At 71.9% G+C, this 113,975-nt stretch carries 110 protein-coding genes and 4 tRNA genes (1 of these 114 running past the window's edge); 78 read left to right on the top strand and 36 right to left on the bottom strand.

The window, feature by feature from the left end:
- The 5 genes from ASC58_RS20045 to menD all read left to right on the top strand — a co-directional run.
- A protein-coding gene (locus ASC58_RS20045; RefSeq protein ID WP_235529345.1) for a M20/M25/M40 family metallo-hydrolase crosses the window boundary here: on the top strand, nt 1–1,030 show its 3' portion. It extends 386 nt beyond the left edge of the window; the window shows 1,030 of its 1,416 coding nt (coding positions 387–1,416); the start codon falls outside the window, past its left edge; it ends in the stop codon at nt 1,028–1,030.
- Between the two features lie 2 nt (nt 1,031–1,032).
- The gene (locus tag ASC58_RS20040; protein WP_056920518.1) at nt 1,033–1,770 is read left to right on the top strand and encodes a VOC family protein; all 738 of its coding nucleotides are present in this window, start codon (nt 1,033–1,035) and stop codon (nt 1,768–1,770) included.
- A 165-nt stretch (nt 1,771–1,935) separates the two neighbouring features.
- The gene (locus ASC58_RS20035) at nt 1,936–2,232 is read left to right on the top strand and encodes a hypothetical protein (RefSeq protein WP_056920517.1); all 297 of its coding nucleotides are present in this window, start codon (nt 1,936–1,938) and stop codon (nt 2,230–2,232) included.
- Nucleotides 2,229–3,770 (top strand): hypothetical protein, encoded by a 1,542-nt coding sequence (locus tag ASC58_RS20030; protein WP_056920516.1) that lies wholly within the window; start codon nt 2,229–2,231, stop codon nt 3,768–3,770. Before ASC58_RS20035 ends, ASC58_RS20030 begins: the two co-directional genes overlap by 4 nt.
- A 16-nt stretch (nt 3,771–3,786) precedes the next feature.
- Entirely contained in the window at nt 3,787–5,628 is a 1,842-nt protein-coding gene (menD, locus tag ASC58_RS20025; RefSeq protein ID WP_056920515.1) for a 2-succinyl-5-enolpyruvyl-6-hydroxy-3-cyclohexene-1-carboxylic-acid synthase, read from the top strand.
- Here the strand turns inward: menD and ASC58_RS20020 are convergent.
- Both ASC58_RS20020 and ASC58_RS20015 read right to left on the bottom strand, forming a co-directional pair.
- On the bottom strand, nt 5,591–6,244 hold the full coding sequence (locus tag ASC58_RS20020) for an HAD family hydrolase (RefSeq protein WP_056915570.1): 654 nt from the start codon (nt 6,242–6,244) through the stop codon (nt 5,591–5,593). The two genes, menD and ASC58_RS20020, sit on opposite strands and share 38 nt — an antisense overlap.
- A gap of 1 nt (nt 6,245) precedes the next feature.
- The gene (locus ASC58_RS20015; protein WP_056915569.1) at nt 6,246–7,538 is read right to left on the bottom strand and encodes an isochorismate synthase MenF; all 1,293 of its coding nucleotides are present in this window, start codon (nt 7,536–7,538) and stop codon (nt 6,246–6,248) included.
- A gap of 96 nt (nt 7,539–7,634) precedes the next feature.
- Here ASC58_RS20015 and ASC58_RS20010 point away from each other — a divergent pair, with 96 nt between their 5' ends.
- From ASC58_RS20010 to ASC58_RS19930, 17 genes are all read left to right on the top strand, one after another.
- Nucleotides 7,635–8,330 carry a demethylmenaquinone methyltransferase gene (locus ASC58_RS20010; RefSeq protein WP_056915568.1) on the top strand — a complete coding sequence of 232 codons (696 nt, stop codon included), beginning with the start codon at nt 7,635–7,637 and terminating at the stop codon, nt 8,328–8,330.
- Nucleotides 8,331–8,479: 149 nt separating this feature from the next.
- Entirely contained in the window at nt 8,480–9,814 is a 1,335-nt protein-coding gene (locus ASC58_RS20005; RefSeq protein WP_056920514.1) for a geranylgeranyl reductase family protein, read from the top strand.
- Between the two features lie 160 nt (nt 9,815–9,974).
- Nucleotides 9,975–10,337 carry an NADH-quinone oxidoreductase subunit A gene (locus tag ASC58_RS20000; protein ID WP_056915566.1) on the top strand — a complete coding sequence of 121 codons (363 nt, stop codon included), beginning with the start codon at nt 9,975–9,977 and terminating at the stop codon, nt 10,335–10,337.
- A 19-nt stretch (nt 10,338–10,356) separates the two neighbouring features.
- A complete protein-coding gene (locus ASC58_RS19995) occupies nt 10,357–11,010 on the top strand; it encodes an NADH-quinone oxidoreductase subunit B family protein (protein ID WP_235529344.1) in 654 nt (217 codons plus the stop codon).
- Nucleotides 11,011–11,156: 146 nt separating this feature from the next.
- On the top strand, nt 11,157–11,876 hold the full coding sequence (locus tag ASC58_RS19990; RefSeq protein WP_056917257.1) for an NADH-quinone oxidoreductase subunit C: 720 nt from the start codon (nt 11,157–11,159) through the stop codon (nt 11,874–11,876).
- A complete protein-coding gene (locus ASC58_RS19985; protein WP_056915565.1) occupies nt 11,876–13,228 on the top strand; it encodes an NADH-quinone oxidoreductase subunit D in 1,353 nt (450 codons plus the stop codon). Before ASC58_RS19990 ends, ASC58_RS19985 begins: the two co-directional genes overlap by 1 nt.
- Nucleotides 13,228–14,076 carry an NADH-quinone oxidoreductase subunit NuoE gene (gene nuoE, locus ASC58_RS19980; protein WP_056920513.1) on the top strand — a complete coding sequence of 283 codons (849 nt, stop codon included), beginning with the start codon at nt 13,228–13,230 and terminating at the stop codon, nt 14,074–14,076. The genes ASC58_RS19985 and nuoE overlap by 1 nt, the downstream gene beginning before the upstream one ends.
- A gap of 5 nt (nt 14,077–14,081) precedes the next feature.
- Complete coding sequence (gene nuoF / locus ASC58_RS19975) at nt 14,082–15,395, top strand: NADH-quinone oxidoreductase subunit NuoF (RefSeq protein WP_056917256.1); 1,314 nt, start codon at nt 14,082–14,084, stop codon at nt 15,393–15,395.
- Complete coding sequence (locus ASC58_RS19970; protein ID WP_056920512.1) at nt 15,392–17,908, top strand: NADH-quinone oxidoreductase subunit G; 2,517 nt, start codon at nt 15,392–15,394, stop codon at nt 17,906–17,908. Before nuoF ends, ASC58_RS19970 begins: the two co-directional genes overlap by 4 nt.
- A 35-nt stretch (nt 17,909–17,943) precedes the next feature.
- On the top strand, nt 17,944–19,311 hold the full coding sequence (gene nuoH / locus ASC58_RS19965; protein ID WP_056920537.1) for an NADH-quinone oxidoreductase subunit NuoH: 1,368 nt from the start codon (nt 17,944–17,946) through the stop codon (nt 19,309–19,311).
- The gene (nuoI, locus tag ASC58_RS19960; protein WP_082553495.1) at nt 19,304–20,020 is read left to right on the top strand and encodes an NADH-quinone oxidoreductase subunit NuoI; all 717 of its coding nucleotides are present in this window, start codon (nt 19,304–19,306) and stop codon (nt 20,018–20,020) included. Before nuoH (ASC58_RS19965) ends, nuoI begins: the two co-directional genes overlap by 8 nt.
- Nucleotides 20,017–20,787 (top strand): NADH-quinone oxidoreductase subunit J, encoded by a 771-nt coding sequence (locus ASC58_RS19955; RefSeq protein ID WP_056915562.1) that lies wholly within the window; start codon nt 20,017–20,019, stop codon nt 20,785–20,787. The genes nuoI and ASC58_RS19955 overlap by 4 nt, the downstream gene beginning before the upstream one ends.
- Nucleotides 20,784–21,083 carry an NADH-quinone oxidoreductase subunit NuoK gene (nuoK, locus tag ASC58_RS19950; protein ID WP_056915561.1) on the top strand — a complete coding sequence of 100 codons (300 nt, stop codon included), beginning with the start codon at nt 20,784–20,786 and terminating at the stop codon, nt 21,081–21,083. The genes ASC58_RS19955 and nuoK (ASC58_RS19950) overlap by 4 nt, the downstream gene beginning before the upstream one ends.
- Nucleotides 21,084–21,097: 14 nt before the next feature.
- Nucleotides 21,098–23,035, top strand: a complete 1,938-nt coding sequence (gene nuoL / locus ASC58_RS19945) for an NADH-quinone oxidoreductase subunit L (protein WP_056915560.1) — start codon at nt 21,098–21,100, stop codon at nt 23,033–23,035.
- Nucleotides 23,035–24,561, top strand: a complete 1,527-nt coding sequence (locus tag ASC58_RS19940; protein ID WP_056915559.1) for an NADH-quinone oxidoreductase subunit M — start codon at nt 23,035–23,037, stop codon at nt 24,559–24,561. Before nuoL ends, ASC58_RS19940 begins: the two co-directional genes overlap by 1 nt.
- The gene (gene nuoN / locus ASC58_RS19935; RefSeq protein WP_056920511.1) at nt 24,561–26,159 is read left to right on the top strand and encodes an NADH-quinone oxidoreductase subunit NuoN; all 1,599 of its coding nucleotides are present in this window, start codon (nt 24,561–24,563) and stop codon (nt 26,157–26,159) included. The genes ASC58_RS19940 and nuoN overlap by 1 nt, the downstream gene beginning before the upstream one ends.
- 14 nt (nt 26,160–26,173) lie before the next feature.
- Entirely contained in the window at nt 26,174–27,175 is a 1,002-nt protein-coding gene (locus ASC58_RS19930) for a polyprenyl synthetase family protein (protein WP_056917254.1), read from the top strand.
- Between the two features lie 169 nt (nt 27,176–27,344).
- Here ASC58_RS19930 and ASC58_RS19925 read toward each other — a convergent pair whose 3' ends face one another.
- Complete coding sequence (locus ASC58_RS19925; RefSeq protein ID WP_056920510.1) at nt 27,345–29,393, bottom strand: PhoX family phosphatase; 2,049 nt, start codon at nt 29,391–29,393, stop codon at nt 27,345–27,347.
- Between the two features lie 152 nt (nt 29,394–29,545).
- Between ASC58_RS19925 and ASC58_RS19920 the strand changes: the two genes are divergently transcribed.
- From ASC58_RS19920 to ASC58_RS19910, 3 genes are all read left to right on the top strand, one after another.
- Nucleotides 29,546–30,784, top strand: coding sequence for an alanine racemase (locus ASC58_RS19920; protein WP_369796266.1), 1,239 nt, complete (start codon nt 29,546–29,548; stop codon nt 30,782–30,784).
- Nucleotides 30,781–32,097, top strand: a complete 1,317-nt coding sequence (locus ASC58_RS19915) for a D-arabinono-1,4-lactone oxidase (RefSeq protein ID WP_056920509.1) — start codon at nt 30,781–30,783, stop codon at nt 32,095–32,097. Before ASC58_RS19920 ends, ASC58_RS19915 begins: the two co-directional genes overlap by 4 nt.
- Before the next feature lie 99 nt (nt 32,098–32,196).
- A complete protein-coding gene (locus ASC58_RS19910; RefSeq protein ID WP_056920508.1) occupies nt 32,197–32,658 on the top strand; it encodes a DinB family protein in 462 nt (153 codons plus the stop codon).
- A 126-nt stretch (nt 32,659–32,784) separates the two neighbouring features.
- Here the strand turns inward: ASC58_RS19910 and ASC58_RS19905 are convergent, their stop codons facing one another.
- The 15 genes from ASC58_RS19905 to ASC58_RS19835 all read right to left on the bottom strand — a co-directional run bounded on the left by ASC58_RS19905 (nt 32,785) and on the right by ASC58_RS19835 (nt 46,910).
- Nucleotides 32,785–33,795 (bottom strand): siderophore-interacting protein, encoded by a 1,011-nt coding sequence (locus ASC58_RS19905; protein ID WP_056920507.1) that lies wholly within the window; start codon nt 33,793–33,795, stop codon nt 32,785–32,787.
- Nucleotides 33,792–34,694 carry an ABC transporter ATP-binding protein gene (locus ASC58_RS19900; RefSeq protein WP_082553494.1) on the bottom strand — a complete coding sequence of 301 codons (903 nt, stop codon included), beginning with the start codon at nt 34,692–34,694 and terminating at the stop codon, nt 33,792–33,794. The genes ASC58_RS19905 and ASC58_RS19900 overlap by 4 nt, the downstream gene beginning before the upstream one ends.
- Nucleotides 34,691–35,713, bottom strand: coding sequence for an iron chelate uptake ABC transporter family permease subunit (locus ASC58_RS19895; protein ID WP_056920506.1), 1,023 nt, complete (start codon nt 35,711–35,713; stop codon nt 34,691–34,693). The genes ASC58_RS19900 and ASC58_RS19895 overlap by 4 nt, the downstream gene beginning before the upstream one ends.
- Nucleotides 35,710–36,720: a FecCD family ABC transporter permease gene (locus ASC58_RS19890; RefSeq protein ID WP_369796265.1), complete on the bottom strand. Its 1,011-nt coding sequence runs from the start codon at nt 36,718–36,720 to the stop codon at nt 35,710–35,712. Before ASC58_RS19890 ends, ASC58_RS19895 begins: the two co-directional genes overlap by 4 nt.
- Nucleotides 36,721–36,734: 14 nt before the next feature.
- Nucleotides 36,735–37,763 carry an iron-siderophore ABC transporter substrate-binding protein gene (locus ASC58_RS19885; RefSeq protein ID WP_056920504.1) on the bottom strand — a complete coding sequence of 343 codons (1,029 nt, stop codon included), beginning with the start codon at nt 37,761–37,763 and terminating at the stop codon, nt 36,735–36,737.
- Nucleotides 37,764–37,848: 85 nt separating this feature from the next.
- A complete protein-coding gene (gene rarD, locus ASC58_RS19880) occupies nt 37,849–38,715 on the bottom strand; it encodes an EamA family transporter RarD (protein WP_369796267.1) in 867 nt (288 codons plus the stop codon).
- A gap of 77 nt (nt 38,716–38,792) precedes the next feature.
- Nucleotides 38,793–39,890: a 2-oxoacid:ferredoxin oxidoreductase subunit beta gene (locus ASC58_RS19875; protein ID WP_056915549.1), complete on the bottom strand. Its 1,098-nt coding sequence runs from the start codon at nt 39,888–39,890 to the stop codon at nt 38,793–38,795.
- Nucleotides 39,887–41,809 carry a 2-oxoacid:acceptor oxidoreductase subunit alpha gene (locus ASC58_RS19870; RefSeq protein ID WP_056920502.1) on the bottom strand — a complete coding sequence of 641 codons (1,923 nt, stop codon included), beginning with the start codon at nt 41,807–41,809 and terminating at the stop codon, nt 39,887–39,889. Before ASC58_RS19870 ends, ASC58_RS19875 begins: the two co-directional genes overlap by 4 nt.
- A 194-nt stretch (nt 41,810–42,003) precedes the next feature.
- Nucleotides 42,004–42,252 (bottom strand): SCO4226 family nickel-binding protein, encoded by a 249-nt coding sequence (locus ASC58_RS19865; protein ID WP_056915547.1) that lies wholly within the window; start codon nt 42,250–42,252, stop codon nt 42,004–42,006.
- Nucleotides 42,253–42,315: 63 nt separating this feature from the next.
- Nucleotides 42,316–43,107 (bottom strand): urease accessory protein UreD, encoded by a 792-nt coding sequence (locus ASC58_RS19860; RefSeq protein WP_056920501.1) that lies wholly within the window; start codon nt 43,105–43,107, stop codon nt 42,316–42,318.
- The gene (gene ureG / locus ASC58_RS19855; protein ID WP_056920500.1) at nt 43,091–43,798 is read right to left on the bottom strand and encodes an urease accessory protein UreG; all 708 of its coding nucleotides are present in this window, start codon (nt 43,796–43,798) and stop codon (nt 43,091–43,093) included. The genes ASC58_RS19860 and ureG overlap by 17 nt, the downstream gene beginning before the upstream one ends.
- On the bottom strand, nt 43,791–44,501 hold the full coding sequence (locus ASC58_RS19850; protein WP_200947888.1) for an urease accessory UreF family protein: 711 nt from the start codon (nt 44,499–44,501) through the stop codon (nt 43,791–43,793). Before ASC58_RS19850 ends, ureG begins: the two co-directional genes overlap by 8 nt.
- On the bottom strand, nt 44,501–46,210 hold the full coding sequence (locus ASC58_RS19845; RefSeq protein WP_056920499.1) for an urease subunit alpha: 1,710 nt from the start codon (nt 46,208–46,210) through the stop codon (nt 44,501–44,503). The genes ASC58_RS19850 and ASC58_RS19845 overlap by 1 nt, the downstream gene beginning before the upstream one ends.
- The gene (gene ureB / locus ASC58_RS19840; protein ID WP_056920498.1) at nt 46,203–46,580 is read right to left on the bottom strand and encodes an urease subunit beta; all 378 of its coding nucleotides are present in this window, start codon (nt 46,578–46,580) and stop codon (nt 46,203–46,205) included. The genes ASC58_RS19845 and ureB overlap by 8 nt, the downstream gene beginning before the upstream one ends.
- A gap of 27 nt (nt 46,581–46,607) precedes the next feature.
- Nucleotides 46,608–46,910: an urease subunit gamma gene (locus tag ASC58_RS19835; RefSeq protein ID WP_056915543.1), complete on the bottom strand. Its 303-nt coding sequence runs from the start codon at nt 46,908–46,910 to the stop codon at nt 46,608–46,610.
- A 139-nt stretch (nt 46,911–47,049) separates the two neighbouring features.
- Here ASC58_RS19835 and ASC58_RS19830 point away from each other — a divergent pair, with 139 nt between their 5' ends.
- From ASC58_RS19830 to ASC58_RS19815, 4 genes are all read left to right on the top strand, one after another.
- Entirely contained in the window at nt 47,050–47,727 is a 678-nt protein-coding gene (locus ASC58_RS19830; protein ID WP_157598585.1) for an alpha/beta hydrolase, read from the top strand.
- A gap of 21 nt (nt 47,728–47,748) precedes the next feature.
- Entirely contained in the window at nt 47,749–48,051 is a 303-nt protein-coding gene (locus ASC58_RS19825) for a DUF2087 domain-containing protein (RefSeq protein ID WP_056920496.1), read from the top strand.
- Nucleotides 48,052–48,105: 54 nt separating this feature from the next.
- Nucleotides 48,106–49,131 carry a glycoside hydrolase family 68 protein gene (locus tag ASC58_RS19820; RefSeq protein ID WP_056920495.1) on the top strand — a complete coding sequence of 342 codons (1,026 nt, stop codon included), beginning with the start codon at nt 48,106–48,108 and terminating at the stop codon, nt 49,129–49,131.
- Between the two features lie 211 nt (nt 49,132–49,342).
- Nucleotides 49,343–49,882 carry a GNAT family N-acetyltransferase gene (locus ASC58_RS19815; protein ID WP_056920494.1) on the top strand — a complete coding sequence of 180 codons (540 nt, stop codon included), beginning with the start codon at nt 49,343–49,345 and terminating at the stop codon, nt 49,880–49,882.
- A gap of 151 nt (nt 49,883–50,033) precedes the next feature.
- Here ASC58_RS19815 and ASC58_RS19810 read toward each other — a convergent pair whose 3' ends face one another.
- Nucleotides 50,034–50,537, bottom strand: coding sequence for a DinB family protein (locus ASC58_RS19810; RefSeq protein WP_056920493.1), 504 nt, complete (start codon nt 50,535–50,537; stop codon nt 50,034–50,036).
- A 60-nt stretch (nt 50,538–50,597) separates the two neighbouring features.
- Complete coding sequence (locus ASC58_RS19805; protein ID WP_056920492.1) at nt 50,598–51,242, bottom strand: LON peptidase substrate-binding domain-containing protein; 645 nt, start codon at nt 51,240–51,242, stop codon at nt 50,598–50,600.
- 95 nt (nt 51,243–51,337) lie between these two features.
- Here ASC58_RS19805 and ASC58_RS19800 point away from each other — a divergent pair, with 95 nt between their 5' ends.
- The 14 genes from ASC58_RS19800 to ASC58_RS19735 all read left to right on the top strand — a co-directional run bounded on the left by ASC58_RS19800 (nt 51,338) and on the right by ASC58_RS19735 (nt 65,256).
- On the top strand, nt 51,338–51,697 hold the full coding sequence (locus tag ASC58_RS19800) for an NADH-quinone oxidoreductase subunit A (RefSeq protein ID WP_056915536.1): 360 nt from the start codon (nt 51,338–51,340) through the stop codon (nt 51,695–51,697).
- Entirely contained in the window at nt 51,697–52,314 is a 618-nt protein-coding gene (locus tag ASC58_RS19795) for an NADH-quinone oxidoreductase subunit B (RefSeq protein ID WP_056915535.1), read from the top strand. The genes ASC58_RS19800 and ASC58_RS19795 overlap by 1 nt, the downstream gene beginning before the upstream one ends.
- Entirely contained in the window at nt 52,311–52,841 is a 531-nt protein-coding gene (locus ASC58_RS19790; protein WP_056915534.1) for an NADH-quinone oxidoreductase subunit C, read from the top strand. The genes ASC58_RS19795 and ASC58_RS19790 overlap by 4 nt, the downstream gene beginning before the upstream one ends.
- A complete protein-coding gene (nuoH, locus tag ASC58_RS19785; protein ID WP_056920533.1) occupies nt 52,838–53,803 on the top strand; it encodes an NADH-quinone oxidoreductase subunit NuoH in 966 nt (321 codons plus the stop codon). The genes ASC58_RS19790 and nuoH (ASC58_RS19785) overlap by 4 nt, the downstream gene beginning before the upstream one ends.
- The gene (locus ASC58_RS19780; RefSeq protein ID WP_056915533.1) at nt 53,800–54,429 is read left to right on the top strand and encodes an NADH-quinone oxidoreductase subunit I; all 630 of its coding nucleotides are present in this window, start codon (nt 53,800–53,802) and stop codon (nt 54,427–54,429) included. Before nuoH (ASC58_RS19785) ends, ASC58_RS19780 begins: the two co-directional genes overlap by 4 nt.
- On the top strand, nt 54,426–54,950 hold the full coding sequence (locus ASC58_RS19775) for an NADH-quinone oxidoreductase subunit J (protein ID WP_056920491.1): 525 nt from the start codon (nt 54,426–54,428) through the stop codon (nt 54,948–54,950). Before ASC58_RS19780 ends, ASC58_RS19775 begins: the two co-directional genes overlap by 4 nt.
- Entirely contained in the window at nt 54,947–55,246 is a 300-nt protein-coding gene (gene nuoK / locus ASC58_RS19770; RefSeq protein WP_056915531.1) for an NADH-quinone oxidoreductase subunit NuoK, read from the top strand. The genes ASC58_RS19775 and nuoK (ASC58_RS19770) overlap by 4 nt, the downstream gene beginning before the upstream one ends.
- Entirely contained in the window at nt 55,243–57,147 is a 1,905-nt protein-coding gene (locus ASC58_RS19765; protein WP_056920490.1) for an NADH-quinone oxidoreductase subunit L, read from the top strand. The genes nuoK (ASC58_RS19770) and ASC58_RS19765 overlap by 4 nt, the downstream gene beginning before the upstream one ends.
- Nucleotides 57,144–58,616: a NuoM family protein gene (locus ASC58_RS19760; RefSeq protein WP_056915529.1), complete on the top strand. Its 1,473-nt coding sequence runs from the start codon at nt 57,144–57,146 to the stop codon at nt 58,614–58,616. The genes ASC58_RS19765 and ASC58_RS19760 overlap by 4 nt, the downstream gene beginning before the upstream one ends.
- Entirely contained in the window at nt 58,613–60,187 is a 1,575-nt protein-coding gene (locus ASC58_RS19755) for an NADH-quinone oxidoreductase subunit N (RefSeq protein ID WP_056920489.1), read from the top strand. Before ASC58_RS19760 ends, ASC58_RS19755 begins: the two co-directional genes overlap by 4 nt.
- A gap of 39 nt (nt 60,188–60,226) precedes the next feature.
- The gene (gene htpX / locus ASC58_RS19750) at nt 60,227–61,102 is read left to right on the top strand and encodes a zinc metalloprotease HtpX (RefSeq protein WP_056920488.1); all 876 of its coding nucleotides are present in this window, start codon (nt 60,227–60,229) and stop codon (nt 61,100–61,102) included.
- Between the two features lie 246 nt (nt 61,103–61,348).
- Entirely contained in the window at nt 61,349–61,552 is a 204-nt protein-coding gene (locus ASC58_RS19745; RefSeq protein WP_056915526.1) for a cold-shock protein, read from the top strand.
- Between the two features lie 94 nt (nt 61,553–61,646).
- The gene (pepN, locus tag ASC58_RS19740) at nt 61,647–64,121 is read left to right on the top strand and encodes an aminopeptidase N (RefSeq protein ID WP_056920487.1); all 2,475 of its coding nucleotides are present in this window, start codon (nt 61,647–61,649) and stop codon (nt 64,119–64,121) included.
- Nucleotides 64,122–64,305: 184 nt separating this feature from the next.
- Entirely contained in the window at nt 64,306–65,256 is a 951-nt protein-coding gene (locus ASC58_RS19735; RefSeq protein ID WP_235529343.1) for a serine/threonine-protein kinase, read from the top strand.
- Between the two features lie 102 nt (nt 65,257–65,358).
- Here ASC58_RS19735 and ASC58_RS19730 read toward each other — a convergent pair whose 3' ends face one another.
- A complete protein-coding gene (locus tag ASC58_RS19730; RefSeq protein WP_056915524.1) occupies nt 65,359–65,859 on the bottom strand; it encodes a YajQ family cyclic di-GMP-binding protein in 501 nt (166 codons plus the stop codon).
- 91 nt (nt 65,860–65,950) lie between these two features.
- Between ASC58_RS19730 and ASC58_RS19725 the strand changes: the two genes are divergently transcribed.
- Nucleotides 65,951–66,031, top strand: a tRNA-Tyr gene (locus ASC58_RS19725).
- Nucleotides 66,032–66,154: 123 nt separating this feature from the next.
- Here the strand turns inward: ASC58_RS19725 and ASC58_RS19720 are convergent.
- The gene (locus tag ASC58_RS19720) at nt 66,155–67,654 is read right to left on the bottom strand and encodes an MFS transporter (protein ID WP_056920486.1); all 1,500 of its coding nucleotides are present in this window, start codon (nt 67,652–67,654) and stop codon (nt 66,155–66,157) included.
- 116 nt (nt 67,655–67,770) lie between these two features.
- On the opposite strand from ASC58_RS19720, the gene ASC58_RS19715 reads away from it, so the two are divergent.
- From ASC58_RS19715 to ASC58_RS19705, 3 genes are all read left to right on the top strand, one after another.
- Nucleotides 67,771–68,355 carry a TetR/AcrR family transcriptional regulator gene (locus ASC58_RS19715; protein WP_200947887.1) on the top strand — a complete coding sequence of 195 codons (585 nt, stop codon included), beginning with the start codon at nt 67,771–67,773 and terminating at the stop codon, nt 68,353–68,355.
- A 284-nt stretch (nt 68,356–68,639) separates the two neighbouring features.
- The gene (locus tag ASC58_RS19710; RefSeq protein WP_056920485.1) at nt 68,640–69,728 is read left to right on the top strand and encodes a hypothetical protein; all 1,089 of its coding nucleotides are present in this window, start codon (nt 68,640–68,642) and stop codon (nt 69,726–69,728) included.
- Between the two features lie 92 nt (nt 69,729–69,820).
- A complete protein-coding gene (locus ASC58_RS19705; protein WP_162246886.1) occupies nt 69,821–70,882 on the top strand; it encodes an NAD(P)H-binding protein in 1,062 nt (353 codons plus the stop codon).
- A 201-nt stretch (nt 70,883–71,083) separates the two neighbouring features.
- Here ASC58_RS19705 and ASC58_RS19700 read toward each other — a convergent pair whose 3' ends face one another.
- Nucleotides 71,084–71,548 carry an SRPBCC family protein gene (locus ASC58_RS19700; RefSeq protein WP_056920483.1) on the bottom strand — a complete coding sequence of 155 codons (465 nt, stop codon included), beginning with the start codon at nt 71,546–71,548 and terminating at the stop codon, nt 71,084–71,086.
- 63 nt (nt 71,549–71,611) lie between these two features.
- On the opposite strand from ASC58_RS19700, the gene ASC58_RS19695 reads away from it, so the two are divergent.
- Both ASC58_RS19695 and ASC58_RS19690 read left to right on the top strand, forming a co-directional pair.
- A complete protein-coding gene (locus ASC58_RS19695; protein WP_056920482.1) occupies nt 71,612–72,862 on the top strand; it encodes a D-arabinono-1,4-lactone oxidase in 1,251 nt (416 codons plus the stop codon).
- 52 nt (nt 72,863–72,914) lie between these two features.
- Nucleotides 72,915–73,538 (top strand): TetR/AcrR family transcriptional regulator, encoded by a 624-nt coding sequence (locus ASC58_RS19690; RefSeq protein WP_056920481.1) that lies wholly within the window; start codon nt 72,915–72,917, stop codon nt 73,536–73,538.
- Between the two features lie 96 nt (nt 73,539–73,634).
- Here ASC58_RS19690 and ASC58_RS19685 read toward each other — a convergent pair whose 3' ends face one another.
- From ASC58_RS19685 to ASC58_RS19640, 10 genes are all read right to left on the bottom strand, one after another.
- Nucleotides 73,635–74,489: a 3-hydroxyacyl-CoA dehydrogenase family protein gene (locus ASC58_RS19685; protein ID WP_082553489.1), complete on the bottom strand. Its 855-nt coding sequence runs from the start codon at nt 74,487–74,489 to the stop codon at nt 73,635–73,637.
- Between the two features lies 1 nt (nt 74,490).
- Nucleotides 74,491–75,669 carry an acetyl-CoA C-acyltransferase gene (locus tag ASC58_RS19680; RefSeq protein WP_056920480.1) on the bottom strand — a complete coding sequence of 393 codons (1,179 nt, stop codon included), beginning with the start codon at nt 75,667–75,669 and terminating at the stop codon, nt 74,491–74,493.
- Nucleotides 75,670–75,735: 66 nt separating this feature from the next.
- Entirely contained in the window at nt 75,736–76,836 is a 1,101-nt protein-coding gene (paaE, locus tag ASC58_RS19675; protein ID WP_082553488.1) for a 1,2-phenylacetyl-CoA epoxidase subunit PaaE, read from the bottom strand.
- 1 nt (nt 76,837) lies between these two features.
- A complete protein-coding gene (gene paaD / locus ASC58_RS19670; RefSeq protein WP_369796264.1) occupies nt 76,838–77,341 on the bottom strand; it encodes a 1,2-phenylacetyl-CoA epoxidase subunit PaaD in 504 nt (167 codons plus the stop codon).
- Nucleotides 77,338–78,321 (bottom strand): 1,2-phenylacetyl-CoA epoxidase subunit PaaC, encoded by a 984-nt coding sequence (gene paaC, locus ASC58_RS19665; RefSeq protein ID WP_082553497.1) that lies wholly within the window; start codon nt 78,319–78,321, stop codon nt 77,338–77,340. The genes paaD and paaC overlap by 4 nt, the downstream gene beginning before the upstream one ends.
- Before the next feature lie 7 nt (nt 78,322–78,328).
- A complete protein-coding gene (gene paaB / locus ASC58_RS19660) occupies nt 78,329–78,622 on the bottom strand; it encodes a 1,2-phenylacetyl-CoA epoxidase subunit PaaB (protein ID WP_056915515.1) in 294 nt (97 codons plus the stop codon).
- Nucleotides 78,619–79,581, bottom strand: a complete 963-nt coding sequence (paaA, locus tag ASC58_RS19655; RefSeq protein WP_056920479.1) for a 1,2-phenylacetyl-CoA epoxidase subunit PaaA — start codon at nt 79,579–79,581, stop codon at nt 78,619–78,621. Before paaA ends, paaB begins: the two co-directional genes overlap by 4 nt.
- A 218-nt stretch (nt 79,582–79,799) precedes the next feature.
- Entirely contained in the window at nt 79,800–81,221 is a 1,422-nt protein-coding gene (locus ASC58_RS19650; protein ID WP_056920478.1) for a tryptophan-rich sensory protein, read from the bottom strand.
- Nucleotides 81,222–81,224: 3 nt separating this feature from the next.
- A complete protein-coding gene (locus tag ASC58_RS19645; protein ID WP_056915512.1) occupies nt 81,225–81,947 on the bottom strand; it encodes a CPBP family intramembrane glutamic endopeptidase in 723 nt (240 codons plus the stop codon).
- Nucleotides 81,944–83,356: a deoxyribodipyrimidine photo-lyase gene (locus tag ASC58_RS19640; protein WP_056920477.1), complete on the bottom strand. Its 1,413-nt coding sequence runs from the start codon at nt 83,354–83,356 to the stop codon at nt 81,944–81,946. Before ASC58_RS19640 ends, ASC58_RS19645 begins: the two co-directional genes overlap by 4 nt.
- 211 nt (nt 83,357–83,567) lie before the next feature.
- Between ASC58_RS19640 and ASC58_RS19635 the strand changes: the two genes are divergently transcribed.
- The 17 genes from ASC58_RS19635 to ASC58_RS19555 all read left to right on the top strand — a co-directional run bounded on the left by ASC58_RS19635 (nt 83,568) and on the right by ASC58_RS19555 (nt 102,107).
- Nucleotides 83,568–89,081: a carboxyl transferase domain-containing protein gene (locus ASC58_RS19635; protein ID WP_056920528.1), complete on the top strand. Its 5,514-nt coding sequence runs from the start codon at nt 83,568–83,570 to the stop codon at nt 89,079–89,081.
- A gap of 2 nt (nt 89,082–89,083) precedes the next feature.
- Nucleotides 89,084–89,692 (top strand): NTP transferase domain-containing protein, encoded by a 609-nt coding sequence (locus ASC58_RS19630; RefSeq protein WP_235529342.1) that lies wholly within the window; start codon nt 89,084–89,086, stop codon nt 89,690–89,692.
- A 132-nt stretch (nt 89,693–89,824) separates the two neighbouring features.
- Nucleotides 89,825–90,718, top strand: a complete 894-nt coding sequence (locus tag ASC58_RS19625) for a MoxR family ATPase (RefSeq protein ID WP_056915509.1) — start codon at nt 89,825–89,827, stop codon at nt 90,716–90,718.
- On the top strand, nt 90,715–91,836 hold the full coding sequence (locus tag ASC58_RS19620; protein ID WP_056920476.1) for a VWA domain-containing protein: 1,122 nt from the start codon (nt 90,715–90,717) through the stop codon (nt 91,834–91,836). Before ASC58_RS19625 ends, ASC58_RS19620 begins: the two co-directional genes overlap by 4 nt.
- Nucleotides 91,829–93,031, top strand: coding sequence for an XdhC/CoxI family protein (locus ASC58_RS19615; protein ID WP_056920475.1), 1,203 nt, complete (start codon nt 91,829–91,831; stop codon nt 93,029–93,031). Before ASC58_RS19620 ends, ASC58_RS19615 begins: the two co-directional genes overlap by 8 nt.
- A gap of 88 nt (nt 93,032–93,119) precedes the next feature.
- Nucleotides 93,120–93,602: a (2Fe-2S)-binding protein gene (locus ASC58_RS19610; RefSeq protein WP_056915506.1), complete on the top strand. Its 483-nt coding sequence runs from the start codon at nt 93,120–93,122 to the stop codon at nt 93,600–93,602.
- Entirely contained in the window at nt 93,599–96,091 is a 2,493-nt protein-coding gene (locus ASC58_RS19605) for a xanthine dehydrogenase family protein molybdopterin-binding subunit (RefSeq protein ID WP_056915505.1), read from the top strand. The genes ASC58_RS19610 and ASC58_RS19605 overlap by 4 nt, the downstream gene beginning before the upstream one ends.
- Nucleotides 96,088–96,942 (top strand): xanthine dehydrogenase family protein subunit M, encoded by an 855-nt coding sequence (locus ASC58_RS19600; RefSeq protein WP_056920474.1) that lies wholly within the window; start codon nt 96,088–96,090, stop codon nt 96,940–96,942. The genes ASC58_RS19605 and ASC58_RS19600 overlap by 4 nt, the downstream gene beginning before the upstream one ends.
- Nucleotides 96,943–96,946: 4 nt before the next feature.
- Nucleotides 96,947–97,666 (top strand): SRPBCC family protein, encoded by a 720-nt coding sequence (locus ASC58_RS19595; RefSeq protein ID WP_056920473.1) that lies wholly within the window; start codon nt 96,947–96,949, stop codon nt 97,664–97,666.
- Between the two features lie 108 nt (nt 97,667–97,774).
- Nucleotides 97,775–98,233 carry a type II 3-dehydroquinate dehydratase gene (gene aroQ / locus ASC58_RS19590; protein WP_056920472.1) on the top strand — a complete coding sequence of 153 codons (459 nt, stop codon included), beginning with the start codon at nt 97,775–97,777 and terminating at the stop codon, nt 98,231–98,233.
- Between the two features lie 24 nt (nt 98,234–98,257).
- Nucleotides 98,258–99,463, top strand: a complete 1,206-nt coding sequence (locus tag ASC58_RS19585; RefSeq protein WP_056915501.1) for an acyl-CoA dehydrogenase family protein — start codon at nt 98,258–98,260, stop codon at nt 99,461–99,463.
- A gap of 113 nt (nt 99,464–99,576) precedes the next feature.
- Nucleotides 99,577–99,649: transfer RNA gene (locus ASC58_RS19580), tRNA-Thr, on the top strand.
- Nucleotides 99,650–99,682: 33 nt separating this feature from the next.
- Nucleotides 99,683–99,756, top strand: a tRNA-Met gene (locus ASC58_RS19575).
- Nucleotides 99,757–99,877: 121 nt separating this feature from the next.
- Entirely contained in the window at nt 99,878–100,048 is a 171-nt protein-coding gene (rpmG, locus tag ASC58_RS19570) for a 50S ribosomal protein L33 (protein WP_056915500.1), read from the top strand.
- A 100-nt stretch (nt 100,049–100,148) separates the two neighbouring features.
- On the top strand, nt 100,149–100,595 hold the full coding sequence (locus tag ASC58_RS19565; protein ID WP_056915499.1) for a MaoC family dehydratase N-terminal domain-containing protein: 447 nt from the start codon (nt 100,149–100,151) through the stop codon (nt 100,593–100,595).
- Between the two features lie 2 nt (nt 100,596–100,597).
- Entirely contained in the window at nt 100,598–101,020 is a 423-nt protein-coding gene (locus tag ASC58_RS19560) for a MaoC family dehydratase (protein WP_056920471.1), read from the top strand.
- Between the two features lie 10 nt (nt 101,021–101,030).
- Nucleotides 101,031–102,107, top strand: coding sequence for a UDP-N-acetylmuramate dehydrogenase (locus ASC58_RS19555; protein ID WP_056920470.1), 1,077 nt, complete (start codon nt 101,031–101,033; stop codon nt 102,105–102,107).
- A 63-nt stretch (nt 102,108–102,170) separates the two neighbouring features.
- Here the strand turns inward: ASC58_RS19555 and ASC58_RS19550 are convergent, their stop codons facing one another.
- The 3 genes from ASC58_RS19550 to ASC58_RS19540 form a co-directional block, all read right to left on the bottom strand.
- Nucleotides 102,171–103,199 (bottom strand): adenosine deaminase, encoded by a 1,029-nt coding sequence (locus tag ASC58_RS19550; RefSeq protein WP_056915496.1) that lies wholly within the window; start codon nt 103,197–103,199, stop codon nt 102,171–102,173.
- 82 nt (nt 103,200–103,281) lie between these two features.
- Entirely contained in the window at nt 103,282–103,779 is a 498-nt protein-coding gene (locus ASC58_RS19545) for a DUF5709 domain-containing protein (protein WP_056915495.1), read from the bottom strand.
- A gap of 99 nt (nt 103,780–103,878) precedes the next feature.
- A complete protein-coding gene (locus ASC58_RS19540) occupies nt 103,879–105,189 on the bottom strand; it encodes an aminotransferase class I/II-fold pyridoxal phosphate-dependent enzyme (RefSeq protein WP_056920469.1) in 1,311 nt (436 codons plus the stop codon).
- Between the two features lie 298 nt (nt 105,190–105,487).
- Between ASC58_RS19540 and ASC58_RS19535 the strand changes: the two genes are divergently transcribed.
- The 12 genes from ASC58_RS19535 to ASC58_RS19480 all read left to right on the top strand — a co-directional run.
- Nucleotides 105,488–105,560: transfer RNA gene (locus ASC58_RS19535), tRNA-Trp, on the top strand.
- Nucleotides 105,561–105,627: 67 nt separating this feature from the next.
- Nucleotides 105,628–105,888: a preprotein translocase subunit SecE gene (gene secE, locus ASC58_RS19530; RefSeq protein ID WP_162246885.1), complete on the top strand. Its 261-nt coding sequence runs from the start codon at nt 105,628–105,630 to the stop codon at nt 105,886–105,888.
- Nucleotides 105,889–105,954: 66 nt separating this feature from the next.
- Nucleotides 105,955–106,794, top strand: a complete 840-nt coding sequence (gene nusG / locus ASC58_RS19525) for a transcription termination/antitermination protein NusG (protein ID WP_082553485.1) — start codon at nt 105,955–105,957, stop codon at nt 106,792–106,794.
- 92 nt (nt 106,795–106,886) lie between these two features.
- Nucleotides 106,887–107,324 carry a 50S ribosomal protein L11 gene (gene rplK / locus ASC58_RS19520; RefSeq protein WP_056915491.1) on the top strand — a complete coding sequence of 146 codons (438 nt, stop codon included), beginning with the start codon at nt 106,887–106,889 and terminating at the stop codon, nt 107,322–107,324.
- Nucleotides 107,325–107,448: 124 nt separating this feature from the next.
- Nucleotides 107,449–108,168: a 50S ribosomal protein L1 gene (rplA, locus tag ASC58_RS19515; protein WP_056915490.1), complete on the top strand. Its 720-nt coding sequence runs from the start codon at nt 107,449–107,451 to the stop codon at nt 108,166–108,168.
- A gap of 141 nt (nt 108,169–108,309) precedes the next feature.
- Nucleotides 108,310–109,074 (top strand): hypothetical protein, encoded by a 765-nt coding sequence (locus tag ASC58_RS19510; protein ID WP_056920467.1) that lies wholly within the window; start codon nt 108,310–108,312, stop codon nt 109,072–109,074.
- Between the two features lie 321 nt (nt 109,075–109,395).
- Nucleotides 109,396–110,028 (top strand): 50S ribosomal protein L10, encoded by a 633-nt coding sequence (gene rplJ / locus ASC58_RS19505; RefSeq protein ID WP_056920466.1) that lies wholly within the window; start codon nt 109,396–109,398, stop codon nt 110,026–110,028.
- Between the two features lie 89 nt (nt 110,029–110,117).
- Nucleotides 110,118–110,504: a 50S ribosomal protein L7/L12 gene (rplL, locus tag ASC58_RS19500; RefSeq protein WP_056915486.1), complete on the top strand. Its 387-nt coding sequence runs from the start codon at nt 110,118–110,120 to the stop codon at nt 110,502–110,504.
- 249 nt (nt 110,505–110,753) lie between these two features.
- A complete protein-coding gene (locus ASC58_RS19495) occupies nt 110,754–111,821 on the top strand; it encodes an ABC transporter ATP-binding protein (protein ID WP_082553484.1) in 1,068 nt (355 codons plus the stop codon).
- Nucleotides 111,821–112,591 (top strand): ABC transporter permease, encoded by a 771-nt coding sequence (locus ASC58_RS19490; RefSeq protein WP_056915484.1) that lies wholly within the window; start codon nt 111,821–111,823, stop codon nt 112,589–112,591. The genes ASC58_RS19495 and ASC58_RS19490 overlap by 1 nt, the downstream gene beginning before the upstream one ends.
- Nucleotides 112,592–112,604: 13 nt before the next feature.
- Nucleotides 112,605–113,432 (top strand): ABC transporter permease, encoded by an 828-nt coding sequence (locus ASC58_RS19485; protein ID WP_056915483.1) that lies wholly within the window; start codon nt 112,605–112,607, stop codon nt 113,430–113,432.
- A 3-nt stretch (nt 113,433–113,435) separates the two neighbouring features.
- Nucleotides 113,436–113,975: MlaD family protein (locus ASC58_RS19480; protein ID WP_157598584.1), on the top strand; the 540-nt coding region annotated here is incomplete at its 3' end.

Below are 113,975 nucleotides of genomic sequence, written 5' to 3'. Positions count from 1 at the left end.
TCGAGGGTCGGCGGACTGCAAGGGCAACCTCGTCGCCACGTTGGTCGCCCTGCGGGCCGTCCGTTCGGTGCTCGGGATGTGGCCCGTCGAGGTCGCCGTCGTCTGCGAGGGCTCCGAGGAGCAGTCCAGCGGCGGCATGGAGGCCTTGGCCAGGGCCCGCCCGGAGCTGGTGCGCTGCGACGCGTTCGTGCTCGCCGACACCGGCAACGTCGAGCTCGGGGTCCCGACCCTGACCACGTCGCTGCGCGGCACCGGCAGCGTCCTCATGACGGTGCGCACCATGGGTCATCCCGCTCACTCCGGCATGTACGGAGGTGCCGCCCCGGACGCGCTGCAGGCCCTGCTGACCGCCCTGGCCTCCCTGCGGGACGCCGACGGAGAGACGACCATCGACGGCCTCGACCACGACGGCACCTGGGAGGGCGCGGAGTTCGACGAGGCGCGGTTCGAGCAGGACGCCGCGGTGGTGCCCGGGGTGGCACCCCTGTCGGGGGGACGCGGAGGCGCGGGGATCGCCGACCGGCTGTGGGCCAGGCCGGCTGCCACGGTGCTGGCGATCGACTGCCCACCCGTCGCGCAGGTGACGGCCGCCGTGCAGGGGCAGGCCACCGCGGTGGTCAACCTGCGGGTGCCTGCGGGGACCGATCCCCGCGCCGCGCAGGAGCTGCTCATCACGCACCTGCGGGCCCACACGCCATACGGGCAGGTGGAGATCCGGCCCGTCTCGCTCGGGCAGGGGTTCCGCGCCCGCACGGACGGACCCGCGTACGCCGCGATGGCGCGGGCGATGGAGCGCGCCTTCGGGCGCGAGGTCGTCACCGCCGGGCAGGGTGGCTCGATCCCGCTCGCCACCGCGCTGGCCGAGATCGTGCCCGACGCGGAGGTCATGCTGCTCGGGGTCGAGGAGCCGGCCTCGCGCATCCACGGTCCGGACGAGAGCGTGCACCCCGAGGAGCTGCGGCGCACCGCCCTGGCGCAGGCGCTGTTCCTGGTGGAGCTGGCCGGGCTCGACCCCGCGGCTGCGCCCTGACCGTGGAGGTCACGTGGGCGTGGGTGTTCCTCGACCTGCCGCCGGACGGGTTCGACGAGCAGCTCGGGTTCTGGCAGCAGGTGACCCGCTCGACGCTCTCGCCGTGGCGGGGTGGCCGCGGTGAGTTCGCGACGCTCCTGCCGGCCGAGGGCGACCCGTGGGTCAAGGTCCAGCGGGTCGGTGGAGCGGGTGGGGTGCATGTCGACCTCGAGGTCGACGACGTCCCCGAGGCGGCCGGCCGGGCCCGCGACCTCGGTGCGGTCGTGCTGGACGACCTCGGCACGTTGGTCGTCTGCCGCTCGCCCGGCGGTTTCGCCTTCTGCCTCGTCGCGGCCGCTGCCCGGCCGCGGGTCCAGGTCCGTTCCGGTCAGCCGAGCCTGGTCGACCAGGTCTGCCTCGACGTCCCCACCGACCGGTATGCCGCCGAGCTGGCCTTCTGGACCGACCTCACCGGATGGGCGGCACCGGGGACCGAACCGGGGGAGTCCGGCCTGCTGCCGTTGACCCGGCCCGACGGCCTGCCCCTGCGCCTGCTCACCCAACGGCTCGGACAGCCCGACGGCACGGTCACGGCTCACCTCGACCTCGCCTGCGCGGATCGGGTGGCCGTGACACGCGAGCACGAGGGCCTCGGTGCCCAGGTCGCGTCGGTCCACGAGCGCTGGACCGTGCTGCGGGCCCCCGGCGGTGCCCGTTACTGCCTGACCGACCGCGACCCCGGCACCGGTCTGCTCGCCTGAACCGATCGTCCACACCCGGCCGTCCACACCCGGCCGTCCACACCCGGTCGTCCACACCCGGCCGTCCACACCCGGTCGTCCACACCCGGCCGGGACCGGGCGGGGCATCCACAGGGTCGTGGTCCTGCGCTGGAGAGCGGTCGCCACCGGCGCGACGGTGGACCCATGGTGGGGAGCAGCGAGGACGTGCGGGTGGTCGCGCGCCAGGTGCGGCGGGATGCCGAGCGGGTGCGGCACGTGGCGGCCCGCGTCGGGGCGACGAGGGGAGTGGCCTGGCGGTCCGCCGCGGCGACGAGGTTCCGCGAGGTGGTGACGGACCGGGTCGTCGCCCTGGGCCGGGCGGTCGGTGGTCTGGAGTCCGCCGCGGACGCTCTGGAGTCGCACGCGCTGGCGCTCGACCGCGCCCGGGACGCGCTCCGCGCGTTGCTGGGCGAGGTGCCCGGACCGGGCGGTCGCCGGTGAGCTCCGGCCTGTCCAGCCCCGGCCCGTTCAGCCCCGGCGCGTCCGGCACCGGCCATTCCGGGGGTGACCCATCCAGCACCGACCCGGTGATCGAGGTCCGGGGTGGGGTCGGCGGCACGACCGTCGGGGTCGACGAGCTCGTCGGGGCGGCCGGACAGCTGGTCCAGGCGGCGGCCGACCTCGGTGGCGTCGTGGTGGGGTTGGTGGCGGCGGCGGCCCGGGTGGCGGCGTCGTCGAGCACCGGGGCCGCGTTGAGCCCCCTCACGGCCGTGCGGGCCGAGGCCGAGGTGCTCGAGGCCGCCCGGGCGCTGGTCGTCGAGGCGGCGGCCCTGGAGGGTGGCGCGCTCGCGGTCCGGGCTGCCGCACGGGCCTATGGGGAGGTGGAGGACGAGGTGGTCCGGACGGCGTCGCTCGCCCAGGACGTCGTCCTGGCCCTGGCCGGGCACGCCGCCCCGACCCTCGTCGTCGGGGTGGTCGCGCTCGAGGCCGTCGGGGTGGACGTCGCAGACCTGCTGGACCGGGCAGCCTGGGCGCTGCCCGAGGTGGCCGAGCTCGGGGGAGGCAGCGGCGGTCTCGTCGTCGGGCTGCGTTCGAACCCCCTGACGGCACCGTTCCTCGCTCCACCGCACCGGGTGAGCAGCAGCCCGTGGGCCCGACCCGGCCTCGCCCGGGCGGCCGACCGCGACGAGCAGGCCGTCGGGGTGCTGGCGGACTCCGCGGCAGCCCGGGGCCTGCTCGACGACGCGGGTGCGGTCCGCGTGACCGAGGTCGCGGTCCCTGGGGGCGGGAGTCAGGCCACTGTCGGGCCGGTGGGTGTGGCGGCGCTCGCCGGCGACCTCGCGGAGCTGCCCGGCTACGGCCGGGTCCGGGTCGTCGAGGTCGCGGGTGACCGGGGTCGGGCCTGGATCGTGGAGATCGGCGGCACCCAGGTCTGGGACGCACGGGCGGGGGAGAACCCGTTCGACCTCACCACCGACGTCCGCTCGATGGCGGGGGAGTCGACCCTCCTCGCAGCCGGGGTCCAGCAGGCGCTGGCGACGGCGCAGGCTGGTGCGGCCGCGGCGGGTGGCCGGGACGTCGCCGCGGAGCCGGTGATGCTGGCCGGACACAGTCTGGGCGGCATCGTCGCGGCGGGGCTGGCTTCGTCCGCGGAGTTCAGGTCAGCCCACCGCGTCACCCATGTCGTGGCCCTAGGGTCCCCGATCGGCAAGGCTCCCGTGCCTCCCGGGGTGCAGGTGCTGGCCCTCGAGCACCGGCAGGACCCCGTTCCCCGGCTCGAGGGACGCGCCAACCCCGACCGGGTCGACTGGGTGACCGTCTCACGCGACCTCGCGGACGATCCCGGGCAGCGGCACCGCGCCAGCGCAGCCCACCCGTGTGAGCTCTACGTCGGGACCGGGGCGGCCGTCGACGCCTCCGACGACCGGTCCGTGGTGCGCTGGCGAGAGGGCGCGTCCTCCTTCTTCGAGTCGTCAGGTGGCCCGGGGACGGCGGTGGTCCGCGACTACCGCATCGCCCGCGTCGGTCCCGAGCCCTGATGGCACAATCCGAGCCGTGAACCCGTCCACCGCCATGGCCACCGTCCTCGTCGACGAGCTGGTCAGGCAGGGGGTGCGGCACGTCGTGCTCTGCCCGGGGTCGCGGTCCGCGCCCCTCGCGTATGCCGTGCAGGAGGCCGAGCGCGTCGGGCGCGTGCAGCTCCACGTCCGCGTCGACGAGCGGTCCGCCGGGTTCCTCGCCCTGGGACTGGCCAAGCTCACCCGGGTGCCGGCTGTGGTCGTCACGACATCCGGTACCGCCGTCGCGAACCTCCACCCGGCCGTGCTCGAGGCCCACCACGGCGTGGTGCCGCTGGTCGTCCTGTCCGCCGACCGGCCGGTGGAGCTGCGCGGCACCGGGGCGAACCAGACGACCGTGCAGCCGGGCATCTACGGCGATGCGATCCGGTGGTCGGTGGACGCCGCGGCGCCGGACCGCCGCCTCGGCGAGGTGGACCGCTGGCGCGCGGTGGCCGCGGACGCGGTCGGGCACGCGACCGGGACGGTCGGCGGTGGCGAGCCGGGTCCCGTGCACCTCAACGTGCAGCTGCGCGAGCCGCTGGTGCCGGCAGCGGGCGAGCCCTGGCCGGAGCCACTGGATCACCCGCAGCGCCACGACCCGTCCGAGTCTGCTCCGTCGACCACATCCGCGTCGTCGGCCACCTCTGCGCCGTCGACCACGTCCGGGCCCTCGAGCACGCCGGTTCGCCATGGCCAGGAGCCGGCCACGGGGGTGCAGGACGTCGCCCGCACGGTCGTCGTCGTGGGTGACCTGCCCGAACCCGACCAGTTCGAGCGGGTGGTCCGGTGGGCGGGGCGTCGCGGGTGGCCGGTCGTGGCCGAGCCCTTCGGCACCCATCCCCGCCCCGCGGTCCTGCCGCACGGGCCGCTCGTCCTGACCGACCCCCGCTGGCTCGACGAGCACGCGCCGGACCGGGTGATCGCCGTCGGGCGGCTCACCCTCTCCCGGCCGGTCGCAGCGCTCCTGCGCCGTCCCGGGGTGCGGGTTGAGGCCGTGGGGACCCACGCGTGGATCGAGTCCCGCCCCGACATCGCCGCCGTGCACCCCGTCGAGGTCATCGACGAACCGACCCCCGAACCGACCCCCGAGCCGACCCCCGAGCCGACTGCCGAGCCGGCCAGGACCGACGCCGACCTGCAGTGGGCCCGTGCCTGGGAGGCCGCAGGCTCGCGCCTGACGGCCGCCCTCGCACCCGGCGCGGCAATGGGTCGAGCCTGGCCGAGCGGGCTGGCCGTCGCGGAGACGGTGACCGAGGCACTCCCTGCAGGGTCGACGCTGTTCGTCGGGTCGTCGAACTCGGCCCGCGACCTCGACCTCGGCCCGGCGCGCACCGAGGAGCTGCGCGTGGTCGCGAGCCGCGGGCTCGCCGGCATCGACGGCTGCGTCTCGACGGCGGTGGGCCTGGCCCTGGCCGGCGAGGACCCCGTCTACGCCCTCCTGGGCGACCTCACGTTCCTGCACGACGCCAACGGGCTCCTCATCGGCCCGCTGGAACGACGGCCTGCCCTGACGATCGTCGTCACCAACGACGACGGCGGCGGCATCTTCACGCTCCTCGAGCCCGGTGAGCCCGAACGCACCGCCGACTTCGAGCGCGTCTTCGGCACCCCCACAGGTGTCGACCTCGCCTCCTTGTGTGCCGCGCACCACGTCGCGCACCGACGCATCTCGACCCGGGAGCATCTCGTCGACGCCCTGGCCCAGCGACCGGACGGCCTGCGCGTCCTGGAGGTGCCGCTCGACCGCTCCGGCCACCGCGAGCTGCACGCAGAGCTGCGCCGAGTGGCGGCTGCCGCGATCAGGGCAGGTGACGCAGCGGCATACCCCGCGCGATGAGGTCCTCGCGCAGGTGGTCCGGGTTCGTGAAGTGGATGGCGTCGAGCCCCGTCTCCTCGGCGGCGAGGACGTTCGCCGGGCTGTCGTCGATGAAGATGCAGTCGTCCAGCCCTGCGCGGTGCCGGACCCGTTCCTCGAGCACCTCGAAGATCTCGGGGTCGGGCTTGGCCACCCCCTCCTCACCGGAGACGATGATGTCCTCGAACAGGTCGAGGAACCCGAAGCGCTCGACGGCCACGGGGAACAGGTCGGCCGACCAGTTGGTCAGGGCGAACAGCGGCACCTTCGCCGCGTGCAGCTCCTCGAGGATCGCGACGGTGCCCTCGATCTCGCCCACGAGGGACGCGTCGAAGTGCCGGCCGTAGGCGAGCACCTCCTCCGCGTAGTGCGGGTGCGACGCGAGCGCCGACTGCTCCGCCTCGTCGAGGGTGCGGCCCGCGTCGTTGGCGTGGTTCCACGCGGCGAAGTCGAAGTCGGGGTCGGCCACGAACGCGGCCGCCCGCTCGGGGCCGACGGCGACGGCGATGGCCGGCACCGGGTCCCACCGGATCAGGACGTTGCCGAGGTCGAAGACGACGACGTCCGCAGGACGTGGAGCGAGGTCGCCGGCCGACACGTCAGCTCCGCGCCGTCAGGGCGTCGCGCATCGGCACGAGCTTGGCGTCGGACTCGGCGACCTCCGAGTCGGGGTCGGACCCGGCGACGATGCCGCACCCGGCGAACAGTCGCATCGATGCCGCGTCGTCGGGCTCGAAAGCGCCGCAGCGCAACGCGATCCCCCACTCGCCGTCACCGGAGGAGTCCATCCAGCCGACCGGTCCGGCGTACCGGCCGCGGTCCATGTGCTCGAGCTCGGAGATCACCGCGTCGGCGACCTCCGCGGGTGTGCCGCACACCGCGGCCGAGGGGTGCAGGGACGCGGCGAGGGTGAGCGAGGTCGCGCCGTCGGCGACCACCCCTGCGACGTCGGTGGCGAGGTGCATGACGTTGGACAGGTGCAGCACGAACGGCGACTCGGGGACGTTGACCGACGAGCAGTGCGGGCGGAGGGCGTCGGCGACCGAACGCACGGCGTACTCGTGCTCCTCGAGGTCCTTGCTCGACCGGGCCAGCGATCCCGCGAGCGCCAGGTCGTGCTCGTCGTCGCCGGTGCGCCGGATGGTGCCGGCCAGGACGCGCGACGTCACCAGGCCCTTCTCCAGCCGGACGAGCATCTCCGGCGTCGCCCCGACCAGGCCGTCGACGGCGAACACCCACGTGGTGTCGTACCGCTCGGCCAGCCGCTGCAGCAACCAGCGGGCGTCGATGGGCTCGGACGCGGTGACCCGCAGGTCACGCGCGAGGACCACCTTGTCGAGGTCGCCGTCGGTGATGCGGGCGACCGCCTCCTCCACGGCTCCGGCCCATTGGGCCGGTGACAGCGCCCCGTCGGCGAACGCGACGCCTGTCGGCTCGAGGGGGGCGGACTGCTCGGGGAGCACGGGCGAGGGGAGCTCGGAGGTGGTGCCGATCGTGGTGACCCACCAGGCGCCGTCACGGGCGCCCACGACCACCTCGGGCACGACGAGCGTTGCGCCCGAAGGGGATCCGGCGGCATACGCGACCGAACCGAAGGTGACCGGACCGGAACCGGGGCGGCCGACCTCGTCGCGCACGACGGCGGAGGCGACGACGTCGCGCCACCACTCCTCCGCGAGGGCGAACCGGTCGGGTCCGTGCGCCGTGAACTCCAGCGCACGCCCCCAGCCCACGAGCCCCTCGCCGCGACGGACCCAGCTGGCGATCTCGCGCGGGTCACCGAGGTCGGGCAGCAGGGTGAGCAGGCTGCCCGGGTCGGTGAGCGCCACGGTGCGGGCGACGAGGTGGGTCCCCTGGCGGGCAGCCGCGGCGGGAGTGGGCAGGGTGCTCATGTCGGGGGCCAGCCTACGACCGACCGGTATGGCGCCGGTCGCGGGCCGAGCCGGGGCGGGGCTGCCCCTCCGCGCGGGGTGCGGGAGGATGGCGCCATGACGCGTGCCAGCCTCGACAAGGACCCCCGTGACGTCGCCGCGATGTTCGACGACGTGGCCGGCAAGTACGACCTGACCAACGACGTGCTGTCGCTGGGGCAGGACCGCCTGTGGCGCCGGGCCGTCCTCAAGGCGGTTGCGGCCCAGCCGGGGGAGACGGTGCTCGACATCGCGGCCGGCACGGGCACGAGCAGCGAGCCGTTCGCCGACGGTGGGGTCAACGTCGTCCCGGCGGACTTCTCGCTCGGCATGCTGCGGGTGGGCAACCGGCGTCGCCCCGACCTCGGGTTCACCGCGGCCGACGCGATGAGGCTGCCGTTCGCGGACGACAGCTTCGACGCCGTCACGATGTCGTTCGGCCTGCGCAACGTCGCCAGCGTCGAGGCGGCGCTGGGGGAGTTCCTGCGGGTGGTGAAGCCGGGCGGACGGCTCGTGGTCTGCGAGTTCAGCCAGCCGGTCAACGCCGCCTTCCGCAAGGTCTACACCGAGTACCTCATGCGCTCCCTGCCGCCGGTGGCACGCAAGGTCAGCAGCAACCCGGAGTCCTACGTCTACCTCGCCGAGTCGATCCAGGCGTGGCCCGCGCAGCGCGAGCTCGCCACGACGATCGCGGCGGCCGGCTGGTCGCAGGTGGGCTGGCGGAACCTGACCGGTGGCATCGTCGCGCTGCACCGAGCGGTGAAGCCGGCGTGACTCGCGCACCGAGGCTCGCGCCGAGCCGGTGCCGAGCTGGAGCCGGGGCGGCAGGCGGTTAGGGCTGCCTTACTAGGAGGGCCGATGAGGGCGGGAATAGACTCCGCATTTGAAGTTCGTGAAGTCGTTCACAAGCGGGTGAGGCAGGCGTGACACACAGCATCAGCGAGGTCGTCGGAGGCAGCTCCACGATCGGCGCAGCCACCGAGACCGCCGACGTCATCGTCGTCGGCGCGGGTCCCGCGGGATCCGCGACCGCGGCATACCTGGCGATGACGGGACTGGACGTCCTCCTCCTGGAGAAGACGACCTTCCCGCGCGAGAAGGTCTGCGGCGACGGACTGACCCCGCGAGCGGTCAAGGAGCTCATCACCCTCGGCATCCCCACGCCCGAGGAGGACGGCTGGATCAAGAACCACGGGCTGCGGATCATCGGCGGCGGGATGCGCCTGTCGCTGCCGTGGCCGGACCTCGCGAGCTTCCCGCCCTACGGCCTGGTGCGCACGCGCCAGGACTTCGACGACATCCTGGCCAAGCACGCCGTGAAGCACGGTGCGCGACTGCGCGAGGGCACCAACGTCACCGGCCCGATCGTGGACTCCAAGGGGTCCATCGTCGGTGTCACGGCCAAGGCCACGGACGAGAAGGGCCGGGCGACCGGACCGGAGCTGCGCTACACCGCACCCCTGGTCGTGGCGGCCGACGGCAACTCCTCCCGGTTGTCCCTGGCGATGGGCCGCGAGAAGCGCGAGGACCGACCCATGGGTGTCGCGGTCCGCACCTACTACACCAGCCCGCGCCACGACGACGACTACCTCGAGTCCTGGCTCGAGCTGTGGTCGACCGACGCGAACGGCAAGAAGGTGCTCCTGCCCGGCTACGGCTGGATCTTCGGTGTCGGTGACGGCACCTCCAACGTCGGGCTCGGCATCCTCAACACCTCCAGCGCCTTCGGCAAGACGGACTACAAGGACGTCATGCGCCGCTGGGTCGCCACCATGCCGCAGGAGTGGACCTACTCCGACGAGACGATGGTCGGCCCGATCCGCGGAGCCGCGCTCCCGATGGGCTTCAACCGCCAGCCGCACTACGACCAGGGCCTCCTCCTCGTCGGCGACGCCGGCGGCATGGTCAACCCGTTCAACGGCGAGGGCATCGCCTACGCCATGGAGTCGGGTCGGCTCGCGGCCGAGGTGATCGCCCAGGCGTTCGCCCGCACCGACGACGCCCAGCGGGAGCGGGTCCTGCAGTCCTACCCGGGTGTCATGGCCGACTCGCTGGGCGGGTACTACACGCTCGGCCGGTACTTCGCGAAGATGATCGGCAACCCCGAGATCATGCGCCTGGCCACGAAGTACGGACTTCCGCGCACCACGCTCATGAAGTTCCTCCTCAAGGTGATGGCCAACCTCGCCGAGCCCCGCGGGGGCGACGCGAGCGACCGCCTCATCACCGCCCTGTCGAAGATGGCGCCCGACGCATGACCCGTCGTGCAATCTCGGAGGCCACCCCTAGGATTGGGGCGCGCACGTCGCGGCCCGGCTGCACGTCCCGCCCTGACGCCGCCCACGGCGTCAGCCACGACGTCGAGCACGACGTCACACATGAGCTCACAGATGACTTCGGAAGGGGAGTGGCACGGCGATGAGCAACCCCTACGTCCCCCTGCTTTTCCTGTTGGCGATCGGTGGCGGCTTCGCCGTGTTCTCGGTCTTCGCCGCCTCGATCGCGGGGCCCAAGCGCTACAACCGCGCGAAGCTCGACGCCTATGAGTGCGGCATCGAGCCGACGCCCCAGGCCGCCGGCGGCGGGCGCGTGCCGATCAAGTACTACCTGACCGCCATGCTCTTCATCATCTTCGACATCGAATCGGTGTTCCTCTACCCGTTCGCCGTCGCGTTCAACCAGCTCGGTCTCTTCGCACTCGTCGAGATGGTGCTGTTCATCCTGACCGTCTTCGTGGCCTACGCATACGTGTGGCGCCGCGGCGGCCTCGAGTGGGACTGACGAGGACTAGGACAAAGCAATGGGAATCGAAGAGAAGCTGCCCGCAGGCTTCCTGCTGAGCACGGTCGAGCAGGTCGCGGGCTACATGCGCAAGAGCTCGGTCTGGCCCGCCACGTTCGGTCTGGCCTGCTGCGCCATCGAGATGATGGCCGTCGGCACGCCCGACTACGACATCGCCCGGTTCGGCATGGAGCGGTTCTCCGCGACGCCGCGCCAGGCCGACCTGATGATCGTCGCCGGCCGGGTCAGCCAGAAGATGGCCCCCGTCGTGCGCCAGGTCTACGACCAGATGCCCGAGCCCAAGTGGGTCATCTCCATGGGTGTCTGCGCCAGCTCCGGTGGCATGTTCAACAACTACGCCATCGTGCAGGGGGTCGACCACATCATCCCGGTCGACGTCTACCTGCCAGGGTGTCCGCCCCGCCCCGAGATGCTCCTCAACGCGATCCTGACGCTGCACGAGCAGATCCAGAACAGCAAGCTCGGCGTCAACCGCGTCGCTGCGGCCCGCGCGGCCGAGGCGGCCGCCCTCTCGGCGACGCCGACGCACCAGATGACCGGCCTGCTCGCCCAGGGTGCGGGCACCAGCCTGCCGCTGGCCGCTGCCGGCCCGTCGCACGCCCACAGCCACTCGCACAGCCACGACCACGGCGCGCACGGAGGTGTCGCGTGAGCGACGAGAAGGACCCGAAGCAGGCCACCGCCAACAGCGACGTCCTCGGCAACAAGGCCGCTGACGCCGCCGCCGACAAGGGCGACGGACCCGACCAGCCGGCCGCCGTCGTGGCCGGGGCCACCGTCGGGGCCGAGCCCGGCGCCGTGACCGACCGCGAGACCGGGGACCGGCTCCCCGCCGCCCCCGGCACCACGCCCGACCCCGTCCAGGTCGGTGAGCGCCGCGGCATGTTCGGTGCCACCGACACCGGTGACACCACCGGGTACGGCGGCATGGTCAGCCCGATCCTCTTCCCGGCCGCCGCGGTGCGTCCGTACGGCAGCTACTTCGACGAGATCGCCGACCGGCTCGAGCAGGGGCTGGTGGGCGGCTCCGCCTCCTACTCCGAGGCCGTCGAGCGCGCGGTCGTCGACCGGGGCGAGCTGACCCTGTTCGTCCGGCGCGAGCACCTCAGGGCGGTCGCGCGGGCGCTGCGCGACGACCCCGCGCTGCGCTTCGAGATCTGCACCGGCGTGTCCGGTGTGCACCACCCGCAGGAAGAGGGCCGAGAGCTCCACGCGGTCTACCACTTCCTGTCGATCACCCACGGCGGACGCCGGGTCCGCGTCGAGGTCACTGCCCCCGACGCCGACCCGCACATCCCGTCGATCGTCGAGATCTACCCGGCGAACGACTGGCACGAGCGCGAGACGTGGGACATGTTCGGGATCCAGTTCGACGGCCACCCCGCGCTGACCCGGATCCTCATGCCCGACGACTGGCCGGGCCACCCCCAGCGCAAGGACTACCCCCTCGGCGGCATCCCCGTCGAGTACAAGGGGGCCACGGTCCCGCCGCCGGACCAGCGGAGGTCTTACAACTGATGAGCACCGACACCACCGACATCTACGCGACCTCCGGAGCCGACGCGGCTGCGGCCGAGGGCGCGCACATCTTCAACGCCACCGGCGGCGACTGGGACCAGCTCGTCGACGAGGCCGCTGCCCTCCACGAGGAGCGGATCGTCGTCAACATGGGTCCGCAGCACCCGTCGACGCACGGCGTGCTGCGCCTCATCCTCGAGCTCGACGGCGAGACGGTGACCGAGACCCGCGCGGGCATCGGCTACCTGCACACCGGCATCGAGAAGAACATGGAGTTCCGCACCTGGACCCAGGGCGTCACGTTCTGCACCCGCATGGACTACCTGACGCCCTTCTTCAACGAGGCGGCGTACTGCCTGTCCGTGGAGAAGCTGCTCGGCATCACCGACCAGATCCCCGAGCGCGCCAACGTCATCCGCGTCCTCATGATGGAGCTCAACCGCATCACCTCCCACCTCGTCGCCCTCGCGACCGGTGGCATGGAGATGGGGGCCAGCACGGTCATGACCGTCGGCTTCCGCGAGCGCGAGCGCATCCTGGCCATCTTCGAGATGGTCACCGGGCTGCGCATGAACAACGCGTTCATCCGCCCCGGCGGCGTCGCGCAGGACCTGCCCCCGGGCGCCATCGACAAGGTGCGCGACACGGTTCCGTTGCTGCGCAAGGGACTCGGCGAGCTCGAGCTCCTGCTCAACGAGAACCCCATCCTCAAGGGACGCACCGTCGACGTCGGCTACCTCGACCTGTCGGGCTGCATGGCCCTGGGCATCACCGGTCCGGTGCTGCGCTCGACCGGCCTGCCGCACGACCTGCGCAAGCTCGACCCCTACTGCGGCTATGAGACCTACGAGTTCGAGGTCATCACCCGCACCGAGGCCGACGCCTACGCCCGCCTGCGGATCCGCATCGACGAGATGTACGAGTCCCTCAAGATCGTCGAGCAGGCCATCGACCGCCTGCAGTCGAACCCGGGCCCGGTCATGGTCGCCGACAAGAAGATCGCGTGGCCGGCCCAGCTGGCCATCGGCGGCGACGGCATGGGCAACAGCCTCGACCACATCCGCGAGATCATGGGCACCTCGATGGAGTCGCTCATCCACCACTTCAAGCTGGTGACCGAGGGCTTCCGGGTGCCGCCCGGCCAGGCGTATGCCGCCGTGGAGAGCCCCAAGGGCGAGCTCGGCTGCCACACGGTGTCCGACGGCGGGACGCGCCCCTACCGCGCGCACTTCCGGGACCCGTCCTTCAACAACCTGCAGGCCACTGCCGCCATGTGCGAGGGCAGCCAGATCGCCGACGTCATCGTCGCCGTGGCCTCGATCGACCCCGTCATGGGAGGCGTGGACCGCTGATGAGCGGAGACAACTTCGGACTGCAGACCGCCTCAGGTCACCTCAACGTCCCCGTCGAGTCCAAGGAGCCCTACCCGGCCGACGTCCTGGCGGGCCTCCACGAGGACGCCGCCCAGGTGGTGGCGAAGTACCCGCAGAAGCGTTCGGCGCTGCTGCCGCTGCTGCACCTGGTGCAGAGCGTCGACGGGTACGTCACGGGCCGCGGCATCGACTTCTGCGCGGAGGTCCTCGACCTGACCACCGCCGAGGTGTCGGGCGTCGCGACGTTCTACACGCAGTACAAGCGCCACCCCAACGGTGAGTACACCGTCGGCGTCTGCACCAACACGCTCTGCGCCATCATGGGCGGCGACCAGATCTGGGACGAGGTCTCCGAGCACCTCGGCATCGGCCACGACGAGACGACGGCCGACGGCAAGATCACCCTCGAGCGGGTCGAGTGCAACGCGGCCTGCGACTACGCGCCGGTGATCATGGCCAACTGGGAGTTCTTCGACAACCAGACGCCCGACTCGACCAAGCAGCTCGTCGACGACCTGCGCGCGGGCAAGGACGTCGCCCCCACGCGCGGCGCGGCGAAGGTCTGCAGCTTCAAGCAGGTCTCCCGCGTCCTGGCCGGCTTCCACGACGGCCTCGCCGACGAGGGTGTCGGCGCCGGTCCCTCGTCCCTCGAGGGCCTGCGGGTCGCCAAGGACCGCAACTGGACCGCCCCGGGCGCCAAGCACGCCGCTCCCGCCGACGGCGACGCCGGCACGGCCGGCCTGGCGCCGGGGCGCAGCTCCTCCACCGACACGCCGTCCAACGCCGCCGACGAGCAGGCGGGCTCCAAGCCCGCCGAGGGGAAGTGACAGCCGTGGCCACCACGCTCACCCCGATCCTCACCAAGTTCTGGGACGACCCGCAGTCCTGGACCCTGGAGACGTACGAGAAGAACGAGGGCTACCAGGCGCTGAAGAAGGCGCTCTCGATGGCTCCCGCCGACCTCGTGCAGATGACCAAGGACTCCGGCCTGCGCGGTCGTGGGGGCGCAGGCTTCCCGACCGGCATGAAGTGGGGCTTCCTGCCCCCGCCGGACGGCGGCCCCCGCTACCTCGTCGTCAACGCCGACGAGTCCGAGCCGGGCACCTGCAAGGACATCCCGCTCATGATGGCGGCACCGCAGTTCCTCATCGAGGGCTGCGTCATCACCTCCTACGCCATCGGCTGCAACCACGCCTTCATCTACCTGCGCGGCGAGGTCGTGCACGTCTACCGCCGCCTGCTGCGCGCGGTGGAGGAGGCGTATGCCGCGGGCCACCTGGGCAAGAACATCCACGGCTCCGGCTTCGACCTGGACATCACCGTGCACGCGGGTGCCGGCGCCTACATCTGCGGCGAGGAGACGGCGCTGCTCGACAGCCTCGAGGGCCGTCGCGGACAACCGCGCCTCAAGCCGCCGTTCCCGGCCGTCGCAGGCCTCTACGCCCGCCCGACCGTGGTCAACAACGTCGAGTCGATCGCCTCGGTCCCGCCGATCCTGCTGCACGGCGCCGACTGGTTCTCCGACATGGGCACCGCCAAGTCCCAGGGCTTCGGCATCTTCAGCCTGTCGGGCCACGTCAAGCGCCCCGGCCAGTACGAGGCGCCCCTGGGCATCACGCTGCGCGAGCTGCTCGACATGGCCGGTGGGATGCGCGACCCCAACCACAAGCTGAAGTTCTGGACGCCCGGTGGCTCCTCCACCCCGCTGTTCACCGACGAGCACCTCGACACCCCGCTCGACTTCGAGTCGGTGGCGGCCGCGGGCTCGATGCTCGGCACGCGCGCCCTGCAGATCTTCGACGACACCACCTGCGTGGTGCGGGCCGTCGACCGCTGGACCGACTTCTACAAGCACGAGTCCTGCGGCAAGTGCACCCCGTGCCGTGAGGGCACGTGGTGGCTCAAGCAGATCCTCGGCCGGCTCGAGCACGGCGAGGGGTCCGAGGAGGACCTCGACAAGCTGCTCGACATCTGCGACAACATCCTCGGTCGCAGCTTCTGCGCGCTGGGTGACGGTGCCACGTCGCCGATCACCAGCAGCATCCAGTACTTCCGCGAGGAGTACCTCGCACACCTCACCAACGGTGGCTGCCCCTTCGATCCGAGGGAGTCGTCGCTGTTCGCGAAGGAGAAGGCCACCGCATGACGGTCCAGACCAGTCCCAGCGCCGGCGGCAACGCCGTCAGCAAGGGCGGCGACGCCTCGCCGCCCGCCACCGTCGACCAGGTCAGCCTGACCATCGACGGCGTGGAGGTGTCGGTCCCGAAGAACACGCTGGTGATCCGCGCCGCCGAGGAGGTGGGCGTCCAGATCCCGCGGTTCTGCGACCACCCGCTGCTGGAGCCCGTGGGCGCCTGCCGCCAGTGCCTCGTCGACATCGCCACCCCGGGCCCCGACGGCAGCATGCGCGCCATGCCCAAGCCGCAGGCCTCCTGCACGATCACCGTGTCGGAGGGCATGCAGGTCAAGACCCAGCAGACTTCGCCGGTCGCCGACAAGGCGCAGCAGGGTGTCATGGAGCTGCTGCTCATCAACCACCCGCTCGACTGCCCGGTCTGCGACAAGGGCGGCGAGTGCCCCCTGCAGAACCAGGCGATGAGCAACGGTCGCGCGGTGTCCCGCTTCGAGGACGTCAAGCGCACCTACCCCAAGCCCATCAACATCTCGAGCCAGGTGCTGCTCGACCGCGAGCGCTGCGTCCTGTGCGCCCGGTGCACCCGCTTCTCCGACCAGATCGCCGGTGACCCGTTCATCGCGCTGGTCGAGCGCGGCGCCCTGCAGCAGGTCGGCATCTACGAGCAGCAGCCGTTCGAGTCCTACTTCTCGGGCAACACCGTGCAGATCTGCCCGGTGGGCGCCCTCACCGGTGCGGCCTACCGCTTCCGCAGCCGTCCGTTCGACCTGATGTCGACGCCGAGCGTCTGCGAGCACTGCGCCTCCGGCTGCTCCATCCGCACCGACCACCGTCGTGGTGTCGTGCTGCGTCGCATGGCGATCAACGACCCGGCGGTCAACGAGGAGTGGAACTGCGACAAGGGTCGCTGGGCCTTCCAGTACGCCACCACGGGCGACCGGATCCAGTACCCGATGGTGCGTGACGAGTTCGGTGACCTGCAGGTCGCGTCGTGGCCGGAGGCCCTCGAGGCAGCGGCCAACGGCCTGCGCGCCGCCAAGGGCGTCGGGGTGCTCGTCGGCGGCCGCGTGTCCGCCGAGGACGCCTACGCCTACTCCAAGTTCGCCCGCACGGTCGTCGACACCAACGACGTCGACTTCCGCGCCCGCCCGCACTCGCAGGAGGAGGCCGACTTCCTCGCCTCCACCGTCGTCGCCACCGGCCCGCACGGTGCCGCCGTGACGTACGCCGAGCTGGAGACGGCCAGGACGGTCGTCCTCGTCGGCTTCGAGCCGGAGGAGGAGAGCCCGATCGTGTTCCTGCGGCTGCGCAAGGCGCACCGCAAGAACAAGACGGCCGTGTATGCCGTGGCCCCGTTCGCCACGCGCGGCCTCGAGAAGCTGGGCGGCACGCTCATCCCGGCCGCTCCCGGTACCGAGGCCGAGGTGCTCCGCGCCCTCGGTGACGGGGTCACCGGCGACGGTGCCGCCGCCAAGGCCGCGCAGGCCCTCGAGGAGCCCGGCACGGTCGTGCTCGTCGGCGAGCGCCTGGCCACCGTCCCCGGTGCGCTGTCCGCCGCGGCGGCCCTCACCTCCTCGGTCGGTGCCCGCCTCGCGTGGGTGCCCCGCCGGGCCGGTGAGCGTGGTGCGCTGGAGGCCGGTGCGCTCCCGACCCTGCTGCCCGGTGGCCGACCGGTCGCCGACCCGGCTGCCCGTCAGCAGGTGGCCGAGGCCTGGGACGTCGTCGGCCTGCCCGACACGCCCGGCCGCGACACCGCCGGCATCATCGCCGCGGCGACCACCGGTGACGTCAACGCCCTCGTCGTCGGTGGCGTCGACGCCCGCGACCTCGCCGACCCGCGCGCGGAGGAGGCCCTGGCCAAGACGTTCGTCGTGTCGCTGGAGGTCCGGCCCTCGTCGGTCACCGAGGTCGCCGACGTCGTGTTCCCCGTCGCCGCGCATGCGGAGAAGGGCGGCACCTTCGTCGACTGGGAGGGGCGCACCCGGCCCTTCGCCACGGCGATCGACACCGCGCACAACTCCGACTACCGCGTCCTGGACATGCTGGCCGGCGAGCTCGGCTCGTTCCTGGGTGCGCGCACGCTCACCGAGGTCCGCGCCGACATGTCCGCGCTCGGACCGTGGGAGGGCCAGCGGCCCGCCGCGCCGTCCGTCGCCGCCGGTGACGTCCCGCACCTGCCCGAGGGCAAGGTCGTCCTCGCCACCTGGCACCACCTGCTCGACCGCGGTTCGCTGCAGGACGGCGAGCCGTTCCTGGCCGGCACCGCCCACGCCACGCGGGCGCGCGTCTCCGCCGCCACCGCCGAGGCCCTCGGGCTCGTCGACGGTGACACCGTGCGGGTGGCGGGCGACCGGGGTGCGATCAGCGCACCGGTCGAGGTCACGCCGGACATGGTCGACCACGTCGTGTGGCTGCCCACCAACTCCGAGGGCAGCCGGGTCCGTGCCACGCTGGGCGCCGACGCGGGAGCCCTCGTGTCCCTCACGAAGGCCGCGAACGCCGTGGACAGGAAGGTCACCCAGTGAGCACCGTGACGTATGCCGCGCAGGCAGTCACCGCCCTGCCGCACCTCCCGGCCGGGCTGGGGAGCGCGCCGTTCGCCGACAACCCCAGCGCCGACTTCAGCGACACGCCGTGGTGGCTGCACCTGGTCAAGGCGTTGCTCGTCTTCGTGTTCCTGCTCGTCAACACGCTGATCGTCATCTGGTTCGAGCGTCGCGTGATCGGTCGGATGCAGCAGCGTCCCGGACCCAACCGCACCGGTCCGTTCGGGCTGCTGCAGACCCTCGCCGACGGCGTCAAGCTGGCCCTCAAGGAGGACCTGACGCCGAAGAACGCCGACAAGGTCGTCTTCGCACTCGCCCCGGCCATCGCGGGTGCCATGGCGTTCGTGTCGTTCGCGATCATCCCGCTCGGCCCGACCGTCTCGATGTTCGGCCACCGGACGCCGCTGCAGCTGACCGACATCCCCGTGGCGGTGCTGCTCGTGCTCGCCGTCGCCGGTGTCGGCGTCTACGGCATCGTGCTGGCCGGCTGGTCGTCGGGCTCGACCTACCCGCTGCTCGGTGGACTGCGCTCGACCGCCCAGGTCATCTCCTACGAGATCGCCATGGGCCTGTCGCTCGTCGCCGTGTTCCTCTACTCCGGCTCGATGTCGACCTCGCAGATCGTCGCCTCGCAGAAGGACCTCTGGTACATCATCCCGGCGTTCTTCAGCTTCTTCGTCTACGTCATCACGATGGTCGGCGAGACCAACCGACTGCCCTTCGACCTCGCCGAGGGCGAGGGCGAGCTCACCGGTGGCTTCCACACCGAGTACTCGTCGCTGAAGTTCGCGATGTTCTTCCTCGGCGAGTACGTCAACATGTTCACCGTCGCGGCGCTGGCCACGACGATGTTCCTCGGTGGCTGGCAGGCGCCTCCCGGCATCGCCGCCATCAACGACGGCATGTTCAACCACGGCTGGTGGGGTCTGCTCTGGTTCGTCATCAAGCTCTGGCTCTTCATGTTCTTCTTCGTCTGGCTGCGCGGCTCCCTGCCGCGTGTCCGCTACGACCAGTTCATGCGGTTCGGCTGGAAGTTCCTCATCCCCGTCACCCTGGGCTGGGTCGTCGTCGTCGCCTTCATCCGTGGCAGCCAGCTCGGCTACTTCGGTGACGCCGCCCTGACCCTGGGCAACCGGCAGTTCCCGGTCTTCAGCATCGTCTTCGTCGTCATCGTGTCCCTCGCGGCACTGCTCGCGGTGTGGATCTGGGACAACAAGAAGATCGAGAAGGACGCCGCCCGCTCCGCCCCCGCACCGGAGGAGATCGACCCGTTCGCGGGTGGGTACCCGGTGCCACCCCTGCCCGGACAGCGCCTGAAGGAGCCGACCATGGCCATCAGCGACCGCACGGACGCAACCCAGAAGGAGGCCGCTCGTGGCTGACCGAGCAGCTGGTCGACCAGCTGACGACAAGAAGAGCGGGTTCTTCGCCGACCTCTTCGCCCCGGTCGGCGGGTTCGGCGTCACCTTCGCCACGATGTTCCGCAAGCTGGAGACCGAGGAGTACCCCGAGGAGAAGCGTCCGACGCAGCCTCGCTACCACGGTCGCCACCAGCTGAACCGGCACCCGGACGGCCTCGAGAAGTGCGTCGGCTGCGAGCTGTGCGCGTGGGCCTGCCCGGCCGACGCGATCCTCGTCGAGGGTGCTGCGAACGACGACAGCGAGGGCGGTCTGGGCCGCTTCTCGCCCGGCGAGCGCTACGGCCGCGTCTACCAGATCAACTACCTGCGCTGCATCTTCTGCGGCCTGTGCATCGAGGCCTGCCCGACGCGCGCCCTGACGATGACGAACTTCTACGAGCTCGCCGACGACAACCGGGCTGACCTCATCTTCACCAAGGAGCAGCTGCTCGCGCCGCTCTCCGAGGGGATGCTCCCCGCGCCGCACCCGATGGTCGACGGCCTGGAGGAGCGCGACTACTACCAGGGCAAGGTCGCTCGGTCGACCCCCGAGCAGGAGGCATGGGTGAAGGAGCACGACACCGCCCCCCGCGACGGCGTCGCTGCCAGCGGCGACCCCGTCGAGGGCGTCGACACCGTGGTGACCGGTCAGGCCACCCGCGACAGCAGCGGAGAGGCGGTGCGCCGATGACCGGGCTCGGTGAGCAGGTGCTCTTCTGGATCCTCGCGCCGGTCTCCGTCGTGGCGGCCACCGGGCTGCTCTTCGCGAAGAAGGCGGTGCACGCCGCCATCGGCATGGCCCTGGTGATGATCAACCTCGGCATCTTCTACATCGCGCAGGAGGCGGACTTCCTGGGCATCATCCAGATCTTCGTCTACACCGGCGCCGTGATGATGCTGTTCCTCTTCGTCCTCATGCTCGTCGGCGTCGACTCCTCGGACTCGCTCGTCGAGACCCTCAAGGGCCAGAAGTGGGCGTCGCTGTTGTTGGCGCTCGGCCTCGGCACGCTGGTCTTCACGGCTGTCGGCCGCGTGGAGTTCGGCCCCATGAAGGGCCTGGCCGGTGTCAACGACAGCCCCGGCAACATCACCGGTGTCGCCGAGCTGATCTTCGGCAAGTACGTCTGGACCTTCGAGGTCACCTCGGCCCTGCTCATCACCGCTGCGCTCGGCGCGATGGTGCTGGCCCACCGCGAGCGGATCGGCGCCAAGCCGAGCCAGCGGCTGTGGTCCGAGCGGCGCATCCGTGACAACCGCAACGTCGCCGGCCTCCCCGCGCCGGGTGTCTACGCCCGCAGCAACGCGGTCGACACCCCGGCCCTGCTTCCCGACGGCACCCCGAGCGAGCTGTCCGTCTCGCGCGTGCTGACCGCCCGCGAGCAGATCGTGACCCCCGTCCCGCACATCGAGTCCGAGCACGACATCGAGCACGAGATCGAGGAGGGCTCACAGCGATGAACCTCGTCAACTACATCTACCTCGCGACGATCCTGTTCGCGATCGGTGGAGCCACCGTCCTCATGCGGCGCAACGCCATCGTCGTGTTCATGGGTGTCGAGCTCATGCTCAACGCGACCAACCTGATGTTCGTGACCTTCGCGCGGATGCACGGCTCCCTCGACGGCCAGGTGATCGCCCTGTTCGTCATGGTGGTCGCGGCCGCCGAGGTCGTGGTCGGCCTCGCGATCATCATGGCCATCTTCCGTGCCCGCAGGTCGGCCTCGGTCGACGACGCCAACCTCCTGAAGCTGTAGAAGGGGCCTCGAAGGTGACTTCCCTCGCAACTCTCGCCGCCGCCGACGGTGCCGCCACCGCGGCCACCGGCATCACGGCATACGCGTGGCTCCTGGTGGCTCTCCCGCTGCTCGGTGCCGCCGTCCTCCTCCTCGGGGGACGCGCCACCGACAAGTGGGGGCCGCTGTTCGCGACCGCCATGTCGTGGGCCGCGTTCCTCGTCGGCGCCATCATCTGGATCTCGATGATCGGGCGCGACCACGAGTCGCGCGCCGCGTCGCTGCACCTGTTCAGCTGGGTGCCGGCCGGGTCGTTCAACGTCGACGCCGGCATGCTCATCGACCAGCTGTCCGTGGTGTTCGTGCTGCTCGTGACATTCGTCGGCTCGCTGATCCACGTCTACTCCCTCGGCTACATGGAGCACGACCCGGACAAGCGCCGGTTCTTCGCCTACCTCAACCTGTTCGTGGCCGCGATGCTGCTGCTCGTGCTGTCCGACTCCTACCTGCTGCTGTACGTCGGCTGGGAGGGTGTGGGTCTCGCGTCCTACCTGCTCATCGGGTTCTGGAACCACAACCCGGCGTACGCGACGGCTGCCAACAAGGCGTTCGTGGTCAACCGCGTCGGTGACTTCGGCCTGTCCGTCGCGATCATGATCATGTTCGCGGCGTTCGGGACGGTCTCCTTCGCCGGGGTCCAGCAGGCGGCGGAGGGTGGTGCCGGTCAGGGTGTGCTCACCGCGATCGGCCTGATGCTGCTGCTCGGTGCCTGCGGCAAGTCGGCGCAGTTCCCGCTGCAGAGCTGGCTCGGCGACGCGATGGCCGGCCCCACGCCGGTCTCGGCGCTGATCCACGCGGCGACCATGGTCACCGCCGGCGTCTACCTCGTCGTGCGCAGCGGCTTCATCTTCAACAACGCGCCGAACGCCCAGCTGGTCGTGGTCATCGTGGGTGCGATCACGCTGCTCTTCGGTGCGGTGGTCGGTTGTGCCAAGGACGACATCAAGAAGGCCCTGGCGGCCTCGACCATGAGCCAGATCGGCTACATGATGCTCGCCGCCGGGCTCGGACCGGTCGGTGCGGCGTTCGCGATCTTCCACCTGCTCACGCACGGCTTCTTCAAGGCCGGGATGTTCCTCGGTGCCGGTTCGGTCATGCACGGCATGAACGACCAGGTCGACATGCGTCGCTTCGGTGGCCTGTCCGGCCTGATGAAGATCACCTGGGTCACGTTCGGGCTCGGCTGGCTCGCGATCCTCGGCGTCCCGCCGTTCTCGGGCTTCTGGTCCAAGGACAAGATCATCGAGGCGGCGTTCATCGGTGAGGGCTGGCGTCCGTGGGTCTTCGGCCTCACCGCCATGATCGGCGCGGGCATCACCGCCTTCTACATGTCGCGCCTGTTCTTCATGACCTTCCACGGCAAGAAGCGCTGGACCGAGGACGTGCACCCGCACGAGTCCCCGCTGACGATGACCGTCCCGATGATGGTGCTGGCCGTCGGCTCGGCCCTCCTCGGTGGCGTGCTGTCCATCGGTGGCACCTTCACGCACTGGCTCGCGCCGGTGGTGGGGGAGCACGGCGAGGAGCACCCGGTGCTGGCCGTCCCGGTCATCACCGGCCTGACGCTCCTGCTCGTCCTCGGCGGTGCCGGCCTCGCGTGGATGCGGTACTGGCGCGACGAGGTGCCGCAGGCCCAGCCGACCGGTTCGCTGGTCACCCGGGCCGCGCGCCGCGACCTCTACCAGGACGACGTCAACGAGGGCGTCTTCATGCGCCCCGGCCTGCACCTGACCCGTGCCCTCGTCTTCGCGGACAACCGCGGCGTCGACGGCGGGTTCGGCGGCCTGGCTGCCCTCGTCGGCGGCACGTCCAGCCGCCTGCGTCGCCTGCAGAACGGCTTCGCACGTTCCTATGCCCTGACGATGCTTGCCGGCGTCGTCGTGATTCTCGGTGCTCTGTGGGTGATCCAGTGATGACGAACTTCCCCTGGCTGACCGTGATCGGGTTGATCCCGCTCATCGGTGCTGCCGTCGTGGCCGCCCTCCCGGCAGGGGTGACCGACCGTGCCAAGCACGTCGCGCTGGGCTTCTCGCTCGTGACGTTGGTGATGGGCATCGCAGCTGCCCTGCAGTTCACGACGAAGTCCGACGCGCAGTTCCAGCTCACCGAGCAGCACGAGTGGATCCCGCAGTTCGGTGTGTCCTACGCGCTCGGTGTCGACGGCACCGCGCTCGTGATGATCCTGCTGGCCGTCATCCTCACGCCGGTGTGCGTCCTCGCCGCGTGGAACGACGTGCCCGAGGGCGGCAAGCGCGAGAAGAACTACTTCGCGCTGATGCTCGTGCTGGAGACGTTCATGGTCGGTGTCTTCGCCGCCACCGACGTGTTCCTGTTCTACGTGTTCTTCGAGGCCATGCTCATCCCGGTCTACTTCCTCATCGGCTCCTACGGTGGCGCGCGCCGCCAGTACGCCGCGGTGAAGTTCCTGCTTTTCTCCCTCGCGGGTGGACTGGTGATGCTCGTGGGCGTCCTGGCGCTGTACCACTACGGCCCGGGCGGCTCGGACGGCTTCCTCGTCACCAAGCTCACCGGACTCGACCTCGGCACCACGCCCGAGCGCCTGATGTTCGTCGCGTTCTTCTTCGCCTTCGCGGTGAAGGCGCCGATGTGGCCGGTGCACACCTGGCTGCCCGACGCAGCGACCGAGGCGCGCCCCGCGACCGCGGTCCTGCTCGTCGGTGTCCTCGACAAGGTGGGCACCTACGGGATGATCCGCTTCTGCCTCCAGCTGTTCCCCGAGGCGTCGAAGTGGGCGACCCCGGTGGTCCTGACCCTGGCGGTCATCTCCATCATGTACGGCGCGCTGCTGGCCATCGGCCAGACCGACGTCATGCGCCTGATCGCCTACACCTCGGTCAGCCACTTCGGCTTCATCGTGCTGGGCATCTTCGCCCTCACCACGACCGCCGGGGCCGGCTCGACGCTGTACATGCTCAACCACGGCTTCTCGACCGCGGCGCTGTTCCTCATCGCCGCGATGCTCGTGACCCGTCGGGGGAGCAAGCGCATCCCGGACTTCGGCGGCTGGCAGCGGGTGACGCCCGGCCTCGCCGGCGTGTTCCTCGTCGCCGGCCTGTCGGGCCTGGCGCTGCCGGGTCTGAGCTCGTTCGTCTCGGAGTTCCTCGTGCTCGTCGGGACGTTCCAGCGCTACAAGTTCGCGGCGGTCGTCGCGACGGCGGGCATCGTCCTCGCCGCGCTCTACATCCTGCTCATGTACAAGCGGATGATGACCGGCGCAAAGCCCGAGCTCGACGCCCCGGTCCGTGACATCTCGCTGCGCGAGAAGATCGTCGTGGCCCCGCTGATCGCCGCGTTCATCGTCCTGGGCTTCTACCCCAAGCCGGCGCTGGACGTCCTCAACCCGGCGGTCGCCAAGACCCTGAGCTACGTCGGTGTCACCGACCCCGCCCCCACCTCCGCTGACGGGAGCACGAAGTAATGCCCGCCGTGACAGTCCTGTCCACGCCGATGGTGCCGGCTGCCTTCCAGGCCGCCGACTTCAACTACGGCGCCATCGCCCCGATGCTCATCGTCATCGTCGGTGCGCTCGTCGGCGTGCTCGTCGAGGCGTTCGCGCCGCGGCGGATCCGCCACACCACCCAGGTGGCACTGGCCCTCGCGACCCTCGTGGCCGCCCTCGTGGTCCTCGTGACCGTGTCGGCCGACGCGAAGAACCGCGGTGGCACGCTGGCCCAGGCCGTCATCATCGACGGGCCGTCGCTGTTCCTCCAGGGCGCCATCCTGGCGATGTCGATCCTCGGTGTCCTGACGATGGCGGAGAAGTTCGGTGGCCAGGGCGCGGACGCGTTCACGCCGATGGGTGCCGCCGTCCCCGGTTCGCCGCACGAGGCCGCGGCCCTGCGTGCCGGCCTGGCGACCAGCGAGGTCTTCCCGCTGACGATGTTCGCCGTGCTCGGCATGATGCTCTTCCCGGCCGCTGGCGACCTGCTGACGATGTTCGTCGCGCTCGAGGTCCTGTCGCTGCCGCTGTACCTGCTCTGCGGCCTGGCCCGACGCCGTCGCCTGCTCTCGCAGGAGGCGTCGCTGAAGTACTTCCTCCTCGGCGCGTTCAGCTCGGCGTTCTTCCTCTTCGGTGCCGCCCTGCTCTACGGCTACGCCGGCTCGCTCTACATCGCCGACATCGCCAAGGCCGTCACGGCGGCCCCCGGCAACCTCGAGGGCCTGCTGCTGCCCGGTGTGGTGTTCGTCCTCGTGGGCCTGCTGTTCAAGGTCGGTGCGGTGCCGTTCCACTCGTGGACCCCCGACGTCTACCAGGGTGCGCCGACCCCGGTCACGGGCTTCATGGCCGCCTGCACCAAGGTCGCCGCCTTCGGCGCCATCCTGCGGATCGTGTACGTCGGCATCGACGCCAACCGGTGGGACTGGCGCGGTGGCGTCATCGCCGTCGCCGCCCTGACCATGGTCGTCGGCGCGGTCCTGTCCGTCACCCAGACCGACGTCAAGCGCCTGCTGGCGTACTCCTCGATCGCGCACGCCGGGTTCATCCTCGTCGCCGTGCTGTCCTTCGACCGGACCGGTGTCTCGGGCACGATGTTCTACCTCGTCGCCTACGGCTTCATGACCATCGCCGCCTTCGCCATCGTCTCGATGGTGCGCCAGGGCGGGTCCGAGGCCTCCCACCTGTCGCAGTGGGCAGGCCTGGGCCGCAACCACCCGGTGGTCGCCGGGGTCTTCGCGTTCCTGCTGCTCGCGTTCGCGGGCATCCCGCTCACCTCGGGCTTCACCGCAAAGTTCGCCGCCTTCTCGCCGGCCGTCGCCTTCGGTGGCCGCGCCGGGGTGTGGCTGGTCGTCATCGGTGTGCTGTGCAGCGTCATCACGGCGTTCGTCTACGTGCGCCTGATCGTGCTCATGTACTTCACCGAGCCGCCGGCCGGGGAGACCGTCGTCGCGGAGACCGCGTCGCCGTTCACCACCGTGGCGATCACCATCGGCACCCTCGTCACGCTCGTCCTCGGCGTGCTGCCGTCGCAGGTCCTCGACCTCGCCGCGCGCTCGTCGCAGTTCCTGGTGAAGTGACCCGGGTCGACCACGTGAGCCCCACCCCGCCGGTCCTGGCCCTTCCGGCCACGTCCGACGAGCTCAACGCGCGACTCGCCGACGGCCTCGAGGCCGTCGACGCGCTGCTGCGGCGCGAGGTGGACCACGAGGACCCGTTCATCGCAGGGGCCAACATCCACCTCGCCGAGGCGGGGGGCAAGCGGTTCCGCCCGCTGCTCACCCTGCTCGCCGCCGAGGTGGGCTCGGGGGTGAACGACGACGTGGTCGCCGCGGCGACCGGTGTCGAGCTCACCCACCTCGCCTCGCTCTACCACGACGACGTCATGGACGAGGCGGACGTGCGACGCGGGGCTCCGAGCGCCAACGCGAAGTACGACAACTCCACGGCGATCCTCGTCGGTGACCTGCTCTTCGGCACCGCCTCGTCGATCATCGCCGACCTCGGCCCGGAGGCCGTGAAGATCCAGGCCCGCACGTTCGTGCGGCTGTGCTCCGGCCAGATCCGTGACACCCGCCGCGCGCCCGAGGGGGTCGACGCGACCGACTACTACCTGCAGGTCCTCGCCGACAAGACCGGTGTCCTCATCGCCACCGCGGCCCGGTACGGCGCGATGTTCAGCGGCTGCGACGCCGCCACCACCGAGACGCTGCGTGAGTACGGCGAACGGCTCGGTATGGCGTTCCAGCTCGCCGACGACCTCATCGACATCGCCTCGGACTCCGAGTCCATGGGCAAGATGCCCGGGACGGACCTGCGCGAGGGCAAGCGGACCCTCCCAGTCCTCTACGCGCTGGCCTCCACCGACCCGGCGGACGCCCGGCTCCAGGAGCTGCTGCGGTCCGAGATCCAGGACGACGCGTCCCTGGCCGAGGCCCTGGAGCTGCTGCGGGTGCACCCGGCGATGGACCGGGCCCAGGAGCGGACGAACGCCGTGGCCGCCGAGGCCACCGCGGCCCTCGCCGGGCTGCCCGACAGCGAGGCCAAGGACGCCCTTTCCGCCCTGGCGACCAGCGTCGTCACCCGCGTCGGCTGAGCCACCGCCCTCCTCGAGCGCTCGGCACTCCGGCCCGGCACGTCGGGTCGGCACCGTGGGTTTCGCCCAGCGGCCGGCGGAGCCGGACCGCCCACGGGCTTAACGCGACCGAGGCGCCATACCGCCCCTCGACGGGGACCGTATGGCGCCTCGGCGGCACCACGTCGGGTCAGCGCTGGCGGATCTGGATCACGCTGGGGCGGGGCTGGCCGTCACCCTGGTAGGGGAACTGGCTGGCCGGGGCCGACGGTGAGGCGCCCTCGGTCTCGCCCGGGTGCTGCACCGCCGCGAGGACCGACTTCTGGTCCCAGGTGACGAGCGGGCCACAGCACTCGGAGTACGCCGGCACCGACAGGAACTGCTGCAGGTGGCCCTGGTGCGGCCCGGAGAGCGGGTACAGGTACATCCCGTCGCAGGCGCCGAGGGCGTTGCCGTCGGTGGCGATCCACATGTTGCCCTCGTGGTCGAAGGCGATGTTGTCGGGGCAGGAGATCGGCGAGACGTCGGACCGGTCGTACCCGTTGAAGTAGGTCGTCGGGTCGTTCGGGTCGCCGGCGATGAGGACGATCTTCCAGGTGAAGGTGGTCGTCGTGTCGTCGCCGCGGGACGGGACGAGCTCGACGATGTGCCCGTGCTTGTTGTTGGCGCGCGGGTTGGCCTCGTCGATCTGGCTCGGCTGGCGGCTCGTGTTGTTGGTGCACACGACGTACGTGCGGCCGTTGACGAGGTTGGGCTCGACGTCCTCGGGGCGGTCCATCTTCGTCGGGCCGACCTTGTCGGCGGCAAGCCGCGTCCAGATGAGCACCTCGGCGACGCTCATACCGGCTACGTACGAGGTGTCGTCCACGACGAGCGGCAGCCAGTAGCCGGTGCCGTCGCTGATGCCGTCCTCGAACCCGTCGCCGGTGAACTTCGCGACGTAGAGGTCGCCGGAGGACAGCAGTGAGAGGTTGTTGGCCCGCGCCTTGCGGGAGTCGCCCTTCTGGTACTTCCCGCGGGAGACGAACTTGTAGAGGTAGTCGAAGCGCTCGTCGTCACCCATGTAGGCGACGACCCGCCCGTCGGGCGCGATGGTCACGTTGGCGCCCTCGTGCTTCAGGCGACCCATCGCGGTGTGCTTGACGGGCGTCGAGGAGGCGTCGGACGGGTCGAGCTCGACGACCCAGCCGAACCGGTTGACCTCGTTGGGCTCCTGCGTGGCGTCGAACCGCCGGTCGGCGCGCTCCCAGCCCCGGCCCTTGGACCCGGTCAGCCCGTAGCGCTTGTAGGCGTCGGCCTGGTCGGCCGGTGCCGTGGGTGCGGCGAAGTAGCCGTTGAAGTTCTCCTCACCGGACAGGACCGTCCCCCACGGGGTGACGCCGCCGGAGCAGTTGGCGAAGGTGCCGAGCACGCGGCGGCCGGTGGAGTCCGCCGAGGTCCGCAGCAGCGGGTGGCCGGCGGCAGGACCGTCGAGCCGGAACGGCGTGGTCGCGGTGACGCGGCGGTTGACGCGATCGATGCGGACGTGGCGCCACTGGTCGCGGGCGTTGCGACGGCGCAGCGCGACGACCGACATGCCGTGGGCGGCCATGCTGATCCGCAGCTGCTCGGTGGTCAGGCCCGCCGAACCGGTGTAGCCACGGAACATCAGCTCGTCGTTGGTGTACTCGTTGTTGCAGACCAGGGTTCCGCGGTTCGCGTCGCGGCCGGGGATGAGCACCGTGTAGTCGTTGTTGTAGCCGAACTGGCCCTCCTGGGCCCTGGCGCTCTGCTTGTCGAAGTCGAACTCGGGTGCGCCCGAGATGATCGGGTCGCCCCAGCTGATGATGGTCGACCACTCGAACCCCTGCGGGACGACGACCTTGTCGGTGCCGGCCGGCTGGGGCTGGATCGGCGTGAAGCCGAACGGTGACTTCGAGCCCCTAGGCCCTCCCTTCGCGCCGCCGGCCGGGCCCCCGGCGGGGGTGCCGGACGGGGCGGCAGCCGCCGCGCCGGTCCCGGCGAACGCACCGAGGCCGACGACGGCAGCGGCGAGGCCACCGCCCTTGAGGACACCACGGCGCGAGGCCAGCGAGGAGACGAGGTCGCCGAAGTAGGAGTTGTCGCTGGTGTTGGGGACGGGCTTGCTGCACGCGTCGTCACACTTGAAGTGGCAGGTCATGGCAGACCTGCCCCCCTGGTGGGTGCGCAGCAGGGGCAGCAGCGGGCGGTGCGTGGGCGCAGGCGATGGTGCGGACATCGGTTCCTCCGTAGGGGGCGTGGGCGCCCGCTTCCGGGTGAGCCGGGCCGCCTCGCCCACGCTAGGAACCGGGGCTGGAGCCCGGGCGGCGGCTGGATGAACGCTGGGTGATCTGCGGTGAACAGCGGGTATGGCGCTAGTAGGGTCGTCGTGTGACCCTGCACCGGGACGTCGATCCCGCCGTCGACCCGGACGACCCTGCGCGCACGGGTGCGGTCGAGCCGCTCGAGACCGCTGCCCCCGCGCCGCCGCGGTCCTGGGACGTCGCCACGGTCGGTCTTCCCGCGCCCCTGGCCGTGGTCGACCTCGACGCCTTCGACGCCAACGCCGAGGACCTGGTCCGGCGGGCGAACGGGGTGCCCATCCGGGTCGCCTCCAAGTCGGTGCGCTGCCGCCCCCTCCTGCGGCGGGCGCTCGCGCGTCCCGGCTTCTCCGGGGTGATGGCGTACTCCGTCCGCGAGGCCTCCTGGCTGGTCGACTCCGGTTTCGAGGACGTCTACGTCGCCTACCCCAGCGTCGACGTCCTGGCCCTGTCGGAGCTGGCCCTCGACGGGTTGGCCGCCAGCCAGGTGACGGTGACCGTGGACAGCCTCGACCACGTCCGGATGCTCGCCGCCCTCACCCGACCGCACGGCCTGCGGGTCGCCGTCGACGTCGACTCGTCGCTGCGGGTCGGCCCGGTCCACATCGGGGTCAGGCGCTCGCCGGTGCGCAGCCCCGAGGACGCGGTCGCGGTGGCCCGCGCCGCCAGCGACGCCGGGTTGTCGGTCGTGGGCCTGATGTTCTACGACGCGCAGATCGCCGGGCTGCCCGACACCTCACCCGCGGTCCGCTTCGTCAAGGCGCGGTCGGCCGCCTCCCTGGTCGATCGCCGCCGCGCCGTCGTGCGGGCGGTCCGGGACGTCGCCGACCTCGAGTTCGTCAACGGCGGCGGCACGGGCTCGGTCCACCTCACCGCCCTCGACCCCGTCGTCACCGAGGTCGCTGCCGGGTCGGGGCTCTACGGCCCGACCCTGTTCGACGGGTACGACGCCTTCAGCCCGAGACCTGCGGCGGCCTTCGCCCTGGCCGTCACCCGGCGCCCGGGACCGGGGTTCGTCACCGTGTCCGGGGGCGGGTACATCGCGTCGGGGCCGCCCGGGTGGGAGCGGCTGCCGGCACTGTTCGGTGGACGCGACCTGCGGATGGTTCGGCGCGAGGGGGCGGGCGAGGTGCAGACCCCGTTGCAGGGCAAGGGCGCTCGCGACCTGCAGATCGGGGACCGCGTGTGGTTCCGCCACGCGAAGGCCGGCGAGCTGTGCGAACGCTTCAACGCGCTCCACCTCGTCAGCGGCACCGACCTCGTCGAGACGGTGCCGACGTACCGGGGTGAAGGACGCAACTTCGGATGAGCTCGCCGACCGCCCACACCTGGACCAACTGGGGTGGCAACCAGACCTGCCGTCCTGCCGAGGTCGCAATACCCCACGACGTGGACGAGCTCAGGGCCACGCTCGCGCGGTCCCACGCCCGCGGCATACCGGTCAAGGCGGTCGGGTCGGGGCACTCGTTCACCCCGGTCGCCGCGACGGACGGGGTGCAGGTGCGCCTCGACCACCTCACCGGCATCACCTCGGTGGACCCGGCCGCCCGCCGGGTCACGGTGGCGGCCGGGACGCCGTTGCACGTGCTCAACCCGGCGCTCCAGGTGCTCGGGCTCGCCCTGCCGAACCTCGGTGACATCGACCAGCAGACCATCGGCGGCGCGATCGCCACCGGCACCCACGGGTCCGGGCTGCGCCGTCAGGGGATCGCGGCGGCCGTGTCCGGGCTGACGATCGCGCTGGCCGACGGCGGACTGCTGCGCTGCTCGGCCGACACCGAGCCCGACGTGTTCGGGGCGGCCCGCGTCGGCCTGGGCGCGCTCGGGGTGGTCACCGAGGTGGAGCTGCAGTGCGTCCCCGCGTTCCGGATCCACGCTCGCGAGTTCAGCGCCGACCTCACCGACGTGCTGGCCACCGTCGCCGCCGACGTCGAGGGCCACGACCACGTCGACATGCACTGGTTCCCCCACACGACGCGGGTGCTGGTCAAGCACAACGACGACGTCGGCCCCGACCACGGCGGGCGCGCCCTGCCGCCGTGGCGCGCGAGGCTCGACGACGACCTGCTGGCCAACGACTTCTTCGAGGTGGTCAACCGGGCCAGCACCCGGTGGCCGCGCATCGTCCCCCGGCTCGCCCAGCTGACGGCCAGGACGCTGTCGGCGCGCGAGTTCACCGATGACTCGTGGAAGGTGTTCTGCTCGCCGCGGCGGGTCCGCTTCCGCGAGATGGAGTACGCCGTGCCGCTCGGCTCCGTTGGTCCGGTGGTCACCGCGCTGCGCTCCTGGATCGACTCCCACGACGTCTCGCTGCCGTTCCCTGTCGAGCTGCGGTTCACCGGGGCCGACGACGTCTGGTTCTCCACCGCCTACGAGCGGGACAACGCCTACGTCGCCGTCCACCAGTACCACCGGATGGACGACGGGGGAGTGTTCGCCGCCTTCGAGGCGATCGCAGCCGAGCACGCGGGACGCCCCCACTGGGGCAAGCTGCACACCCTCGGTGCCGAACGACTGCGCGAGCTCTACCCCAGGTTCGACGACTTCCGTATGGTGCGTGACCGCCTCGACCCGGACCGCACCTTCACCAGCGAGCACGTCCGCCACCTCCTGGGCGACTGACCCCCCTGGTTCCGAGCGCTCGGGGCCGGGTGTCCGCGGTGGTCGCTAGCCTGCCGGGGTGACGAGAGACGAGCCGCGGACGGTGACGAGACGACCGTCCTGCTGGCGGCCTTGCAGAGCCACCGCGACGTCATGCTCTGGAAGCTCGACGGCCTCACCGACGAGCAGCAGCGCTGGTCGCCGGTTCCCAGTCGCACCAGCCTGGTCGGTCTGGTCAAGCACCTCGCCAACTCCGAGTACGGCTGGTTCTGCGAGACGTTCGGGCGACCGCACGAGCCTCTCACCGACATCTCCGAGGACATCGAGGCGGACATGCGGGCCGCGCCCGGGGAGACGACGCAGGAGATCGTCGACTTCTACCGGCGCTCGTGGACCGCGGCCGACGCCTCGGTCCATGAGCTGGGGCTCGACGCGACGGGCACGTCCTACGCCGGCACCACCGTGAGCATGCGCTGGGTGCTGGTCCACATGATCGAGGACACCGTCCGGCACGCCGGGCACGCCGACATCATCCGGGAGCTCATCGACGGCGGCACCGGTCACCACCTCCCGCCTCGCTGACGCCCGTTGCCCCCCGTTGACCCTCCCCTCCATCGGGTTCGAGGTGTTCCGCGACCGGATCCTGGTAGCGGAACACCTCGAACCGCCGCAGGAGGTGGGAGGAGGAGGGGAGGAACAGGGAAGGGGCTAGGAGCGCATCGCGACGCCCTCGCGCCAGTACCCCATGAACGCGACGCGCGACCTCTCGACCCCGAGCTCGGTGACCAACACGCGGCGCAGCGCCCGGACGCACCACGACTCGCCGGCGATCCACGCGTACGTGTCCTGCAGGTCCGGGCGTTCCCGCACAGGAGACGACCCGGCGTCGGGGACCGGGACGCCGAGGTCCTCGCCGGCCGAGGAGTAACGGGCCGTCTCCCACACCTCGACGTCGAGGGTGCTCGACACGTCGGGCAGCGGGGCGTCGAGGTCGGTGGGAGGCAGCCCGAGGTGGGAGCGCACGGCGGCGACCAGGGTCCGGCCCTGGCGAGCCCCGCCGCGCACCAACCACGTCACGTCCACCAGGTCGTGCTCGGGCAGCACAGGGATGTCGGCAGCGGTCGGCACCTCGACGAACGCGTGTCCCGTGAAGCCCGGGCCGACGTCCTCCAGGATGCGCGCGATCGCCGGGAGGGCCGTCTCGTCTCCGATGAGGAGCAGGTCGCGCAGGGCGCCCGGGTCGAACTCGGTGCCGCCGTACATGGGGGAGCGACGGTGCGGCCCGACGATGTGGACGAGGTCACCGGGTCGCGCGGTCAGCGCCCACCGGCAGGCGGGGCCGAGGGCCGACTCGCCGCCGGTGGCAGCCTCATGGACGACGAAGTCAGTGACGAGACGGACCGCGTCGCCGGCCGTCGTGATCTCGCGGATCGTGTACGTGCGCATGGGCGAACGCTCCGCCTCGGGCATGGCGCGCCACGACTCCTGCCACTGCTCGGGGGTGGACGTCGACCCGGGCAGCAGCCCGGTCGGTCCGGGGAAGACCACCTTGAACCGTGTGTCGAACCCGTCCGCCGTGCTGAGGTCGACGAGCCCGGGCCCACCGAACGTGACGCGCACGAAGGACGGACTGATCCGTTCGATCGCCTCGACGAGCACGGGCGTGACCAGCGTGGTCGGGGCAGGCCGGGTCCGGGTCGTGGCCGTGGCCGAGGTCACCGGGTGCCTCCACCGGGGGTGGAACGGGGCGTGTGCACCTGCGGTCGGTGACGACCGACGGGCACCACCATGGGGGTGTGCGCCACCGGGTCGGGCACCACGCGGCACCGCATGCCGAAGACCCGGAGCACCGACTCCTCGGTGATGACCTCCGCGGGCGGGCCCGAGGCGACGACCGTGCCGTCGAGCAGGGCCACGACGTGGTCGGCGTACCGGGCGGCGAGGTTGAGCTCGTGCAGGACCATGACGACGGTGGTCCCCCGGGTGGCGTTGAGCTCGGCGAGCAGGTCGAGCACGTCGACCTGGTGGGCGACGTCGAGGTACGTCGTGGGTTCGTCGAGCAGGAGCAGGTCGGTCTCCTGCGCCAGGGCCATCGCGATCCAGACCCGTTGGCGCTGGCCGCCGGACAGCTCGTCGACGACGCGGTCGGCCAGGTCGAGGGTGTGCGTGGCCTCCAGCGCCCGGGCGACCGCGAGCTCGTCGTCGGCCGACCATCGTTGGAACCGCCCGTGGTGGGGCGTGCGGCCGCGACCGACCAGGTCGACCACCGTCACGCCCTCCGGGCAGACGGGGTTCTGCGGGAGCAGGCCCAGCCGCCGCGCGACCTCACGGGTGGGCATCGCGTGGATCGACGCCCCGTCGAGCACGACCTGGCCCGACGAGGGCGTGAGCAGCCGCGCCATACCTCGCAGGAGGGTGGACTTGCCACAGGCGTTGGCGCCGACGACGACGGTGATCTTCCCGTCGGGGATCGCGGTCGAGACGTGGTCGACCACGACCCGGTCGCGGTAGCTCAGGGTGACGTCCTCGGCGCGCAGCCGGCTCCCGGTCGCAGCCGAGGGGTCTGCGGAGTCGGTGGCGTCGGCGACGGTGGGTTCGTGGGAGGTGACGACGGTCATGAGGTGCTCCTGGAGGTTCGGCCGGTGGCGAGCAGCCACAGGAGGAAGGGCGCACCGAGGGCGCCGGTGACGACGCCCACGGGCAGGTTGGTGTCGGCGACGAGGTAGGCGCCGACGTGGTCGGCACCCGTGACGAGGGCGGCCCCGGTGAGGGCGGCCGCGAGCAGCGATGTGCGGCCGGCGTTGAGCGCCCGGGCGATCGGCCCGGCGAGGAACCCGGCGAACGAGACCGGACCCGCCGCGGCGACCGCGACACCGACCAGCAGCACCGCGAGGCCGAGCAACAGGTCCGTCCGCCGGGGGGAGGAGCCCAGGGCGGTGGCCGTGTCGGGGCCGAGCTCGGTGAGCCGCAACGACCTCGAGCACCAGGCGACGAGGGGCAGCAGCACGGCCAGGGTGGCGCCCAGCTGCCCGATGAGCGTCCAGTCGGCGGGGGCGAGGCTGCCCGTCAGCCAGACCAGGGCCGTCTGGGCGTCGTAGATGTCGGCGCGGGTGAAGAGGTACTGGACCACGGCGGACAGGAAGGCCGCGGACCCCACCCCGACGAGGACGAGCCGGTATCCCGCGTGGTCGCCGGCGACGAGCCGGATCACCGCACACACCGCGAGGGCGCCGACGACGGCGAACCCCGAGACGGCGGGCCCGGACAACCCCAGCGTGACGATCGCGAAGACCGCCGCAGCGCTCGCGCCCATGCTCACGCCGATCACCTCGGGGCTCGCGAGGGGGTTGCGCAACGTGGTCTGGAAGATCGCCCCGCCGAGCCCGAAGGCGGCGCCGACGAGCACGCCCAGGGTGGCCCGGGGCAGGGTCGAGTCGAGCACGATGAAGGTGGCCCCCGGGATCTGTGCGCCGGCGAGGATCCGCACGAAGTCGGCGACGGTGACCGTGAAGTCGCCGAGGAGCACCCGGACGAGGAACGTGCCCACGGTCAGGGCCGCCAGCCCCGCCACCACGAGGCGGCGACGACGGGTCGTGTGCCGTCGCGCGCCCCGGACGACGAGCGCAGCGGCGCTCACAGCGAACCCATCCGGCCACGGCGCACCAGCACGAGGAACACCGGCACCCCGACGACGGCGGTCATGATGCCGACCTGCACCTCGGTGGGGGGAAGCACGACGCGTCCGGCGGTGTCGGCGAGGACGACCAGCGTGGCGCCGAGGGCGAGGCTGGTGGGCAGGACCCGGCCGTAGTCGGCACCCACGAGGATCCGCGCGAGGTGCGGACCGAGCAGGCCCACGAACGCGACCGGTCCGGCGAGCGCGGTCGAACCACCGCACAGCAGGACGATGGCGAGTCCGGCGACGACCCGGTCCAGACCGGCCCGGCGACCCAGGCCGCGGGCGAGGTCGTCGCCGAGGGCGAGGACGTTGAGCAACCGGCCCCCCACCAGGGCCAGGACGGCACCCACGGCCAGGAAGGGGAGCACGGGCCACACGACGTCCAGGGCCCGCCCGCCCACCGTGCCGACCTGCCAGAAGCGGAAGGTGTCGAGGGTCTGCCGGTCGGTGAGCAGCAGGGCGGTGGTCCAGCTGGACAGCCCGGCGGTGAGCGCGGCCCCGGCCACCGCGAGCTTCACCGGGGTGGCGCCGCCGTGGCCGAGCCCGGCGATCGCGTGGACCGTGACCGCCGCGACGGCCGCCCCGAGGAACGCGAACCCCAGGTACCCGCCCAGCCCCGTGACCCCGAGGACGGAGATCGCCAGCACCATCGCGAGCGCGGCTCCGGCGTTGACACCGAGCAGTCCGGGATCGGCCAGCGGGTTGCGGGTCAGCCCCTGCATGGTCGCCCCGGCGAGCCCGAGGGCACCCCCGGCGAGGAGCCCGACGACGGTGCGGGCGAGGCGGGCGGCGACGACCGCCTGGTCGGCGTTCGCGGGGTCGTGGGCCGTCAGGGCCGCCCACACCTCGTGCACCGGTATGGCGCGGGAGCCCACCGTGAGCGACAGGGCCGCCCCCACGGCGACCATGGCCACGAGGGCAGTGGTCGCCGTGGCTGGACGTCGACGACCGGTCGTCGGTGTCACCAGCGTGGTCATCGTCAGGCGGCGCGGTCGACCGCGGCGGCGACGAGCGGGACGAACTTCTCCATCGCCCACGGGATGGCCAGCGGTGAGGGCGCCGAGAGGCCGAGCGAGTCGGTCTTGTCGGACGCGTCGACCCAGCCACCGGACGCGAAGGCCGGGATCTGCCGCAGCAGCGGGTCCTTCAGGTACTTCTCCATCTCGCCGGCGCCCTCGGTGTAGGTGACGAACACGTCGGCGTCGAGGGTGGCGGCCTGTTCGGACGAGATCGTCCTGAAGAACTCCGTGCTGCCCTTGCTGAGCCGCTCGACCACCGGGGCGTTCACCATGCCGAGGTCGACGAGCAGCCGCGGCCGGTTGTCCAGCGGCGTGTAGTAGCTGATGGACGAGGTGTCGGTGGGGGTCAGCGAGCCGAAGATGAAGGTCTTGCCCCGAGTCTGCGGGTACTTCGTCGCTGCGGCGGCGATCGACGCCTCGGTCTGCTGCGCGAGGGTCGCGGCCTGCGAGGTGCGGCCGAGGGCCTTGGCCACCAGGTCGAGCGAGGTCTGCCACGAGGTGCCCCAGGCGGCTCCCGGGTAGGCGACCACGGGGGCGATCTTCGACAGCTTCGCGTACTCCTCCTTCGTGATCCCGGAGTTCGTCACGAGGATCAGGTCGGGGGCCAGCTTGGCGATCTCCTCGACGGGCGCGCCGTCGGCGTCGCTGTACCGCGTGGGTTGTGCCGCGCCCACCTCGGCGAGCTTCGCGTCATACCAAGGCGTCGAGCCCTGGGCGTTGCCACCCCACGTGATCTTCACGGCCCCCACGGGGGCCACGCCGAGGGCGAGCGCGAAGTCCTGGTCGGACCAGCCGAGGGTGGCCACGCGCGTGGGCGCCTTCTCGATGGTCGTCGACCCGTGGACGTGGTTGATGGTGACGGGGAACGCGTTCGGGTCCGCGCCGGCGGAGGTGGGAGCGGCCGTGTCGGTGGAGCCGGTGCTGCACGCAGCGACGGAGAGGGCGAGGAGAGCCGCTGCGGAGGCGGCCACGAGGCGAAGTGGTCTCATGTTAGGAGAGCCTAACCTTATCTACTCCGATTAACGCAAGCCGGGTATGCCGTTAATCGCCTCCGCTCCTCGGCCCCGCCGCGCCCTACGGTGCGAGCTGCGCGACGGGGGCGCGCGAGCGCCCGGGGAGATGGCGCAGCGAGTCCACGGTGAGCACGGCGAGAGCCACCCACACGATCGCGAACCCGATCCACCGGCTCGTCGACATGTGTTCGTGCAGGAGCAGCACGCCGCACAGCAGCTGGAGCACCGGGGTGATGAACTGCAGCAGCCCGATCGTCACCAACGGCACCCGGCGGGCGGCTCCGGCGAACAGCAGCAGCGGCAGGGCGGTCGCGGCACCGGCAGCCACGAGCAGCGCGGTGTGGAGCGCCCCCTCGGTGGTGAACGTGGTCTCGCCCCGCACGGTGAGGACCACGAGCATGACCGCCGCGACGGGAGCGAGGACCGCGGTCTCGGCGGTGAGCGAGTGCATCGCCTGGAGGGAGACGCCCACCTTCTTCTTGACCAGGCCGTAGAGCCCGAACGACATCGCCAGGGTGATCGCGATGACGGGCACCGAACCGGCGGCGACGGACAGGTAGACGAACGCGAGGGCGCCGATGGCGACGGCCACCCACTGCAACGGGCGCAGCCGCTCCCGCAGGACGAACACCCCGAGGGCCACGGTGACGATGGGGTTGAGGAAGTAGCCCAGTGCCGCCTCGGTGGTGCGCCCACCCAGCACCGCTGCGACGTACACGACCCAGTTGACGGCGATGAGGAGGGCGGCCACGGTGACGCCCATGCCGAGGCGTGGCCGCTGCCACAGCTGGCGGGCCCACGCGAGGTCGCGGCGCAGGAGCAGGATGACGGCGCAGAGCAGCAGCGTCCAGAGGATCCGGTGGGCGAGGATCTCCCACGCCCCGGCGGGTTTCAGCGCGGCGAAGTAGAGCGGGAAGACCCCCCAGATGCCGTAGGCGAGGAGTCCCTGGAGCGACCCGCGACGGGTCTCCTCGTGGCCGGTCAGGGGAGCCGGGCCGCCGGCGCTCAGGCCACGGTCCAGGTGTCGCGTCCGTGGATCAGCGCATCGAGGTCCTCGTCGGTGGCCGGGCCACCGCCGGTGTCGACAGCGGCGTCGACCTGAGCACGCACGAGGTCGTCGTAGGTCGGGCGGACGACGTTGCGGAAGATCCCCATCGGCACGTGCGTCATCTGCGGGGAGTCCAGCCGCGACAGCGCGAAGGCCTGCGTCGGGTCGCCCGCGGTCGCGTCGTGGACGACGACCTCTCGCTCGCCGACCTCGGAGGCGGGCACGAACTCCATCGCACCGCCGGCCGCGCGCACGAGCACCTGTCGGTCGTCCTCCGGGCCGACCTGCACGCGCTCGCCGTCGGTGAGGTGCACGATCCGCGCCTCCTGCTGGCTGCGGTCCTTGATGAGGTCGAACGCGCCGTCGTTGAAGATCGGGCAGTTCTGGTAGATCTCCACCAGCGAGGTCCCGCGGTGCGCGGCGGCGGCCTTGAGGATGCCGGTGAGGTGCTTGCGGTCGGAGTCCATGGTGCGCGCGACGAAGGTCGCCTCGGCACCCAGTGCCAGCGAGACCGGGTTGAACGGGTGGTCCACCGAACCCATCGGCGTCGACTTCGTGACCTTGCCGACCTCGGAGGTGGGTGAGTACTGGCCCTTGGTGAGGCCGTAGATCTGGTTGTTGAACAACAGGATCGTCATGTTCACGTTGCGGCGCAGCGCGTGGATCAGGTGGTTGCCGCCGATCGACAGGGCGTCACCGTCACCGGTGACGACCCAGACCGACAGGTCCGCGCGACTGGTCGCGAGGCCGGTCGCGATCGCCGGCGCACGCCCGTGGATCGAGTGCATGCCGTAGGTGTCGAGGTAGTAGGGGAATCGCGACGAGCAGCCGATGCCCGAGACGAAGACGATGTTCTCGCGCTTGAGGCCGAGCTCGGGCAGGAAGCCCTGGACCGACGCGAGGATGGCGTAGTCGCCGCAGCCGGGGCACCAGCGCACCTCCTGGTCGGAGGTGAACTCCTTCTTCGTCTGGGGCGTCGCGTCCTCGCCGAGTCGCGGGACCCCGGCGGTGCCGTGGGGGACGCCGAGCGACGGCATCCCGAGTTCGGTGCTCATGCGGGGCCTCCGTGGCTGGTGACGGTCTCGTGGGCGGTGTCGGCGGTCGGGTCGCCGTCCGTGCCGAGGCCGACGATGGCGTCGGCGAGCTCGACCGTGGTGAACGGCAGTCCGCGCACCTGGGTGAACGAGTGCACGTCGACGAGGTACTTGGCCCGCAGCAGCATCGCGAGCTGGCCCATGTTCATCTCGGGGACGAGGACCCGGTCGTAGCGACGCAGGACCTCACCGGTGTTGGCGGGGAACGGGTTCAGGTGGCGCAGGTGAGCCCGGGCGACCTTCGCACCGGTGTTGCGCACGCTGCGCACCGCCGCGGCGATCGGGCCGTAGGTCGATCCCCAGCCGAGGACGAGGACCGACGCCTCGCCGCTCGGGTCGTCGACCTCGAGGTCCCCGATGGTGTCGGCGATCCGCTCGATCTTGCCCGCGCGCAGCCGGGTCATCAGGTCGTGGTTGTCGGGGTCGTAGGAGATGTTGCCGGTGACGTCGGCCTTCTCGATGCCGCCGATGCGGTGCTCCAGTCCAGCCGTGCCGGGGACCGCCCACGGGCGGGCCAGGGTGGCCGGGTCGCGCAGGAACGGGTGGAAGACCGGCTCACCCTTCTCGTCGGTGGCGTTCGGCTCGGAGGCGAACTCGACGGTGAGGTCGGGCAGCTCGGCGACCTTCGGGAGCGACCACGGCTCGGAGCCGTTGGCGAGGTAGCCGTCGGAGAGGATGAACACAGGGGTCCGGTAGGCCGTGGCGATCCGGACCGCCTCGAGGGCCGCGTCGAAGCAGTCTGCCGGCGACTGCGGCGCGATGATCGGCACCGGCGACTCGCCGTTGCGGCCGAACATCGCCTGCAGCAGGTCGGACTGCTCGGTCTTGGTGGGCAGGCCGGTCGAGGGCCCTCCGCGCTGGACGTCGACGATGACGAGCGGGAGCTCGAGGGAGACGGCGAGGCCGATGGTCTCGGACTTCAGGGCGACACCCGGGCCGGAGGTCGTCGTCACGCCGATCGCACCGCCGAAGGAAGCCCCCAGTGCCGCACCGATCCCGGCGATCTCGTCCTCGGCCTGCAGCGTGGTCACGCCGTACCGCTTGAGCCCCGAGAGCGTGTGCAGGATGTCGGAGGCAGGGGTGATCGGGTACGACCCGAGCAGCAGCGGCACCTTCGCGCGGTGGGAGGCGGTCACCAGGCCGTAGGCCAGCGCGACGTTCCCGGTGATGTTCCGGTAGGTGCCCGCCGCCATCGGCGCAGGGGCGATCTCGTAGGAGACCGCGAAGTCCTCGGTCGTCTCGCCGTAGTTGACTCCGGCCTTGAGGGCGGCGAGGTTGGCGGCGAGGATGTCGGGCTTCGCGCCGAACTTCTTCGTCAGGAAGTTCTCGGTGCCGCTGGTGGGACGGTGGTACATCCAGGACAGCAGCCCGAGCGCGAACATGTTCTTCGCCCGCTCCTTGTCCTTGCGGGACAGGCTGTCGAACTCGGCCAGCGCCTCGACGGTGATCGAGGTCAGCGCCACCGGGTGCAGGTGCCACGAGTCGAGCGAGCCGTCCTCGAGCGGGTTGGTCGTGTAGCCGACCTTGCCGAGGTTGCGCTTGGAGAACTCGTCGGTGTTGGCGATGATCGTCGCCCCGCGCGGCAGGTCGCGCAGGTTGGCCTTGAGGGCCGCCGGGTTCATCGCGACGAGGACGTCGGGGGCGTCGCCGGGGGTGAGCACGTCGTGGTCGGCGAAGTGCAGCTGGAAGCTCGAGACACCCGGGAGGGTCCCCTGGGGCGCCCGGATCTCGGCGGGGAAGTTGGGCAGCGTGGACAGGTCGTTGCCCAGGGCGGCGGTCTCGGACGTGAAGCGGTCACCGGTCAGCTGCATGCCGTCGCCGGAGTCCCCGGCGAAGCGGATGACGACGCGGTCCAGCTTCTGGACGGTCTTGCTGCTCATGCGGTCCTGACGGTCGTGGACGAACAGTTCTGGAGACTGTCGCCGCGGCGCGTCCGGTGCCGCTGGGCTCACGGACGACGCTGAGCGCAGCCTGTGAATCCATCGTACGTCCGGTCAGGTAAGGGCAACCTGCCCACCCTGCTTTTGAGACGGGTAACACGCCGTTATGGAGGCGCCGCCCCCGGCGCCCGTGCTCAGGCGGTGACGGTGATCTCGTGGATCTCGTCGTAGGGGTGGCCGGCGCGCTCGTGGACGCGCTGGATCGCCTCGCGGTCCGGCCCCTCCGACAGGCAGAACACGTGACCGGTCACGGGATCTGCCCAGGCCTGCTTGAAGTCCACGGACTCGTCGCCCTGGATCGCGAGGTCTGCCTGGTGCGCCTCGTACAACGCCTCGGCGGTGACCCCCGGCATGTTGGTGTGGACATCCATGAACTGGGCCATGGTGACGCTCCCTCCGTGTGGTGGTCTCGCCACGCTACGCCGGGCCGCAGCACGTCTCCTCCGTCAAAGGGACGGGAGTTGGGCGGCCCATCGTGCCCAGGTCCCGGGCAGGTCCGAGTCGTGCGCGTCGGTCACCAGCCGGCGCGCCAGCACACCAGGTTCGTGCAGCCTGAACACGGTGGCACGCGCCCCCGGGGCGCCCTCGGTATGGCGCGGAGCCGGGTCCGCCGGCGGCGTCACCCCCGTGTCGGGACGCCAGCCGAGGGCGGTGACGGAGTCGACGACGCGGGCACCTCCGAGGACGCCGACGCCACCCACGGTCGACGTGCCGCCGAGGGTGAGCTCCTCGACGAGGGCCGGCCGCGCGGCATACGCCATGGTCGTCCGGCAGGTGAGGTCGCCACCGACCTGGCCGCTGCGGCCCAGGGCGACGCGGTCGCGCAGCAGCAACCGGCCCGTCTCGGCCACGTCGACGTCCAGGGTGCGCACGACCTCCGCCCCGTCGCACACGACGAGCGGTTCGCCGGCCCAGACGAGGACGGCACCCGGGTGGACGGTCAGCGACACCGCGACGAGGCACCGCAGCCCCCGCCCGTGGTACGCCACGGTGCCTGCGACGTCGCGCAGGTCGAGGCGCAGGCCGGGCCCGACCTCGACGGCCAGGCGCAGCTCGTCGCCCCCGAGCAGAGTCGCGGTCGTGGCGATGAGGGCCACCTCGGCGCTCGCCGCCCCCTGCCGCACGACCCGCGGGGAGACGAGGCCGCCGCGCAGCTCCAGGCGGGCCCCTCCTCCCGGGTGGCTGTCGGTGGGGAGGAGGGCGACCCGCGCGGTACGGACGTCAGTGCGTGTGGGCACCCTCACCGCCGGCGTGGGAGTGCGGGGCCATGGGGCCCGGGTCGACGGGGATGTGGCCCCCGCTGCGGTGGTCGTCCAGCACCCCGAGCACCCAGTCCGTGAGCGCCGTGACCGATGCGCGGTCGTGGCGGGACAGGGCGATCACCGGCCGCCCGTCCCGGGCCTCGCGGCCCTGGCGGGCCATGAGCTCGGCGTCGACCCCGACGTACGGCGCGAGGTCGGTCTTGTTGACCACGAGCAGGTCGGCCCGCGAGATGCCGGGGCCGCCCTTGCGCACGACGTCCCCGCCCCCGGCGACGTCGAGGACGAACAGCTGCGCGTCCACCAGGGCGGGCGAGAACGTCGCCGTGAGGTTGTCGCCACCGGACTCCACGAGGACGAGGTCCAACGGTGCGAAGTCGGCCTCGAGGTCCTCGACGGCGAGCAGGTTGGCGCTGACGTCGTCACGGATGGCGGTGTGCGGGCAGGCGCCGGTCTCGACCGCGCGGATCCGCTCGGGGTCGAGCACTCCTGCGGCACGCAGCATGCGGGCGTCCTCGTCGGTGTAGATGTCGTTGGTGACGACCCCCAGCTCGAGGGTGTCGCCGAGCTCGCGGCAGAGCATGCCGATGAGCGAGGACTTGCCGGTGCCGACGGGCCCGGCGACGCCGAGCCGCAGGGCGCGGGTGGTGGACGGGCTGGCCTCAGGCACTGAACAACCTCCGTGGGTGGGTCGGGTGGTGGTGCGCCCACTGCTCGAGCAGCGGGGCAGCCGGAGCAGGTATGGCGCCGGGCTCGGTGAGGTGCGCGACCGCGGCGACCACGGCCTCGACGTCACCGCCTGCCGCCAGCAGCCACGCGGTCGCGTCCGAGGGGTCGAGCGGGCAGAGCTTGAGGGCGGCGGCGCAGAGGGTCTGCACGTCGTCGTAGGCGACGAGCCGGGCCGTGCGCGCAGCGTCCAGACCTGCTGCGGCAGCCATCGCCCCGACGGCGACCGGTCTCGACGGCAGGCGCAGGTCCTCGAGGGCGGCGGCGGCTGCCGAGCCGGGCCAGAGCCGCAGGGTGAGTCGTCGCTGCCCGCGTCCCACCGCGACCGAGGCGGCCCGCGAGACCTCGCTGGGGGTCCGGGCGGCCCACGCGTCCTGCACCTGTTGCAGGGGGAGCCCGGCGAGGACGTGGTGGCGGGCAACGACGGCGACGGCGGCCTCGACGCGGACCACCGTGCGCAGGCGGGTCCGCACCAGCGCGGGGACGTCGCCCTCGGCCAGCCCGCCGAGCAGGGCGGGTTCGAGGCCGGAGGACTGGGTGTGACCACCAACGGGGAGCCGGCCGTCGGCGAGCATCATCGCGGCGAACTCGGGGTGGGGGAGGACGGGTGGCCCGACGGCCGGTACCTGCGAAGGCGAACTCGGCATCAGAACAGCGAATACCGTTGGGCCAGCGGGAGCTCCGTCGCGGGCGACGGCGTGACGACCTCTCCCTCGACGCGGATCTCGAACGACTCGGGGTCGACCTCGATCGCCGGCGTGGCGCTGTTGTTGACCATGTCGGCCTTGGTGACGTCGCGGGTGGGCCGCACCCCGACGAGGGTGCTCCGCAGCCCCAACGTCTCGGCCAGCCCGGCCTCCAGGGCCGCGGGGGCGACGAAGGTCAGCGACCGGTCCGCTCCCGCACCGCCTTCGCCGACGAGGGCCGGACGCATGAGCACCGGCTGCGGGGTGGGGATGGACGCGTTCGGGTCGCCGAGGGCGGCATACACGATCGCGCCCGCCTTGATGACGAGGTCCGGACGCCACCCGAAGAACTTCGGGTCCCAGAGCACGAGGTCCGCGAGCTTGCCCGGCTCGACGGAGCCGACCTCGTGGTCGATGCCGTGCGCGACGGCCGGGTTGATCGTGTACTTCGCGACGTAGCGGCGGGCCCGCTCGTTGTCGGCCGGGAGGCTGGCGCCGAGCGCGCCGTAGCGGGCCTTCATCACGTGCGCGACCTGCCACGTGCGCGTGACGACCTCGCCGATGCGGCCCATCGCCTGGGCGTCCGAGCTGGTCATCGACAGGGCCCCGAGGTCGTGCAGGAGGTCCTCGGCGGCGATGGTCGTCGCGCGGATCCGGCTCTCGGCGAAGGCCAGGTCCTCCGGCACCGCGGGGTTGAGGTGGTGGCAGACCATGAGCATGTCGAGGTGCTCGGCGACGGTGTTGACGGTGTGGGGGAGCGTCGGGTTCGTCGAGCCGGGCAGGACGTTGGCGTGGCTCGCGATGGTGATGATGTCCGGGGCGTGGCCGCCACCGGCGCCCTCGGTGTGGAACGCGTGGATGCTCCGCCCGCCGATCGCCCGCAGCGTCGAGTCGACGTAGCCCGCCTCGTTGAGGCTGTCGCTGTGCAGCGTCACCTGCAGCCCGAACTCGTCGGCCGCGCGCAGCGCCGCGTCGATGGCTGCCGGGGTGCTGCCCCAGTCCTCGTGCACCTTGTACGCCGCGGCGCCGGCCAGGGCCTGCTCGCGCAGCCCCGCGGCGCTGACCGTGTTGCCCTTGCCCATGAGGAGCACGTTGACGGGCAGGTGGTCGAGTCCGCGCAGCACCGACTGAAGGTGCCACGGACCGGGTGTCACGGTGGTGGCCTTGGAACCCTCGGACGGCCCGGTGCCGCCACCACCCAGGGTGGTCAGCCCGGCGGCGAGCGCCTCGTGCACCTGGCTGGTCGACAGGAAGTGGACGTGCAGGTCGATGCCACCCGCGGTGAGGATCCGTCCCTCGCCGGAGATGACGTCGGTGCCCGGGCCGATCTCCAGGTCGGGGTGCACGCCGTCGGCGATGTCGGGGTTGCCGCTGCGGCCCAGCGCCACGATGCGGCCGCCACGGATGCCCACGTCGGCCCGGACGACGCCCCAGTGGTCGAGGACGATCGCGTTCGTGATGACGGTGTCCAGCGCGCCGTCCGCGTTGGTGAGCAGTCCCTGGGCCATCGACTCGCGGATCGACTTCCCGCCACCGAAAACTGCCTCCTCGCCACCGAAGGTCAGGTCGTCCTCGACCTCGACCCACAGGTCGGTGTCGCCGAGGCGGACCTGGTCGCCGGTCGTGGGGCCGTACAGCGCGGCATACCGCTCGCGGTCGAGGTCAGCCATCGTGGGCACCTCCCTCGGCGCGCTCGTGGGTTTCGCCGGCCCGGCCGTCGGTGCGGCCGTCGACCTGGAGGCCCGGCACCCGACGGCGGCCCTTGAGGGCCACGGCGTCGACCTGGCGGCTGACGCCGGGCTCGAACCGGACCGACGTGCCGCTCGCGATGTCGAGACGGAAGCCGTGGGCGGCGTCGCGGTCGAAGGACAGCGCGGTGTTGCTGTCCGGCAGGTGCAGGTGCGACCCGATCTGGACCGGGCGGTCACCGGTGTTGACGATGACGAGGCTGAGGCGTTCGGCCTCGGTGCGGTCGGCGTTGATGGTGACGGTGCCCGGCTTCACCCGGACCGCTCCCGGTCCGGAACTGTTGCTGCTCAACGGATCTCCTGCTCTCGGCTGTCTCGGTCAGGCGATCGGGTGGTGGAGGGTGACGAGCTTGCGGCCGTCGGGGAACGTCGCCTCGACCTGCACGTCGGCGATCATCTCCGGCACGCCCGCCATGACCTGGTCGCGGTGCAGGACCGCCCGGCCCTCCTCCATGAGGTCGGCGACCAGGGCGCCTTCGCGGGCGCGCTCGATGACCCACGTGGAGAGCAGGGCGACCGACTCGGGGTGGTTGAGCAGGACGCCGCGCGACAGCCGGTCGCGGGCGACCATGCCGGCGACGGACAGCAGCAGCTTCTCGGTGTCCGCGGGGGACAGGTGCACGGCAGCCTCCTCGGTGTCGTGGTCGGTCTCTGGCGGTCAGTAGACCAAGGCAGTGTTTCAAGCGCATTTCGCCACGGCTACCCGGGACGGTGCGCGTTTCCCGCGCTGTCACCGCCCACGTCGGGCTAGCGTGCCGAACGTGTCCGTCGACGTGCTCGTGCTGCCCAGCCCGCTGCTGGGGCCGGTGGCCTACGGCCCGCTGGCGGGAGCCCTCGACGCCCGCGGTGCGTCGACGGCGGTCGCGGACCTGCCCGACGGCGTGCTGACCCCGGCGGCGGTGCTGGCGGGGTTCGTCGACCAGCTCGTCTCGTCCGGGGCGTCCCTCCTGGTGGCCCACAGCAACGCGGGGTACCTCGTCCCGGCCCTGCACGCAGCGGTCCCTGTCGGTGCCGTGGTCCTCGTCGACGCGGCCCTGCCCCTGGCGCCCGGGCCCACGACCGTGCTGGCGCCCCCGGCGTTCGCGGACTTCGTCGCCGGGCTGCCGAAGGTGGACGGCCTGCTCCCGCCGTGGCCGCTGTGGTGGGACCCCGCCGACGTCGGGCCGCTCTTCCCGTCGGAGGACTGGCTCTCACGCGTGACCGACGGGGCACCCCGGCTCCCGCCGTCGTGGTTCACGACCCCGGTGGAGGTGCCGGGGGGCTGGGAGGCCCTGCCCGCGGCATACCTCGGCTTCGGTGGGACGTATGCCGAGGAGCTCACCTTCGCCCGTGGGGCCGGCTGGCCGGTCGACGTCGTCGAGGGCCACCACCTGCACCTGCTCTCGGAGCCCGACGCGACCGCCGAGGCGGTGCTGGGGCTGCGCGAGCGGCTGCGGTGAGGGCTGCCTAGGGTGGTGGGCATGGACCGACCGGCGCTCCAGGACGCCCTGAGGAACCGCGACGCCGTGCTCCGGGCGTTCGTGCGCCCCGACGGCAGCCTCGTGTCGATCCCGACGAAGATCGCCAAGCGCCTCGTCGTGCTCGACCTCATCGCGCAGGAGTTCGCCGTGGGAGAGGTGTACGAGGAGACCGAGGTCAACGCCACGCTGCGGGCGTTCCACGACGACGTCGCGGCGCTGCGGCGGTACCTCGTCGAGGAGGAGTTCATGGACCGGCGCGACGGCCGCTACTGGCGGGCCGGCGGGACGGTCGACGGGGTCTGACCGAGGCGCGGGCAACGCCGTGCCAGACGCGCGCGGGGCTGCCACACTCGGCGCATGCTTCGGCTCGAAGACCACTGGGTCTGGGACTCCTGGATCGCCGACGACGGCGACCTCTACCACCTGTTCTTCCTCCAGGCGCCGAGGTCGTTGGTCGACCCGGGCAAGCGGCACACCGCGGCGACGGTGGGCCATGCGACCTCGCGGGACCTCGTCACCTGGGACTACCTCGGCGAGTGCTTCGGCCCGGCGGAGACCGGGTTCGACGACCTGGCGATCTGGACCGGGTCGGTCGTGCGCGACGGCGAGCGCTGGCGGATGTTCTACACGGCGGTCTCGACCTCGGGGCACCACGTCTACGACCAGCGGATCGGTTCAGCGGTCTCCGACGACCTGCACCACTGGGAGCGGGTCTCCTCCGAGCCCGCCCTGCGCGTCGACGGGCGCTGGTACAAGAACCTCGCCAACACGCCGGCGCCGACGCAGGGCCCGGACCTCGAGGGGGCGAGCGAGACGTGGCGGGACCCCCTGGTGTTCGCCGATGCCGACGGCGACGGCTGGCACCTCCTGCTCGCCGCCCGGGCCCGGGAGGCTGCCCGCAACGACGACGGCGTGGTGGCCCACGCCACCAGCCCCGACCTCGAGAGGTGGACCCTCCAGCCGCCGCTGTGCGAGCCGGGCGCAGGGTTCGGGCAGCTGGAGGTGTTGCAGGACAAGCAGATCGACGGCCGCTGGGTGCTGGTCTTCACGTGCCACCCGCAGGAGATGACCGCCGAGCGCAAGGCCCGCACGGGCGAGTACTGCACGTGGTCGGTCCCCGGACCCGGGCCGCTCGGGCCCTGGGACATCGACTCCGCCCGTCCCTTCACGGCGGAGCCCCACCTGTTCGCCGCGCCGCTGGTGCAACGGCGGGACGGTTCGTGGGCGCTGATCGGCTTCCGCAACGTCGAGCCGGAGGGCTTCGACGGGTTCGAGATCATCGACCCGGTCCCCGTGACGCTCGACGACGACGGCTACCTCGTCGCCGCCGACGACTACGTCCCCTGGCCCTCGAGCTACGCCGCCCTCCCCAAGGCGCCCTGACTCCCGACTTCTCGGCGCCCTGACTCCCGGCTCCCCGGCTCCCGGCTCCCGGCTCCCTCGAGTTTGAAGCCCGTCCTGCGCCAGAGCGCGCTCAGCGCTTCAAACTCACGGGAGTGTGCCGCCTCTGTGGGGTGTCGGGACCGCGTGCAGCGTATGGCGCGTGCGGAAATCGGGAGGCGGCGCGACCGTGCGCGTGGCTAGGGTCGCGTGCATGTTGATCCGCCGCGAGCTGCCGTCCGACGCCGACGCGATCAGGGCGGTGCACCTCGCGGCATTCGCCAAGCCGGCCACCGACGATGCGCCGGCTCGCGAGGGGACCCTCGAGGCCGACCTGGTCGACGACCTTCGCGCCGACGGCGACCTCGTCGGGGAGTGCTGCCTGGTGGCCGAGGTCGATGGGGCCGTCGCGGGGCACGTGGCGATCAGCCGGGCGTTCGTCGCAGACCAGCCGGTGCTGGTCGCGCTGGGTCCCCTCGGGGTCCTGCCCGAGGTCCAGCGGGTCGGCATCGGCTCGGCCCTCGTGCACGCCACGCTCGGCGCGGCAGACGCGCTGGGCGAGCCGGCGGTGGTGCTCCTCGGCCACCCGACCTACTACCCGAGGTTCGGGTTCGGACCGGCCGTCGACCACGGCATCACGCCGCCTCAGGACTGGGGGCCGCAGTACTTCCTGCTCCGCCGGTTGCACGCCTGGGGCGACGGACTCTCCGGTCCCTTCCGCTACGCCCCCGCCTTCGAACGCCTCGACGACTGACGCAGCGGCAGGACCCGGACGTTCTCGGTCACCGCGACGACTCGCCAGCAAAGCGGGTGTCGTTCGGCGAAACCGTGGGAAATAACTGCCGTGGTGCCGAACGACACCCGCTTTGCGCGGAGGGTGCGCCGGTCGGGAGAAGCAGGGACGCTCAGTCGCCGGTGCGGCCGTCGGCGAGCTCGCGCAGCAGGTCGAGGTGGCCGTTGTGCCGGGCGTTCTCCTCGATCAGGTGCAGGATGACCCAGCGCAGGGTCGGGTGGTCACCACCCCGGAACGGGGTCACCGAGCGGTCGTCGAGCTGCAGGTCCGCGATCAGGGCGTCGGTGCGGACGGCCTGCGCGGCATACTCCTCCAGCGTCTGGGCGATCGGCGTCTCGGCACCCACGGTGAACTCGCGGTCCGGCTCGGTCGCGGTCCACGGCCCGAGGTCGGGGCCACCGACGAACCGGTTCTCGATCCAGGAGTGCTCGACCCAGCGCAGGTGGTTGATCACCCCGCCGATGGACATCAGGGGCGACCCCGGCAGGGGTGCGGCGCCGACGTGGTGGGTGGCGAGGTCGCGGGCCTTCCCGGCGGCGACGTCACGGGTGTACTGCAGCATCGTGAGGAGGGTGGTGCGCTCGTCCCACGCGCTCGGGGTGTCGTCCGGTGTCATGCCCCGACCCTGTCGCACGGGTGGGACACCCGCCACCGGGTTTCCGCGGGGCGCCCCGCGTCAGTTGAGGTTCCAGGGGCGGTCCGGCGACGGCGGGACGACGCCGAGGGTCTGGGCCAGCCCCTGCTCCCGACGGACCAGGCGCAGGCCGAGGCGCAGCCGCGTCTCCGTGTCGGGGGCGGCGAGCAGCCGCTGCCGGTCGCCGAGGTCGAGCCCGACGGCGGTGCCGACGGTGTGCGACAGCTCGACGGGGTCGTGCGGCCAGTCGGGCACCTCGGCCCCCAGGGTCCTGGCGTAGCGGTTCAGGGCGTCGTGCAGGCGCGTGACCAGCTCGGCCACCTCCTGCGCGTCGCCCGGGTGCTCCTCGAGGACCGTCACCTCGCCGGTGAGGTAGGCCGAACCCGTGTCGGCGAGGGCGTCGAGGTGGAACCGCTCGGTCCCCGTGCTCACCACGAGGTACCGCCCGTCGCCGATGGAGGCAGCCTGCAGGACCCGGGCCAGGCAGCCGATCTCTTGCAGGTCGCGGGCCGAGCCGACACCCACCTCGTTGCCCTGCCGGATCGCCACCACCCCGAACTCGGGGACCTCCATCGCGTTGACGAGGTCGCTGAGCATGACGACGTACCGCGGCTCGAAGATCTGCAGCGGCAGGGAGGCCCCCGGGACGAGGACGGTGCCGAGGGGGAAGAGCGGGATCCGCGCCATGGGTCCACGCTAGGTGCGGACGGCGCTTCCCGACACCCCACCGACGACGTATGCCGCGCCACCGCCTGCGGGGGCCCGGCCACTAGGCTGCCCACGTGTCGCCCTACGTCGTCGTCGCCGCAGTGGTCGTGGTCGGACTGCTGCTGTTCGTGGCGGCCATGGGGGCGCGGCTGCTGCTCGCGCCGAGCGCCCCGACCAGGGCCAAGCTGACGACCTACGAGTCCGGCGTCGACCCGGTCGGGCAGGACTGGGCGCAGACCCAGATCCGCTACTTCGTCTACGCGTTCCTCTACGTCATCTTCGCGGTCGACGCGGTCTACCTGTTCCCCTGGGCGCTCGTCCTGCGCTCGGCCGACCTCGGGGCCGCCTCGCTCGTCGAGATCGCCGTCTTCATCGGTGTCCTGCTGGTGGGACTCGTGCACGCCGCGCGCCGCGGTCTGCTGAGGTGGCTGTGATGTCCGAGTCCACGAGGGTCGCCCTGCCCATGCCGCGCGTCGGCGCGGGCAACGAGCACGCTCCCCAGCCGATCCGCGTCGTGCTCAACTGGGGCCGGCGCTACTCCCTGTGGGTCTTCAACTTCGGCCTGGCCTGCTGCGCGATCGAGTTCATCGCCGCCTCGATGGCCCGGCACGACTTCATCCGGCTCGGGGTCATCCCGTTCGCGCCGGGGCCGCGTCAGGCCGACCTCATGGTCGTGTCGGGGACGGTGACGGACAAGATGGCGCCGGCCGTCCGACGGCTCTACGACCAGATGCCGGAGCCGAAGTACGTGATCTCGTTCGGGGCCTGCTCCAACTCCGGTGGCCCCTACTGGGACTCCTACAGCGTCACCAAGGGCGTCGACACGATCATCCCCGTCGACGTCTACGTGCCGGGCTGCCCGCCGCGGCCCGAGTCGCTCCTGCAGGGCATCATCAAGCTGCAGGAGAAGATCGCGTCGGAGACCCTGTCCACCAAGGGAATCCGGGCGAAGTACGCGGGACACCGCACCGCGTCCGCCGGTGAGGTGACCCGTGGTCTCGTGGCCCCTCCCGTCCACGCACCGCGCTCGAAGACCGGGGACCCGTCGTGAACGACCCGGCCACCGTGCAGCGCCGTGAGGTGTCGCCGCCGGCGTGGGTCTCCGCGGTCGAGGGCGCGCGCGCCGAGGGCTTCACCTTCTTCGACTGGCTGACTGCCGTCGACCAGACCGACTCGGCCGAGGACCCCGGGTTCGACGTGGTCTGCCACCTCATGGACGGGTCGACGCCGAAGTCGTTGCGCCGCATCATGATCCGGACCCGCGTGCCCGATGGTGGGACGCTCGCCAGCATCACCCCGGTCTTCCGCGGCGCAGCGTGGCACGAACGCGAGACGCACGAGATGTTCGGGCTCGGGTTCGACGGGTTCGACGACGGCACCGGGCAGGACCTGCGGCCGCTGCTCCTCCCCGACGGGTTCGAGGGGACCCCGCTGCGCAAGTCGTTCGTCCTGGCCGCCCGTGCCTCGAAGGCCTGGCCCGGCGCCAAGGAGCCCGGCGAGAGCGAGCACACCAAGCCCACCGGGCGCCGCCGTGTGTCCGCTCCCGGTGTGCCCGATGCCGAGTGGGGTCCGCGGTGACCGCGCTCGAGGCCCTCGAGGTCGTGCTCCGCTCGGTCGCCGTGCTCGCGGCCTTCCTGGTGCTGCCCCTGCTCGTCGGGCAGACCGAGCACAAGGTCATGGCCCACATGCAGGGACGCCTCGGACCCATGTATGCCGGTGGGTTCCACGGGTGGGCCCAGCTCGTCGCCGACGGGGTCAAGTTCGTGCAGAAGGAGGACATCACCCCGGCCGCTGCCGACAAGGGTGTCTTCCGGTTCGCCCCGGCCGTCGCGCTCATCCCGTACCTCGTGGCCATGGCCGTCATCCCGCTGTCGCCCGACGTCGTCGCGGCTGACGCCCCCGCCTCCGCGGTGCTCGTCCTCGCGGTGACGGCCGTCGGGATCCTCGGCACCCTCATGGCGGGTTGGGCCAGCGCCAACAAGTACTCCCTGCTCGGGGCGATGCGGGCGGCCGCCCAGCTGCTGTCCTACGAGCTGCCGCTGGTGCTGTCCGTGGCGTCGGTCTGCCTCGCGGCCGGGTCGCTGTCCCTCTCCGGCATCGCCGCCGCCTGGTCCCCGTGGTGGCTGCTGTGGCAGCTCCCCGGTGCGGTCGTCTTCCTCGTCGCCGCCGTCGCAGAGCTCCAGCGCCCGCCGTTCGACATGCCGGTCGCCGACAGCGAGATCGTCTTCGGCGCCTACACCGAGTACACCGGACTGCGGTTCGCGTTCTTCCTGCTGAGCGAGTACGCCGGGATCGTCGTCATGTCGCTGCTGTTCGCCGTGCTCTACCTCGGCGGCTGGCAGGGGCCGTTCAGCGACCAGCTCGGCTGGGTCTGGACGATGCTGAAGGGGTTCGTCATCGCGGTGGTCGTCATCTGGCTGAGGGTGTCCTGGCCGCGACTGCGCGAGGACCAGCTCCAGCGCCTCGCCTGGCTCGTCCTCGTGCCGCTCGCCCTCGCGCAGCTGGCCCTCACCGGTGTCTGGGTGGTGGCGAGCGCATGACCGAGCCGACGACACCCAGCACGACACCGAGCACGACACCGGAGCCCACGAAGCGCAGCAGCGGGGGCGCCATACCGGGGATCCTCAAGGGGCTGGCCACCACGGCACGCACCCTGGCGAAGCCGTCGCACACGGCCGAGTACCCGGACGTGTCGCCGCACCTGCCCCCGCGCAGCCGGGGCGTCATCGCCCTGCTCGAGGAGAACTGCACCTCGTGCATGCTCTGCGCCCGCGAGTGCCCGGACTGGTGCATCTACATCGACTCGCACAAGGAGACGATCCCCGCGACCACCCCGGGTGGACGCGACCGCCAGCGCAACGTCCTCGACCGGTTCGCCATCGACTTCAGCCTCTGCATGTACTGCGGCATCTGCATCGAGGTGTGCCCGTTCGACGCGCTGCACTGGAGCCCCGAGTTCGAGTACTCCGAGCTCGACATCCGCGACCTGCTGCACGAGAAGGACCGGCTCGGGCAGTGGATGCCCACGGTCCCGCCACCGCCCGCGCTCGACGAGCACTCCGCCGAACCGGCCGAGATCGCCGCGACCAACAAGCCGGCCCGCCCCGTCCGCACCCCCGCCGCCCGTCCGACGCGGGTGACTCCGCAGCCGGAGGCGGAGGCGTGACCGGCCTCGACGTGGCGTTCGCCGCGGTCGGGCTCGTCGCCGCGGCCAGCGGGCTGCTCGCGGTGACGACCCGCCACGTCGTCCACGCGGCGCTGTGGCTCGTGGTCTGCCTCGGCTCGGTCGCCGGGTGCTACCTCGTGCTGGGCGCGGAGTTCGTCGCGCTGGTGCAGGTCCTCGTCTACGTCGGTGCCGTCGTCGTGCTCGTGCTCTTCGCCCTGATGCTGACGCGCGCCCCCATCGGGCCGCACGCGCAGATCGCCACGAGCCGCCTCCACCGGGTCCTCGCGGCGGTCCTCGGCGCGGGTGTGACCGCGATGCTGGCGGCGGTCCTCCTGCCGCTCGCCGCCCCGGTGTCCCGTCGGGAGACCGACACGACCGAGCTGGCGAGCCAGCTGTTCGGCACGTGGGTGTGGCCGTTCGAGCTCTTGTCCCTGCTGCTGCTCGTGGCGCTGGTCGCAGCCCTGGCGGTCTCCCGTGTCGCCGGGCGCGGAGCCCGCGAGGCGGGGCGGAGCGCCCCGTGATCCACCTCGCCGGCCCCTACCTCCTCGCCTCCGTGCTCGCCGGTCTCGGCGCGTACGGAGTGCTGGCCCGCCGCAACGCGGTGCTGGTCCTCATCGGGGTCGAGCTGATCCTCAACGCCGCCACCCTGCTGCTCGTCTCCGTCGGCGCCTCCGGCGGGGACCGCTGGGCGGCCGGCAACGTCCTCACCCTGTTCGTCATCACCATCGCCGCGGCCGAGGTGTGCGTCGCTCTCGCCGTGGTCCTGGCCGTCTACCGCCTGCGCGGCGACATCGACCTCGACCGGACCCGCTCGTGAGCGCCGCCGCGGCCAGGCTGGTCGTGCTCGTGCCGGTCGTCGCCGCCGTGCTCGGGCTCTTCCTCGCCCGACGACGGGAGGGCCTGGACCCCCGAGCCGCCCGTGCGGTCGCGGTCGGTGGGTCGCTCGTCACCCTTGCTGCAGCCGTCGCCCTGCTCGTCGGGGTGCACACGACCGGGCAGGACCGCGCCGTCGGCACCCTCCCGGCCCTCGCCGCGGGCGAGCTGCGCATCCCCTTGCTGCTGCAGGCGACCACGGCGACCGCCCTGATCGCACTCGTCGTCGCCGTCGTCGGCTGGGCGGTCCAGGTGTTCGCGGGCTGGTACCTGCGCGAGGACGACCGCTACGGCGTCTTCGCGGCCACGGTCTCGTTGTTCACCGCAGGCATGCTCGTCGTGGTCACCTCCGCCGACCTCGTGCTGACCCTCGTCGGCTGGGAGGTGATGGGCTGGTGCTCCTACCTGCTCATCGGTCACTGGAGCCGCAAGGAGTCCGCGCGCCGGGCCGCCCTCAAGGCCTTCCTCGTCACCCGGCTCGCCGACGTCGGGTTCGTCCTCGGGGTGGTGCTCCTCGCCGCGGGGGCCGGCTCCACGGCCTACCGGGCGGTGCTGGCGCACTGGGCGCCGGCCACCGAGTGCGCGGACTCGCTGGCGGCGGCCTGCGCGGCGCCTGACGGCACGCTGCGGACGGTCGCCATGGTGCTGCTCGTCATCGGGGTCCTCGGCAAGTCCGGCATGGTGCCGTTCCACGACTGGCTGCCCGACGCGATGGAGGGCCCGACGCCCGCGTCCGCCCTCATCCACGCGGCGACCATGGTGGCGGCCGGGACGTTCGTGCTGGCCCAGCTCTTCACCCTCCTCGAGGCCAGCGACGGGGCCCGCTGGGTGCTGGCGGTCAGCACCGCCGTGACCATGGTCTGGGCCGCCCTGCTGGCGTTCGGCCAGAGCGACCTCAAGCGGCTGCTGGCCTACTCCACCCTGAGCCAGGTCGCCCTCATGCTGTCGGCGCTCGCAGTGGCGCCGGCCGACGAGGGCCCGGGTGCCGGGGTGCTGCACCTGTACTCCCACGCGTTCTTCAAGGCGTTGCTGTTCCTCACGATCGGGTGGCTCAGCGTCACCGTCGGGGGCACCGCGGCCGCCACGCTCAAGGGGGGCCTGCGTGGCCACCTGCTGCTGCGCCCCGCCATGTTCGTCGGGCTGCTGTCGCTGGCGGGGGTGCCACCCCTCGTGGGGTTCGTCTCCAAGGAGCACGTCCTGTCCGCTGCCGAGGCGGGCGCGTCCGACGCCCCCGTCCGGGCGTGGCTGGTCCTGCTCGCCGGCCTGCTGACGGTCCCGCTGACCGCGGCGTACTGCATGCGCGCCTGGCTCGTCCTCGACGACCTCGGGACCGCCGACGTCGCACGCCACGAGGCCGACACGGCCACCGGGCCGGTGCGGGCGGCAGTGGCCGTCCTGGCGGTCCTCACCGTCCTCGGCGGGATCGTGGTGTTCACGCCGCTGATCGACCTCGAGGGCCACCTCGGGTGGTTCGTCGCGCTGCTGAGCCTGCTGCTCATCGCCGGTGCCGCCCTCGGGGTGCGCCGCGTCACCGCCAGCCGGTACGGCGCGGGGGAGGACCCCGCCCGCCTCGTCGGAGCACGGCAACCTGCCTTCGACGGCGGCTTCGGGGTGGACCGCCTGTATGTCGTGCTCGTCGCCCGGCCCGTGCTCGCCACCGCCCGGCTCGTCGTCTTCCTCGACCGCGAGGTCGTCGACGCGTACGTCCGGGGCGCCGCCGTCGGCGCCCTGCTGGCGGGGCGTGGCGGCGACCGGGCCCACCGCGCCGAGCGGGCGGCGACCGGGTTGGCCTGGGTCGTCGCCGGTGCCGTCACGGTGGCCCTGGCGGGGGTGGCGCTGCGGTGATCCTCCTCGCCCTCGTCGTGCCGGCTGCGGTGGCCACGTGGCTGCTCACCGCCGGTCGGAGCCTGCCGCACCGTGCCACCAACCTCACGTCCGCCGTCACCAGCGTCCTCACGCTGGCGTTCGTCGTCGCGAGCGTCGTCCTGCGGCCCGAGGTGGACCGGGCCTGGGTGCCGTCCCTCGGGCTGCGGTGGCACCTCGCCGTCGACGGCATCAGCGCGCCCCTGCTCCTGCTCACCGCCCTCCTGGGTGTCGCCGTCGTGCTGCACACCCGGGAGCGGCCTCCGGTGGGCGGCACCAGCGCCGCGTTCCACGCCTGCCTGCTGCTCGTCGAGGTCGGTGCCCTCGCCACCTTCTTCGCCCGCGACGCCGTGCTGTTCTTCGTGGCGTTCGAGGTGGTGCTCGTGCCCATGTGGGTGCTCATCACGCGCTTCGGCGACGCCCACCACCCGGCGGCGCGGGCCGAGGCCGGGGCACGCTTCGTCCTCTACACGGCCTTCGGCTCCACCCTGATGCTCGTCGGGATCCTGGCCCTCGTGACCCGGGCCGGCACCTCCGACCTGGGGGTCCTGGCCCAGGACGCCGGGCGCGGGCTCTCGCCGACCACCCAGCTCGTCGTGGCCTCGCTCCTCGTGGCCGGCCTGGCCGTCAAGGTGCCGGTCTTCCCGCTGCACACCTGGCTGCCCGCGGCCCACACCACCGCCCCCACCGCCGGCTCGGTGCTGCTCGCCGCCGTCCTGCTCAAGATGGGCACCTACGGCCTGGTCCGCCTGCCGCTGGCCACCGTGCCCGACGGGTTCGCCCGGGTCGCGCCGTTCCTCGCCGTCCTCGGTGCCGTCGGCATCCTGTGGGGAGGCCTGGCCTGCCTCGTCGAGCGTGACCTCAAGCGCCTGGTCGCCTACTCCTCGGTGGCACACATGGGGTTCGTCGCCATCGGGCTCGCGAGCGGCACGCGCACCGGTCTGCAGGCGGCGCTGTTCGCCAACGTCGCCCACGGCGTCGTCTCAGCCCTGCTGTTCGTCGTCGTCGGCGGCCTCAAGGAACGCTGGGGGAGCGCGGACCTCGACACCGCTCGAGCCGCGGTGCGCGAGGTCGCGCCTCGCCTCGGTTTCGCGCTCATCCTCGGCCTGGCCGCCTCCCTCGGGCTGCCCGGCCTGGCCGGCTTCTGGGGCGAGTTCCTGTCCGTGTATGCCGCGTGGTCACCGGGCGACGACCGGTCGCTCGGGCTCTTCCGCGCCGTCGCGGTGGTCGCCGCGCTCGGCACCGTGCTCGCCGCCGCCTACGCGCTCCGGGTGGCGCGACTCGTGTGGGCCGGCGACCGGACCTCGCCGCCCATCGAGGACACCCGCGGCAGCGAGTGGGACGTCGTCGTCGTCCTCGTCCTGCTCACGGTGGTCCTCGGTGTCGTCCCCGGTCCGTTGCTGTCCCTGACGCACGACACCGTGAGCACGCTGGTCGGAGCCGGGCCGTGAGCACCGTGGCCAGCCTCGACTGGCCCGTGCTCGGCCCGGTCCTGGCGCCGGCGGCGGGTGCCGTCGTCGTGCTCGTCGCCGACGCCGTGGCCCCCAGGGTCGCGCGGCTGCACGCCGTCGTCGGGGTGCTCGCCCTGCTCGTCGGTGCGGCCCTGGCTCTCCCCGCGGCCCTCGGGTCGACCGACGTGCCACGGCGCTCGCTGTGCCTGCCCGCGCCCGACGGCTGCCTGTACGAAGCAGGACCGGTCGTCGGCGCCCTGCAGGTGGGGGCCCTGCTCGCCGCCCTCGTCGTCCTGCTCCTCGTGTGGCCGCCGCGGTCCGGGACCCGTGACCAGCCCCTGCGGGGAGGGCCAGCCGTCCTCGTGGCGCTCCTGCTCGCCGCCACCGTCGGGGCCACCGGCGTCGCCGCCGCCCACGACCTCGGCTCGTGGCTGGTCTGCCTGGAGCTGGCGACCCTGCCCGCCATCGCCCTCGTCGCGCTGCGGGCGACCCCGGACGCGGGACGGGGCGCCCTGGCCCTGCTGACGACCTCGCTGGTGTCGTTCGCCCTCGTCGTCCTGGGTGCGGCCCTGTGGCTGCTGTCGACCGGGGCCGCGGTCTTCTCCGGACCGGCCGTGGCGACCGCGCTCGCCGATCCGCAGCGGCGTGCCGTGCTGCTCCTCGGGCTGCTGCTCCTGCTGGCAGGGGTCGGCTTCAAGCTCTCGTTGGTGCCGTTCCACGTGTGGACGCCCCAGGCCTACGCCGGCGGCACCGAGCCCGTCGCCGCGTTCCTCGCGGCCACGTCCAAGGTCGCCGCGCTGGCGGCCCTGCTCGTCGTCCTGCGCCCACTGGCGGGCTCGGGCCACGGCTCCGGGGCAGCCCCGGTCCTCGTCGTCGTGGGCATCGTGGCCGCGGTGTCGATGACCGTCGGCAACCTCGTCGCCCTCGTCCAGGACGACCCGGTCCGGCTCCTCGCGTGGTCGACCGTCGCCCAGGCGGGCTGGGTGGCGCTGCCGTTGTCGGTCGCGACGACGCAGGCCGACCAGGCCTCCGGCGCCTACCTCCTCGCCTACGTCGTCGCCACGCTCGTGGCGTTCGTCGTGGTCCACCTCGTCGCGCGGTCGGCCCCGACCGCCACCCCCGACGGCGGTGACGGACCGTCCCGCGGCCGGACGCTCGCGGCATACACGGGTCTGCTGCGGGAACGACCCCTCCTGGGCGGTGCGCTCGGGCTGGCCCTGCTCTCCCTCGCCGGGCTGCCGCCCGGCGTCCTCGGGCTGGTGGCCAAGGTCGTCGCGCTGCGTCCCGTGGTCGGGGACGGGCAGTGGGTGCTCGCCCTCGTCGCCGTCGCCAACGCCGTCCTCGGCATCGCGGTCTACCTGCGGTGGTTCGCGGTGCTGCTGCGCGATCCCGCGCCGGTCGGTCGGGGTGCTGGGGACCCGGAGGGTGCCGGTGACGGCGACGAAGGTCCCGTCGAGGAGCTCCTCGGAGGACCAGTCCCACGGCCCGCCCTGGCCGCCCTCATCCTGTCGGGAGGGGTCCTCGTCGCCGCGAGCGTGCTGCCCCAGCTGGTGCTCGGCCTGCTGGGCTGACCAGGGAACGCCCGAACCTGAGGGAGCGTTGAGGCTGACATGCACAACCACTTCAACGGACTCAAGACCGCGGCCCTGTTCGGCGGGATCTTCGCCGTGCTGCTGGCCATGGGCTCCGTCATCGGCAGCGGCCGGTACATCTGGCTGTTCGCCCTCCTCGGTGTCGGGATGACGGCCTACGGCTACTGGAACTCCGACAAGCTCGCCATCAGGGCCATGCACGCCTACCCGGTCAGCGAGGCCCAGGCGCCCGCGATGTACCGGATCGTCCGGGAGCTGTCGACCGCCGCCGGCAAGCCGATGCCCCGCCTCTACGTCAGCCCGACCTCGGCGCCCAACGCCTTCGCCACCGGACGCAACCCCGAGAACGCCGCCGTCTGCTGCACCGAGGGCATCCTCGGCCTGCTCGACGAGCGCGAGCTGCGCGGCGTGCTCGGCCATGAGCTGATGCACGTGTACAACCGCGACATCCTCACCGGCTCGGTCGCTGCCGCGATCGCCGGTGTCATCACGTCCGTGGCCCAGATGCTCATGTTCACGAGCATGTTCGGCGGTGGCGGCAACGACGAGGACCGCCCGAACCCCTTTGCCCTGCTGGCCATGGCGCTGCTGGCACCCTTCGCCGCGATGATGATCCAGATGGCGATCAGCCGCACCCGCGAGTACGACGCGGACGAGGACGGCGCGAAGCTGACCGGCGACCCGCTCGCCCTCGCGTCGGCCCTGCGCAAGCTCGAGACCGGCGTCGCCCGCGCCCCCCTGCAGCCGACCCCGGCGATCCAGAACTCCAGCCACATGATGATCGCCAACCCGTTCCGGCCTCAGGACGTGTCGCGGTTCTTCTCGACGCACCCGCCGATGGCGGAGCGGATCGCCCGCCTCGAGCAGCAGGCCTACGGCTTCCGCCAGAGCTGAGGGTGCCCGTCGGACGCACCCCGAGGGTGCGTCCGACGGGTCCTGCGACAGGCCGGCCGGGGGTGGTTTCGGCAAACGGCTCCGGCACGGTATGGTTGGCGCAGTTGCAGTTGCAGTTCCTCGTCTGAGTGGGCCCGCCAGTGTGCGGGCCTTTTTTCTTCAGCGGCTTGTTCCGTGTCGTGGTGGTGTGCGCAGCTGGTGAGTCGCGTCCGCGACCCACCTCGGCCAACAGGAACGAGAAATCCCATGGCACAGGGAACTGTCAAGTGGTTCAACGCTGAGAAGGGCTTCGGCTTCGTGGAGCAGGACGGCGGCGGCCCCGACGTCTTCGTGCACTACAGCGCGATCGAGTCCAGCGGCTACCGCTCGCTCGACGAGGCACAGCGCGTGGAGTTCGACATCACGCAGGGCCCCAAGGGCCCGCAGGCCGAGAAGGTCCGCGTCATCTGAGCCACCGCAACCGGTGAACTCCACCGAAGCCCCCGACCAGCTCTGGTCGGGGGCTTCGGTCTGTTCGGGGGCCGGTGCTGGTTGAATCGCTCCCATGCCGTCCCTCACCAGGTCCGAAGCCCGCGAACGTTCAGCCCTGCTGCAGGTGACGCGGATGGAGGTGGACCTCGACCTCGACCAGGGGGAGGAGCGGTTCGGCTCGTCGACGCGGATCACGTTCTCGTGCAACGAGCCGGGCGCGTCGACCTTCGTCGACGTCAAGCCTGCCGAGCTGCGCTCGATGGTCCTCAACGGCCAGTCCGTGGACGTCACGACCCTCACTGACGGCCGCGTGGCCCTGAGCGGCCTCGCCGCCGACAACGTGCTCGAGGTCGAGGCCCAGATGTCCTACAGCCGGGACGGGCAGGGACTGCACCGCGCCGTCGACCCTGCCGACGGTGAGCACTACGTCTACGGCCACCTGTTCCTCGACGCCGGCCCGCGCGTGTTCGCCTGCTTCGACCAGCCCGACCTCAAGGCCCCGTATGCCGTGACCGTCGCCGCCCCGGAGGCGTGGACCGTCCTCGGCAACGGTGCCGCCACGAAGGTGGCCCCCGGTCGGTGGGAGCTCGCCGAGACCAAGCCGCTGGCCACGTACTTCGTCACGGTCTGCGCCGGTCCCTACGCGTCGGTGCTCGACGAGCACGACGGCATACCGCTGGGCATCCACGCCCGTGCGTCCCTCAGGGAGGCCCTCGAGCGGGGGGCGCCCCAGATGCTCGAGGTCACGAGGGCGAGCTTCGACTACTACCACCAGCTCTTCGGCATCCGGTACCCGTTCGGGGAGTACCACCAGGTCTTCGTGCCCGAGTTCAACGCGGGCGCGATGGAGAACCCCGGTTGCGTGACCTTCCGCGACGTTTACGTCTTCCGTGGGGCGGCGGCCCGGGACGAGATCCTCACGCGCTCCAACACGATCGCCCACGAGATGGCGCACATGTGGTTCGGCGACCTCGTGACGATGCAGTGGTGGGACGACCTGTGGCTCAACGAGTCCTTCGCCGAGTACATGTCGCACCGGACGCTGGACGCGGCGACCGAGTTCGGGACCGAGGCGTGGGTGGACTCCACCATGGCCCGCAAGGCCTGGGGGTATGCCGCGGAGCGCACCCCCTCGACCCACCCCGTCGCCGGCTCGGCCGCGCTCGACGCGCAGTCGGCCCTGCAGGACTTCGACGGGATCTCCTACGCCAAGGGTGCCGCGACGCTGCGCCAGCTCATCGCCCACATCGGTGACGACGCCTTCATCGCCGGCGTCTCCGCCTACCTGCGCGAGCACTCGTTCGGCAACGGCACGCTGGCCGACTTCATGGGGTTCATGGAGCGCGCGAGCGGCAAGGACCTCGGCGCGTGGACGCAGGCCTGGCTGCTCACCGCGGGGGTCGACGTCATCTCGCTGGACCGCGCTGCCGGTGCCGTGGACCGCACCGTCCCGGAAGCGTTCCCGGCCGACCGGCCGCACACCTTCGACGTGGCCGGCTTCTCCGCCGGTGCCGAGACCTTCCGCGTCCCGGTGACGACCTCGGGCGACCGGACCGTCGTTCCCGAGCTGGCGGCGGCGCCTGCCGCCGACCTCGTGGTGCCGAACGCGGGAGACCTCACCTGGGCCACCGTCACCCTCGACCCCGACTCCATCGCCGCGGTGCCCGAGCAGCTCGCGCTCGTGCCCGACCCGCAGGCGCGCGCGGTCGTGTGGGTGTCCCTCATCGACGGCGTCTGCCTCGGCACCGTCGACCCCCGGGTCATGGTGCGCACGGTGGGTGCGGCGTGGCCGCACGAGGACAACGCCTCGATCCTCAACCGCTCGGCGGGTAGCCTGCTCGGCCGGATCATCCCGACGTTCCTGCCGCACGAGGAGCAGGGTGAAGCCGAGCAGGTGGTCGCCGCGGCAGCAGCATCGGTCCTCGCAGCGGCGGAGCCCGGGTCGACCCGGGCCCTCGTGGCGGCCCGCGCCGTCGCGCGCACCTCTGCCGACGAGGAGCTCCTGCGGGCGTGGGCGGCCGGCGAACGCCGCCCCGTCGGGCTCGAGGGCGACTCGGACTTCGGGTGGATCGTGGTCCGCAACCTCGCCTCCCACGGACTCGCCGGTCGAGAGCTCATCGAGGCCACCCGCGAGCGTGACGACACGCTGCAGGGACGGCTCAGCGCGCTCATGGCCGGTGCATCGATGCCCGACACCGAGGCCAAGGCGTGGGCCTGGGGTGAGATCACGACGAACCGTGAGCGCTCCAACTACGAGCTCAACGCGCTCGCCCAGGGCTTCTGGTCCTCCGGGGAGCTCGACGTGCTCCGCCCGTATGCCGCGCGCTACTTCAGCGACGTCCCGGCCATGAGCGCCTGGGTCGGCGACGACGCGCTGGCACGGGTGGCCCAGCTCGGCTTCCCGTCGCGGGTCGTCGAGGAGGCGACGGATGACATGGCCAGGGCGGCACTGCAGCGCACCGACCTGACGCCGGCGGTGCGCCGGGGCATCGTCGACGCGCGGTCCGAGCTGGGGGAGGCGCTGCGCTCGCGCGCCACCTTCGGGTAGCCCGTGTGACGGGTGGGACGGACGGTGCCATGGACGGCGTCGTCGCAGGTCAGGCGGGTCGCCCGGCCCGTTCCCTTGGCGCGCGGTTTGTCCGGATGGGGCCTACCATTGACGTCGCGAGGTTCTTGAGATGTCAATCGACGTACACCTCGGTCGACGGAGGTCTCCTCGTGGAGCTCGCAGCGTGAACAGGTTGTCTGAGGGGTTCGTCCTCGGCGACCGGTACCTCCTGGGGGCCCGCATCGCCTCCGGCGGCATGGCCGATGTCTGGGCCGGCGCCGACCAGGTGCTCCAGCGGGCGGTGGCCATCAAGGTCATGCGGCCCGACACCGGTCACGAGGAGCTGTTCGCCAAGCGCTTCCGCGACGAGGCCGTCCACTCGGCGGCCCTGCTGCACACCAACATCGCGACCCTCTTCGACTACGGCGAGGACGACGGCCTGGCCTTCCTCGTGATGGAGCTGGTCAAGGGCGAGCCGCTCTCGCTCCTGCTGCGCCGCCGTGGCGCCCTGCCCCCGCCCGAGGTGCGTTCGCTGCTCGGGCAGGCAGCCCTCGCGCTGGGCGTGGCCCACGAGGCGCGCGTCGTCCACCGCGACGTCAAGCCCGCCAACATCCTCGTCCGTCCCGACGGGCTGGTGAAGCTCACCGACTTCGGGATCGCCCGGGCGCTCGACGCGGCCGGTCACACCCGCGCCGGCGAGATGCTCGGGACGCCGCACTACATCAGCCCCGAGCAGGCGCTCGGCGAGGCGGCCACCGGCGCGAGCGACCTCTACGCCCTCGGGGTGGTTGCGCACGAGATGCTCACGGGCCAGCGCCCCTTCGACCGCGGAACCCCGGTCGCGACGGCCCTCAGCCACGTCAACGAGCCGCCCCCGCCGCTGCCCGACGACGTGCCCAAGGACCTCGCCGACCTCGTCAACGACTGCCTGTCCAAGGACCCGGGCGACCGTCCGTCCAACGCCCGCGAGGTGGCCAGCCGCGTCGGCATCGGCGACCACGAGATGGCGGGGCTGGCGCTCGGTCTCGCGATTGCCCTCGACGGCTGGAACGACGACTCCCCGGACACCGACTCGGACGGCTCGGTGCTGCGGTTCCCCGACCTCGGTGGCCCCACCATGGCCCTGGAGGCCTGACTCGACCTCCGTGCGCGCCCTCCGGTGCGAAGGTGCCCCCAGACAGACGTGTGCCGCCGTGCCCGACTCGGGCACGGCGGCATACCTGTCCGGCCGCGTGGGTCAGCGGTAGTTGGTGAACTGGATCGCGAAGTCCAGGTCGTCCTTGCCCTTGAGCAGCGCCTGGACGGCCTGCAGGTCGTCACGGGACTTGCTGGTGACGCGCAGCTCGTCGCCCTGGATCTGGCTCTTGACCGTCTTGGGCCCCTCGTCGCGGATGATCTTGCCGATCTTCTTCGCGTTCTCCTGGGAGATGCCCTCCTGGAGGCCGAGCTCGAGGCGGTACTCCTTGCCGGAGAGCTGCGGTCCGCGCTCGGGGACGTCGAGGTGCTTGAGCGAGACCTTGCGCTTCACCAGCCAGGTCTGGAAGACGTCGAGGACGGCGTTGGCACGCTCCTCGGTGTTGGCCTTGATGACGACCTTGTCCTCGCCGCTGGCCTCGATGGAGGCGCCGACGTTCTTGAAGTCGTAGCGCGTGGCCACCTCACGGGAGGCGCTGTTGAGGGCGTTGGCGACCTCCTGGTGGTCGATCTTGCTGACGATGTCGAACGAGCTGTCGGCCATGAGGGCGTGTCCTTCCTGGGCACCGCTGACGGGCAGCTGGTGCCGGTTTCAGCAATCGCGGTTGTCCTTGCTATTCTTCCACGCGCACCAAGGCAGGTTGCCCGAGCGGCCAATGGGAGTGGACTGTAAATCCATCGCGAAAGCTTCGAAGGTTCGAATCCTTCACCTGCCACCCAGTGCGAACGAAGGGCCTCCGACAGCAATCGCTGACGGAGGCCCTTCGTCGTCCACCTTCGCGCCGCGCGCCGATGGCTGGCGCGACGCGCGCCCGTGGTCGGCTGCGACGGTCGGGTCCTCACACGGCGGGGGCGACCTCGGCCCGGGCGGCGCGGGGGGTGCGGTGGAGCTGGGACACGACCACCACGGTCAGGAGCAGCAGCCCGGCGGCGACGGTCAGGGCGGTGGACGCCCCGGCGACGAAGACGTGCTGGGACTGCTCCACCACCGAGCGACCATGGCTCGGAGCGGCCGCGGCGTGCCGGCTGGCGGTGCCGAACACGGTCACGAGCAGGGCCAGGCCGAGCGACCCGCCGACCTGCTGGGTGACGTTGACCAGGCCCGAGGCCGCTCCGGCGTGCTGCGGCTCCACCTCGTGCAGCGAGGCGCCGGTGAGCGGCACGAACGCGGTGCCGTTGCCGAGCCCGAGCAGGACGAGGGGCACGAGGATCGACCAGTAGCTGCTGGTCTCCGACATCCGGCTGAGCAGGGCCAGCGCGGTGGTCGAGAGCAGCGTCCCCACCACCATGACGCGCCGCGGCCCGAACTGCTCGACGAACCGTCGAGCGCTCAGCTGGGAGGCGAGGAACAGGGCAGCGGTCAGCGGTAGGAACCCCAGGCCGGTCTGCAGCGGGCTGTAGTGGAGCACGTCCTGGAGGAAGAGGGTCGTGAAGAAGAACGTCCCCATGATCCCGGCGACGAGGAGCAAGCGTCCGGCGTACGAGCCGGCACGAGTGCGGTTGGCGAACAGCTCGAGCGGCACGATGGGGTGTGCTGCGCGACGTTCGACGAGGACGAACAGGACGAGCAGCGCCGCTGCCGCCACGAACGACGCGATCGTCTCGGTGTCGCTCCACCCGGCCTCGGCCGCACGGACGAACGCGTAGACCAGGGCGGTCATGCCGAGGGTCGAGCTGAGGGCACCGGCGACGTCGATCCGCCCGGTCGACCTCGGGGTCTCCGGGACGACGAGGAGGGCGGCGGCGATCACGGCCAGGCCGATCGGCACGTTGACGAACATCACCCAGCGCCACGAGAACCACTGCACGAGCAGGCCCCCTGCGATGAGCCCGATGGCGGCACCGCCGATGGAGACGCCGGTGAACAGGCCGAGGGCGCGGGTGCGCTCGCGGGCCTCGGGGAAGGTCGACATGAGCAGGGCGAGGACCGCGGGTGCGGCCAGGGCCGCCCCGACGCCCTGGGCTGCCCGGGAGGCGACGAGCCAGGTGGCGGTGGTGGCGAAGCCGCCGGCGAACGACGCGGCGGCGAACAGCGCCATACCGGTGAGGAAGACCCGGCGCCGACCGAACAGGTCGCCGGCCCGCGCACCGAAGAGCAGGAGCCCCCCGAAGGCGAGGGTGTAGGCGGACAGGACCCAGGACAGGCCGGTGGGGGTGAAGTCGAGCGCCGTCTGCATCCGGGGCAGGGCGACGTTCACGATGGTGGCGTCGAGCACGACCATGAGCTGGGCGGTGAGGATGACGCCGAGGACGACGGTCGGGGAGACGCGCCGACGGGGGCCGCGCGCCGTGGGCGACGCGGGGGTGGCCGCGGGAGCGGCAACAGTCTGGGCAGACACGATGGTCGTGCTCCTTCAGGTACGATGGTCGGAGAAGTGGAAGGTCCCTCCGGATACGACGATACGGAGGCTGCCTCCGCTTTGCAAGTCATTCCCGTGATGGAGGTGCGTGTCAGGTGGTCCCGACCCCCGCTGCCGGTCAGCTCGCCGCGGAGCGGCCGATGCGTGCCGATGCCCAGCGCAACCTCGAGCGACTCCTGCTGGCCGCTCGCGAGGTCCTGCGCGAGTCCGGCGCGGACGCCTCGCTCGAGGAGATCGCCCGCCGGGCCGGGGTCGGCATCGGCACGCTCTACCGGCGCTTCCCGACCCGGCTCTCCCTGCTCGAGGCGGTCTACCGCGAGGACGTCGACGCGCTCGGCGACCGCGCCGAGCTGCTCATCGAGGGTGAGGAGCCGTGGCCCGCGCTGGAGAAGTGGGTCTGGGCGCTGCTGGACTACGTGGCGACCAAGCGGGCGCTGTTCCAGGAGCTCGTCGACGCGGTCGGCCGCGACTCGGAGCTGCTCACCCACTCCCGCCAGGCCGTCAACGACGCGGCGGGGGCCGTGCTCCGCAACGCCCAGGCCGCCGGCGTCGCCCGCACGGACGTCGAACCGTCCGACCTGCTGCGCCTCGTGGGGGGCTGCACGATGATGGGCGAGCTCGACCCGGCGCAGCAGGAGCGCGTCGTGAGCATCGTCCTGGGCGGTATCCGCGCGGCCTGACCGGTGCGATGGGACGCGGCCTGGGGTGTGCGGCTGCGGACCTGACCGGCGCGGCGGGGGGCTGCACGCGGTTTCCCTGGGGGAGGGGCTTGCCCCGGGTGTTACCGTCAAGGTCTCGGCGTCTCCCCAGGAAACGAGACGCGTCGTGACGAAGTCGTCCGGCAGGCCCGAGCGTGTCGACTCCGCGAGGGCCACAACGCACCGTGCGTGCACGTCGCCGCCCCTCATGGGTGGTGGTGCTCCACGTCGGCTCGCGACGCGGGGGTAACCAGGAAGGTTCGCCCATGTCCGTGTCCCACCGGGTCCTCAGCCCGTCCTCCCCGGCCGACACTGCGCCGGGAGGGGTCTCCTTCCAGCACCTGGCCCACCTCACCGACGACATCGGCGTCTTCGAGGGAGCCGTCCTGACGGTCCCCGTCCGCGAGGGCGGGTACTGCGTGGACGACGTGGCACGGGCGTTCGTCGTGACGGCCAGGGAGCCGGAGGGCTCCGCCGCCCTCACCGAGCTCGCGACGACCTACCTCTCCTACGTCCTCGACGCCCAGGCCGACGACGGCGCCTTCCGCAACCGCCGGGCCGTGGACGGCTCCTGGTCGGACGCCGCGGCGGTCGATGACGGGTGGGGGCGCGCCCTCTGGGCGCTCGGCACGGGGGTCGCTCGCGCGCCCGAGCTGTCCGACTGGCGAGCCCTCGAGGCGTTCACCAAGGGCGCCGCCCTGCGGTCGCCCTCGACGCGCTCGATGGCGTTCGCCGGCCTGGGTGCCGCGGAGGTTCTCGCCGTGCGGCCACGGGACGTGGTCGCGCGGGAGCTGCTGTCCGACGCCGCCACCCTGATCGCCCCGCCCGACCCGCTGCTCGGCCGTCGACCGACACCGGCCGAGGGATGGCACTGGCCCGAGCCGCGACTGAGCTACGCCAATGCCGCCCTGGCCGAGACCCTGCTGGCGGCGGGTTCGCTGCTGGGCGTGTGGAAGTGGCTCACCGAGGGGCTGGCGATGCTGAGCTGGCTGGTCGAGACCGAGACCACCGACGGCCTCGTGTCGGTCTGCCCCGCCAGCGGGTGGGGGATCGGTGAGGCCCGGACGCCCTTCGACCAGCAGCCGGTGGACGTGGCGGCCCTGGCCGACGCGTGTGCGCGGGCCTTCGACGTCACGGCCGACCCCCGGTGGAGTGCCGCGGTCGGCCGCTGCTCGGCATGGTTCGAGGGCGCGAACGACGCCGGGACCGTCCTGCACGACCGCGACAGCGGCGGTGGGTGCGGTGCGCTCGCCGGACGCGTCGGCCACGCGGACCAGGGTGCAGAGTCGACCATCGCGATGATCTCGACGTTCCAGCAGGCGAAGCGGCTCGGCGTGGACGGCGGCACGGACTGAGACGGTCGCTGCCCGCGTGGGCGCCGTCCGGCGGCCGCGGGTAGGTTCGCAGCAGTACGGCGCGGTCGGCGCCGACCGGTCGGGAGGTGTTCGTGCGCGTCGTCGTCACCGGTGCGGGCGGGTACATCGGCAGCCGCCTCGTCCCGGCCCTCCTCGAGGCGGGCCACGAGGTCACGGCGACGTTCACCCGGGCCGCGTCCGCCGAGCGCTTCTGGTGGGCCGACCGGGTCACCGTCGTGCAGATGGACGTGCTCGACCGGGCCTCCGCCCGGGCGGCGGTGGCCGGCGCGGACGCGCTGTTCTACCTGATCCACGGCCTCGGAGGCGACGACTTCGCGACCACCGACCGCGAGGGTGCCTACAACGCCGCCCATGCCGCGGTCCGCGCCGGGGTCGGTCGAATCGTCTACCTCGGTGGCCTCGTGCCCGACCTCCCGGACGAGGACCTGTCGCCGCACCTCCGCTCGCGCCTCGAGGTCGAGGAGGTCCTCACCGACTCGGGGGTGCCGACGCTGGCGCTGCGGGCGGCCATGGTCGTCGGGAGCGGGTCCACCTCCTTCGAGGTGATGCGCCAGATCAGCGAACGGCTTCCCCTCCAGGTGCTCCCGACGTGGATGCGCAGCAGCCGTGTCGAGCCCGTGGCCGTGACCGACGTGGTGGCCGCCCTCGTGGGCGCCCTCGGTGCCCCCGCGACCAGTCGCGCCTACGACGTGGGCAGCGGAGAGCCCTTGGCGTATGCCGGGTTGCTGCGACGCTACGCCCGGCTCGCCGGACTCACGCGGGTCCAGGTGACCGTGCCGATGCTGCCGACGGCCCTGGTGTCACGGCTGGCGCCGGTGCTCACGGCGGCGCCGGCGTCGACGGTGCAGACCCTCGTCGAGAGCCTGCACCACGACATGGTCTGCCGGGAGGACGACTTCCGCCGCGAGCTGCTGCCGCCCGGCCACCGGCTCACCGGGGTCGACACGGCCCTCGAACGGGCCCTGCTCGTCCCCGCGGACCGGGTGCCCGACGTCGACCGCGACGTCCTCGGCCCACTGCACTCCGATGCCGAGTGGGCCGGCGGACAGGTGTCGCGCCGCGACGGCCGACCGGTGCACCATGCCCGCGGCGGGTGGCGCGGGCTGCTGCTCGGTCCGCCCCCCTCGCGCTGACCGGCCACACCGCCATACCGCCTCTTGCACTCGCCGCACCCTCGCGCCCTCGCCAGCGACACGGCAAACCGCTGGTGGCGAGGCAAGACGGGAGTTATTTCCCTGAGTCTTGCCCCGCAACCGCCGTTGTGCCCGGCGGGTCGGGCCGGGGCTTCAGGTCGGGCGTCAGGTCGGGTCGGTCGTGCGGGCCCCGTCGACGCGTCAGCGGCGGGACTTGAGGTGGCGGTCGAGGTTGTGCGCGAACCCGGCACCCATCGCCGCGATGACCCCCTGCATGGTGGTCTGCACCGCGGGCTTGGCGATCCTCGGGAACGGCAGGTCGACGTGCACCCCGAGGTCGATCGCCAGCAGGGTGCCCTCACCCTTCTCGGTCAACGTGTAGGTGCCCTCGACCCCGGCGCGCTCCTCGCCTCGCGGGGTGTGGGTGAACTCGATCCGCTCGGTGGGCTGCAGGTCCATCCGCTCGGTGAAGGCCAGGCCGATGTTCTTGCCGAGGACCTCGATGGGGGCCAGCTTCCACAGCCAGGTGCCGCCGTGGTCCTCGATGGAACGCACCATCGGAGTGAGCTTCGCGACCTGTCCCGCGTCGCTGAGCACCGACCACACGGCCTCCCGAGAGAACGGCACCACGGCCGTGGAGCGCTTGGAAGCCGAGAAGACCGTCATGGTCCCGAGTCTGGTGCATGGGCGCCCCCGCCGCGTCCGGGGCCCGAACGGCAGACTGGGGCCATGGTCGAACGGAACTGGGCGGGCAACGTCACCTACCGGGCCCGGCAGTTCCATCGCCCTCGCTCGGTGCCGGAGCTCCAGGAGGTCGTGGCCGGTGCCGGTCGGGTGCGCGCGCTGGGGTCCCGGCACTCGTTCACGGCCCTCGCCGACACCGAGGGAGTGCTCGTCTGCACGTCCGAGCTCGTGGACCCGGCGGCCCCCGGAGCCGTGGTGGTCGACGCGGAGGCTGGGACGGCCACGGTCCCCGGCGGCGCGTCGTACGGGGTGGTCGCGGCCGAGCTCGAGCGGCAGGGGTGGGCGCTGGCCTCCCTCGCGTCGCTGCCGCACATCAGCGTCGCCGGCGCGGTCGCGACGGGCACGCACGGGTCGGGGGACCGGACGGGTTCGTTGTCCGCGGCCGTGGCCGGGCTGGAGCTGGTGACCGCCGACGGTGCGCTGCTGCGCGTGTCCCGCGGGGACGAGGGGTTCGACGGGAGCGTGGTCGCGCTCGGTGCCCTCGGCGTCGTCACCCGCGTCACGCTCGACGTCGAGCCGACCTACCTGGTCCGGCAGGACGTCTTCACCGGGGTGCCGTGGTCGGTGGTGGAGGCGGACCTCGACGCGATCACCGGTGCGGCCGACAGCGTCAGCCTGTTCACCCGGTTCGACGACACGGCGGTGCGCCAGGTCTGGTGCAAGAGCCGCGGCGCCGACTCGCCCACCGACTTCTTCGGGTCGCCTCGCGCGACGCGGGTCATGCACATGCTCGACGGCGCGCCGACCGAGTCGGTGACCGACCAGACCGGGACACCCGGCCCGTGGCTCGAGCGGCTGCCGCACTTCCGGCTCGAGTTCACGCCGAGCCGCGGAGCCGAGCTGCAGAGCGAGTACCTCGTACCGCGCCGCAACGCCCTCACCGCGATGGAGGGCCTGCGGCGGCTCCAGCCGGTTTTCGGCCCGGTCCTGCAGAACGCCGAGATCCGAACGGTGGCGTCAGATCCGTTGTGGCTCAGCGGTTCCCACGACGAGGACGTGGTCGGGTTCCACTTCACCTGGGAGCTCGACGAGCCCGGTGTGTATGGCGTCCTGCCGGACATCGAGGCCATCCTCCTGCCGCTCGGGGGACGGCCGCACTGGGGCAAGTGCTTCGTGGCCGCCGCGGCCGACCTCGCACCTATGTACCCGCGGTGGGACGACTTCCAGCGGTTGCGGGACTCGCTCGACCCGGAGCGCAAGTTCGGTGGGGCGTTCGTCGACCGCGTGCTGGGGTGAGTCCTGCCTCCGCCTGACCGTGGACCGCCGGGCCCTGTGAGAGTGTGGCCGCGTGAGTGACGCGGCGGCTGGACCACCCCGGCGTGGACGACCCGGGTACGACCAGGAGACCGTCCTGCGCCGGGCGATCGAGCTGTTCAACGAGCAGGGGTACGACGGCACGAGCATGGGTGACCTCGCCCGCGAGCTCGGGTTCAGCAAGTCCGCGATCTACCACCACGTGCCGAGCAAGACGCACCTGCTCTCGCAGGCGCTCGACGAGGCGCTGGACGGCCTCACCGAGGTCCTCGACGAGGCGAGTCGCGAGGTCGCCGGTGCCACGGCATACGACCGGTTGCGTCGGGCCGTGCGGCTCAGCGTCGCGGTCCTCGTGGACCACCAGCCTGCGGTGACCCTGCTGCTGCGGGTGCGGGGCAACAGCGAGGTGGAGCTGGCGGCGCTGCGGCGCCGGCGGGACCTCGATGCACGGTTCGCCGGGCTGGTGCGCGAGGCCGTCGAGGAGGGCTCGCTGCGCTCGGACGTCCCGCCGGCGCTGGTGAGCCGGCTGCTGTTCGGCATGGTGAACTCGCTCGTGGAGTGGCACCGCCCCGGCGGAGCCGTCGACGCCGAGCAGCTGTCCGACGCCATCACGACGCTGGCGTTCGACGGCCTCGCCCTGCGCCCGCCGAGCACGTAGGCAGCCGGGGCATCGGGGCGGCCACATCCCCGCCCACGGTGGGTGATCTGCCGCCTCAGAGGTCCCGGAAGGGGCAGGTCGCCACCCCTCGGCGGGTCACCAGTCGTAGAAGCCGCGCCCGGTCTTGCGGCCGAGCTCGCCGGCCGCGACCTTGTCGCGCAGCACCTGCGGCGGCTCGAACCTCGGGCCCAGCTCTCGAGTGAGGTGCTCGGCGATCGCGAGCCGTACGTCGAGGCCGACGATGTCCGTCGTCCGCAACGGGCCGACCGGGTGGCGGTAGCCCAGGGTCATGGCCGTGTCGATGTCCTGCGCGGACGCGACGCCCTCCTGCACCATCCGCATCGCCTCGAGCGCGATGGCGACCCCGAGGCGGCTGCTGGCGAACCCGGGGGAGTCCTGCACGGTGATGCCGGTCTTGCCCAACGCGGTGACCCAGCCCCGGGCCCGGTCGACCAGGGCCGGGGCCGTCTGCTCGCCCACGACGACCTCGACGAGGTCGCTCGCCGGGACGGGGTTGAAGAAGTGCAGTCCGATGAAGCGTTCGGGCGCGCGGAGTCCGGCGGCGAGGGCGCTGACCGACAGCGAGCTGGTGTTGGTGGCCAGGACGGCGTCCGGCGCAGAGTCCTCGGCCCGCCGCAGGACCTCGAGCTTGAGGGCCGTGTCCTCGGGGACGGCTTCGACGACCAAGGAGCAGCCGGCCAGGTCGGACGGGGTCGTGGTGACGGTGAGGCCGGTCAGGACCTCGGCGACCGGGCCGGTCAGCAGACCGCGCTCGGCGGCCTTGCCGATGCTCGTGGTGACCCGCCCCCGTGCAGCGTCGGCGAGGGATTCGTCGCCCTCGACGACGACGACCTGCGCACCGGACACGAGGAACGCATGGGCGATCCCCGCTCCCATCCGCCCGCCGCCGTAGACACCGACGACCGCGGGCAGCATCGACTCCGAGCTCATGTCAGACCCTCTCCACCAGCAGGGCGGCACCTTGGCCGACCCCGACGCACAGCGTGGCGAGCCCGCGACGGGCCTGCGCCCGCTCCAGCCGGCCGACGAGGGTCAGCAGGATCCTCGTCCCGGAGGCCCCGAGCGGGTGGCCGAGCGCGATCGCGCCGCCGTCCGCGTTGACGATGTCCTCGTCGAGGCCCAGGTCGCGGATGCAGGCAAGGGACTGCGAGGCGAAGGCCTCGTTGAGCTCGACGGCGTCGAGGTCCCCGATGGCCCAGCCGGCGCGGTCGAGGGCTTTCTGGGTGGCCGGCACCGGGCCGATGCCCATGACCTCCGGCGCGACCCCGGCGCTGGCCGAAGCCACCAGCCGGGCGCGCGGCTCGAGTCCGTGGCGGGTGATGAACGCCTCGCTGGCCACGACGACCGCGGCCGCCCCGTCGTTGAGGGAGCTGGAGTTGCCAGCGGTCACGAGGCCGTCGGGGTGGTTGACCGGGCGGAGCCTCGCGAGCCGTTCGAGCGAGGTGTCGGCCCGCGGTCCCTCGTCGACGGAGAACTCGCCGTCGCCCACGGGCACCGCCACGATCTCGTCGGCGAACCTCCCCGCCTCGATCGCCGCGACCGCCCGCTGGTGCGACCGCAGCGCGAACTCGTCGAGCTCCTCACGCGTCAGCCCCCAGCGCGCGGCCACCCGCTCGGCGGTCTGCGGCATCGACAGCGTCGTGTCCGCGTCGAACCTCGGGTTGGTGAACCGCCACCCGATCGAGGTGTCGAAGGTCGCCCCCGGTCGAGCGAACGCCTTGGCCGGCTTCTCCATCACCCACGGCGCGCGCGTCATCGACTCGACCCCACCGGCCACGACGAGGTCGGCGTCGCCGGACGCCACCATCTGCCGCGCGGTGGCGACCGCGGTCAGCCCCGAGGCGCAGAGCCTGTTGACCGTGAACCCCGGCACCGACTGCGGCAGCCCGGCGAGCAGGGTGGCCATGCGCGCGACGTTCCGGTTGTCCTCGCCGGCCTGGTTCGCCGCACCGAGGACGACCTCGTCGACCAGCTCGGGGTCGACGCCCGCACGCTCGACCGCCTCACGGACGACGAGCGCCGCGAGGTCGTCGGGGCGCACGGTGGCGAGCCCGCCGGCATACCGGCCGATCGGGGTCCGGGCTCCGTCGAGGAGGAAGGCCTCGGTCACGGTGGTGCTCCTTCAGGGTGTTCGTCGGTATGGCGCGGGGCCGGGAGGTGCCCGGGCCGGTCCGGGTCAGGCGTCGAAGTCGACGGTGACGGTGTCGCTGACGGGGTGGCTCTGGCAGGTGAGCACGAAGCCCTGCTCGACCTCGCGCTGCTCGAGGGCGTAGTTGCGGCGCATGTCGACCTCGCCGTCCCGGACCAGGGCGCGGCAGGTGCCGCAGACGCCGCCCTTGCAGGCGAACGGCAGGTCGGTGCGGGTGGCCTGGGCGGAGTCGAGGATCGACTGCCCCCGCGGCATCGGTGTGGTCGAGCTCAACCCGTCGAGGACGACGGTGACGTCGCTGGTCTCGCCCTCGACGACGGCGTCGGCCCGGTGCAGCTCGGGCGGCGGCTCGTCGACGTAGAACAGCTCGAAGTGCACCTTGTCGGCGGGGACGTCGAGCTCGGCGAGCACCTCGCGGGCCGACTCGATCATCGCGAGCGGGCCGCAGAGCCAGACGTGGTCGACGTCGTGGACCGGCACGAGGACGTCGAAGAGCCGACGCAGCCGGTCGGCGTCGAGGCGGCCCGAGAAGAGCTCGACGTCGCGTGGCTCGCGGGACAGCACGTGCACGAGCTGGAAGCGCGAGCCGTGGCGGTTCTTGAGGTCGGCGAGCTCCTCGGCGAACATCACCGACCCGGTGGTGCGGTTGCCGTAGAGGAGGGTGACCTCGGCCTCGGGGTTGGCCAGGACCGTGCTCGCGATGGACAGCATCGGCGTGATGCCCGACCCCGCCGCGATGCACAGGTGGCGGCCGCCCTCGGCAGGGTCGGCGCGGAAGGTGCCGTGGGGCGTCTGCACCTCGACCTCGTCGCCGGGCCGCAGCTCGTGCAGGAGCCACTGGGAGAACAGGCCGTCAGGGATCTCGCGGACCCCGATGCGCGGCCGGTCGCCCACGGTGGCGCAGATGGAGTAGGTGCGGCGGTGCTCGACGCCGTCGACGTACCTGCGCAGCGTCAGCGACTGGCCGGCGTCGAACGCGTACGACTCGGTGAGCTCGTCCGGCACCTCGAAGCTCACGGCGGCGGCGTCGTCGGTCAACGGCTCGACGGCGTGCACGGTGAGGGTGTGGAACGTGGGGGCGGGGCGTCGGGGCTTCTTCAGCAGCAACGAGGGGGCGGCCGAGGTCAACTCAGATCTCCTTGACGTGCTCGAACGGCTCGAGGCAGCCGGTGCAGCGGTAGAGCGCCTTGCAGGCGGTGGGTCCGAACTCCGACGTGAGCTCGGTCTGCGCGGATCCACAACGGGGACAAGCGATCTCACGTCGCGTCGGCATGAGGGACAAGGTCACGGGGCCGCCACGGGCCGGGGCCCGTCCGGGTGCGGACAGGCCGTGGTCACGCAGCGCCTGGCGACCGCGCTCGGTGATCCAGTCGCTCGACCACGCCGGGGTGAGGGACACGCGGACCCGCGCGCCCGGCATACCGGCGTCCTGCAGCGACCGGACGAGGTCGTCACGCATGGCGGCCATGGCAGGGCACCCGGTGTAGGTCGGGGTGATCGCCACGACGACGTGGCCGTCCTCGTCGACCTCGACCTCGCGCAGGACGCCGAGGTCCTCCAGCGTGAGCATCGGCATCTCGGGGTCGGTGACGGTGCGGGCGACGGCGACCGCCCTCTCCTTGAGGGTGGTCACCACTGGCCCATCGGGTGGGCGCGGGCGACCACCTGCATCTCGGCGAGCAGGAGGCTGAGCGCCTCGGTGTGGAGTCCGTCGCGGCCCTGCCTGCCCTGGACTGCGGCCAGCGCTCCCTGGGTCGGCTGGTCGACACCGCTGACGGCGAAGACCTGGGCCAGCACCACGGCCACGTCGTCGGCGGTCGTCGCCGGGTCGACCCCGACGCCGGCAGCCGCGACGCGGGCCTCGACCTCGTGGGTCGCGAACAGCTCGGCCTGGAACGGCCACACGGCCGCCAGGGCCGCGTCGAGGCGGCGGCGCGACTCGTCGGTGCCCTGGGCCAGCGTGAGGAACCAGCGCCCCGCGTAGTCGCGGGTGTAGGTGAGCTCCTTGACCCCCTTGGCCGCCACGGCGGCCAGCACGTGGTCGCGGCTCGCGGACAGCCGCTCGAGCAGCGCCAGCCGGGCCGTCGCGAAGACGAGCAGCTTGACGACGGTCACCGCGAAGTCGCCGTTGTCGGTCTCGACGAGCCGCACGTTGCGGAACTGCCCTGCCTCGCGGAAGAACGCCAGGGCGTCCTCGGGCGGCACCGGCGAACCCGACGGCAGCGCGGGCACGAGCGACGGGTCGGCGGCGGCAGCGCGGGCCAGCAGCAGCCGCGCCTGGCCGAGGAGGTCGAGCGCGATGTTGGCCAGCGCGATGTCCTCCTCGAGGTCGGGTGCACGGCTGGTCCACTGCGAGAGCCGTTGCGACGCGACGAGGGCGTCGTCGGCGAGCATCTGGCAGTAGGTGCCGAGGTCACCGGCGTCGACGCCGTCCGGCACGGTCGTGTCGACTCCCGCGAGCGGGTCCTCGAAGTCGGTGCCGAAGGCCCAGTGCGAGGGGTCGCCACCGAGCAGGCCGTCGTAGACGGACCCGTGGGCGTCGGAGGGGTCCGGTGCCGGGTGCGAGGCGGAGTCAGCGGCGGGGTGCGAGGCGGGCTCGACGTGGTCGGTCATCACTGCCTCACATGTGGGGGACGTTGTCGGGGATCTCGTAGAACGTCGGGTGCCGGTAGACCTTGTCGTTGCTCGGGGCGAACATCGGGTCCTTCTCGTCCGGGCTCGACGCGGCGATGTCCTTGGACTGCACCACCCAGATGCTCACGCCCTCGTTGCGTCGCGTGTAGACGTCGCGTGCGTGCCGCAGCGCCATGTCGTCGTCGGCCGCGTGCAGCGAGCCCACGTGGACGTGGTTGAGCCCGCGCTTGCCGCGCACGAACACCTCGTAGAGCGGCCACTCCGCCCTGACCTCGCTCATGCCGCACCCTCCTGGCCGTGCGCCGCGGCAGCCTGCTTGGCGGCATACGCCGTCGCAGCCTCGCGCACCCACGCACCCTCCTCGTGGGCCTTGCGGCGGTGGGCGATCCGCTGGGTGTTGCACGGGCCGTTGCCCTTGACCACCTGCATGAACTCGTCCCAGTCGGGCTGGCCGAAGTCGTGGTGCCCGCGCTCGGCGTTCCAGCGCAGCTCCGGGTCGGGGAAGGTCACCCCGAGCGCCTGGGCCTGCGGCACCGACATGTCGACGAACCGCTGGCGCAGGTCGTCGTTGCTGTTGCGCTTGATGCCCCACGCCATCGACTGCGCCGAGTTCGGCGACTCGTCGTCGGGCGGCCCGAACATCATCAGCGCCGGCCACCAGAACCGGTTGACCGACTCCTGCACCATGGCCCGCTGCGCCTCGGTGCCCCGCATCATCGTCATGAGCAGCTCGTAGCCCTGCCGCTGGTGGAAGGACTCCTCCTTGCAGATGCGGATCATGGCGCGGCCGTACGGACCGAACGAGGTCCGGCAGAGCGGCACCTGGTTGCAGATCGCGGCCCCGTCGACGAGCCAGCCGATGGTGCCCACGTCGGCGTAGGACAGCGTCGGGTAGTTGAAGATCGAGGAGTACTTCTGCGCCCCCGAGATGAGCTTCTCGGTGAGCTCGCCGCGGCTGACCCCGAGGGTCTCGCAGGCGGAGTAGAGGTAGAGCCCGTGACCGGCCTCGTCCTGCACCTTGGCGAGCAGGATCGCCTTGCGCCGCAACGACGGGGCGCGGCCGATCCAGGCACCCTCGGGCTGCATGCCGATGATCTCGGAGTGCGCGTGCTGGGCGATCTGGCGCACCAGCGTCCTGCGGTACCCGTCCGGCATCCAGTCGCGCGGCTCGATCCGGTCGCCGTGCCCGATGGTCGTGTCGAAACCGGCCTGGAGCGGGTCGGTGGCGGTGTCGGTCATGGGTCCTCCACGAGGTCGGGGGCGCCGGGGCAGTCAATTACTGACCGAACGGTCGGTAACAGTTTCGCAGATGCCCACCGCCCGGGCAACCACCGTATGCCGCCGCGCAGCCAGCTCCCAGCCCTGCACCAGCCCCGCACCAGCCCTGCACCGGCTCGCTCCGTGAGCGCGAACTGTCGTCATGTCCGCGCGATACCGACAGTTCCGGCTCAGCGAGCTCAGCGGCGACGGCGGTTGCGGTGGGCGATCGTGCCCGACAGCACGGTCGCGAAGCCGCACCACGCGGCATACGCCCCGAGGGCCACGGCCTTGCCACGACCCGCGGCACCGGCCCGCCGGGCGAGGTCGGCGGAGGAGAGGGTGAGCACCGCGCACTCGGCGGTCGCGAGCCAGGGGCGCTTCGCGCGGAAGAACAGTCCGGTCCAGGCGGTGTTGAGGGCCATGTTGAGCGCGAGGGCCTGCTCGAGCTCCTGCGCCTCCTTCTCCCGGCCCGCCTCGGCGAGCCAGGAGGAGGAGACCGCGCTGACGAGGGCGACGTCGGCGTACAGGCCGGTCCAGACGACCGGGAAGGCCGCGGGTGGGGGCTCCCACGAGGGCTTGTCGAGCCTGCGGTACCAGCGCGACGTGGGGTCGGTGAGCAGGGAGCCGGTGACGGCTGCCGCTCCGACCATCGCGCTGGTGCGCGCCAGGGTGCGGCGCCAGCGGAACGGGTCGATGCCGCGGTTGGCCGCCCGGATCGCGTCGTCGAACCCGGTGCGACCCCCGGGCGGCGGGCCGGTGACGTCGAGGATGTCCTGCTCGTCGCAGACCGCCTCGTGGACGAGGCTGCCGATGAGGGGGCGGCCGATGCCGCGGGAGATCGGGGTGACGATGTCGATCCACAGTCCCGCGAGCTTGGGCGTGAGGACCGGGACCGTCGTGATGAAGCGGCGACCCAGCCCGACGATCTCGGCGTAGCGCTGCATCATCTCGGCGTAGGTGAGGACCTCGGGGCCACCGATGTCGAACGTCCGGTTGACCTCCGGACCCATGTCCGCGGAGCCGGCGAGGTAGTGCATGACGTCGTCGACGGCCACCGGCTGGATCCGGTTGCGCAGCCACCGCGGCGCGACGACCGCCGGGAGGCGCTCGGTGAGGTGGCGCAGCATGTCGAACGACGCCGAGCCGTCGCCGAGGACGATCCCGGCCTGGAGCACGGTCGCGGGCACCGGCCCCTCCAGGAAGATGTCGCCGACCTCGACCCGCGACGCGAGGTGGTCCGAGAGCCGCCCTTCGGGGTGCAGCCCGCTGAGGTAGACGATCCGGCCCACGCCACGGTCCTTCGCGGCGCTGGAGAAGGTGTGGGCCATCTCCCGGTCGCGCTGCATGAAGTCGCCCTTGCCGTCCATCGAGTGCAGCAGGTAGTAGGCGACCTCGACGTCCTCGAGCGCGCGGCGGCAGTCCTCGGGGGAGCTGGCGTTCCCCTCGACGACCTCCACGCGTTCGGCCCAGTCGTGGCCCTCGAGGCCGCGGCGGCTGCGGGTGAGGACACGCACCGTCCAGCCGCGGTCGAGCAGGACCGGGACGAGTGAGCCACCGACGTAGCCGGTGGCACCGGTGACCAGCACCCGGCGGGTGGAGGACGAGGACGTGGGGGGCATGGGTCAGCTTCCGGACGAGAGGACGGTGGGCAGGAGGAAGAGCATCCCGAGCGACCACGTGAGGTGCGTGATGACCGGGCCGAGGATGCCGCCGGTGACGCGGCGCTGCAGGCCGGTCAGCAGTCCGAGCAGGGCGGCAGCGAGGACGAGCAGCGGGATGCCGGATCCCACGGTGGTCAGGGCGTAGACCACGGTGGTGACGAGCACCGCGTGGCGGCGGCCGATGGCCGAGTAGAGGGCGCCGCGGAAGTAGAGCTCCTCGGAGACGCCGTTGACGGCGGTGATGAGCGCGACGACGGGCAGCGAGCCGAGGCGGGCGTGGTCGAGCAGGTTGGTCACCGGGTCGCGCAGCAGCGGGATCCGGGCGATGACGAGCCCACCGAGCAGGAAGACCGCCAGGAGCAGGGCGCCGAGGGCGAGCGACTGGACGATCGGCCGGGCGTCACCACCGGAGCGCGTGCGGGCCCGCCCCAGGTGCAGGGGCCCGGACGCGAAGGCCCCGACGGTCCAGACCAGCGCGAGCCCGACGGTGGCCGCGTAGAACGCCGGGTCGCCGGGCGCGATCCGCAGGGCGAGGGTGAGGACCGCCGTGCCGACGAGCAGCGTGACCACGGCCACGACGCGTCGGCGGCGGAAGGCTGCGTCGGACTCGGTGTGGTCGCGGGGCACCGGGGTGACCAGGGCCGCCCTGACGAACGAGCGCACCTCGCTCGCGGGGTTGATCACGCCGAGCCCCGCCCGCCGGACCCCGAGGACTGCGCACCCCGCGCCGCCTCGTACCGCCGCAGCGCCTCACGTCGCTCCTCGGCGTGGTCGACGACCGGCTCCGGGTACCCGTGGGCGTATCCCTCGTCGTGCTTCCACGGCTCGTGCACCGCCTTGCCGGGGACGTGCGCGAGCTCGGGGACGTACCGGCGGACGTAGTCGCCCTGCGGGTCGAACCGCTGCCCCTGGGTGATCGGGTTGAAGACGCGGAAGTACGGGGACGCGTCGGTGCCGGTGCCCGCGACCCACTGCCAGCCGTGGTTGTTCGAGGCGATGTCGCCGTCGAGCAGGTGGTCGAGGAAGTGCCGTGCGCCGACCGGCCACCAGACGTGCAGGTCCTTGGTGAGGAAGCTCGCCGTGACCATCCGCATCCGGTTGTGCATCCAGCCCTCGGTGAGCAGCTGGCGCATCGCGGCGTCGACGACGGGGTAGCCGGTGCGGCCCTCCTTCCACGCCGCGACCAGGTCCTCGTTGTCCTCGTAGGTCATCCCCGACAGCGCCGGTCGCAGGTCGTGCCACGCCGACCTCGGGTGGTGCCAGAGGACGTCGGCGTAGAACTCGCGCCAGCACAGCTCGGTCGCGAACGTCTGCGCCCCCTGCCCGGTCCGGCCCTCGAGCTCGGCGAGCAGGGTGCGCGGGTGCACGGCCCCGATCTTGAGGTAGGGGGACAGCCGCGAGGTCCCGGGCCGGTCGGCCCGGTCGCGGTCGTCCTTGTAGGCCGTGAGCGCGTCGTCGAGGAACTCGCGCCACCGCGCGAGGGCGGCTTCCTCGCCGGCGGCCGGCAGGTCGGGCAGCCCGTCCGCCGACGCAGCGGAGCGGACGGTCCTCCAGCCGTCGTCGTCGGAGGCGACCCGGGCGAGGGTGAGCCCGGTCGGCTCGGTCGCCGGCGCGGGCCAGCCCTTGTCGCGCCAGGCGCGGCTGAACGGGGTGAAGACCTTGTACGGGTCGCCGCTGCCGTTGACGATCGAACCCGGCCCCACGGCATACGGGGTGCCGGTCTCGACCCAGTCGACGCCTGAGGCGGCGAGGGACGCGGAGACCGCCCGGTCGCGACGGACGCCGGCGGGGGTCGTCTCGCGGGAGACGTGGACCGACCGGGCGCCCACCTCCTCGACGACAGCCGGCACGACCTCCGCGGGGTCGCCGACCCGCAGGCACAGGCGGCCGTCGTAGGCCTCGCGGGCTGCCTCGAGCGTCGCGGCGAGCCAGGCCCGACGCACCGGTCCGGCGCCCTCCCAGAGCCTGGGGTCCAGGACGAACAGCACGAGCACGGAGGCACCGTCGGCGGCAGCGGCCGCGGCTCCCAGGGCAGGGAGGTCGCCCCGGCGCAGGTCGCGGCGGAGCCAGAGGACAGCGGCTGCGCGGGACATGTCCTCAACCCTAGGTCGGGTCGCACGGGCATGCCGCGGCGAGGGCCGCCACCGGTCGGACCTCCCGTCGACCGGACCCGCGCAGGTCGACTCGCGCAGGTCGGACCGGGCATTACTCGCGAGTCACCGACGATCGGTGGCAGGCTCGGGGCTCGGCGGCGTGCGGTCTGCGCCGCCAGCCGTCGTCCGTCCGTGCTGGGAGGCCCACTCGATGTTCTCGCGCATCGCCATCGTCAACCGGGGAGAGGCCGCGATGCGGCTCATCCACGCCGTGCGCGACCTCAACGCGCAGGCGGGGGCCGACGGGCACCGCATCGAGACCGTCGCCCTCCACACCGAGGGGGAGAAGCGCGCGATGTTCGTGCGCGAGTCCGATGTCGCCTACAACCTCGGCCCGGCGGCCAACCGGCCCTACCTCGACTACGCGGTGCTGGAGAAGGCGCTGCGCGAGACCGGCGCCGACGCCGCCTGGGTCGGCTGGGGCTTCGTGGCCGAGGACCCGAACTTCGCCGAGCTGTGCGCCCGCATCGGCGTGACCTTCATCGGACCGAGCCCGGAGGCGATGCGCAAGCTCGGCGACAAGATCGGCTCCAAGCTCATCGCCGAGGAGGTCGGTGTGCCCGTCGCCCCCTGGAGCGGCGGCGGCGTCGACACCCTCGAGGACGCCAAGGCGGCGGCGGCGAGGATCGGCTACCCCCTCATGCTCAAGGCCACCGCGGGTGGTGGTGGCCGGGGCATCCGCATGGTCGCCTCCGACGCCGACCTCACCGACGCCTACGAGCGGACCCGGGACGAGGCGCAGCGTGCGTTCGGCTCCGGTGTCGTCTTCCTGGAGCGCCTGGTCACCGGTGCCCGCCACGTCGAGGTCCAGGTCATCGCCGACGGCCAGGGCACGGCGTGGGCCATCGGCGTCCGCGACTGCTCGGTCCAGCGCCGCAACCAGAAGGTCATCGAGGAGTCCGCCTCGCCCGTGCTCGGCCCCGACCAGGTCGCCGAGGTCAAGGCCAGTGCCGAGCGGCTCGCGATCGCCGTCGGGTATGCCGGCGCCGGCACCGTCGAGTTCCTCTACCACCCGGGCGACAAGTTCTTCGCCTTCCTCGAGGTGAACACCCGGCTCCAGGTCGAGCACCCCATCACCGAGTCGACGACCGGCACCGACCTCGTCAAGCTGCAGATCCACGTCGCCGGCGGTGGCCGGCTCGAGGGGGAGCGCCCGGTCGAGGAGGGCCACGCCGTCGAGGCCAGGCTCAACGCCGAGGACCCCGACCGTGACTTCGCGCCCTCCCCGGGCCGCATCGCGCTGCTGAACCTGCCGTCGGGCCCCGGCATCCGGGTCGACACCGGTGTCGGCGAGGGCGACTCGATCCCGGCCGACTTCGACTCGATGATCGCCAAGATCATCGCCGTCGGCAGCGACCGGGACGAGGCGCTCGCGCGGCTGCGTCGCGCCATGTCCGAGACCACCGTGGTCATCGAGGGCGGCTCCACCAACAAGAGCTTCATCCTCGACCTGCTCGACCAGCCCGAGGTCATCGACGGCAGCGCCGACACCGGCTGGATCGACCGCGTCCGCGGCGAGGGCCGCCTCGTCTCGCACCGGCACTCCGGCATCGCCCTGGTGGCGGCCGGCATCGAGGCCTACGAGGACGAGGAGGGTGTCGAGCGCACCCGCCTGCTGGAGACCTCGAGAGGGGGACGCCCCCAGGTCCAGCACCGCACCGGCCGGGCCATCGACCTGAAGCTGCGCGGCACGGCATACAAGGTCACGGTCTGGCGCATCGGGCCGCACCTGTTCCGTGCCACGGTGGCCAACGGTGTCACCGAGCAGACCGTGGACGCCGAGCTCGACCGCCTCGACGAGTACACCAGCCGGCTCACCACCGGCGGTCGGACCCACCGCCTCATCACGGCCACGCACGGACCGGTCCAGCTCGTCGAGGTCGACGGCGTGACCCACCGCGTGAGCCGTGACGAGGGCGGCGTCCTGCGTTCGCCGGCACCCGCGCTCGTGGTCGCGACCCCGGCCCCCGTCGGCAGCGAGGTCGCGGCGGGAGCCCCGGTCCTCGTGCTCGAGTCGATGAAGATGGAGACCGTGCTCCCGGCGCCGTTCGCGGCTCGCGTCAAGGAGCTGCTCGTCTCCACCGGCAGCCAGGTCGAGACGGGCGCGCCGATGGTGCGCCTGGAGCCGCTCGGTGACCCGGACGACGTCGCCGAGGCGGCCCCCGAGAACGTCGTCGACCTCGACCTGCCCGAGATCGACCACAGCGGTGCGGGGGCGCAGGAGGTCATCGAGCGTTCGCGGGCCTCGCTGTGCGCCATGCTGCTCGGCTACGACGTCGACCCGCGTGACGGCGGGAGCACCCTGCGGTCCTACCTCGAGGCCCGCGACGAGCTCGTGGCGTCGGGGCACCCCCAGATCGGCGACGAGGTCGCCGTGCTCGAGGTGTTCGCCGACTTCGCCGAGCTGAGCCGCAACCGGCCGGCGGGCGAGGAGGACCACGTCGAGAACCGTGTGCACAGCCCGCGGGAGCACTTCCACACCTACCTGCAGAGCCTCGACGTCGAGCGTGGAGCGCTGCCCGAGCAGTTCCGCAGCAAGCTCTCGCAGGTGCTGCGGCACTACGGGCTCGACAGCCTGGACCGCACGCCCCAGCTCGAGGAGGCGGTGTTCCGGGTGTTCCTGGCCCAGCAGCGCTCGGCCCCCGAGGTGGCCCTGGCGACCGCGCTGCTCCAGCACTGGATCGTCGAGCCGCGACCCGAGCCGCCGCTGGACGCCAGCGCCCGCGACGTCCTCGACCGCCTCGTCGTCGCCACCCAGCTGCGCTACCCGGTGATCGGTGACCTCGCCCGGAGCGTGCGGTTCCGGTGGTTCGACCAGCCCCTGGTCGACGCCGACCGCGCCACCGTCCTCGGCGGCGTCCGCGACGAGCTCGCCGCCCTCGAGGGCGTCCCCGGTGGGGACGAGCGGGCGGCTCGCATCGACGCGCTCGCGGCGATCCCGGAGCAGATCGTGCAGTTCCTCGCCGAGCGCCTCGAGGACGGGGTCCCCACCCGCGAGCCGATGCTCGCCGTCCTCATCAAGCGCCACTACCGCGAGCACGACCTCACCGGGCTGCGTGAGCTGCAGGTCGACTCGCGGCCGTTCGCCGTCGCCGACTACTCCCTCGACGGCCGCCCCACGCACCTCGTGACGTCGGTGGGCCGGGTCGACGAGCTCGTGCCGGACTCCACCCTCGTCGCCGGTGTCGTCGAGCAGCTGGCCCAGCGCGGGGACGGTGACGAGGCCGTGGTCGACCTCTACCTGTCGTGGCCCGACGAGCCGTCCTCCCCGGAGGAGTCCTCCGCCCGGCTCGGTGCCGCGCTGGCCGCCATGCCGTTCGCCCAGCAGGTGCGCCGGGTCGCGGTCGCCGTCTGCCCCGGCTCCGGTCGTCCCGTCAGCTACTTCACGTTCCGGCCCGAGGCCGACGCGATGGTCGAGGACCGCCTCGTCCGCGGGGTGCACCCGATGGTGGGTCGCCGCCTCAACCTGTGGCGGCTGCGCGACTTCGACATCACCCGGCTCGACGCCCCGGACGACGTCCTGCTCTACCGGTGCGTCGCGCCGGGCAACGAGTCCGACCAGCGCCTCGTCGCGCTGGCCCAGGTCCGCCAGCTCGCCGTCGTCCGCGACGAGCGCGGCCGGGTCACCGCCCTGCCGCACGCCGAGCGGGCCATCGCCAACTGCCTCGAGGCGATCCGCCGGGCGCGCGCCGCGAGCGGCTCAGCCGGGGCTCGCCTCGACATGAACCACGTCTGGGTGCACATCTGGCCGCCCATCGAGGCCGACCTCGACCAGCTCACCGCGCTCCAGGCCAAGATCTCGCCGCTGACCGCCGGCGCCGGGATCGAGGAGGTCCTCGTCCAGGGCCGCATCGCCACCCCGGACGGTGCCAGCGCCCCGCTCGCCGCGCGGTTCCACTACCAGCCGGGGTCCGGGGTCGTCACCTCCGTCGAGGAGCCGCCGACCGAGCGGCTCAAGCCGCTCGACGACTACGCGCAGAAGGTGGTCCGCGCCCGCCGCCGTGGGGTCGTCTACCCCTACGAGCTGCAGGCGATGATCGCCGGACACGGTGGGACCGCCACGGAGTACGACCTCGACGACCGCGGCAGCCTCGTCCCGGTCGACCGCCCCTACGGCCTCAACAAGGCCGGCATCATCGCCGGCGTCATCACCACGCCCACGGAGCGCTACCCCGAGGGCATCACCCGCGTGCTGCTCTGCGGAGACCCGCTCAAGGCACTCGGCGCCGTGGCCGAGGCCGAGTGCATGCGGGTCATCGCGGCCCTCGACCTCGCGCAGGAGATGGGGGTGCCGGTCGAGTGGTTCGCCCTGTCCGCCGGTGCCCGCATCTCGATGGACTCCGGCACCGAGAACATGGACTGGGTGGCCCGCGCCCTCAAGCGGATCGTCGAGTTCACCCAGGACGGCGGCGAGATCAACATCGTCGTCGCCGGGATCAACGTCGGCGCCCAGCCCTACTGGAACGCCGAGGCGACGATGCTCATGCACACCAAGGGCATCCTCGTCATGACGCCGGACAGCGCGATGGTCCTCACCGGCAAGCAGTCGCTGGACTTCTCCGGCGGCGTCTCGGCCGAGGACAACTTCGGCATCGGCGGCTACGACCGCGTCATGGGCCCCAACGGCCAGGCGCAGTACTGGGCCCCCGACCTCGCGGGTGCCCGTGACGTCCTCATGGCCCACTACGACCACACCTACGTCCACCCGGGCGAGGACGGTCCGCGCCGGGCGAAGACCACGGACCCCGTCGACCGCGACGTCACGACGTTCCCGCACACCCTCGCGGACTCGGGCTTCACGACGGTCGGCGACATCTTCTCCTCGGCGACGAACCCGGACCGCAAGAAGCCGTTCGACATCCGGACCCTCATGGCCGCCGTCGCCGACCAGGACCACGAGACGCTCGAGCGCTGGGCCGGCATGGCCGACGCCGAGACCGCGGTGGTGCAGGACGCCCACCTCGGTGGGATCCCCGTGTGCCTGCTGGGGATCGAGTCCAAGACCGTGGCCCGCCGCGGGTTCCCGCCCACCGACGGTCCCGACACCTACACCGCCGGCACGCTCTTCCCCCGTTCGTCCAAGAAGGTCGCGAGGGCGATCAACGCCGCCAGCGGCAACCGCCCGGTGGTCGTCCTGGCCAACCTGTCCGGCTTCGACGGGTCACCCGAGTCGATGCGCAGCCTGCAGCTGGAGTACGGCGCCGAGATCGGCCGCGCCATCGTCAACTTCGACGGCCCGATCGTCTTCACCGTGGTCTCGCGCTACCACGGTGGTGCGTTCGTCGTGTTCTCCAAGGTGCTCAACCCCCGGATGACGGTGCTCGCCGTCGAGGGGTCGTTCGCCTCCGTGCTGGGTGGTGCGCCGGCGGCAGCCGTCGTGTTCTCCCGTGACGTCGACGCCCGTACGGCGTCGGACCCGCGGGTGCGCGACCTCGAGGCCGCGATGGGCGAGGCCGACCAGGCCCGCCGGGCCGAGCTGGCGACCGAGCTTGCCGAGGTCCGCAGCGCGGTCCGCTCGGAGAAGCTGGGCGAGGTGGCCTCGGAGTTCGACAAGGTGCACAGCATCCACCGCGCCGTGAGCGTCGGCTCGGTCGACGCCGTCATCTCGGCCCAGGAGCTGCGGCCGCGGATCATCGCCGCGATCGAGGCCGGGCTCAAGGGCTGACGGTGACCGTCCCCCGGGAGCAGCCGCGCCAGGTGGCGGGGCTGCTCCTCGCGGCCGGGGGAGGGCGGCGGATGGGCCGACCCAAGGCGCTGGTCGCCGATCCCGGGGGTGGCACCTTCCTCGAGCGTGGGCTGCGGGTGCTCAGGGAGTCCGGGTGCGGACCCGTGGTCGTCGTCCTCGGCGCGGGCGTGGAGGAGGCTCGGCCGCTCGCGACGGCCGGGACCGCACCGGCGGACGTCGTCGTCGAGGCCATCGACTGGGCCGACGGCCAGAGCGCCTCGCTGCGTGCCGGCCTCGGGGCCTGCCTGGACACCGACGCCGAGGCAGCGCTCGTCCTGCTCGTCGACCTCCCCGACGTCGGCCCGCCCGTGGTGGTGCGGCTCCTGGCCGAGACGGCGGGTGAGGGGCCCGCGGTCCTGGCGCGGGCGGCATACGCGGGGGTGCCCGGGCACCCGGTCCTCCTGGGGAGGGACCACTGGGACGAGGTCCTCACCTCGGCCACCGGCGACAAGGGGGCGCGCGACCACCTCGCCCGCCACCCGCACCTCGTCGTCGAGTGCGGCGACCTCGCCACGGGTCGCGACGCGGACACCCCGGCCGACCTCGTCTGAGACCGCGCCGATGTCCAGCCCGCGGATGGTGCGTCCGGCTCGCACACCGCTGACCGCGGCGAATGCCCCTCTCGTCGTTCACACATCTGCGTTCCCCTTTCGGATCGGGCCCACGTGGGTGATGATCGGCACATGGAGCCACGGGAGGCCTTTGCGTCGGCCGGGGAGCTGACAGGTGGCCTCGGTGGGACCGGGTACCTCGCTGACGCCTCTCTCGCCACGGTTGCGTGGCTCGCCCTGCGCCTGCAGCGTCCACTGCTGCTCGAGGGGGAGCCCGGCACCGGCAAGACCGCACTCGCGGAGGCTCTTGCCGAGACGCTCGACCTGCCGCTGATCCGGCTGCAGTGCTACGAGGGGATCGACGCGACCCAGGCCCTGTACGACTGGGACTTCCCGCGCCAGATCCTGCACCTGCGGGCCGTCGAGGCCGTCGCCGCCGACCAGGCGCGCGACGTCGCGCAGATCGAGGACCAGCTGTTCGACCAGCGGTTCCTGCTCGCGCGGCCGGTGCTCCGGGCCCTGCGTGAGTCGCCGGCCGTGCTCCTCGTGGACGAGATCGACCGGGCCGACGACGAGTTCGAGGCGTTCCTGCTCGAGGTGCTCTCGACCTGGCAGGTGACGATCCCCGAGCTCGGGACGGTGACCGCCGCCACGCCCCCGGTCGTCATCCTGACGTCCAACCGGACCCGCGAGCTGCACGACGCCCTCAAGCGTCGGTGCCTCTACCACTGGATCGACCACCCCGGTCTGGCCCGGGAGCTCGAGATCGTCCGGAGCCGGGCACCCGAGGTCTCCGAAACCCTTGCGGCACAAGTGGTCTCAGCGGTCCAGACGCTGCGCCAGGACCACGACCTGATCAAGCCGCCAGGGGTCGCCGAGACGCTCGACTGGGCCCGGGCCCTGCACGAGCTCGGCAGCACCAGCCTCGACCTCGAGACGGCCTCGGCCACGCTGGGCGTCGCCGTGAAGTACCGCGAGGACTCCGAGCGGGTCCGTGCCGCCCTCGACCGGATCCTCACGTCATGAGCGTTCCCGAGGCCGCCACGCTGCACGCCCCCGATGCCGTCCTGCTCGGGTTCGCGCGCGCCCTGCGGGCCTCGGGCGTGGCCGTGACCGCCGACCGCGAACGCACCTACCTCGAGGCGGTGGCCGCGGTCGGGCTCATGGACCCCTCAGGGGTCTACTGGGCCGGGCAGGCGACGCTCTGCTCGTCACCGGCCGACCTCGAGCGCTACGACCAGGTGTATGCCGCGTGGTTCGGTCTCGAACGAGCCGGCACCCGGCCCCGGCAGGAGACCTCGCCGACCCTCACCATGGCGCCGCTCGAGGGAGACCAGGGCTCGGGGGAGACCCAGGAGCAGGAGGAGGACGCCGTCCACGCGCAGGCGAGCGCGACCGAGGTGCTGCGTCACCGCGACATCGCGACGCTCGGCAGCGCCGAACGCGCCCGCCTCGCGGCCCTGTTCGCCGTGCTGCGGCCGCGCGCCCCGCGCCGCCGGGCGCACCGGCCGACGCCCGCGGCCCGAGGGGTGGTCGATGCCCGGCGCACCCTTCGCGACCAGCTGCGACGGATGGGCGAGCCCGGGCCGATCGCCTGGCGACGGCGCGGCACCCGGCCGCGACGGGTCGTGCTGCTCGTCGACGTCTCCGGCTCGATGAGCCCCTACGCCGACGCGCTGCTGCGCCTGTCCCACACCTACGCCGCCACGGGTCTGCCCGTCGAGGTGTTCACACTCGGCACCCGGCTGACCCACGTCACCCGGCCGCTGCGCCAGCGCGACCCCGAACGCGCCCTCGTGGCCTGTGGGAACTCGGTCCCCGACTGGTCCGGCGGAACCCGGCTGGCCCAGGGCATCAAGGTCTTCCTCGACCGATGGGGCCGTCGGGGCATGGCCCGTGGCGCGGTCGTCGTGGTCTTCAGCGACGGCTGGGAGCGTGAGGCGCCCGAGGCGCTCGGCGAGCAGATGCGCCGGCTGCGGGCGCTCGCGCACCGCGTCGTCTGGGTGAACCCGCACCGGGGCAAGACGGGGTACGAACCGGTGCAGCAGGGCATCGTCGCGGCCCTGCCCCACATCGACGACTTCGTCGCCGGGCACTCCATGGCGGCGTTCGAGGAGCTGGTGGAGGTGGTGGCCCGTGCGTGAGGTGATGCCCGAGCTGCTCCGGTGGTGGCGTGCGGGTGCGACGATCGGTGTCTCCACGGTCGTGGCGACCTGGCGGTCGGCCCCCCGTCCCGCGGGGGCGTCGATGCTCGTCGGACCCGGCGGTGAAGCGGTGGGGTCGGTCTCCGGCGGCTGCGTCGAGGGCGCGGTCTACGAGCTCGCCTCGACCGTCGTCGCCGACGGGACGCCGGTGCTGCAGCGCTACGGCGTCAGCGACGACGACGCCTACTCCGTCGGGCTGACGTGCGGCGGGATCCTCGACGTCTTCGTCGAGCCGGTGAGCAGCGAGTCCTTCCCCGAGCTCGGTGAGGTCGCCGACGACGTGGAGGCGGGGCGCCCGGTCGCGGTCGCCACGGTCATCGAGCACCCGGACCCGGCCTGGCTGGGTCGTCGCCTCGTCGTCCGCCCGGAGGGGTCCGCCGCCGGTGACTCCGGCTCGCTGGGCTCGGCCCGTGCGGACGACGCCGTCACCGACGACGTCCGCGGACTGCTCGCCGCGGGCCGTACCGAGACGCTGACGTACGGGCCCGACGGCGAGCGCCGCGGTGAGGGGCTGCGCGTCTTCGTGTCGTCCTTCGCGCCGCGCCCGCGCATGCTCGTCTTCGGTGCCATCGACTTCGCCGCGGCCGTCGCCCACGTCGGCCACTTCCTCGGCTACGAGGTGACGGTCGTCGACGCCCGACCGGTCTTCGCCACGAACAGCCGCTTCCCCTCTGCCGACGAGGTCGTCGTGCAGTGGCCGCATCGCTACCTCGAGGCGGAGCGCAACGCCGGCCGCCTCGACGCGCGGACCGTCATCTGCGTGCTGACCCACGACCCGAAGTTCGACGTCCCCGTCCTCGAGATCGCGCTGCGCCTCCCGGAGGCGGCGTTCATCGGGGCCATGGGCTCGCGCCGCACGCACGAGGACCGGATGGCACGGCTGCGCGAGGCCGGACTCAGCGAGGCCGAGCTGGAGCGCCTCTCCAGCCCCATCGGGCTGGACCTCGGCGCTCGCACGCCGGAGGAGACGGCGGTGAGCATCGCGGCCGAGATCGTCGCCCTCCAGTGGGGTGGCCGCGGCGACCGCCTGGCCCACCGGGACGGCCCGATCCACCACCACGGAGCGGGCCCGCACGAGCCGCACGAGGCCGCTGGGGCCACCCCCACCCACGCAGGGGGTGGGGCCGGGACGTAGCCGGGTTGGACGGTTGTCAGAGCAGGGCAATGCAGCAAGGATCCGAAGAGGCACCGGCAGGTGCAGCTCGAACACAAAGGAGTGTTGGATGACCCGCATCAACGTCACGGTCGACGGAGTCGGCTACGAGGACGAGGTGGAGCCGCGCACGTTGCTGGTCCACTACCTGAGGGAGAGCCTGGGCAAGACCGGCACCGTCATCGGCTGCGACACGAGCAACTGTGGGGCGTGCACCGTGCACCTCGACGGGCGCAGTGTGAAGTCCTGCAACGTGCTGGCGGTCCAGGCCGACGGGCACGAGGTCACGACCATCGAGGGGCTGGCGCAGGACGGCGAGCTGCACCCGATGCAGAAGGCGTTCCACAACTGTCACGCCCTCCAGTGCGGCTACTGCACCCCCGGCATGATCATGCAGGCCATCGACGTCCTCAACGAGAACCCCGACCCCTCCGAGGAGCAGATCCGCGTCGGGCTCGAGGGCAACCTCTGTCGCTGCACCGGCTACCACAACATCGTCAAGGCGGTGCAGGAGGCCGCGGGCTCCGGCGCCAAGGAAGGTGCCCAGTCATGACCGCTGTCGACGACCGCCCGAAGACCGAGATCGGGTCCGCGCGCAAGCGCAAGGAGGACCAGCGCCTCATCACGGGACGCACCAAGTGGACCGACAACATCCAGCTCCCCGGGATGCAGCACCTCGCCATGGTGCGCAGCCCGTTCGCGCACGCGAAGATCACCGCGATCGACACCTCAGCCGCGAAGGCGGCACCGGGCGTCTCGCTCGTGCTCACGGGTGAGGACGTCAAGGACATCCAGGGCTCGCTGCCCAACGCCTGGCCGATCACGGCCGACCAGAAGGCGCCGCCGCACCCGTCCATCGCCGTCGACCGGGTGGCGTTCGCCGGCGAGATCGTCGCCGTCATCGTGGCGCGCTCGGCCCGGGCAGCCCGCGACGCCGCCGAGCTCGTCGACGTCGACTACGACGAGCTGCCGGCTGCGCTCGACCTCAAGGAGTCGGCCGAGGACGCGGTCCTCGCGCACCCCGACCTGGGCACCAACAAGAGCGCGTTCTGGCAGTTCGACTCGGCCGACGCCGGCACGGGCACGGCTGTGGACGATGCGATCGCCACGGCCCGCGACGGTGGAATCCTCATCGAGCGCGAGTACCGCCAGCAGCGCCTCATCCCGGCGTTCATGGAGCCGCGGTCGTTCGTCTGCGACCCCACGGGCGAGCAGCTGACGATCTGGTCCTCGACGCAGGTGCCGCACTTCGTCCGCATCTTCACGGCCGCGACGCTCGGCATCCCCGAGAGCAAGGTCCGGGTCATCGCGCCCGACGTGGGTGGGGGCTTCGGCGGCAAGCTGCAGTACACGCCGGAGGAGGTCATCGTGACCCTCGCGGCGCGCAAGACCGGCAAGCCGTGCAAGTACACCGAGACCCGCAGCGAGTCGCTCCTGTCGGCCCACCACGGCCGCGACCAGTGGCAGCGCCTCACCCTGGCGGCCACCAAGGACGGCACGGTCACCGGACTCAAGGTCGACCTGCTCGCCGACATGGGTGCCTACCTCGGCCTCGTCACCAGCGGTGTGCCGATCCTGGGTGCGTTCATGTTCAACGCGATCTACAAGTTCCCCGCCTACCAGTTCAACTGCACCAACGTCTTCACCAACAAGACGTGGACCGACGCCTACCGCGGCGCAGGCCGGCCCGAGGCGACGTTCGCCATCGAGCGGCTGATGGACGAGCTGGCGGCCGAGGTCGGGGTCGACCCGATGGAGATCCGCGAGAAGAACTGGATCAAGCACGAGGAGTTCCCGTTCACCTCGGTGTGCGGCCTCGAGTACGACTCCGGCAACTACGAGGCGGCCACGGCCCGCGCGAAGGAGCTGTTCGACTACGACGGCCTGCGGCGCGAGCAGCAGCAGCGTCGTGACAGCAAGGACCGGGTGCAGCTCGGCATCGGCATCTCGACCTTCACCGAGATGTGCGGCCTCGCCCCCTCCCGCGTGCTCGGCAGCCTCTCCTACGCCGCAGGTGGCTGGGAGCACGCCGAGGTCAGGATGCTGCCCACCGGCAAGGTCGAGGTCGTCACCGGGTCCAGCGCCCACGGCCAGGGCCACGAGACGGCGTGGAGCCAGATCGTCGCCGACCGGCTCGGGATCCCGTTCGACGACATCGAGGTGCTGCACGGCGACACCCAGGTGGCGCCGCGTGGCCTGGACACGTACGGCTCCCGCTCGCTCGTCGTCGGAGGCCAGGCGCTCGTCATGGCGGCCGACCGGGTGATCGAGAAGGCCAAGCCGATCGCGGCGCACATGCTCGAGGCCTCGGTCGACGACATCGAGTTCAGCGCCGGCACCTTCAAGGTCAAGGGCACCGACAACGGCAAGGCCATGGCCGAGGTGGTGTGGGCCGCGTTCACCGGCCACGACCTCCCCGAGGGCACCGAGCCCACGCTCGACGCCGAGGCGACGTTCGACCCGTCGAACTTCTCCTTCCCCCACGGCACGCACCTGTGCGCCACCGAGGTCGACACGGAGACGGGCGCGGTGAAGATCCGCAGCTACGTCTGCGTGGACGACATCGGCAACATCATCAACCCCCTCATCGTCGAGGGGCAGATGCACGGTGGCATCGTCCAGGGCATCGCCCAGGCGCTGTGGGAGGAGGCGGTCTACGACGACCAGGGCACGCTCGTGTCCGGCTCGTTCGTCGACTACACGCTGCCCACGTCGGCCGACACGATCTCGTTCGTCACCGACAACACGGTCTCGCCGTCCACGTCGAACGACCTCGGCGCCAAGGGCGTCGGCGAGGCGGGGTGCATCGCGTCCACGCCGGCGGTCGTCAACTCCATCGTCGACGCCGTCCGCCCGTTGGGGATCAACGACATCCAGATGCCGTGCACCCCCGAGCGGGTCTGGCGGGCGATCCAGTCCGCCGGCAGCACCCAGGCCGACCCGACGACGGGGAGTGCCCAGCCGCACTTCGACGAGGGTGCTCCCAACCAGGCCCCGCCGGACCCCAGTAGCAGCGCCTCCGCGGAAGGAGCGGGCCAGTGATCCCCGCACAGTTCGACTACCTCGCGCCCACGTCCGTGGCGGACGCGCTCAGCGCGCTCGCCGAGGCGGGTGACGACGCCAAGGTGATGGGCGGTGGGCAGAGCCTGCTCCCCATCCTGCGGATGCGGCTCAACGCCCCCGAGAAGATCATCGACCTCGGTCGGATCGAGGAGCTGCGAGGCATCCGCGACGAGGGCGACCACGTCGTGATCGGTGCGATGACCACGTATGCCGACGTGCTGGCGAGCGACCTCGTCCGCCAGCACGCGGGGGTGCTCACCGATGCCATCACCGAGGTGGCCGATCCCCAGATCCGGCACCGCGGCACGGTGGGCGGGGCCCTGGTCCACGCCGACCCCGCGGGCGACGTGGGCGCACCCGCGCTCGCACTCGACACCGAGTTCGTCATCACCGGACCCGGTGGTGACCGCACGGTCGCGGCCGCCGACTTCTTCGTCGACCTCTTCGAGACGGCCGTCGGCGAGGGCGAGCTGCTCACCTCGATCCGCATCCCGAAGCACACGGGCTGGGGGAGCCGGTACGAGAAGTTCGTCCGGGTCGCCCACCAGTGGTCGATCGTCGCCGTCGCGGCGACCGTCCGCGTCGAGGGCGGCACCATCGCCGAGGCCAGGATCGGGCTGACGAACATGGGCTCGACCCCGCTGCGGGCGACCGCGGTGGAGCAGGCCCTGGTCGGCAGGGCGGCGACCGACGACGCGGTCCGGGAGGCCTGCGCGGCAGCCGCCGACGGCACCAACCCGCCGTCGGACCTCAACGGCGACGCGGACTACCGCAAGCACCTGGCCACCGTCCTCACCCGGCGCGCGGTCCTCGCCGCGGCAGGCGGGTGAGCCCGTGGAGCTGAGCCACACCTTCACGGTGCCCGCGTCGGTCGACGAGACGTGGTCCACGTTCATGGACCTGCAGGAGGTCGGGAGCTGCTTCCCGGGCGCCACCGTCACCGAGGTGACCGACGCCGGGTTCTCCGGCACGGTCAAGGTCAAGCTCGGACCGATCGCACTGGTCTACTCCGGTTCCGGCTCCTTCATCGAGCGTGACGACGCGGCCCACCGCGCCGTCATCGAGGCCAAGGGCAAGGACAAGCGGGGCAACGGCACCGCCGGGGCGACCGTGACGATCCAGCTGACCGACGCAGGCGACGGCAACACCAGGGCCGACGTCCAGACCGACCTCAACGTCACCGGGAAGCCGGCGCAGTTCGGCCGTGGGGTCATGCAGGACGTGTCCGACAAGCTGCTGGGCCAGTTCGTCGCGTGCATCGAGGGCAAGGTCGGCGCGCCGGCCGAGCCCGAGGTGGCCCCGTCCGCGGGTGCTGCGGCACCGGCCGACGGTGCGGTGGCGACCGCGGCTCCCGGCGCCGGGAGCCCGGCGCCGGTGCCGACGGCCGCAGCAGCGGCCCGGACCCCCACGCCGGCGCGGGAGGCGGAGGCGCTCGACCTGGGCACGGCCGTGCTCCCCGTCGTGCTCAAGTCCTACGCGAAGCAGATCGCGGCCGGACTCGTCGCCCTGCTGGCCGGGATCGGCCTGGTCCTGCGGCGGCGTCGCAAGGGCTGACCGCGCCATACGCACGACCGCAGGGGCTCCACCCGCTCCGGTGGGGCCCCTGCGCGTGGCCCCCGTGGGTATGGCGCCTGCTCACCTACGCTGGGCCGCATGAGCGGTATGACCGGCACGAGCGAGCCCACCGTCGTCGTCCTCAACGGACCGAACCTCAACCTGCTCGGCGAACGTGAGCCCGAGGTCTACGGCCACGACACCCTGGCCGACATCGAGGCCCTGTGCCGTGAGGTCGCGGGGGCGGCCGGTCTCGCCGTGGACTTCCGGCAGAGCAACCACGAGGGCGTGCTCGTCGACGCGATCCAGGAGACGCGGGCGAGCGCCGCCGGGTTCGTGGTCAACGCCGGCGCGCTGACCCACACCTCCATCGCGCTGCGCGACGCGCTCGCGACGGTGAGCGGACCGGTCATCGAGGTGCACCTGTCGAACGTGCACGCGCGCGAGGAGTTCAGGCACCACTCGTACCTGTCGGCCATCGCGTCCGGCGTCATCGTGGGGTGCGGCCCGAGCGGCTACGCGTTCGCCGTCACGCGGATCGCCGAGCTGGTGCAGGCGCGCGACTGAGGCTCGGAGGGGCAGGATGGGGCCATGGCCTCCTCGACCCGCCGCCCGCTCGACCCGATGGACCTCGCCGGGATCGACGACCTGCTCAGCGACGAGGAGAAGGCCGTGCGCAGCACGGTCCGCACCTTCCTCGACCAGCGCGTCGAGCCGTACGTCGCGGACTGGTTCGAGCGGGGTGAGGTCGACGACCTCCGCGGCCTGACCAAGGAGCTCGGGGCCCTCGGGCTGCTGGGCATGCACCTCGAGGGGTACGGCTGCGCCGGCATGAGCGCCGTCGACTACGGGCTGGCCTGCCTCGAGCTCGAGGCGACCGACTCCGGTGTCCGCAGCCTGGTCTCCGTGCAGGGCTCCCTGGCGATGTTCGCCATCCACCGGTGGGGGAGCGAGGAGCAGAAGCAGCAGTGGCTGCCCGCCATGGCGACGGGCGAGGCGATCGGCTGCTTCGGCCTCACCGAACCCGACCACGGCAGCGACCCCGCGTCGATGCGCACGCGCGCCCGCCGCGACGGCGACGACTGGGTGCTCGACGGCTCCAAGATGTGGATCACCAACGGCTCGGTCGCCGACGTCGCCGTCGTGTGGGCGCAGGTCGACGAGCAGGGCGACGGCGCCAGCACCATCCGGGGCTTCGTCGTCCCCACCGACAGCCCCGGCTTCTCGGCGCCGCAGATCAAGCACAAGATGAGCCTGCGGGCATCGGTCACCAGCGAGCTGGTCCTCGACGGGGTCCGGCTCCCCGCGGACGCGGTCTTCCCCGAGGCCCGTGGGCTCAAGGGCCCGCTGTCGTGCCTCTCCGAGGCGCGCTACGGCATCGTGTGGGGCTCCCTCGGGGCGGCCAGGTCCAGCCTCGACACCGCCCGGCGCTACTCGATGGAGCGCGAGCAGTTCGGGCGGCCCCTCGCCGCGTTCCAGCTCACCCAGCAGAAGCTCGCCGACATGGCGCTCGAGCTCGTCAAGGGCCAGCTCCTCGCGCTGCACCTCGGTCGGCGCAAGGACGCGGGCACCCTGCGTCCGGAGCAGGTCAGCCTCGGCAAGCTCAACAACATCCGCGAGGCGCTCGACATCTGCCGCACCTCGCGAACCATCCTCGGGGCCAACGGGATCAGCCTCGAGTACCCCGTGATCCGGCACATGAACAACCTCGAGTCGGTGCTCACCTACGAGGGCACGGTGGAGATGCACACCCTCGTGGTGGGGCAGGCGATGACGGGCGAACAGGCCTTCCGGTAGGGGCCCGAACCACGCGCCATACGCCCTCCGGACCCTCGATTTTCGGTCCGGGCACCGGAGCGTGTAGTCTCACCGTCGCACTTCCGCGCGGCTCCCAGAGCCCCGGTGTGCAGGCCCCCTTAGCTCAGTCGGCAGAGCGTTTCCATGGTAAGGAAAAGGTCGTCGGTTCGATTCCGACAGGGGGCTCTGGGAGAGGCATCGCGAGGTGCTGCACCCCATGGCGGGGTAGCTCAGCTGGTTAGAGCGCACGACTCATAATCGTGAGGTCGCGGGATCGAGCCCCGCTCCCGCTACAACCGCGATTTCAGGATCAGCCTGAATTCGCGTAGCCTGATGTGTCGCTGCCCGATGTCGTTGGATGTCGCGCGCGGCGTCCAGACTTCACCACCGTCAGTTCCGAGAGCAGGTTGCCCCGTGGCTAGCAAGAGCGCAGACGTCCGCCCCAAGATCACCTTGGCGTGCGTGGATTGCAAGGAGCGCAACTACATCACCAAGAAGAACCGTCGGAACAACCCCGACCGTCTCGAGATGAAGAAGTTCTGCCCCCGCGACAAGAAGCACACGGTCCACCGCGAGACCCGCTGACCTGACGCGTTTCGACAGCCGCCCCGGACGAGAGTCCCCGGGCGGCTTTGTCGTGTCCCCGTCCGACCGGCACCCCGCGCCGCACCATAGGGTGGGTGCCATGGCCGTGAACGCAGACTTCGTGGGGCGCACCTACCCGCCCAGTGGCCCGTATGCCGTGACGGCGGAGGGCCTCGCGGCCTTCGCCTCCGCGGTGGGTTCGACCGACCCCGTGCACACCTCGAGCGAGGCCGCGCGGGCCGCCGGGTACGCCGACGTCATCGCCCCGCCGACCTTCGCCGTGACCATCGCGCAGCAGTGCGACGCCGTGTTCGTCCAGGACCCGGAGGCCGGGATCGACTACAGCCGCGTCGTCCACGGCGAGCAGCGGTTCGTGCACCACCGCCCCATCACCGCCGGTGACGAGGTGCTCGGCACCCTCACCGTCGACTCGGTCCGCGCGGCGGGCGGCCACTCGATGGTCACCACCCGCACCGAGCTCACGACCACCGACGGCGCGGCACTGTGCACGTCGACGTCCACCATCGTCATCCGGGGAGGGGAGTGAGCATGGGCGTGCGCACCCTGGCCGACACCTCTGTCGGCGACACCATCGAGGCCCGCACCATCCCCGTGGGTCGCGACAGCCTCGTGGCCTACGCGAACGCCTCCGGCGACCAGAACCCCATCCACCAGGACGAGGAGTTCGCCACCTCCGTCGGCCTGCCCGACGTCATCGCCCACGGCATGTGGACGATGGGTGCCGCGGGCTCGGTCGTCGAGGAGTGGGCCGGCGACGGCGGACGCGTCGTCGAGTTCGGCACCCGCTTCACCAAGCCGGTCGTCGTGCCCCAAGGCGGCGGCGCCGTCGAGGTCGCGGGCGTGGTCAAGTCCGTCGACGAGGCCACCCGCCGCGCGACCGTCGAGCTGACCGTGACGAGCGGTGGCGACAAGGTCCTCGGGCGCTGCCTGGCCGTCGTCCTGCTCGACTGATCGCCCCGGCATGAGCGAAGAGCACGACGTCCCCCTGGCCGACCTGACGACGATGCGCGTCGGGGGCCCGGCGGCTCGCCTGGTGACGGCGACGACCACCGACGAGGTGGTCGACGCCGTCCGGGAGGTCGACGACGCCGACGAGCCCCTGCTGGTCATCTCCGGGGGCAGCAACGTCGTCGTCACCGACGCGGGTTTCCCCGGCACCGTCGTCAAGGTCGCCTCCGACGGCATCGACGTCGAGTCGGCGGACCTGTGCGGCGGGGTGATGGTGCGGGTCGCGGCCGGTGTGCCGTGGGACGACCTCGTCGCCCGTGCGGTCGTCGAGGGGTGGTCCGGCATCGAGGCGCTCTCGGGCATCCCCGGTGGCACGGGGGCGACGCCGGTGCAGAACGTGGGCGCCTACGGTCAGGAGGTCGCCCAGACGATCGCCTCGGTGCGCGTCTGGGACCGGCACGAGCAGCGGGTCCGTACCTTCGCCTCGCTCGACTGCGCCTTCACCTACCGGCACTCGATCTTCAAGGCCACGAGCCGCTTCGTCGTCCTCGACGTGCTCTTCCAGCTCGTCCCGAGCGAGCTGAGCCAGCCCGTCGGGTACGCCGACCTGGCCCGCCAGCTCGAGGTCGCCGTCGGCGACCGGGTGCCGCTCGCCGACGCCCGCGAGGCGGTGCTGCACCAGCGTCGCCGACGCGGCATGGTGCTGGACCCCGACGACCACGACACCTGGTCCTGCGGGTCCTTCTTCACGAACCCGATCCTGTCGGGTCCCCACTTCGCCGACCTCGAGTCCCGCGCCGCCGCCCGCCTCGGCGTCGACGGCCCGACACCGCCGCGGTTCGCCGACCCCGACGGCAACATCAAGACCAGCGCAGCGTGGCTGATCGAGCAGGCCGGGTTCGGCAAGGGGTTCAGCCTGCCGGGCAGCTCGGCAGCGATCTCCAGCAAGCACACGCTGGCGCTGACCAACCGCGGCGGCGCCACGGCCGCACAGGTCGCCGCCCTCGCCCGCGCGGTGCGCGACGGCGTCCACGAGGCCTTCGGCGTGGTGCTGGTCAACGAGCCCGTCCTCGTCGGACACGGCCTCTAGGCCGACCTCGGCCGACCTCGGCCGCCCCTGGCAGCCGCCCCTGAAGCCCGACCCGGTCCGGTGTCAGGCCGGAGCGGCCAGCCAGGCGTCGACGTCGGCCAGGGCCGCGTCCCTCACCGCGGCGGGCGCACGGCTGGCCCGCAGCGAGCCCCGGGCCAGCTCGGCCAGCTCCTCGTCGGAGAACCCCAGCACCTCCCGGGCCGTCTGGTACTGCGCCGCCAGCCGCGACCCGAACAGCAGCGGGTCGTCGGCCCCGAGTGCGACCGGTATGCCGTGCTCGACGATCGCGCGCAGCGGCACCTCCTCGGGGGAGGAGTAGACGCCCAGCGCCACGTTGCTGCGGGGGCACACCTCGAGGGCGACCCCCGACTCGGCGACGCGCTCGAGCACCCGGGGCTCCTCGACGCAGCGCACGCCGTGGCCCAGCCGGTCCGGCTCGATCGCGTCGAGGGTGGCCTCGACGGCCGCCGGTCCGAGGAGCTCGCCGGCGTGCGGCACGAGCGCCAGGCCGGCACGGCGCGCGAGGGCGAAGGCCGGGGCGAACTCGGCCGTGAGCCCGCGGCGCTCGTCGTTGCTCAACCCGAACCCCACCACGGTGCCCGGGCCGTCACCGGCGTACTGCGTCGCCAGCCGGGCGAGCGTGCGGGCGTCGAGCGGGTGCCGGATCCGGCTGGCCGCGACGACGACCGCGACCCCGGTGTCCTCCTCGCGCGACGCCGCTGCGGCCTCGTCGAGGACGATCTCCAGGGCCGGGGTGATCCCCCCGACGAAGGGTGCGTAGGACGTCGGGTCCACCTGGATCTCCAGCCAGCGCGAACCCTCCGCCGCGTCGTCCCGGGCCGCTTCGCGGACGATCCGCCGCAGGTCGGACTCGTCGCGCACGCAGGCGCGCGCCGCGTCGTACAGGCGCTGGAACCGGAACCAGCCACGCTCGTCGCGCGCGCTCAGCTGTGGCGGCCACCCGCTCGTCAGGGCGTCGGGGAGGTGCAGCCGGTGCTTGACGGCGAGGTCGCGGACCGTCTCGACGCGCATCGAACCGGTGAAGTGCAGGTGCAGGTGCGCCTTCGGGAGGGACTCGACCGGGCGGGGCATGGCGTGCAGTCTGGCACCGCCCGGGACGACGAGAGGCGCCGACCCACGCGGGTCGACGCCTCTCGTCGGTGACTGGGCCTGGTCAGTCGCCGTCGACGACGTGCATGGCCTGCTCCTCGGGGCTCAGGTCGCCCGAGCCGCCGCTCTCGTCCCCGAGCAGCTCGGCGTCGACGTCCTCGCGGGCGCCCTCGTCGGGGTCGGTCAGCGTCCCCACCGGGCCGTCGCCCACCTCGGCGTCCCCCAGGAAGTCCTGGTCGGCGTCGATGCTGTCGGGGTCGTCACCGCCGACGCGCGGCTCCTCGTCGAGCCCGGACTCGTTGTCGGGGGCGCCGTAGGCCGAGTCGGGGTCGGGCACCTCCTGCATGATCCGCTGGTCGATGCTCTCCTCGAGGCCCTGCTCGGTGGCCGTCGTGCCCCACTCGGTGTTGCGGGGCTGCTGGTCGGGCGGGGACCAGGGTTCGTTGTCGCCCTCGCTGGAGTCCAGGAGGCCCTCCTGGCCGCTGCCTGCGTCGACGGAGTCGTCCACGCTGTAGCTGCCGAGGTCGTCCTCGATGCTTTCGGTGCCGGGCTGATCGCTCATGTCACCACCCTGCGGCAGCGGAGGGGGTGCCGCAAGGCCAAGGGTCCCGTTCGGCGTCCTGCGGCCCGGGCCGGCCCGCCGGTGTGACGGTGCGCCGACTCAGGCGGGGTGCGCCGCGGTCGCCTGCTCGGCGGCCGCGAGCAGGACGCACGTGGCGACGGCCTCCATCGCCTCGGTGACCTGGCCCAGCGGCGGGAAGGTCGGGGCGAGGCGGATGTTGCGGTCGCGGGGGTCGTCACCGAGGGGGAAGGAGGAACCCGCGGGCGTCAGGGCGATGCCGGCCTCCTTGGCCAGCTGGACCACGCGTGAGGCGGTGCCGTCGAGCACGTCGAGGCTGACGAAGTACCCACCGGTCGGGCGCGTCCACGTCGCGACCTGCAGGCCGTCGAGGCGCTCGGTGAGGATGCGCTCCACCTCGGCGAACTTCGGCGCGATGATCTCCCGGTGCTTGACCATGTGGTCGCGCACGCCCTGGGCCGAGCCGAAGAACTGCGCGTGGCGGAGCTGGTTGACCTTGTCGGGGCCGATCGACCCCTTGCCGAGGTGGCCCAGGTACCACTTCACGTTCTCGACGGACGCCGCCAGGAACGCGACCCCGGCACCGGCCCAGGTGATCTTGGACGTCGAGGCGAACATGATCGGCCGGTGCGGGTGACCGGCTGCGGCGGCGAGGCTGAGGACATCGGCGCTCTTGGCCTCGTCGGCGGTGAGGTGGTGCAGCGCATAGGCGTTGTCCCAGAAGATCTTGAAGTCCGGCGCAGCGGTCTGCATCGAGGCGAGCCTCGCGGCCACCTCCTGGGTGACGACCGAGCCCGACGGGTTCGCGTAGGTCGGCACGATCCACATGCCCTTGATGCTCGGGTCGTCCGCCACCAGGGCTGCGACCGCCTCGGCGTCCGGGCCGTCGTCATGCATCGGGACGGTCACCATCTCGATGCCGAACGACTGGAGGAGGGTGAAGTGCCGGTCGTACCCGGGGACGGGGCAGATGAAGGTGACCTTCTCCTCCTGGCCCCACGGCCGCGGCGAGTCCACGCCACCGTGCAGCAGCAGGTCGACGAGGGTGTCCTTCATCATCGTCAGGCTGGAGTTGCCGCCCGCCACGACCTGCTCGGGCCGGACCCACAGCAGCTCGGCGAACATCTCGCGCAGCTCCTTGATCCCGTCGAGGCCGCCGTAGTTGCGGGTGTCGGTGCCGCTCGCGTCGGTGAACCCCTCGGGCAGGGTGAGGAGGGCGTTGGAGAGGTCGAGCTGCTCGCTGGCCGGCTTGCCGCGCGTGAGGTCGAGCTTGAGGCCTCGCTCCTTGAGCGCGGCATACGCCTCCTGCTGCTCCCGCGCGAACGACGCGAGGTCGGCGGCGGAGCGCTCGGCGAGGGGGGTGGGGCGGCTGGTGGCGGTCTGCTCGGTCACGCTGCCATGCTCCCAGAGGTGCGTGATGCCGCGCAGGCGGCGTCCGTATGGCGCACAGCCGCCACCCGGGCCGGGTCACCGCTGGGGACCCACCCGTCGGGGACGTGGTCGGACGTGGTCGGGCGTGGTCGGCGGGGTGATCGGGCTGGTGGTCGGGAGCGAGTTCGCATTCCGGGTCACGGCTCACGTATGCTTGCTCCTCGGTTGACTTCGACCATGCTTCCGACGTGCCCTCGGGCAGGTTCGGCGTGGGCGGTGACGACCACCGGAACCTCCCGCTCCCCGCGGGTCGTTCCGTAGGGCAGTGGCTCAATTGGTAGAGCACCGGTCTCCAAAACCGGCGGTTGGGGGTTCGAGTCCCTCCTGCCCTGCGTTGCAGGACCTGCGGCCGACCCGGCAGCACGGCAGACATCAGCGAGAAGAGGCATCGTGACGGACGTGAGCGCGGAGACCCGCGGCTCTGGTCGCACCAGCCGCAAGGGCGGAAAGGGCGGCAACCCGGTTTCCCGGCTCTTCCGCTCCATCTCGCTCTTCGTCAGCCAGATCCTCGACGAGCTGCGCAAGGTCGTCCGGCCGACGCGCAGCGAGCTGGTCAACTACACGATCGTCGTGATCGTGTTCGTCGTGTTCGTGATGGCGCTCGTCTCCTCCGTGGACTTCGGCTTCACCAAGCTCGTCCTGTGGGTCTTCGGCGGCTAGTCGCCGCAGTGCCGCACTGACCCGGGGTTCCTCCCGGTGAACACCAGAAGGAAGTAGGTCATCAGCGTGTCCGACCAGTGGACCACCGACAACGCGGAGCCGCAGACCGACGAGGTCACCGCGAGCACCGACGCCGCCGAGCTCGAGCAGCCCGGGACGGACCCTGTCGACGACTCCGTGGACACCGACGCCACCCCCGAGGCCGCCTTCAGCGACAGCGACGACAGCACCGACACCGAGGTGTCCGACGAGGTGGGCGACGAGGCGACCGACGAGGTCGACGTCGACGCGCCGCCGGCCGACCCGGTCAAGGAGTTCAAGGACACCCTCGCCAGCAAGTTCGGCGACTGGTACGTCGTGCACTCCTACGCGGGTTACGAGAACCGCGTCAAGGCGAACCTCGAGAACCGCACGACCTCCCTCAACATGGAGGACTTCATCTTCGAGGCCCAGGTCCCGATGGAAGAGGTCACCGAGATCAAGAACGGCCAGAAGAAGCTGGTCAAGCGCGTCCGGATGCCCGGGTACGTGCTGGTCCGCATGGACCTCACCGACGAGTCGTGGGGCGCCGTGCGCCACACGCCCGGTGTGACCGGCTTCGTCGGCAACGCCCACCAGCCGGTGCCGCTCAGCCTCGACGAGGTCTACACGATGCTCGCCCCGGCCGACCTCGAGCAGCAGGCCGCGGCCGCTGCCGGCGGTGCGGGTGGGGGCAAGCCCCGCGAGGTCGCTGTCGTCGACTTCGAGGTCGGCGAGTCCGTCACCGTCATGGAGGGGCCCTTCGAGACCCTCCCCGCCACGATCTCCGAGATCAACGCCGACACCCAGAAGCTCAAGGTGCTGGTCTCGATCTTCGGCCGGGAGACCCCGGTCGAGCTGTCGTTCAACCAGGTCGCCAAGATCTGAGGGTTCGGCTCCTGCCCCCGGTCCTCGGGGGTACTGCAACCGGGTCATCGCCCACGGCGTAGGCCCAACCACCACAGAAGGAACACCAGCACATGCCTCCCAAGAAGAAGAAGATCTCCGGCTTCATCAAGCTGCAGATCCAGGCCGGCGCCGCGACGCCCGCACCCCCCGTCGGCCCGGCCCTCGGTCAGCACGGCGTCAACATCATGGAGTTCGTCAAGGCGTACAACGCTGCGACGGAGTCCCAGCGCGGCAACGTCATCCCCGTGGAGATCACGGTCTACGAAGACCGTTCCTTCACCTTCATCACCAAGACCCCTCCGGCCGCCGAGCTGATCAAGAAGGCTGCCGGCGTCCCCAAGGGCTCGGGTGAGCCGCACAAGACCAAGGTCGCCAAGCTGTCGGCCGACCAGGTCCGCGAGATCGCCACGATGAAGATGGAAGACCTCAACGCCAACGACGTGGAGCAGGCCATGAAGATCATCGCCGGCACCGCGCGCTCGATGGGCGTCGAGACCAGCCTCTCGTAACACCCCCGTTCTCCTTCGGTGTGCCGCTGCAGGCGGCACACCGAAGACCCGTGGCAGGACCGCGCTGGTCCGTACCGACCACAACTCCACCGCACCACCTGAACCGTTCGACACAGGAGCAGAAATGAAGCGCAGCAAGGCTTACCGCGAGGCCGCGGAGAAGATCGACGTCACCAAGGTCTACGCCCCCCTCGAGGCCGTCCGCCTCGCCAAGACCGCCGCCAAGGCCAAGTACGACGAGACCGTCGAGGTCGCCATGCGCCTCGGCGTCGACCCGCGCAAGGCCGACCAGATGGTCCGCGGCACCGTGAACCTCCCCCACGGCACGGGCAAGACCGCCCGCGTCCTGGTGTTCGCCAACGGCGACAAGGCCGAGGCCGCCCGTGAGGCCGGCGCCGACTTCGTCGGTTCCGACGAGCTCCTCGAGAAGGTGGCCGGCGGCTGGCTCGACTTCGACTCCGTCGTCGCCACCCCGGACATGATGGGCAAGGTCGGTCGCCTCGGAAAGGTCCTGGGCCCGCGTGGTCTCATGCCCAACCCGAAGACCGGCACCGTCACCATGGACACCGCCAAGGCCGTCACCGACATCAAGGGCGGCAAGATCGAGTTCCGCGTCGACAAGCACGCGAACCTCCACTTCATCATCGGCAAGGCCTCCTTCGACGAGACGTCGCTCGTGGAGAACTACGGTGCCGCGCTGGAGGAGATCCTGCGTCTGAAGCCGTCGGCGTCCAAGGGCCGCTACATCCTCAAGGCGACCATGACCACGACGATGGGCCCCGGCATCCCGCTGGACTACAACCGCACGCGCAACCTGCTGGTCGAGGACGAGGCCAACGCCTGAGTCCCGCCGCACCGTGCAGAGCCCGTCACCCCGCGAGGGGTGGCGGGCTCTGCCCATGAGGGCGGCACGCAGCAGGGCGGTTATGGTGGACAGGTCAGTGCGCGCGTCGCACATCCGCACCACATCTTCTGGGGGACCCGCATGAAGACCACCTCGATCGCCGCCGTCGCCCTGACGGCGGCACTGGGCCTGAGCGCCTGCGGCAGCTCCGACTCCAACTCGCCCAGCTCGTCCAGCACGTCGTCGTCGAGCAGCGCCAGCTCCTCCGCCTCTGCCGCCAAGGCGGGCGAGTCCGTGGACGGTGCAGCCCTGGCGACGCGCATGACCGACGCGATGCTCAAGGCCGGCTCCGGCACGGTGACCATGGACCTCGGCACGCAGGGGAGCGCCAAGGGTTCGTTCACCATGAAGGACGGAAAGATGGAGCAGTCGATGGAGATGGGGATCCAGGGCCAGACCCTGCAGATCGTCTCCACCGGCGGCATCATCTACATGAAGGGCCTGCCCGGCTCGTCGAAGCCGTGGGTGAAGATCGACCCCAAGGGCACCGACCCGATGAGCAAGATGTTCGCCGGCCTCACCGGTGACATGGGTGACCCGCGCCAGCTGGCGACGGCCCTCAAGGGCAGCAAGGCCACGGTCGTGAGCAGCTCGGCCGACGAGAAGGTCTACGACGTCACCATCGACCCGACGGCCCTCCTGGGCGGCAGCACCGCCACGGCCTCGCCCTCGGTGGCACCGGTCAAGGCGCGCTACACCCTCGACAGCCAGGACCGCCCGACCAAGATGACCGTCGACTCCCAGGGTCAGACCATCAACATCGTCTTCTCGGACTGGGGCAAGCCGGTCACGATCACGGTGCCCCCGGCCGACCAGGTGGGCACCTTCCAGCTGCCGACCAGCTGACACCTCCCCACCGGGTCGGGTGACCACCCGACCGCTGTCGCGCCACCGTCTCCCCTCGGGGGCGGTGGCGCGATTTGGTCCCCGGGGTGGGCAGCGCCTACTCTGGTCCCTGACCACAGACCGCTTGGTTGTCGCGTGCCACCGCAAGAGGCAGCACGTGACCGAAGGTCCCACCGAGGTGGGCATCCAGCGCAGGCCACGATTCACCCGCCGGACCGGCTCCTCGAGCCTGTCAGCGTGCGAGCCCCGTGCCTGTGCACGGGGCTCTTCTCATGCCGGGCCCTCATCTCCGAACGGTCGAACACACGGAAGGGAGGCCCCATGGCCAAGGCTGACAAGGCTGCCGCCATCGCCGAGCTGTCGGACAAGTTCCGCACCTCCGGCGCGGCCGTGCTGACCGAGTACCGCGGGCTCTCGGTGAAGCAGATCACCGACCTGCGCAACTCGCTGCGCGGAAACGCCACCTTCGCCGTCGTGAAGAACACGCTCACCGAACTTGCTGCCAAGGATGCCGGAGTCACGGCATTCGACGGTCAGCTCGTCGGCCCGTCCGCCATCGCCTTCGTTGACGGTGACCCGGTCGAGGCCGCAAAGGGCCTGCGTGACTTCGCCAAGGCGAACCCCCTCCTCGTGATCAAGGGCGGCGTCCTCGACGGCAAGGCCCTCACCCCCGAGGAGATCACGAAGCTCGCGGACCTCGAGTCCCGCGAGGTTCTCCTGGCCAAGCTGGCCGGTGCCCTCCAGGCGTCGCTCAGCCAGGCCGTCTACCTCTTCGCTGCACCGCTGTCGCAGACCGCTCGGGTCGTCGACGCGCTGCGTGCCAAGGTCGAGGCCGAGGGACCGGTGGCTGACGCCGCTGCTCCCGCTGCCGAGGCCGAGGCCGAGGAGACCCCCGCCGACGCCCCCGAGGCCGAGGCAGCTGCAGACGTCGCCGAGGGTGGCGACGCGAGCTGACCCCGTCCGGGGGAGACCCCGGTCAGAGTCCGGCTCACACACCAAACCGCCACTCACGGCATACCGAAACACACGAAAGGACGCCCATCATGGCGAAGCTCTCCACCGACGAGCTCCTTGAGGCCTTCAAGGAAATGACCCTCATCGAGCTCTCCGAGTTCGTGAAGCAGTTCGAGGACACCTTCAACGTCACCGCTGCTGCCCCCGTGGCCGTTGCTGCGGCCGGCGCCCCGGCTGGCGGCGACACCGCTGCTGCCGAGGAGCAGGACGAGTTCGACGTCATCCTCGAGGCCGCTGGCGACAAGAAGATCCAGGTCATCAAGGAGGTCCGCGCGCTGACCTCCCTCGGCCTGAAGGAGGCCAAGGACCTCGTGGACGGCGCCCCCAAGCCCGTTCTCGAGAAGGTCGACAAGGCTGCCGCGGACAAGGCCAAGGACGCCCTCGAGGGCGCCGGGGCCACCGTCTCCGTCAAGTGATCTGACGCTTCCTCCGCCTCGGCGAGGAAGCACAGCACGACCGCCGAAGGCGGGTCCGACTCCGGTCGGGCCCGCCTTTCGGCGTCCCCGGGAATGCGGATCCGGGGACGCCGTGGTGGGGTAGCCTCTGGCCGCTCCCGGGTCCGTACCGGGGCGTAACTTCGAGGCCCCGGCCTCGTTGAGCCATGCGTACCGGGTCGGCCGATCGTGGCCACCCGGCGGTGTACCCCAACCACGACGAGGTGAGCAGTGGGCGTTGAGATCAAGGTCGAGGGCCTGACCAAGCGTTTCGGGTCCCAGGTGATCTGGAACGACGTCACGCTGACCCTCCCGGCCGGTGAGATCTCGGTGATGCTCGGCCCCTCGGGCACGGGCAAGTCGGTGTTCCTCAAGACCTTGGTGGGGCTGCTCAAGCCGGATGCCGGGTCGATCATGATCGCCGGCAGCGACCTGACCCGGCTGCGCGAGCACGACCTCTACGAGATCCGGAAGCTCTTCGGCGTCCTGTTCCAGGACGGCGCCCTGTTCGGGTCGATGAACCTCTACGACAACGTCGCCTTCCCGCTGCGCGAGCACACCCGCAAGAGCGAGTCCGAGGTGCGCACCATCGTCATGGAGAAGATGGACCTCGTCGGCCTCACCGGCGCCGAGACCAAGCTGCCGGGGGAGATCTCCGGCGGCATGCGCAAGCGCGCCGGCCTCGCCCGCGCGCTGGTCCTCGATCCCGAGATCCTGCTCATCGACGAGCCCGACTCCGGTCTGGACCCGGTGCGCACGTCGTACATCAACCAGCTCTTCATCGACCTGAACGCCCAGATCGACGCGACGTTCCTCATCGTCACCCACGACATCAACACCGCGCGCACCGTCCCCGACAACATCGGCCTGCTCTACCACAAGCACCTCGCCATGTTCGGGCCGCGCGAGATGCTGCTGAGCTCCGAGGAGCCGGTGGTGCGCCAGTTCCTCAACGCGCAGACCATCGGCCCGATCGGCATGTCCGAGGAGAAGGACGCCGAGGAGCTCGCCTCCGAGGTCGGCCAGGAGCTGCCGCCGCTGCCGCCCATCCCGTTGCAGCTGCGCACGAGCAACGGCACCACCCGGCACGCCGAGCGTCCGGCCGGGCAGTGGTGCCGCGACAACGGCATCACCCCGCCGCCCGGGTCGTTCGAGTCCGGCAACGCCGGCGTCCCCGGCGTCCGTTCGGGCACGAGCTCGGTCGCCGCACCGGCGGCCGAGACCGCGGCCGAGACCCCGGCCGAGACCCCGGCCGAGACCCCGGCCCAGACCCCCGCGCCCGCGGAGGAGTCGGTCTGATGGGTAACCCGGTGACCGGGGCGCTGCGGCAGAGCGGGTCGCTCTTCGCCCTCGTGCTCGACGTCGTGCGGTCCCTGCCGAAGCGACCGTTCCAGACCAAGGAGTTCATCCAGCAGTGCTGGTTCATCGCCTCGGTGACGATCGTCCCGACGGCGCTGGTCTCGATCCCGTTCGGCGCGGTCATCGCCCTCCAGCTCGGCACCCTGACCCGGCAGCTCGGCGCCCAGTCCTTCACCGGTGCGGCCTCGGTCCTCGCCGTGATCCGTGAGGCCTCACCCATCGTCACGGCGCTGCTCATCGCGGGCGCCGGTGGGTCGGCGATCTGCGCCGACCTCGGCTCCCGCAAGATCCGCGAGGAGATCGACGCCATGGAGGTGCTGGGCATCAGCCCGATCCAGCGCCTCGTCGTGCCCCGGGTGCTCGCGGCGATGCTCGTCGCGGTCCTGCTGAACGGCCTGGTCTCGGTCGTCGGCGTGGCGGGCGGCTACTTCTTCAACGTCATCATCCAGGGCGGCACCCCCGGTGCCTACATCGCGTCGTTCACCGCCCTGGCGCAGCTCGCCGACCTGTGGACCAGCGAGATCAAGGCCCTGATCTTCGGGTTCATCGCCGCCGTCGTCGCGTCGTACAAGGGCCTGACGGCCGGCGGCGGACCGAAGGGGGTCGGCGACGCGGTGAACCAGAGCGTCGTCATCACCTTCATGTTCCTGTTCGTCGTGAACTTCGTGGCCAGCGCCATCTACTTCCAAGTCGTCCCCCAGAAGATCTGAAGGAGGTGCAGGGATGAGCAAGGTCCAGGAGCTCGCCGGTCGACCCGGCCAGGCGCTCGACAGCCTCGGCGAGCAGATGCGGTTCTACGTCCGCTCGCTGGCCTGGAGCCCGCGCACGATCCGCCGGTACAAGAAGGAGGTCCTGCGTCTCCTCGCCGAGGTCTCCCTCGGCTCGGGTGCGCTCTCCGTCATCGGCGGCACCGTCGGCGTCATCGCCTTCCTCGCGTTCTTCACCGGCAGCCAGGTCGGCCTGCAGGGCTACTCCTCGCTCAACCAGCTCGGGACCGGCGCCTTCACCGGCTTCGTCTCGGCCTACCTCAACACCCGTGAGATCGCCCCGCTCGTCGCGGGCCTGGCGCTCGCCGCGACTGTCGGCTGCGGCTTCACGGCCCAGCTCGGCGCGATGCGGATCTCCGAGGAGGTCGACGCGCTCGAGGTGATGGGGGTGCCGTCGCTGCCGTTCCTCGTGACCACCCGCATGATCGCCGGCTTCGTCGCCGTGGTGCCGCTGTACGTCCTGGGCCTGCTGTCCTCCTACGGCGCGACCCGGTTCATCGTCACCGAGTACTTCGGGCAGTCCAAGGGCACCTACGACCACTACTTCCACCTGTTCCTGCCGCCGATCGACGTGCTCTTCTCCTTCCTCAAGGTCATGGTCTTCGCCGTCGTCATCATCCTGATCCACTGCTACTACGGCTACAACGCCTCCGGTGGTCCGGCCGGTGTGGGCGTCGCCGTGGGCAAGGCCGTGCGCACCTCGATCGTGGCCATCAACATCGTCGACTTCTTCTTCTCGCTGGCGGTGTGGGGCGCCACCACGACCGTACGGATCGCGGGTTAGCGCATGGCCACCACCTCGTCCGGTTTCATGTCCCGGCTCGGCAACCGCGCCTACGGCGTGGGGTTCATCGCCGTCGTCGCCCTGCTCGTGGGGCTGAGCATCGCCTCCTTCCAGAAGCGGTTCACGCCGGTCGTCACCGTCACCCTGCTCACCGACCGGATCGGCTCGCAGCTGCAGGCCGCCTCCGACGTCAAGCTGCGCGGCCTCATCGTCGGGGAGGTGCGCTCGATCCGGACCACCGGCAACGGCGCGAGCCTCGAGCTGGCCCTCAAGCCGGAGATGGCCACGTTGATCCCGGCGAACGTCTCGGCGCGCCTGCTGCCCAAGACCCTGTTCGGTGAGCGGTACGTCGACCTCGTGTCGCCGGCCGCCGGCGGCAAGGGCCGCGCGATCGCCGACGGCGACACCATCGGCCAGGACCGGTCGAGCGTGGCGATCGAGCTGGAGAAGGTGTTCGCGGACCTGTTGCCGTTGTTGCGGGCGGTGAAGCCGGAGAAGTTGTCGGCGACGTTCGGTGAAGCCGGAGAAGTTGTCGGCGACGTT

The organism is Phycicoccus sp. Root101 (assembly GCF_001426245.1).
Classification (GTDB): Bacteria; Actinomycetota; Actinomycetes; order Actinomycetales; family Dermatophilaceae; genus Pedococcus.
Note: the sequence above shows the minus strand (reverse complement) of the source record. Positions and strands in the feature narration are given on the sequence as shown.

Bases quoted from the DNA above. Each gene is read 5' to 3' on its own strand.
- paaC (WP_082553497.1), bottom strand. From the start codon at position 78,321: ATGACCGACCACGTCGAGCCCGCCTCGCACCCCGCCGCTGACTCCGCC.
- ASC58_RS19650 (WP_056920478.1), bottom strand. From the start codon at position 81,221: ATGCCCCCCACGTCCTCGTCCTCCACCCGCCGGGTGCTGGTCACCGGT.
- ASC58_RS19700 (WP_056920483.1), bottom strand. From the start codon at position 71,548: ATGACGGTCTTCTCGGCTTCCAAGCGCTCCACGGCCGTGGTGCCGTTC.
- ASC58_RS19900 (WP_082553494.1), bottom strand. From the start codon at position 34,694: ATGACCGTCGTCACCTCCCACGAACCCACCGTCGCCGACGCCACCGAC.
- ASC58_RS19865 (WP_056915547.1), bottom strand. From the start codon at position 42,252: ATGGCCCAGTTCATGGATGTCCACACCAACATGCCGGGGGTCACCGCC.
- rplL (WP_056915486.1), top strand. From the start codon at position 110,118: ATGGCGAAGCTCTCCACCGACGAGCTCCTTGAGGCCTTCAAGGAAATG.
- ASC58_RS19685 (WP_082553489.1), bottom strand. From the start codon at position 74,489: ATGAGCTCGGAGTCGATGCTGCCCGCGGTCGTCGGTGTCTACGGCGGC.
- ASC58_RS19640 (WP_056920477.1), bottom strand. From the start codon at position 83,356: ATGTCCCGCGCAGCCGCTGTCCTCTGGCTCCGCCGCGACCTGCGCCGG.
- ASC58_RS19810 (WP_056920493.1), bottom strand. From the start codon at position 50,537: ATGACACCGGACGACACCCCGAGCGCGTGGGACGAGCGCACCACCCTC.
- ASC58_RS20015 (WP_056915569.1), bottom strand. From the start codon at position 7,538: ATGAGCACCCTGCCCACTCCCGCCGCGGCTGCCCGCCAGGGGACCCAC.
- ASC58_RS19875 (WP_056915549.1), bottom strand. From the start codon at position 39,890: ATGAGCACCGAACTCGGGATGCCGTCGCTCGGCGTCCCCCACGGCACC.
- nuoK (WP_056915561.1), top strand. From the start codon at position 20,784: ATGAACCTCGTCAACTACATCTACCTCGCGACGATCCTGTTCGCGATC.
- nuoE (WP_056920513.1), top strand. From the start codon at position 13,228: ATGAGCGGAGACAACTTCGGACTGCAGACCGCCTCAGGTCACCTCAAC.
- ASC58_RS19620 (WP_056920476.1), top strand. From the start codon at position 90,715: ATGAGCGTTCCCGAGGCCGCCACGCTGCACGCCCCCGATGCCGTCCTG.
- paaA (WP_056920479.1), bottom strand. From the start codon at position 79,581: ATGACCGACACCGCCACCGACCCGCTCCAGGCCGGTTTCGACACGACC.
- ASC58_RS19490 (WP_056915484.1), top strand. From the start codon at position 111,821: ATGGGTAACCCGGTGACCGGGGCGCTGCGGCAGAGCGGGTCGCTCTTC.
- ASC58_RS19970 (WP_056920512.1), top strand. From the start codon at position 15,392: ATGACGGTCCAGACCAGTCCCAGCGCCGGCGGCAACGCCGTCAGCAAG.
- nuoN (WP_056920511.1), top strand. From the start codon at position 24,561: ATGCCCGCCGTGACAGTCCTGTCCACGCCGATGGTGCCGGCTGCCTTC.
- rplK (WP_056915491.1), top strand. From the start codon at position 106,887: ATGCCTCCCAAGAAGAAGAAGATCTCCGGCTTCATCAAGCTGCAGATC.
- ASC58_RS19545 (WP_056915495.1), bottom strand. From the start codon at position 103,779: ATGAGCGATCAGCCCGGCACCGAAAGCATCGAGGACGACCTCGGCAGC.
- ASC58_RS19730 (WP_056915524.1), bottom strand. From the start codon at position 65,859: ATGGCCGACAGCTCGTTCGACATCGTCAGCAAGATCGACCACCAGGAG.
- aroQ (WP_056920472.1), top strand. From the start codon at position 97,775: ATGACCGGCACGAGCGAGCCCACCGTCGTCGTCCTCAACGGACCGAAC.
- ASC58_RS19985 (WP_056915565.1), top strand. From the start codon at position 11,876: ATGAGCACCGACACCACCGACATCTACGCGACCTCCGGAGCCGACGCG.
- ASC58_RS19550 (WP_056915496.1), bottom strand. From the start codon at position 103,199: ATGCCCCGCCCGGTCGAGTCCCTCCCGAAGGCGCACCTGCACCTGCAC.
- ASC58_RS19815 (WP_056920494.1), top strand. From the start codon at position 49,343: ATGTTGATCCGCCGCGAGCTGCCGTCCGACGCCGACGCGATCAGGGCG.
- rplA (WP_056915490.1), top strand. From the start codon at position 107,449: ATGAAGCGCAGCAAGGCTTACCGCGAGGCCGCGGAGAAGATCGACGTC.
- ASC58_RS19850 (WP_200947888.1), bottom strand. From the start codon at position 44,501: ATGCCGAGTTCGCCTTCGCAGGTACCGGCCGTCGGGCCACCCGTCCTC.
- ASC58_RS19625 (WP_056915509.1), top strand. From the start codon at position 89,825: ATGGAGCCACGGGAGGCCTTTGCGTCGGCCGGGGAGCTGACAGGTGGC.
- ASC58_RS19565 (WP_056915499.1), top strand. From the start codon at position 100,149: ATGGCCGTGAACGCAGACTTCGTGGGGCGCACCTACCCGCCCAGTGGC.
- ASC58_RS19825 (WP_056920496.1), top strand. From the start codon at position 47,749: ATGGACCGACCGGCGCTCCAGGACGCCCTGAGGAACCGCGACGCCGTG.
- ASC58_RS19510 (WP_056920467.1), top strand. From the start codon at position 108,310: ATGAAGACCACCTCGATCGCCGCCGTCGCCCTGACGGCGGCACTGGGC.
- ASC58_RS19915 (WP_056920509.1), top strand. From the start codon at position 30,781: ATGAGCTCGCCGACCGCCCACACCTGGACCAACTGGGGTGGCAACCAG.
- ASC58_RS19695 (WP_056920482.1), top strand. From the start codon at position 71,612: ATGGTCGAACGGAACTGGGCGGGCAACGTCACCTACCGGGCCCGGCAG.
- ASC58_RS19610 (WP_056915506.1), top strand. From the start codon at position 93,120: ATGACCCGCATCAACGTCACGGTCGACGGAGTCGGCTACGAGGACGAG.
- ASC58_RS19955 (WP_056915562.1), top strand. From the start codon at position 20,017: ATGACCGGGCTCGGTGAGCAGGTGCTCTTCTGGATCCTCGCGCCGGTC.
- ASC58_RS19560 (WP_056920471.1), top strand. From the start codon at position 100,598: ATGGGCGTGCGCACCCTGGCCGACACCTCTGTCGGCGACACCATCGAG.
- pepN (WP_056920487.1), top strand. From the start codon at position 61,647: ATGCCGTCCCTCACCAGGTCCGAAGCCCGCGAACGTTCAGCCCTGCTG.
- ASC58_RS19710 (WP_056920485.1), top strand. From the start codon at position 68,640: ATGTCCGTGTCCCACCGGGTCCTCAGCCCGTCCTCCCCGGCCGACACT.
- ASC58_RS19820 (WP_056920495.1), top strand. From the start codon at position 48,106: ATGCTTCGGCTCGAAGACCACTGGGTCTGGGACTCCTGGATCGCCGAC.
- ASC58_RS19805 (WP_056920492.1), bottom strand. From the start codon at position 51,242: ATGGCGCGGATCCCGCTCTTCCCCCTCGGCACCGTCCTCGTCCCGGGG.
- ASC58_RS19585 (WP_056915501.1), top strand. From the start codon at position 98,258: ATGGCCTCCTCGACCCGCCGCCCGCTCGACCCGATGGACCTCGCCGGG.
- ASC58_RS19995 (WP_235529344.1), top strand. From the start codon at position 10,357: ATGGGAATCGAAGAGAAGCTGCCCGCAGGCTTCCTGCTGAGCACGGTC.
- htpX (WP_056920488.1), top strand. From the start codon at position 60,227: ATGCACAACCACTTCAACGGACTCAAGACCGCGGCCCTGTTCGGCGGG.
- ASC58_RS20035 (WP_056920517.1), top strand. From the start codon at position 1,936: ATGGTGGGGAGCAGCGAGGACGTGCGGGTGGTCGCGCGCCAGGTGCGG.
- ASC58_RS19485 (WP_056915483.1), top strand. From the start codon at position 112,605: ATGAGCAAGGTCCAGGAGCTCGCCGGTCGACCCGGCCAGGCGCTCGAC.
- ASC58_RS20010 (WP_056915568.1), top strand. From the start codon at position 7,635: ATGACGCGTGCCAGCCTCGACAAGGACCCCCGTGACGTCGCCGCGATG.
- ASC58_RS19925 (WP_056920510.1), bottom strand. From the start codon at position 29,393: ATGTCCGCACCATCGCCTGCGCCCACGCACCGCCCGCTGCTGCCCCTG.
- ASC58_RS19845 (WP_056920499.1), bottom strand. From the start codon at position 46,210: ATGGCTGACCTCGACCGCGAGCGGTATGCCGCGCTGTACGGCCCCACG.
- ASC58_RS20000 (WP_056915566.1), top strand. From the start codon at position 9,975: ATGAGCAACCCCTACGTCCCCCTGCTTTTCCTGTTGGCGATCGGTGGC.
- ASC58_RS19780 (WP_056915533.1), top strand. From the start codon at position 53,800: ATGACCGAGCCGACGACACCCAGCACGACACCGAGCACGACACCGGAG.
- rplJ (WP_056920466.1), top strand. From the start codon at position 109,396: ATGGCCAAGGCTGACAAGGCTGCCGCCATCGCCGAGCTGTCGGACAAG.
- ASC58_RS19795 (WP_056915535.1), top strand. From the start codon at position 51,697: ATGTCCGAGTCCACGAGGGTCGCCCTGCCCATGCCGCGCGTCGGCGCG.
- paaB (WP_056915515.1), bottom strand. From the start codon at position 78,622: ATGAGCGAGGTCAGGGCGGAGTGGCCGCTCTACGAGGTGTTCGTGCGC.
- ASC58_RS19940 (WP_056915559.1), top strand. From the start codon at position 23,035: ATGACGAACTTCCCCTGGCTGACCGTGATCGGGTTGATCCCGCTCATC.
- ASC58_RS19870 (WP_056920502.1), bottom strand. From the start codon at position 41,809: ATGAGCAGCAAGACCGTCCAGAAGCTGGACCGCGTCGTCATCCGCTTC.
- ASC58_RS19605 (WP_056915505.1), top strand. From the start codon at position 93,599: ATGACCGCTGTCGACGACCGCCCGAAGACCGAGATCGGGTCCGCGCGC.
- ASC58_RS19885 (WP_056920504.1), bottom strand. From the start codon at position 37,763: ATGAGACCACTTCGCCTCGTGGCCGCCTCCGCAGCGGCTCTCCTCGCC.
- ASC58_RS19635 (WP_056920528.1), top strand. From the start codon at position 83,568: ATGTTCTCGCGCATCGCCATCGTCAACCGGGGAGAGGCCGCGATGCGG.
- ASC58_RS19555 (WP_056920470.1), top strand. From the start codon at position 101,031: ATGAGCGAAGAGCACGACGTCCCCCTGGCCGACCTGACGACGATGCGC.
- ASC58_RS19745 (WP_056915526.1), top strand. From the start codon at position 61,349: ATGGCACAGGGAACTGTCAAGTGGTTCAACGCTGAGAAGGGCTTCGGC.